97 protein-coding genes, 2 tRNA genes and 1 pseudogene (2 of these 100 cut by a window edge) are annotated in these 112,866 nt (G+C 71.3%); 55 read left to right on the top strand and 45 right to left on the bottom strand.

Going from position 1 to position 112,866, the window contains the following annotated elements:
- Positions 1–1,339: the 3' portion of a bifunctional 2',3'-cyclic-nucleotide 2'-phosphodiesterase/3'-nucleotidase gene (locus tag P1K89_RS03085; protein ID WP_284614891.1), read on the top strand. 605 nt of this gene lie to the left of the window's left edge; 1,339 of the gene's 1,944 nt are visible here — the last part of the coding sequence; its start codon lies off the left edge, out of view; its stop codon occupies positions 1,337–1,339.
- 39 nt (positions 1,340–1,378) lie between these two features.
- Here the strand turns inward: P1K89_RS03085 and P1K89_RS03080 are convergent, their stop codons facing one another.
- Positions 1,379–1,873, bottom strand: coding sequence for a nuclear transport factor 2 family protein (locus P1K89_RS03080; protein ID WP_284614890.1), 495 nt, complete (start codon positions 1,871–1,873; stop codon positions 1,379–1,381).
- A 47-nt stretch (positions 1,874–1,920) separates the two neighbouring features.
- Here P1K89_RS03080 and pdxR point away from each other — a divergent pair, with 47 nt between their 5' ends.
- The 4 genes from pdxR to P1K89_RS03060 all read left to right on the top strand — a co-directional run bounded on the left by pdxR (position 1,921) and on the right by P1K89_RS03060 (position 6,649).
- Positions 1,921–3,462 carry a MocR-like pyridoxine biosynthesis transcription factor PdxR gene (pdxR, locus tag P1K89_RS03075; protein ID WP_284614889.1) on the top strand — a complete coding sequence of 514 codons (1,542 nt, stop codon included), beginning with the start codon at positions 1,921–1,923 and terminating at the stop codon, positions 3,460–3,462.
- Positions 3,463–3,561: 99 nt separating this feature from the next.
- Positions 3,562–4,143, top strand: coding sequence for a TetR/AcrR family transcriptional regulator (locus tag P1K89_RS03070; protein ID WP_284614888.1), 582 nt, complete (start codon positions 3,562–3,564; stop codon positions 4,141–4,143).
- A 74-nt stretch (positions 4,144–4,217) separates the two neighbouring features.
- On the top strand, positions 4,218–5,015 hold the full coding sequence (locus P1K89_RS03065; RefSeq protein ID WP_284614887.1) for an alpha/beta fold hydrolase: 798 nt from the start codon (positions 4,218–4,220) through the stop codon (positions 5,013–5,015).
- 164 nt (positions 5,016–5,179) lie between these two features.
- On the top strand, positions 5,180–6,649 hold the full coding sequence (locus tag P1K89_RS03060; protein ID WP_284614886.1) for an MBL fold metallo-hydrolase: 1,470 nt from the start codon (positions 5,180–5,182) through the stop codon (positions 6,647–6,649).
- Between the two features lie 11 nt (positions 6,650–6,660).
- On the opposite strand, the gene P1K89_RS03055 is transcribed toward P1K89_RS03060, so the two are convergent.
- On the bottom strand, positions 6,661–7,671 hold the full coding sequence (locus P1K89_RS03055; RefSeq protein ID WP_284614885.1) for an NAD-dependent epimerase/dehydratase family protein: 1,011 nt from the start codon (positions 7,669–7,671) through the stop codon (positions 6,661–6,663).
- Positions 7,672–7,982: 311 nt separating this feature from the next.
- Between P1K89_RS03055 and P1K89_RS03050 the strand changes: the two genes are divergently transcribed.
- Positions 7,983–10,289, top strand: coding sequence for a DUF1800 domain-containing protein (locus P1K89_RS03050; protein WP_284614884.1), 2,307 nt, complete (start codon positions 7,983–7,985; stop codon positions 10,287–10,289).
- A 10-nt stretch (positions 10,290–10,299) separates the two neighbouring features.
- Positions 10,300–11,649 (top strand): DUF1501 domain-containing protein, encoded by a 1,350-nt coding sequence (locus tag P1K89_RS03045; protein ID WP_284614883.1) that lies wholly within the window; start codon positions 10,300–10,302, stop codon positions 11,647–11,649.
- On the opposite strand, the gene P1K89_RS03040 is transcribed toward P1K89_RS03045, so the two are convergent.
- On the bottom strand, positions 11,613–14,657 hold the full coding sequence (locus P1K89_RS03040) for a transglycosylase domain-containing protein (RefSeq protein WP_284614882.1): 3,045 nt from the start codon (positions 14,655–14,657) through the stop codon (positions 11,613–11,615). The genes P1K89_RS03045 and P1K89_RS03040 overlap by 37 nt on opposite strands.
- A 123-nt stretch (positions 14,658–14,780) precedes the next feature.
- Here P1K89_RS03040 and P1K89_RS03035 point away from each other — a divergent pair, with 123 nt between their 5' ends.
- Positions 14,781–15,545: a Mut7-C RNAse domain-containing protein gene (locus P1K89_RS03035; RefSeq protein ID WP_284614881.1), complete on the top strand. Its 765-nt coding sequence runs from the start codon at positions 14,781–14,783 to the stop codon at positions 15,543–15,545.
- A 21-nt stretch (positions 15,546–15,566) separates the two neighbouring features.
- On the opposite strand, the gene P1K89_RS03030 is transcribed toward P1K89_RS03035, so the two are convergent.
- Complete coding sequence (locus P1K89_RS03030; RefSeq protein WP_284614880.1) at positions 15,567–16,463, bottom strand: hypothetical protein; 897 nt, start codon at positions 16,461–16,463, stop codon at positions 15,567–15,569.
- A gap of 151 nt (positions 16,464–16,614) precedes the next feature.
- Between P1K89_RS03030 and P1K89_RS03025 the strand changes: the two genes are divergently transcribed.
- Together P1K89_RS03025 and P1K89_RS03020 are read left to right on the top strand one after the other, a co-directional pair.
- The gene (locus tag P1K89_RS03025; RefSeq protein WP_284614879.1) at positions 16,615–17,367 is read left to right on the top strand and encodes a transporter substrate-binding domain-containing protein; all 753 of its coding nucleotides are present in this window, start codon (positions 16,615–16,617) and stop codon (positions 17,365–17,367) included.
- The gene (locus tag P1K89_RS03020; RefSeq protein ID WP_284614878.1) at positions 17,364–19,178 is read left to right on the top strand and encodes an ATP-binding protein; all 1,815 of its coding nucleotides are present in this window, start codon (positions 17,364–17,366) and stop codon (positions 19,176–19,178) included. Before P1K89_RS03025 ends, P1K89_RS03020 begins: the two co-directional genes overlap by 4 nt.
- 7 nt (positions 19,179–19,185) lie before the next feature.
- Here P1K89_RS03020 and sbcB read toward each other — a convergent pair whose 3' ends face one another.
- From sbcB to P1K89_RS02985, 7 genes are all read right to left on the bottom strand, one after another.
- A complete protein-coding gene (sbcB, locus tag P1K89_RS03015; RefSeq protein ID WP_284614877.1) occupies positions 19,186–20,628 on the bottom strand; it encodes an exodeoxyribonuclease I in 1,443 nt (480 codons plus the stop codon).
- Between the two features lie 42 nt (positions 20,629–20,670).
- The gene (locus tag P1K89_RS03010; RefSeq protein ID WP_284614876.1) at positions 20,671–23,199 is read right to left on the bottom strand and encodes a sensor domain-containing diguanylate cyclase; all 2,529 of its coding nucleotides are present in this window, start codon (positions 23,197–23,199) and stop codon (positions 20,671–20,673) included.
- A gap of 31 nt (positions 23,200–23,230) precedes the next feature.
- Positions 23,231–23,926 (bottom strand): DUF6781 family protein, encoded by a 696-nt coding sequence (locus P1K89_RS03005; RefSeq protein ID WP_284614875.1) that lies wholly within the window; start codon positions 23,924–23,926, stop codon positions 23,231–23,233.
- Between the two features lie 85 nt (positions 23,927–24,011).
- Positions 24,012–26,264: a carbohydrate binding family 9 domain-containing protein gene (locus tag P1K89_RS03000; protein ID WP_284614874.1), complete on the bottom strand. Its 2,253-nt coding sequence runs from the start codon at positions 26,262–26,264 to the stop codon at positions 24,012–24,014.
- A 74-nt stretch (positions 26,265–26,338) separates the two neighbouring features.
- Positions 26,339–27,781, bottom strand: a complete 1,443-nt coding sequence (locus P1K89_RS02995) for an efflux transporter outer membrane subunit (protein WP_284614873.1) — start codon at positions 27,779–27,781, stop codon at positions 26,339–26,341.
- Positions 27,778–31,023: an efflux RND transporter permease subunit gene (locus tag P1K89_RS02990; protein WP_284614872.1), complete on the bottom strand. Its 3,246-nt coding sequence runs from the start codon at positions 31,021–31,023 to the stop codon at positions 27,778–27,780. The genes P1K89_RS02995 and P1K89_RS02990 overlap by 4 nt, the downstream gene beginning before the upstream one ends.
- A 15-nt stretch (positions 31,024–31,038) precedes the next feature.
- Complete coding sequence (locus tag P1K89_RS02985; RefSeq protein WP_284614871.1) at positions 31,039–32,250, bottom strand: efflux RND transporter periplasmic adaptor subunit; 1,212 nt, start codon at positions 32,248–32,250, stop codon at positions 31,039–31,041.
- A gap of 304 nt (positions 32,251–32,554) precedes the next feature.
- On the opposite strand from P1K89_RS02985, the gene P1K89_RS02980 reads away from it, so the two are divergent.
- Together P1K89_RS02980 and P1K89_RS02975 are read left to right on the top strand one after the other, a co-directional pair.
- Entirely contained in the window at positions 32,555–33,187 is a 633-nt protein-coding gene (locus P1K89_RS02980) for a TetR family transcriptional regulator (protein ID WP_284614870.1), read from the top strand.
- 45 nt (positions 33,188–33,232) lie between these two features.
- Positions 33,233–34,006: an enoyl-CoA hydratase/isomerase family protein gene (locus P1K89_RS02975; RefSeq protein ID WP_284614869.1), complete on the top strand. Its 774-nt coding sequence runs from the start codon at positions 33,233–33,235 to the stop codon at positions 34,004–34,006.
- On the opposite strand, the gene P1K89_RS02970 is transcribed toward P1K89_RS02975, so the two are convergent.
- On the bottom strand, positions 33,993–34,622 hold the full coding sequence (locus P1K89_RS02970) for a PEP-CTERM sorting domain-containing protein (RefSeq protein ID WP_284614868.1): 630 nt from the start codon (positions 34,620–34,622) through the stop codon (positions 33,993–33,995). The genes P1K89_RS02975 and P1K89_RS02970 overlap by 14 nt on opposite strands.
- A 179-nt stretch (positions 34,623–34,801) precedes the next feature.
- Here P1K89_RS02970 and P1K89_RS02965 point away from each other — a divergent pair, with 179 nt between their 5' ends.
- A complete protein-coding gene (locus tag P1K89_RS02965; protein WP_284614867.1) occupies positions 34,802–35,242 on the top strand; it encodes a CBS domain-containing protein in 441 nt (146 codons plus the stop codon).
- A 51-nt stretch (positions 35,243–35,293) separates the two neighbouring features.
- Here P1K89_RS02965 and P1K89_RS02960 read toward each other — a convergent pair whose 3' ends face one another.
- Both P1K89_RS02960 and P1K89_RS02955 read right to left on the bottom strand, forming a co-directional pair.
- Positions 35,294–36,637, bottom strand: a complete 1,344-nt coding sequence (locus tag P1K89_RS02960; protein ID WP_284614866.1) for an NAD(P)/FAD-dependent oxidoreductase — start codon at positions 36,635–36,637, stop codon at positions 35,294–35,296.
- Positions 36,634–37,404 carry a class I SAM-dependent methyltransferase gene (locus P1K89_RS02955; RefSeq protein ID WP_284614865.1) on the bottom strand — a complete coding sequence of 257 codons (771 nt, stop codon included), beginning with the start codon at positions 37,402–37,404 and terminating at the stop codon, positions 36,634–36,636. Before P1K89_RS02955 ends, P1K89_RS02960 begins: the two co-directional genes overlap by 4 nt.
- A 153-nt stretch (positions 37,405–37,557) precedes the next feature.
- Here P1K89_RS02955 and acnA point away from each other — a divergent pair, with 153 nt between their 5' ends.
- From acnA to P1K89_RS02940, 3 genes are all read left to right on the top strand, one after another.
- On the top strand, positions 37,558–40,278 hold the full coding sequence (acnA, locus tag P1K89_RS02950) for an aconitate hydratase AcnA (protein WP_284614864.1): 2,721 nt from the start codon (positions 37,558–37,560) through the stop codon (positions 40,276–40,278).
- Between the two features lie 13 nt (positions 40,279–40,291).
- Positions 40,292–41,461: an NAD(P)/FAD-dependent oxidoreductase gene (locus P1K89_RS02945; protein WP_284614863.1), complete on the top strand. Its 1,170-nt coding sequence runs from the start codon at positions 40,292–40,294 to the stop codon at positions 41,459–41,461.
- Between the two features lie 63 nt (positions 41,462–41,524).
- The gene (locus P1K89_RS02940; protein WP_284614862.1) at positions 41,525–42,652 is read left to right on the top strand and encodes a hypothetical protein; all 1,128 of its coding nucleotides are present in this window, start codon (positions 41,525–41,527) and stop codon (positions 42,650–42,652) included.
- A gap of 37 nt (positions 42,653–42,689) precedes the next feature.
- On the opposite strand, the gene P1K89_RS02935 is transcribed toward P1K89_RS02940, so the two are convergent.
- Together P1K89_RS02935 and P1K89_RS02930 are read right to left on the bottom strand one after the other, a co-directional pair.
- Positions 42,690–45,233, bottom strand: a complete 2,544-nt coding sequence (locus P1K89_RS02935) for a PAS domain S-box protein (RefSeq protein ID WP_284614861.1) — start codon at positions 45,231–45,233, stop codon at positions 42,690–42,692.
- 6 nt (positions 45,234–45,239) lie between these two features.
- The gene (locus tag P1K89_RS02930; RefSeq protein WP_284614860.1) at positions 45,240–45,950 is read right to left on the bottom strand and encodes a riboflavin synthase subunit alpha; all 711 of its coding nucleotides are present in this window, start codon (positions 45,948–45,950) and stop codon (positions 45,240–45,242) included.
- Between the two features lie 56 nt (positions 45,951–46,006).
- Here P1K89_RS02930 and P1K89_RS02925 point away from each other — a divergent pair, with 56 nt between their 5' ends.
- On the top strand, positions 46,007–46,801 hold the full coding sequence (locus P1K89_RS02925; protein ID WP_284614859.1) for a crotonase/enoyl-CoA hydratase family protein: 795 nt from the start codon (positions 46,007–46,009) through the stop codon (positions 46,799–46,801).
- A gap of 12 nt (positions 46,802–46,813) precedes the next feature.
- A complete protein-coding gene (locus tag P1K89_RS02920) occupies positions 46,814–47,941 on the top strand; it encodes a DNA alkylation repair protein (protein WP_284614858.1) in 1,128 nt (375 codons plus the stop codon).
- Between the two features lie 71 nt (positions 47,942–48,012).
- Here P1K89_RS02920 and P1K89_RS02915 read toward each other — a convergent pair whose 3' ends face one another.
- From P1K89_RS02915 to P1K89_RS02865, 11 genes are all read right to left on the bottom strand, one after another.
- On the bottom strand, positions 48,013–48,756 hold the full coding sequence (locus P1K89_RS02915) for a head GIN domain-containing protein (RefSeq protein ID WP_284614857.1): 744 nt from the start codon (positions 48,754–48,756) through the stop codon (positions 48,013–48,015).
- Between the two features lie 5 nt (positions 48,757–48,761).
- Positions 48,762–50,051, bottom strand: coding sequence for a metallopeptidase TldD-related protein (locus P1K89_RS02910; RefSeq protein ID WP_284614856.1), 1,290 nt, complete (start codon positions 50,049–50,051; stop codon positions 48,762–48,764).
- Between the two features lie 2 nt (positions 50,052–50,053).
- Positions 50,054–51,403 carry a TldD/PmbA family protein gene (locus P1K89_RS02905; RefSeq protein ID WP_284614855.1) on the bottom strand — a complete coding sequence of 450 codons (1,350 nt, stop codon included), beginning with the start codon at positions 51,401–51,403 and terminating at the stop codon, positions 50,054–50,056.
- Positions 51,404–51,502: 99 nt separating this feature from the next.
- The gene (locus P1K89_RS02900; protein ID WP_284614854.1) at positions 51,503–53,119 is read right to left on the bottom strand and encodes an MFS transporter; all 1,617 of its coding nucleotides are present in this window, start codon (positions 53,117–53,119) and stop codon (positions 51,503–51,505) included.
- Between the two features lie 91 nt (positions 53,120–53,210).
- A complete protein-coding gene (locus P1K89_RS02895; RefSeq protein WP_284614853.1) occupies positions 53,211–53,870 on the bottom strand; it encodes an NUDIX hydrolase in 660 nt (219 codons plus the stop codon).
- Between the two features lie 10 nt (positions 53,871–53,880).
- Positions 53,881–54,684 (bottom strand): crotonase/enoyl-CoA hydratase family protein, encoded by an 804-nt coding sequence (locus tag P1K89_RS02890; protein ID WP_284614852.1) that lies wholly within the window; start codon positions 54,682–54,684, stop codon positions 53,881–53,883.
- Positions 54,685–54,746: 62 nt separating this feature from the next.
- The gene (locus P1K89_RS02885; protein ID WP_284614851.1) at positions 54,747–55,475 is read right to left on the bottom strand and encodes a CCXG family PEP-CTERM protein; all 729 of its coding nucleotides are present in this window, start codon (positions 55,473–55,475) and stop codon (positions 54,747–54,749) included.
- Between the two features lie 175 nt (positions 55,476–55,650).
- Entirely contained in the window at positions 55,651–56,007 is a 357-nt protein-coding gene (locus tag P1K89_RS02880) for an ArsC family reductase (RefSeq protein WP_284614850.1), read from the bottom strand.
- A gap of 44 nt (positions 56,008–56,051) precedes the next feature.
- Entirely contained in the window at positions 56,052–56,528 is a 477-nt protein-coding gene (locus P1K89_RS02875) for a hypothetical protein (protein WP_284614849.1), read from the bottom strand.
- An 84-nt stretch (positions 56,529–56,612) separates the two neighbouring features.
- Entirely contained in the window at positions 56,613–57,521 is a 909-nt protein-coding gene (locus tag P1K89_RS02870; RefSeq protein WP_284614848.1) for a c-type cytochrome, read from the bottom strand.
- A 313-nt stretch (positions 57,522–57,834) separates the two neighbouring features.
- Positions 57,835–57,996 (bottom strand): hypothetical protein, encoded by a 162-nt coding sequence (locus tag P1K89_RS02865; RefSeq protein WP_284614846.1) that lies wholly within the window; start codon positions 57,994–57,996, stop codon positions 57,835–57,837.
- 164 nt (positions 57,997–58,160) lie between these two features.
- On the opposite strand from P1K89_RS02865, the gene P1K89_RS02860 reads away from it, so the two are divergent.
- From P1K89_RS02860 to ccmI, 32 genes are all read left to right on the top strand, one after another.
- Positions 58,161–58,751, top strand: coding sequence for a 2-oxoacid:acceptor oxidoreductase family protein (locus tag P1K89_RS02860; protein ID WP_284616299.1), 591 nt, complete (start codon positions 58,161–58,163; stop codon positions 58,749–58,751).
- Positions 58,744–59,997 (top strand): transketolase C-terminal domain-containing protein, encoded by a 1,254-nt coding sequence (locus P1K89_RS02855; RefSeq protein ID WP_284614845.1) that lies wholly within the window; start codon positions 58,744–58,746, stop codon positions 59,995–59,997. The genes P1K89_RS02860 and P1K89_RS02855 overlap by 8 nt, the downstream gene beginning before the upstream one ends.
- 4 nt (positions 59,998–60,001) lie before the next feature.
- Positions 60,002–61,003, top strand: a complete 1,002-nt coding sequence (locus P1K89_RS02850; RefSeq protein WP_284614844.1) for a thiamine pyrophosphate-dependent enzyme — start codon at positions 60,002–60,004, stop codon at positions 61,001–61,003.
- Complete coding sequence (locus P1K89_RS02845) at positions 61,000–62,631, top strand: NAD(P)-binding protein (protein WP_284614843.1); 1,632 nt, start codon at positions 61,000–61,002, stop codon at positions 62,629–62,631. Before P1K89_RS02850 ends, P1K89_RS02845 begins: the two co-directional genes overlap by 4 nt.
- 119 nt (positions 62,632–62,750) lie before the next feature.
- A complete protein-coding gene (locus P1K89_RS02840) occupies positions 62,751–63,494 on the top strand; it encodes a (Fe-S)-binding protein (RefSeq protein ID WP_284614842.1) in 744 nt (247 codons plus the stop codon).
- Positions 63,491–64,882, top strand: a complete 1,392-nt coding sequence (locus P1K89_RS02835; RefSeq protein WP_284614841.1) for a lactate utilization protein B — start codon at positions 63,491–63,493, stop codon at positions 64,880–64,882. The genes P1K89_RS02840 and P1K89_RS02835 overlap by 4 nt, the downstream gene beginning before the upstream one ends.
- Complete coding sequence (locus P1K89_RS02830) at positions 64,882–65,490, top strand: LutC/YkgG family protein (protein WP_284616298.1); 609 nt, start codon at positions 64,882–64,884, stop codon at positions 65,488–65,490. Before P1K89_RS02835 ends, P1K89_RS02830 begins: the two co-directional genes overlap by 1 nt.
- Entirely contained in the window at positions 65,487–67,412 is a 1,926-nt protein-coding gene (locus P1K89_RS02825) for a cytochrome c3 family protein (RefSeq protein ID WP_284614840.1), read from the top strand. Before P1K89_RS02830 ends, P1K89_RS02825 begins: the two co-directional genes overlap by 4 nt.
- A gap of 34 nt (positions 67,413–67,446) precedes the next feature.
- Positions 67,447–67,806, top strand: coding sequence for a c-type cytochrome (locus P1K89_RS02820; protein WP_284614839.1), 360 nt, complete (start codon positions 67,447–67,449; stop codon positions 67,804–67,806).
- A gap of 81 nt (positions 67,807–67,887) precedes the next feature.
- Entirely contained in the window at positions 67,888–69,309 is a 1,422-nt protein-coding gene (locus P1K89_RS02815) for an ethylbenzene dehydrogenase-related protein (protein ID WP_284614838.1), read from the top strand.
- On the top strand, positions 69,299–69,904 hold the full coding sequence (locus P1K89_RS02810; RefSeq protein WP_284614837.1) for a hypothetical protein: 606 nt from the start codon (positions 69,299–69,301) through the stop codon (positions 69,902–69,904). Before P1K89_RS02815 ends, P1K89_RS02810 begins: the two co-directional genes overlap by 11 nt.
- Before the next feature lie 63 nt (positions 69,905–69,967).
- Complete coding sequence (locus tag P1K89_RS02805) at positions 69,968–70,306, top strand: c-type cytochrome (protein WP_284614836.1); 339 nt, start codon at positions 69,968–69,970, stop codon at positions 70,304–70,306.
- A 63-nt stretch (positions 70,307–70,369) separates the two neighbouring features.
- Complete coding sequence (locus tag P1K89_RS02800; protein WP_284614835.1) at positions 70,370–73,132, top strand: OmcA/MtrC family decaheme c-type cytochrome; 2,763 nt, start codon at positions 70,370–70,372, stop codon at positions 73,130–73,132.
- A gap of 10 nt (positions 73,133–73,142) precedes the next feature.
- Entirely contained in the window at positions 73,143–73,517 is a 375-nt protein-coding gene (locus P1K89_RS02795; RefSeq protein WP_284614834.1) for a ComEA family DNA-binding protein, read from the top strand.
- The gene (locus P1K89_RS02790) at positions 73,510–75,798 is read left to right on the top strand and encodes an OmcA/MtrC family decaheme c-type cytochrome (RefSeq protein ID WP_284614833.1); all 2,289 of its coding nucleotides are present in this window, start codon (positions 73,510–73,512) and stop codon (positions 75,796–75,798) included. Before P1K89_RS02795 ends, P1K89_RS02790 begins: the two co-directional genes overlap by 8 nt.
- Complete coding sequence (locus P1K89_RS02785) at positions 75,795–76,760, top strand: DmsE family decaheme c-type cytochrome (RefSeq protein WP_284614832.1); 966 nt, start codon at positions 75,795–75,797, stop codon at positions 76,758–76,760. The genes P1K89_RS02790 and P1K89_RS02785 overlap by 4 nt, the downstream gene beginning before the upstream one ends.
- A 12-nt stretch (positions 76,761–76,772) precedes the next feature.
- On the top strand, positions 76,773–78,845 hold the full coding sequence (locus tag P1K89_RS02780; RefSeq protein ID WP_284614831.1) for an MtrB/PioB family decaheme-associated outer membrane protein: 2,073 nt from the start codon (positions 76,773–76,775) through the stop codon (positions 78,843–78,845).
- 20 nt (positions 78,846–78,865) lie between these two features.
- On the top strand, positions 78,866–79,912 hold the full coding sequence (locus P1K89_RS02775) for an ethylbenzene dehydrogenase-related protein (protein WP_284614830.1): 1,047 nt from the start codon (positions 78,866–78,868) through the stop codon (positions 79,910–79,912).
- Positions 79,913–80,030: 118 nt separating this feature from the next.
- Complete coding sequence (gene rquA, locus P1K89_RS02770) at positions 80,031–80,756, top strand: rhodoquinone biosynthesis methyltransferase RquA (protein ID WP_284614829.1); 726 nt, start codon at positions 80,031–80,033, stop codon at positions 80,754–80,756.
- A gap of 22 nt (positions 80,757–80,778) precedes the next feature.
- The gene (gene frdA, locus P1K89_RS02765) at positions 80,779–82,572 is read left to right on the top strand and encodes a fumarate reductase (quinol) flavoprotein subunit (protein WP_284614828.1); all 1,794 of its coding nucleotides are present in this window, start codon (positions 80,779–80,781) and stop codon (positions 82,570–82,572) included.
- A complete protein-coding gene (locus P1K89_RS02760; RefSeq protein ID WP_284614827.1) occupies positions 82,569–83,387 on the top strand; it encodes a succinate dehydrogenase/fumarate reductase iron-sulfur subunit in 819 nt (272 codons plus the stop codon). The genes frdA and P1K89_RS02760 overlap by 4 nt, the downstream gene beginning before the upstream one ends.
- Positions 83,384–83,779, top strand: a complete 396-nt coding sequence (locus P1K89_RS02755; RefSeq protein ID WP_284614826.1) for a succinate dehydrogenase/fumarate reductase transmembrane subunit — start codon at positions 83,384–83,386, stop codon at positions 83,777–83,779. The genes P1K89_RS02760 and P1K89_RS02755 overlap by 4 nt, the downstream gene beginning before the upstream one ends.
- Entirely contained in the window at positions 83,776–84,147 is a 372-nt protein-coding gene (frdD, locus tag P1K89_RS02750) for a fumarate reductase subunit FrdD (protein ID WP_284614825.1), read from the top strand. Before P1K89_RS02755 ends, frdD begins: the two co-directional genes overlap by 4 nt.
- Before the next feature lie 129 nt (positions 84,148–84,276).
- A complete protein-coding gene (ccmA, locus tag P1K89_RS02745; protein WP_284614824.1) occupies positions 84,277–84,948 on the top strand; it encodes a cytochrome c biogenesis heme-transporting ATPase CcmA in 672 nt (223 codons plus the stop codon).
- Positions 84,949–84,977: 29 nt separating this feature from the next.
- Positions 84,978–85,682, top strand: coding sequence for a heme exporter protein CcmB (ccmB, locus tag P1K89_RS02740; RefSeq protein WP_284616297.1), 705 nt, complete (start codon positions 84,978–84,980; stop codon positions 85,680–85,682).
- A 6-nt stretch (positions 85,683–85,688) separates the two neighbouring features.
- Positions 85,689–86,471, top strand: coding sequence for a heme ABC transporter permease CcmC (ccmC, locus tag P1K89_RS02735; RefSeq protein ID WP_284614823.1), 783 nt, complete (start codon positions 85,689–85,691; stop codon positions 86,469–86,471).
- On the top strand, positions 86,458–86,661 hold the full coding sequence (ccmD, locus tag P1K89_RS02730; RefSeq protein WP_284614822.1) for a heme exporter protein CcmD: 204 nt from the start codon (positions 86,458–86,460) through the stop codon (positions 86,659–86,661). Before ccmC ends, ccmD begins: the two co-directional genes overlap by 14 nt.
- Entirely contained in the window at positions 86,658–87,110 is a 453-nt protein-coding gene (ccmE, locus tag P1K89_RS02725; RefSeq protein WP_284614821.1) for a cytochrome c maturation protein CcmE, read from the top strand. The genes ccmD and ccmE overlap by 4 nt, the downstream gene beginning before the upstream one ends.
- Positions 87,107–89,086: a heme lyase CcmF/NrfE family subunit gene (locus P1K89_RS02720; RefSeq protein ID WP_284614820.1), complete on the top strand. Its 1,980-nt coding sequence runs from the start codon at positions 87,107–87,109 to the stop codon at positions 89,084–89,086. The genes ccmE and P1K89_RS02720 overlap by 4 nt, the downstream gene beginning before the upstream one ends.
- A complete protein-coding gene (locus P1K89_RS02715; RefSeq protein WP_284614819.1) occupies positions 89,083–89,649 on the top strand; it encodes a DsbE family thiol:disulfide interchange protein in 567 nt (188 codons plus the stop codon). Before P1K89_RS02720 ends, P1K89_RS02715 begins: the two co-directional genes overlap by 4 nt.
- Positions 89,646–90,170, top strand: coding sequence for a cytochrome c-type biogenesis protein (locus tag P1K89_RS02710; protein WP_284614818.1), 525 nt, complete (start codon positions 89,646–89,648; stop codon positions 90,168–90,170). The genes P1K89_RS02715 and P1K89_RS02710 overlap by 4 nt, the downstream gene beginning before the upstream one ends.
- Positions 90,170–91,051 (top strand): c-type cytochrome biogenesis protein CcmI, encoded by an 882-nt coding sequence (gene ccmI, locus P1K89_RS02705; RefSeq protein WP_284614817.1) that lies wholly within the window; start codon positions 90,170–90,172, stop codon positions 91,049–91,051. Before P1K89_RS02710 ends, ccmI begins: the two co-directional genes overlap by 1 nt.
- Positions 91,052–91,056: 5 nt before the next feature.
- Here the strand turns inward: ccmI and P1K89_RS02700 are convergent, their stop codons facing one another.
- The 5 genes from P1K89_RS02700 to P1K89_RS33290 all read right to left on the bottom strand — a co-directional run bounded on the left by P1K89_RS02700 (position 91,057) and on the right by P1K89_RS33290 (position 97,726).
- On the bottom strand, positions 91,057–91,947 hold the full coding sequence (locus tag P1K89_RS02700; RefSeq protein WP_284614816.1) for a LysR family transcriptional regulator: 891 nt from the start codon (positions 91,945–91,947) through the stop codon (positions 91,057–91,059).
- A gap of 106 nt (positions 91,948–92,053) precedes the next feature.
- Positions 92,054–93,400: a 3-carboxy-cis,cis-muconate cycloisomerase gene (pcaB, locus tag P1K89_RS02695; RefSeq protein ID WP_284614815.1), complete on the bottom strand. Its 1,347-nt coding sequence runs from the start codon at positions 93,398–93,400 to the stop codon at positions 92,054–92,056.
- 75 nt (positions 93,401–93,475) lie between these two features.
- The gene (locus P1K89_RS02690; RefSeq protein WP_284614814.1) at positions 93,476–94,657 is read right to left on the bottom strand and encodes a CaiB/BaiF CoA transferase family protein; all 1,182 of its coding nucleotides are present in this window, start codon (positions 94,655–94,657) and stop codon (positions 93,476–93,478) included.
- 12 nt (positions 94,658–94,669) lie between these two features.
- A complete protein-coding gene (locus P1K89_RS02685) occupies positions 94,670–95,530 on the bottom strand; it encodes an HTD2 family dehydratase (protein WP_284614813.1) in 861 nt (286 codons plus the stop codon).
- Between the two features lie 27 nt (positions 95,531–95,557).
- Positions 95,558–97,726: a 4-oxalomesaconate tautomerase gene (locus P1K89_RS33290; RefSeq protein WP_350079940.1), complete on the bottom strand. Its 2,169-nt coding sequence runs from the start codon at positions 97,724–97,726 to the stop codon at positions 95,558–95,560.
- Between P1K89_RS33290 and P1K89_RS02670 the strand changes: the two genes are divergently transcribed.
- Positions 97,719–98,636, top strand: coding sequence for a LysR family transcriptional regulator (locus P1K89_RS02670; RefSeq protein ID WP_284614812.1), 918 nt, complete (start codon positions 97,719–97,721; stop codon positions 98,634–98,636). The two genes, P1K89_RS33290 and P1K89_RS02670, sit on opposite strands and share 8 nt — an antisense overlap.
- A 94-nt stretch (positions 98,637–98,730) precedes the next feature.
- Positions 98,731–99,813 (top strand): porin, encoded by a 1,083-nt coding sequence (locus P1K89_RS02665; protein ID WP_284614811.1) that lies wholly within the window; start codon positions 98,731–98,733, stop codon positions 99,811–99,813.
- 60 nt (positions 99,814–99,873) lie between these two features.
- On the opposite strand, the gene P1K89_RS02660 is transcribed toward P1K89_RS02665, so the two are convergent.
- From P1K89_RS02660 to lipP1, 9 genes are all read right to left on the bottom strand, one after another.
- Positions 99,874–100,806, bottom strand: coding sequence for a universal stress protein (locus tag P1K89_RS02660; protein ID WP_284614810.1), 933 nt, complete (start codon positions 100,804–100,806; stop codon positions 99,874–99,876).
- A gap of 312 nt (positions 100,807–101,118) precedes the next feature.
- Positions 101,119–101,194 (bottom strand) — tRNA-Lys (locus P1K89_RS02655).
- A 31-nt stretch (positions 101,195–101,225) separates the two neighbouring features.
- A tRNA-Lys gene (locus tag P1K89_RS02650) sits at positions 101,226–101,301 on the bottom strand.
- Between the two features lie 82 nt (positions 101,302–101,383).
- Complete coding sequence (locus tag P1K89_RS02645) at positions 101,384–102,175, bottom strand: tRNA threonylcarbamoyladenosine dehydratase (protein ID WP_284614809.1); 792 nt, start codon at positions 102,173–102,175, stop codon at positions 101,384–101,386.
- Positions 102,176–102,182: 7 nt separating this feature from the next.
- Positions 102,183–103,301 carry a YeeE/YedE family protein gene (locus P1K89_RS02640; RefSeq protein WP_284614808.1) on the bottom strand — a complete coding sequence of 373 codons (1,119 nt, stop codon included), beginning with the start codon at positions 103,299–103,301 and terminating at the stop codon, positions 102,183–102,185.
- 16 nt (positions 103,302–103,317) lie between these two features.
- Positions 103,318–104,136, bottom strand: coding sequence for a tol-pal system protein YbgF (gene ybgF / locus P1K89_RS02635; protein WP_284614807.1), 819 nt, complete (start codon positions 104,134–104,136; stop codon positions 103,318–103,320).
- A 1-nt stretch (position 104,137) separates the two neighbouring features.
- A complete protein-coding gene (gene pal, locus P1K89_RS02630; protein WP_284614806.1) occupies positions 104,138–104,683 on the bottom strand; it encodes a peptidoglycan-associated lipoprotein Pal in 546 nt (181 codons plus the stop codon).
- A 53-nt stretch (positions 104,684–104,736) separates the two neighbouring features.
- On the bottom strand, positions 104,737–106,023 hold the full coding sequence (gene tolB, locus P1K89_RS02625) for a Tol-Pal system beta propeller repeat protein TolB (RefSeq protein ID WP_284614805.1): 1,287 nt from the start codon (positions 106,021–106,023) through the stop codon (positions 104,737–104,739).
- An 83-nt stretch (positions 106,024–106,106) separates the two neighbouring features.
- On the bottom strand, positions 106,107–107,042 hold the full coding sequence (gene lipP1, locus P1K89_RS02620; protein ID WP_284614804.1) for a LipP1 family hormone-sensitive lipase: 936 nt from the start codon (positions 107,040–107,042) through the stop codon (positions 106,107–106,109).
- Between the two features lie 119 nt (positions 107,043–107,161).
- On the opposite strand from lipP1, the gene P1K89_RS02615 reads away from it, so the two are divergent.
- The gene (locus P1K89_RS02615) at positions 107,162–108,160 is read left to right on the top strand and encodes a bifunctional helix-turn-helix transcriptional regulator/GNAT family N-acetyltransferase (RefSeq protein ID WP_284614803.1); all 999 of its coding nucleotides are present in this window, start codon (positions 107,162–107,164) and stop codon (positions 108,158–108,160) included.
- 82 nt (positions 108,161–108,242) lie between these two features.
- Positions 108,243–108,620: pseudogene (locus P1K89_RS02610) on the top strand (YchJ family protein); the annotation flags it as partial.
- A gap of 7 nt (positions 108,621–108,627) precedes the next feature.
- Here P1K89_RS02610 and P1K89_RS02605 read toward each other — a convergent pair.
- Together P1K89_RS02605 and P1K89_RS02600 are read right to left on the bottom strand one after the other, a co-directional pair.
- Positions 108,628–109,713 carry a WD40/YVTN/BNR-like repeat-containing protein gene (locus P1K89_RS02605; protein WP_284614802.1) on the bottom strand — a complete coding sequence of 362 codons (1,086 nt, stop codon included), beginning with the start codon at positions 109,711–109,713 and terminating at the stop codon, positions 108,628–108,630.
- 42 nt (positions 109,714–109,755) lie between these two features.
- Positions 109,756–110,025, bottom strand: coding sequence for a MoaD/ThiS family protein (locus tag P1K89_RS02600; RefSeq protein ID WP_284614801.1), 270 nt, complete (start codon positions 110,023–110,025; stop codon positions 109,756–109,758).
- A 134-nt stretch (positions 110,026–110,159) separates the two neighbouring features.
- On the opposite strand from P1K89_RS02600, the gene rarD reads away from it, so the two are divergent.
- Complete coding sequence (rarD, locus tag P1K89_RS02595) at positions 110,160–111,059, top strand: EamA family transporter RarD (protein ID WP_284616295.1); 900 nt, start codon at positions 110,160–110,162, stop codon at positions 111,057–111,059.
- A gap of 7 nt (positions 111,060–111,066) precedes the next feature.
- Here rarD and P1K89_RS02590 read toward each other — a convergent pair whose 3' ends face one another.
- Together P1K89_RS02590 and P1K89_RS02585 are read right to left on the bottom strand one after the other, a co-directional pair.
- Positions 111,067–111,648, bottom strand: coding sequence for a DUF3501 family protein (locus tag P1K89_RS02590; protein ID WP_284614800.1), 582 nt, complete (start codon positions 111,646–111,648; stop codon positions 111,067–111,069).
- 5 nt (positions 111,649–111,653) lie between these two features.
- Positions 111,654–112,866: the 3' portion of a (Fe-S)-binding protein gene (locus P1K89_RS02585; RefSeq protein ID WP_284614799.1), read on the bottom strand. 134 nt of this gene lie beyond the right edge of the window; only the last 1,213 of its 1,347 coding nucleotides appear in the window; its start codon lies beyond the right edge, outside the window; the stop codon is at positions 111,654–111,656.

The following is a 112,866-nucleotide window of genomic DNA, read 5'->3' as shown; positions in this document are numbered from 1 at the left end:
GGACCAGAAGAACCTGACCGGCAAGGTCACGGTGCGCGACATCGTCGAATCGGCGCGCCGCTTCGTGCCGGAGATGAAGTCCCAGGGCGCGCAGATCGTGATCGCGATCCCGCACTCCGGCTTCGAGAAGGGCGAGACGGTGCTGTTCGCCGAGAACTCGGTCGCCCGGCTCGCCGAGGTGCCGGGCGTCGATGCGATCCTCTTCGGCCACTCGCACGGCGAGTTCCCGGGCCGCTTCTTTGCCGGCCATCCGAAGGTAAACCTCGCGAAGGGCACGATCAATGGCGTGCCGGCGGTGATGCCCGGCCGCTGGGGCGACCATCTCGGCGTGATCGACCTGACACTGGACAACGCGTCGGGCGCCTGGAAGGTGGTCGACAGCCGCGCCGAGATCCGCCCGATCACCGACCGCGCGACGCGCAAGCCGCTGGTCGATGCCGATCCGCAGGTCGCGCAGCTGATCGAGGCCGAACACGCCGGCACGCTGGCCTACGTGCGCGGCGCGGTCGCGCAGACGGCCGCACCGATCATCAGTTATTTCGCGCAGGTAGCCGACGACCCGTCGGTGCAGATCGTCTCGCAGGCGCAGCTGGCCTACGCCAAGCGCGCGCTGCAGGGCACCGAGCACGAGGGGCTGCCGTTGCTGTCGGCCGCCGCGCCGTTCAAGGCCGGCGGCCGCCAGGGCTGGAACTACTACACCGACATCCCGGCCGGCGCGCTCGCGGTGCGCAACGTCGCCGACCTCTACATCTATCCGAACACCGTCAAGGCGGTGCGCATCGACGGCCGCACCGTGCGCGAATGGATCGAGATGTCCGCCGGCCAGTTCAAGCGCATCGACCCCAAGGGGCCGGCCGAGCAGGACCTGATCGAAGACAACTTCCGCACCTACAACTTCGACACGCTCGACGGCGTCAGCTACCGCATCGACGTCACGCAGCCGGCGCGCTACGACCGCGACGGCAAGCTGATCGCGCCCGATGCACGCCGCGTGATCGACCTGCGCTACAACGGCCAGCCGGTGGCCGACGACGCACGCTTCATCGTCGTCACCAACAACTACCGCGCCTCGGGCGGCGGCAACTTCCCCGGCCTGGACGGCAAGAGCATCGTGCTCGATGCACCGGACGAGAACCGCGAGGCTTTGGTGCAGTACCTGCAGACCGCCGGCCGCATCGATCCGAGCGCCGACAACAACTGGCGCATCCAGCCGGTGCCGGGCGTGAAGCTGCGCTTCGTGTCGGGCGCGGGCGGCATCGCTCACCTGCCGCGTTATCCGCAGATCAGGCTGGTGAAGGACAACGGCGACGGCTCGGCGACCTACGAGCTCGTGCCCTGACCCCGGGCCCGGTGCCCGGGACGGCACTCGCCGCGGCCGTCACGGCAGCGCGACGCCGTCCTTCTCCACCGTCGCCCCGACCTGCCCCAGCACATAACGCCACTGGCCGCGCACGCGCACGTAGGTGTCGCTGAACCACAGCTTGCGGTCGATCGGCTTGCCCGCGTAGGTGCACTTGACCCACAGCAGCGCGGTGACGACGGCGGTATCGCCCCACACCCGCACGGTCTGCGTGCCGGGCAGCTCGTCCTGCTGCTCGTAGACGACGCTGCCCTTGCGGGCTTCGGCCAGCAGCTGCTCGCGGCCGACCACCTGCCCGGCGCTGCCGATCAACACCATGTCGTCGGCCAGAATCAGCGCCATCGCCGCGTGGTCGTTGCGCTTGACGGCGGCCTGGTAGGCGGTGTCGATCGCGGCCACCGCCGCGCGGTCGGCGTCGGCGGAAGCGGCCATGGCCGTGGGCGGCGACAGCAGCGAGAACATCAGGGCCGGCGCGAGCGTGCGCGCGGCCAGGCGGTGAAGCAGCGTGGTCATCGGAGGTGAAGATCGGTGATGGACGATCGGCGCAGCATAGGCAGCGCATGAGCGCCGGCCCAGATCCACTTCGCGCTCCGCGACGGAACCGCTCGCGGCCGCCGCTGCTGGCCGACGCGCTCGCCGCGGCACTGGACCGCGCGGCGACCGGCACACTGGCACAGCAGCTCGGCGAGCAGCTGCGCCGCCTGATCGCCGACGGCCGGTTGCGGCCCGGCCAGCGCCTGCCGGCATCGCGCCAGCTGGCGGCCGAGTTGCAACTCGGCCGCAACACCGTCATCGAGGCCTACAACCGGCTCGCCGACCAGGGTTACCTCGACACGCGCACCGGCGCCGGCTGCTTCGTCGCCGATCCGGTGCCACCGTACGAGATGCCGGCGGCGGCGCCGATGTCGCCGCCGGCTCCCGCGACCGGCACCGGGCCGCGCCCCGGCGCCACCGGGCTGTCGCGCCGCGGGGCGGCGGTGCTGCGCGAGCCCGGCATCGCGCAGGGCGGCGCGTTCGCGCCCTGCGTGCCGGACCTGCAGCACTTCCCGCACCGGCATTGGCAGCGCCTGGTCGCGCAGGTCTGGCGCGGGTCGCGCGCCAGCGACCTGGGTTATGCCGGACGCGGCGGCGACCCCCAGCTGCGCCGCCTGATCGCCGAGCATGTGCAGCTGACGCGCCAGGTGCGCTGCACGCCCGAGCAAGTGCTGATCGTCGACGGCGCGCAGCAGGGCCTCGACCTGGTCGCACGCTTCGCTGCCGACCCCGGCGCGCTGGCCTGGGTCGAGGACCCCGGCTACCCCGGCGCGCGCCGCGCCTTCGCCGCTGCCGGGCTGCGCATGTGCCCGATTCCCGTCGATGCACAGGGCCTGGCACCGCAGGACAGCGACTGGCACGAGCCGCCGCAGCTGGTCTACGTGACACCGTCGCACCAGTTCCCGCTGGGCGTCGAGATGGATGTCGCCCGCCGCCGCGCGCTGCTGGCCGCGGCCGCCCGGCACGGCAGCTGGATCGTCGAGGACGACTACGACGGCGAGTTCCGGCTGAGCGGGGCGCCGGTGCCCTCGCTGCAGGGCCTGGATACCGCCGACCGCGTGATCTACGTCGGCACCTTCAGCAAGGTGCTGTTCCCGGCGCTGCGTCTGGGCTACCTGGTGCTGCCGCCGGCGCTCGCCGAACCTTTCGTCGGTGCGAGCGCGCGGCTGCTGCTGCAGGGCCGCCAGCCCGAGCAGCGCGCGCTCGCAGCCTTCATCGGCGAGGGCCTGTTCGCCGCGCATATCCGCCGCATGCGCCAGGTGTATGCCGAGCGGCGGGACCGGCTGGCGCAGGTCTGGCAGCGCGAGCTCGGCGAGGCCGCACCGCTGCTCGGCACGACCACCGGCATGCACCTGTCGGTGCCGCTGCCGATGGCCATCGACGATCGCGCGCTCGGCGCCCAGGCCGCGGCACAGGGCATCGTCGCGCAGGCGCTGTCGCACTTCAGCGCGCTGGACCGCTGCCGCGGGCTGGTGCTCGGCTACGGCGCCGCGCACGAACGCGCGATCGATGCCCAGGGCGCGGCGCTGGCCCGGCTGGTGGCCGACACGCTGACCGCGCAGCGCTGAGCGCCCCGAGGCGCATCAAAGCGCCGCGAGACCCCGTGCTTGGCACGGGCATCGCCCACGAATATGATGCACGTCATATAGAAGCCGCATCATCCCGCCATGAACCGCCCCGCGCCCACCCGCAAGGAAGCCACCCACGAGCGCATCGTCGAGGTCGCCGCCCGCGCCATCCGCCGCAGCGGCTATGACGGCACCGGCGTCGCCGACATCATGAAGCAGGCCGGGCTGACGCACGGCGGCTTCTATGCGCACTTCGCGTCGCGCGATGCGCTGCTCGCCGAAGCGGCCGACCGCGCCGGTGCCGACGGTGTCGAGGCGCTGGCCCGCATCGCCGCCGAGGCGCCGGCCGACGCCGCGCTGGCGACGCTGCTGAAGGCCTACCTGTCGAGGGAACATGTCGCGCAGGCCGAGACCGGTTGCCCGGTCGTCGCGCTCGGTTCCGAGATGGCCCGCCAGGCGCCGGAGGTGCGCCGCGCGGCGACCCGTCGCATCAAGGAACTGGTCGACCTGATCGGCCGGCTGCAGCCCGGCTGGGGCACGCCGGAGGCCCACCAGCAGGCGCTGGCCACGCTGGCGACGATGGTGGGCGCACTGACCATCGCCCGGGCGGTCGACGATCCGAGGCTGTCCGACGCGATGCGCCACGCGGCGCTGGCGCAGCTCGGCGTCCGCCGCGGCTGACCCCCTGTCACCCTGCCCCGCCTGCCCGTCGGCTCGTGCAGAAATATGACGATCATCATTCACTGGAGATCCCGATGAGCGACACCCTCGCCCCCACCGAGCTCGACCGCCCGCCGCCGGCGCAGGTCGTCGACTTCTTCCTGACCCCGCGGCTGCCCGCGCCGGCGCCCGAGTTCCTGCCGAACCCGACCGCGCTGTCCGTCGACACACCCGCCGGCCGCGTCGCGCTGCGTAGTACCGGCCAGGGGCCGCGCGTGCTGCTGCTGCACGGCTGGGAGGGCCAGGCGTCGGACCTCGCGGCCTTCGCGCCGCCGCTGCTCGAGGCGGGCTTCGAGGTGATCGCGATGGACCTGCCCGCGCACGGCGCGTCGGCGGGCAGGCAGACCTCGATCCCCGAGTCGGCGCGTGCGCTGCACGCGGTCGGCGAGGCGCTGGGCCCGCTGCACGCGGTGATCGCGCACTCGGTCGGCTCGGCGGTGCTCGGCGAAGCGCTGCACCGCGGCCTTCACGTGGACCGCAACGTGCTGATCGGCGCCCCCGCTCACTATGCGGCCTATGCCCGGCAGGTCGCGGCCTTCGCCGGCCTCGATGCCGACGGCACGGCGCAGATGCTGGCGCTGCTGCGCGAACGCCTGGGCATCGACGTGCACGAGGTCTCGTTGCCGGTGCGCGCGCGGCACTTCACGCAGCCGGCCCTCTTCATCCACTCGGCCGACGACCGCATCGTCGCGATCGCCGACAGCGAAGCGTCGGCCGCCGCGTGGCCGGGCGCGCGCCACCTGCGGGTCGAGGGCCTGGGTCACCGCCGGATCCTCGGCGATGCCCGCGTGGTCGCCGCGGCCGTCGAATTCGTCGTCGCTGCCCACCGCTGATCGGTCCGCTCTCGGAGCCCGGCGCGTCGAAGCGCAACCCGAGGTTGCGGAAAGGCCGCCGGCCTGACAACCGGTTGCGATGCAAAGCCGCCCGCGGCGCGATCCCGGTTGCGCCGGCGCCGGCGCGGTGCGAGCCTTCGCGACTCGCCGACAGGAGACCGCCCATGGCCGCTCGCATCGTCCGCCCCGTCGCCGCATCGATCACCACGGCCGCGGTGCTCGCCGGTTGCGCCAGCACCACCCCCGACCCGCAGGCCCTGCTGCGCCAGGCCGACCAGGCGCTGGGCGCCAGCAGCCTGCAGACGCTGCACTACAGCGCGCGCGGCACCGGCGCCACCTTCGGCCAGGCCTATCAGCCCGGCAACGACTGGCCGGCGCTGAACTACGCCAGCTTCACCCGGACGATCGACTACGGCCGAGCAGCGATGCGCGAGGACTTCGCGCGCAGCCGGGCCGAACCCACCGGTGGCGGCGCGCTGCCGCTGATGGGCGAGGGCGAACAGCGCGCCAGCGCGTTTTCGCTCGGCGAACAGGCCTGGACGCTGGCCGGCGCGACCGCCACGCCGTCGCTGGTGAGCGTCGACGACCGCGTGCACGCGCTGTGGACGACGCCGCATGGCGCCATCAAGTCGGCGCAGCAGCATGGCGCGAGCACCGGCACGCGCAGCGAGGGCGGCGTGAGCCATTCGACCTTCAGCTGGCGCGTGCCCGGCCGCATGGAGGCCACCGCGTGGGTCGATGCGCAGGGGCGCATCACCCGCATCGATTCGCGCATGCCGCATCCGGTACTCGGCGACGCCGAGTTCACGACGCACTACAGCGACTACCGCGCCTTCGGACCGATTCACTTCCCGATGCAGATCCGCCAGACGCAGGACGGCCGGCCGATCTTCGCCCTGCAAGTGCTGCAGGTGCAGCCCAACGCGCCCGCCGACATCGTGCTGCCCGACAACGTGCGCAGCACCACCGCCGAACGCGTGCTCTCGGAGCAGGTCGCGCCGGGCGTCTGGTTCCTCTTCGGCGGCTCGCACAACAGCGTGGCGATCGAGATGAGCAACCACGTCGTGCTGGTCGAAGCCCCGCTGTACGAGGGCCGCACCGCGGCGGTGTTCGCCGAGGTGAAGAAGCTGCTGCCGGGCAAGCCGATCCGCACCGTCATCAACTCGCACCATCACTTCGACCACGCCGGCGGCCTGCGCGCGGCGGTGGCCGCAGGCGCTTCGCTGGTGACCAGCCAGCAGGCGAAGCCCTACTTCGAGCGCGTGCTGGCGCAGGGCTCGCGCGTGCGGCCCGCGGCCGGCGCGGTGCGCGCGCCGGAGGTCTTCGGCGTGCAGAGCAGGCGCGAGTTCGTCGACGGCGAGCGGCGCTTCGAAGTGCACGAGATCACCGGCAGCGTGCACGCGCAGGGCTTCCTGATGGTCTACCTGCCGAAGGAGAAACTGCTGGTCGAGGCCGACGCGTACACGCCGGCTGCGCCGAACACGGCGCCGCCGGCGGTGCCGAACGGCAACCACGTGAACCTGGTGCAGAACATCGAGCGCCTGGGCCTGCAGGTCGAGCGCATCCTGCCGCTGCACGGCCGCGTGGTGCCGATCGGCGAGCTCTACACCGGCATCGGCCGCACGAGGCCCTGAGCGCCGGGCGTCTAGTCGCGCGCCAGCGCCAGCAGCACCGCCTCGCGCGACGGCGGCAGGCCGGCCTTCGTGAAGGCCTGGCGCTCCGGCGGCAGGCTGCGCCACCAGGCGAGCGTATCGGCCACCGTCTCGGCGAGCGGCCGGATGCGCAGGCCGGCGGCCTGGGCCCGGTCGGTCGGCACGTCCATGAAGGCGGCGTACTCGCCCTCGGCCGGCAGCCACAGCGGCAGGTCGGTCCAGGGCTTGGCATCGGCACGCAGCAGCGTGTGTTCGTCGATCCACTGCAGCTTCGCCGCCGGCGCACCGGCCGCCTGCGCGCAGGCGGCGAGCAGGCCACCCATCGTCGTGAAGGCCGGTGGCGAGATCACGTTGAACGCGCCGCGTATGCCGCGGTCGAGCGCCAGCAGCACGAAGTCGGCCAGATCGCGCGCATCGACGAACTGCAGCGGCCGCTGCGGATCGCCCGGCGCCAGGACCGGCTGCCCGTCCTCCGCCGCCCGCGCCAGCCGCGCCGGCCACCAGGTGAAGCGCTGCGTGGGGTCGTGCGGCCCGACGACGAGGCCGGGCCGGATCACCAGCCGCTGCGCCGCCGGCACGCGCCGCGCGAGCGCCGCCTCGCACAAGGCCTTCAGCGGCCCGTAGGTGCGGCCGTCGACCACCTCGGTGTGGGGATCGTCCAGCGTGCCGAGCGGGGCGTCCTCGTCGTTGGGCGTGCGCGTGCTGGCGTAGGCCGACACACTGGAGATGAAGGCATAACAGCCAAAACGACCGGCCAGCGCGTCCGCCAGGTCCCCGACCTCCGACGGCAGGTAGCCGCAGCAGTCGATCACCGCGTCCCACTCGCCTTCGGCCAGTGCCGACAGGTCGGCGCGCCGGTCGCCGCGGCGGCGTTCGACCTGCGGCGGCAGTTCGTCGGCCGTGCGGCCGCGGTTGAAGACGGTGACGCGGTCGCCGCGCCGGCAGGCCGCTTCGACGAGATGGCGGCCGACGAACTGCGTGCCGCCGATGATCAGCAGGTTCATGCGTCGAGTATCGCCGTGTGCCCGGCGCGCTGCCGCCGACGGTCCGCCAGGCGCGCGCCAGACGATCGGCGGAGCCAGCGATACGAAGGCTCGCCCCCCTCATCCGGGTGGTCAGGGATGACCCGGCCCACCCGGCCCCGGAACCCGCCCGCCGCGCTGCACGCTCCCCTGGAAAGTTCGCGTCTGAACATTGCTGCACTGCGAGCGATTGAAACAAGCATTCCGATACGAAAGCTAACCCGTTGTTCTAGGGGGTATTCGTAGACTGCCACGCAGGCCTTCGCTTCCGGGGGCCATTCCCCCAAAAAGCAATGAACGTCTTCAGGCACCTGTTACGCCTGTGGCTGCTGCTGCTCGCCTGCGGCGGCGCGATGGCCCAGAACATCACCGTCTACGGCGCTGGCCACGTCGAGATCGGCACGTCCCGGCAGATGACGGCCTATGTGCCGCTCACCCCCAACACCGTGACCTGGAGCGTCAACGGTGTCGCCGGCGGGAGTGCCACCTACGGCACCATCAATGCCAGCGGGCTGTATCTGGCGCCGGCGGCGGTGCCAGCGGCGAACTCGGTGAAGGTGCGCGCGACCAGCACGGTCGACCCGACGCGCTTCGGCGAAGCCACGCTCACCGTGTCGCGGATCAAGCCGCGCCTGTGGAGCACCACGCCCACGAGCGTCGCGGTCGGCAGCTTCACGATGACGCTGAATGGCGAGAACTTCACGCCCGACGTGGTGAGCAAGTTCGACAACGTGCTGATGAAGACCACGTTCGTTTCGGCGACCCAGCTGCAGGTCAGCGGAACCGCCACCACGCTGCAGGTCGGACGCTCGGTGCCGGTGATCGTCGCGCAGGTCGGCCTCGGCGCGCGCCTGAGCGATACGGTCATGGTCGCGGTCACCAACGGCACGCCGCCGCCGCCCGTCACGGTCGCGGTGGCCCCGAGCGCGGTCTCGCTGGCCGTGTCGAGCACGCAGGCCTTCACGGCCAATGTGAGCGGCAGCAGCAACACGGCGGTCAGCTGGTCGGTCAACGGCATCGCCGGCGGCAATGCCACGGTCGGCACGATCACCGCGGCCGGCCTCTACACCGCGCCGGCAGCGGTGCCCTCGCCCGCCAGCGTCACGGTGCGCGCCACCGCCGCGGCCAACGGCACGGCCAATGCCCAGGCCACCGTGACCATCACCGCTGCGCCGGGCGGCGGCGGTTCGGCGGACCTCGCGGCCTCGCGGCTGCTCGAACAGGCCGCCTTCGGCCCCACGGCGGCCGCGGTCGCGCGCGTCAAGCAGCTCGGCGTCAACGGCTGGCTCAACGAGCAGTTCACGATGGCCGAGACGGCCATTCCGGTGCCGGCGAACGACAACCGCATCGCGCAGTCGCAGTACCTGAACCGGCTGTCGGCCGCGCCCGACCAGCTGCGCCAGCGCGTGGCCTATGCGCTGTCCCAGATCATCGTGATCTCGATCAACAAGAACAACTACCCGGACCAGATCGTCCCGTACCTGCAGATCCTCAGCCGCAACGCCTTCGGCAACTACCGGACGCTGCTCGGCGAGATCACCACCAGCCCGCAGATGGGCAAGTACCTCGACCTCGCGCGCAGCACCAAGCCCGGTGCCGGCGGCGCGGCGAACGAGAACTACGCTCGCGAGCTGCTGCAGCTGTTCACGATCGGGCTCTACAAGCTGAACCCGGACGGCTCGACGCAGACCAGCGGCGGCGTGCCCGTCGCGACCTACACGCAGGACGAGGTGCAGCAGCTGGCGCGCGCGCTGACCGGCTGGGTCTACATCAACAACGAGTGGGAGAACTTCACCGGCCCGATGGTGCCGCGCGAGGCCAACCACGACACCGCGGCGAAGAGCTTCCTCGGCTGCAACCTCGCCGCGGGCCAGACGACGCAGCAGGACACCAACGCGGCGCTCGACTGCATCTTCGCGCACCCGAACGTCGGCCCCTTCGTCGTCACGCGGCTGATCCGCTCGCTGGTGACGAGCAACCCGTCGCCGGCCTACGTGCAGCGGGTGACGGCAGTGTTCAACAACAACGGCAGCGGCGTGCGCGGCGACCTGCGCGCCACCGTGCGCGCGATCCTCACGGACGCCGAGGCCCGCAACGATGCCGCTACGCCGACCGGCGGCCGCCTGAAGGACCCGATCTTCCACATCCTGTCGATCGCGCGCGCGCTCGGCGGGTCGATCAGCGCCACCAACCAGCAGGCGTGGTCGTTCAGCCGCACCGGCCAGACGCCGCTGGCGCCGCCGTCGGTCTTCGGCTTCTATTCGCCGATGTTCCGCGTGCCGCAGTCGTCGCTGTACGGGCCGGAGTTCCAGATCTACTCGCCGACCGAAGCCGTGCTGCGCGGCAATTTCATCTGGCAGATCCTGTCGAACCCCGGCAGCGACTTCCCGATCAGCATCCAGTCGTTCGTCAACCTCAGCGGCAATACCGCGGCCCTGGTCGAGGCCTGCAACCAGACCTTCCTGTACGGCCGCATGCCGGCAGAGATGCGCACCAGCATCACCAACGCGGTGAACGCCCAGCAGGGCGACAACCGCGACAAGGCGCTGACGGCGCTGTACCTCACGCTGCTCTCGGGCCAGCATGCCATCCAATACTGAAGGCGCCGCGATGACGCACCAACACCATTTCCCGCAGCGCTCGCGCCGGCGCTTCCTGCTCGAAGCCAGCGCACTGCTCGGCGCCGCCGGCTTCGGCAGCACCGCGCAGGCGCAGAGCACCGGCTACAAGGCGCTCGTCTGCGTCTTCATGGCCGGCGGCAACGACGGCCACAACATGGTCGTGCCGCAATCCACCGCGGCCTTCAATGCCTACCGCACGATCCGCGGCGGCCTCGCGCTGCCCAACGGCGACGCGACGCTGACCACCGTCACCACGGCGGGCGGCGTGCCCTACGGCCTGAACAGCGGCCTCAACGCCATCGCGCCGCTGTGGGCGCAGGGCAAGCTCGCGGTGGTCGCCAACGTCGGCATGCTGGCGCGGCCGACGACGCGCGCGCAGTACCTGGCCGGCTCGGTGCCGCTGCCGAGCAACCTGTTCTCGCACAGCGACCAGATCCAGCAGATGCAGACCGGCATCACCACCGGCGGCGGCACCGGCTGGGCCGGCCGCAGCGCCGATGCGATGAACGGGCTCAACGGCACCTCGCGCTTCCCGGCGTCGATCTCGATGAACGGCACCGCGCTCTTCTGCGCCGGCAACGTCGTGCAGTCCGCCAGCCTGATTCCCGATTTCGACCTCGGCGCCGACGGCATGTCCGCGTGGCCCGACAGCGCGGCGGCCGCCAAGCGCAACGCCTTGAACCAGATCCTGCAGATGGACTCCGGCATGGCGCTGGTGCAATCGGCGAACAAGGTGCGTCAGGACGCGATCGAGCTCAACAAGCTGCTGGCCGGCACCAGCGGCGGCGCGGCCTTCGCGACACCCTTCCCCGGCACGCCGCTGGGCCGCCAGTTGCAGCACGTGGCCAAGATCATCCGCCTGCGCGCCACCACCGGCATCAGCCGCCAGGTGTTCTTCTGCTCGCTCGGCGGCTTCGACACCCACTCGGCGCAGAGCTGGACCCACTGGGACCTGCTGCGCAACGTCGGCGACGCGATGGCCGCGTTCTACGCGGCGACCGTCGAGATGGGCGTGGCCGGCGGCGTCACCACCTTCACCGAGAGCGACTTCGGCCGCACGCTGCAGCCCAGCGGCAGCGGCACCGACCACGGCTGGGGCAACCACCTGCTGGTGATGGGCGGCTCGGTGCGCGGCGGCGACCTGTATGGCAGCTTCCCGACGCCCGCGCTCGGCGGCCCGGACGATGCCGGCAGCCGCGGCGTGCTGATTCCCAGCACCTCGCTCGACCAGTTCGGCGCCACGCTGGCCAAGTGGTTCGGCGTCGGCCCGGCGGCCATGGCCCAGGTGTTCCCGAACCTGGGCTACTTCCCGAACGCTGACGTCGGCTTCATGAGCTGAAGCGGGATCGGCAGCACCACCGGCTTCAGGCCACGGCGCGGGCTCGCTGCCAACGCGCCCGCGTCACGCGGCGCGGCCGGCGCCGGTGACGGCTCGTGCGCCGGCAGCAGCGCCGGCGTCGCGCGCAGGCCCTGCACCGGCGCGCTCACCATCAGCAGGCCATGGCCCTGCACCGGCGCCAGCGGCGGCGGCTCGGCCGGGCAGGCGGCATCCGGCTGCAGCAGCGGCATCAGGCGCGGACCGATCGACTTCAGCAACTGCACCGGCAGTGCACTGGTGAAGCGGTAGCGCGCGGCCTCCGGACCCTCGACATAGGCGACGACGGTGCCGTGGTAACGATCGCCGAGCATGAAGGCGAAGGTCGCCGAGCGCTCGACCACACGCTCGCTCAGCAGTTGCCCGCCGGCGCCGAAACGCTGAGCGCGATGGTCGCCGGTGCCGGTCTTGCCGGCCACCGCCAGCGGATGGCCCGCCGCATCGAGCAGCGCACCCTTCAGGCGGCGCGCCGTGCCCGATTCGACGACGCCCAGCAGCGCGCCCCGCGCGGCCGCAGCCACTTCGGGCGCCAGCACCGCGTGGTCACCGGCCGGGCGCCGCTCCAGCCGCGTCTCGTACGGCGTGCCGCGGCCGAAGTGCAGTGTCCGCAAGGTCAGCAGCGGCGGCCGGTGGTGGCCGGCATCGAGCAGCACGCCCATCAGGTGCGCCAGGGCCGCCGGCCGGTCGCCCGCGGCGCCGATCGCGGCGGCGTACGACGGCGTCAGCGTGTCGAACGGGTAGCCCAGGCGCTGCCAGTCCTTCAGGATCTCGCCGAAGGCGTCGCGCTCCAGCATCTGCGCGATGCGCTGGTTCTGCGCCAGCGGATGGCGGGTGCGGAAGAGCCAGGCATAGGCCTCGCGGCGGGCCTCGGCGCTGGCAGAGCGGACCTCGTCGAAACTGGCGTCGGGATGGCGCTGCAGGTATTCGTCGAGCCAGGTCTGCAGCGGATGCGGCCTGGCCGGCACATCGACCCAGCCGCCGGTCGCGCGCCAGTCGCGATAGAAGCGCCGCAGGTACACGGTGCCTTCATGATCGGCAAAGCGTGCCAGCAAGGCTTGCCGCCGGGCATCGGTGCCGTCGGCCAGCAACTGGTCGACCTCGGTGCTGCCGTGGTGCACCTTGTGGCGCACGACATCGCGCATCAGCCGGATGAACACCAGATTCACCGAATGGTGGAAGGCCTCGCGCACGCTCATCACGCGGTGGTCGTGCTTCTCGCCGTCGAAGTTCTCGAAGCGGTGCGCGCCACCGCCGGTGAAGAAGGTCTCGTGCGGGCTGGCCGGGTAGCGGCGTTCGAGCGCCGCCTCGAGCATCGCCGGCAGCGTGACCGGTGCCTGCTGCGCCAGCAGGTGTTCGCGGGCCCACACCGCCAGCGGATCGCGCGCGCTCGGCGCCCAGGCGCGAATCTCGTCCGCCGGCCGCCGGGCCCACTGCCCGTGCAGCGCGGCGATCGCCTCGAGATAACTGACCAGCGTTCGCAGCTTGGCGGTGGAGCCGAGGTCCAGCCGCGCGCCGCGGTTGACGTCGAAGGGCTGGTCGACGTTGTCGGCCTGCACGCGCAGCAGGTGGCTCCCGTCGTCGGCCCGCTCGATCAGCGTCAGCGCGAAGACGATCTTCGACGCATCGTCGTGTTCGCCCAGCAGATGCTCGCCGACGAGGCCGGCCGCGCGCAGCATCAGCGGATCCTTCAGTTGCAGCAGCGCGTCGGTGACCAGCCGCTGCGCGCGACCGTCGAGCGTCGAATCGACGTCGAGGTCCAGCCGCTCCAGCGCATAGGTCTCGGGCAGCCCCAGCAGGCCGGCGAGCTGGGTGCGCAGGGTCATCGCGGCCTTGCGCTCGACGAAGTCGGGGCGCGGCAGCGCCGGGGCGCGCGGCGCCAGCGTCAGGCGCTGGCGAAGCGCCGCGTCGCGCAGCGGCGGTTCGATCACGCCGGCCTCGGCCATCAGCCGCACGTAGCGGTTGCTCTGCTCGTCGAGCACCGCGCCGTCGTCGACCAGGTACTGCATCGGCCGGCGCTGCGCGATCACCAGCGACAGCACCTGCTTGAAGGCGAGTCCGCGCGCGCGCTGCCAGGCGAACGCATCGGCGCCCGCGGGCCGCTGGCCGGTCAGCAGCCGGTCGACCTCGGACGAATCGCGGCCGTACCAGGCCCACAGGCCATCGCCCAGGCCGTGCACCTCGCCGAAGCCGGCACGTGCGCCGAGCGGCACCGTGTTGATCCAGTCGACGGCGATCTGGCGCCTCCGCGCGAGGGTGTCGGGCCCGTCGAGATAACCGCGCAGCGACGCGGCCAGCATCTGGCGCAGCTTCTCGCCCGCCGAACCGGTGCGGCCGCCCGGCGAATGACGGTACTTCTCGATCTGCGTCGCCAGCGTGCTGCCGCCGGCGGCGGAGCGGTCGTGCAGCGCGACGCGCTGCAGCTGCTCCAGCACCGCCTTGCCCAGACGCGGCGGGTCGAGCGCGGGGTTGCGGCTGGGCGACTCGGGATCAAGCAGCTGCCGGTCCTCGACGAACAGCAGCGACTGCAGCATCAGCGGCGGCACTTCGTCGAAGCCGGCGTAGATGCGCTGCGGCATGCGGCGCTCGGCCAGCGGCTCGGCGCGGCAGTCGCGCAGGCTCAACCCGGCCTGCGGCTTCTCGCGATAGGGCAGCGAGAGCCCGGCATCGTGCAGCGCGATCAGCGTCGGCGACAGGCGCGCCTGGGCGCTCACCTCGTAGCCGGCGGCCTGCAGGCGCTCGATCCAGGACGGCAGGTCGCGGTAGCCCAGGCGCTGGTCGTGCGGGCCGCCGACGGGAAAGCGGATGTCTGCGCTGCGGCCCTCGCCGAGCGAGAAGCGCGCCTCGCGGCCGATGCCGCCGAAGAGCGCCGCCTGCAGGTGCGCGCCGCGCCATTCGAGGGTCGCGAACGTCAGCAGCAGGCCCGCCGCCGCGAGGCGGCTGCCGATCATCAGCACATGCCCAGTCTTCGCCACGCCGCGCCTCACTTCGTGAAAGTCGCACCGCCAGCCCGACCATCATGCACCGCGGGCGATGACCCCGCGATCCTGAAGGTGCGGCATTTGACGCAGGAGCAATCGGCGCGCCAGCATCGGGGCATGCACAGCGACGCACCGGGATCGGTCACGGCCAGCTTTCGCTTCTACGAAGAGCTGAACGACTTCCTCGCGCCGCAGCACCGCCGCCGTACCTTCGAGGTCCGCTGCGCGCGTGCGGCGACCACCAAGCACATGGTGGAAACGCTGGGCGTGCCGCACACCGAGGTCGAACTGGTGCTGGTCAACGGCGAGTCGGTCGGCTTCGACCGCCCGCTGAAGGAGGGCGACCGCGTCGCCGTCTACCCGAAGTTCGAGGCGCTCGACATCACGCCGCTGCTGAGGGTTCGCAAACGCCCGCTGCGCAGCGTGCGCTTCATCGCCGACGCGCACCTGGGCGGCCTGTCGCACGGCCTGCGCCTGCTGGGCTTCGACACGCTCTACGACAACCACATCCACGACGACGAGGTCGAGCGGCTGGCGGTCGACGAGCAGCGCATCGTGCTGACGCGCGACCGCGAGCTGCTGAAGCGCCGCGGCATCACGCACGGCTGCTACGTGCGGCCGCTGAAGCCCCGGGACCAGCTGCAGCAGGTGTTCGAACGCCTGGACCTCGCGCGCCTCGTGCGCCCGTTCACCCGCTGCCTGCGCTGCAATGCGCTGCTGCGGCCCGCACGCGACGACGAGATCGAGCGTGCGCCCGACGACGTGCGCGCGCGCCACCTGCGCTTCGCCGCCTGCGACGGCTGCGGCGGGCTCTACTGGGAGGGTTCGCACTGGCGCCGCATGCGCGCGGACATCGACGCGCTGCTGGCGCCCTCCGGCTGAAGCGCCGCGGTTCCCCGGCGCTCAGACCGCGCGCCACTCCTTCGCGTCGATCTGCGGGAAGCAGACCTTGCACGCGCCGCCGGTCTTCAGGCCGCCGACGTAGGCCTTGCCGTCGGCGTCGAGCCGGCCTTCGCGGATGGCGCCATCGGGCAGCTCGATCTTGTAGGCCTGGTTCGGCACCGGCTGGTCCTGGTCGTCGAGCAGCGCGATCTGGATCCAGTGCTCTTCCTCGGTCGCCTGGCTCATCTGCGACGGCGTGACGGCCTCGGCCGCCTGGCTCACCGCGCTGTTGAAGGTGCGGTCGACGATGCGCACCAGCAGCAGGCCGTCTTCCGAGCGCTCGGGCCGCCAGTGCGCCGGCAGCAGCCCGATGCCTTCGCCGACCGCGGTGGCCTCGTCGTGCGACAGCATCGGCCACGCGGCGATGCGCGCCATCAGCGCGGCCGCCTCGGCGCGCGGCAGCACGCGGTAGCGCTCGCTGTCGGTGCTGCCGTGCAGCCGCGACCACTCGCGCGCGTCGACGATGCGAAGGCGCTCGGCCTCGAAGTGGAACAGGTGCGAGGTGACGCGCAGCCGGCGCATCAGCTTCTGCGCTGGCGTCGGCGCCAGCCCGTCGTCGGCGGCGCGGGCGATGTCGCCGAGGCGCCCGCGGATCACGCGCAGCTGGCCCCCCACCATCATCGCGGCGAGCTGCTCGACCAGCTGCGCAGTCGTCGCCCGCGTCAGCAGCTGCGGATCGAGCAGGTCGACGGCCATCCGCTGCAGGTCCGACGGCCGGCAGCCGTGCAGCCACTGGATCGCCGATGACGTGTCGAACGGCAAGGCCTGCAGCGTGAACGCCTGCGGCGGACATTCGTGCCAGCGGCACACCGTCCACCGTTCGCCGACCGGCGCGCCTTCGCGGAAGAGCTCGACCATGCGGCCGATTGTGAGCGGCGTGAGCCCCCGGCGGGAACCGTCAAGTTCGGGAGGCCGAGGCCTGGTGAAACGTCGCACAGCGGCACGGCGTGACATGCGCCACGCCGCATACAAACGCGCACAATTCTCCGACCGCCTCACGGAGTCGACGATGTCCTGCACCCGGCGCCATGCGCTCGCGGCCTGGCTGCTCGCCTGGGGCGCCGCGGCGGCGCAGACCGGCCGCAGCCCGATCGTGCTCGGCACGGACCAGTCCGAGACCTCCTATCACGGGCGCTGGATCCGCCGCGCCTATGCCGAGGCCTTCCGGCGCCTCGACCTGCCGCTGCAGCTGGTCCACCTGCCGACGCAGCGGGCGGCCGCGATGCTGGCCCAGGGCGAGATCGACGGCGAAGTGGCGCGCGCACGCGCCTACGCCGCGGCCAACCCGTCGGCGATCCGCGTCGACGAGGCGATTCTCGAAGCCCGCTTCGTGCTCTACGGCCTCGACCCCGCGCTGCGCCTGGAGCGGGTCGAGGACCTGCATGGGCGACCGCTGCGCGTGGTCTACCGCCGCGGCGTCGTGTTCTGCGAACGCACGCTGCAGGCGCTGCAACTGCCGCCGGAGCGCCTGATGGACGTGACCGATACCGCGCAGGGCCTGAACATGGTGCTCGCCGGCCGCGCCGATGCCTTCTGCGACATCGACGCCGCCGCGGCGCCGGTGTTCGCCAGCGGCAGTGTCAAGGGCGCGGCGGCCATCCGGCGGGTGCTGGAGCTCGACTCCGCCGACAACTATCCCTACCTGCACGCGCGCCATGCGGCGCTGGCACCCCGGCTGGCCGAGGTGCTGAAGCAGCTCAAGGCCGAAGGCCTGATCGAGCGCTACCGGCAGGAGGCGAAGCGCGAGGTCGAGGCCAAGTGATCCGCGCCCGCCTCGGTCCGCGGCTGCTGGCTGCGATCGTTCTCGCGAGCACCTGCCTGGCGCTGATCGCCACCGCGGTGCAGCTGTACCTCGAATACTCGCGCGACCTGACCGAGATCGAGACCCAGTTCAGGCAGATCGAGGCCTCCTACATCGACAGCCTGTCGCGCAGCCTGTGGTCGTTCGACCGCCAGCAGACGCAGGTGCAGCTCGAAGGCCTGGTGAAGATGCGCGACGTGCAGCATGCGTCGGTGCGCGACAGCGCCGGCGAGGTGCAAAGCGTCGGCCCGCCGCAGGGCGCCCGCCGCCTGCAGCGCAGCTACCCATTGCACTCGCCCGACGCGATGCGCCGGCCGATCGGCACGCTGACCGTCGGCGTGGGGCTCGACGGCGTCTACGCGCGGCTGGTCGACCGCCTGCTGGTGATCGCGACGACGCAGGCCATCAAGACCTTCTTCGTCGCGCTGTTCATCCTCTACATCGTCAGCGCCTGGGTCACGCGCCACCTCGATCACCTCTCCAGCCATGCACGCGCGCTGACGGTGGACCGGCTCACGCAGCCGCTGGTGCTGCGCCGCGGCAAGCGCCACAAGGCGGACGAGCTCGACGACGTGGCCGCCGCGCTGAACGACACCAGCCGCGCGCTGGCGGTCGAGATCGATCGCCGCGTGCATGCCGAGCAGGGCAGCCGCGCGAAGAGCGCGGTGCTGGCCAACGTCAGCCACGAGCTGCGCACGCCGCTGAACGCGATCCTCGGCTATGCGCAGCTGCTGCAGATGGGCGACCGCCTCGACGCCCACCAGCGCCAGCAGGTGGCGACCATCCAGTCCAGCGGCGAACACCTGCTGGCGCTGATCACCGACCTGCTCGACCTGGCGCGCATCGAGGCCGGCAAGCTCGACCTGGAGCCGTCGGTGGTGCCGCTGCGCGAACTGCTGCACCGGGTGGCCGACATCGTGCGCGTGCGCGCCGAGGACAAGGGCCTGCAGTTCGTCGTCGATGCGGACCCGGCGCTGCCGCGCACGGTGATGGCCGATGACCGCGCGCTGCGCCAGGTGCTGCTGAACCTGGCGAGCAACGCGGTGAAGTTCACCGACCGCGGCAGCGTGCGGCTGAGCCTGCGCCGCGACGGCGACGGCGCGCCGATCCGCTTCATGGTGGAGGACACCGGCATCGGCATGGACGAGGCGCAGCTGCAACGGCTGTTCCGGCCCTTCGAGCAGCTGGGCAACCGCGAACGGCGCGCCGGCGGCACCGGCCTCGGGCTGGCGATCAGCGCCGAGCTGGTGCGCGCGATGGGCGGCGAGATCCGCGTCGAGAGCCGGCTCGGCGCCGGCAGCCGCTTCTGGTTCGCGCTGGCGCTGCCGGTGGTCGATGCGCGGCCGATCGACGCCGCGCCGGCGCACGACATCGCCGCCTACGAAGGCGACCGGCGCCGCATCCTCGTCGTCGACGACCTGCCGCAGAACCGCACGCTGCTGGTCGAGATGCTGGCGCCGATCGGCTTCGCGGTCAGCGAGGCGGCCAACGGCGACGAAGCGCTGCAACGCATGCAGTCGGCGACGCCCGACCTGGTGCTGATGGACATGGAGATGCCCGGCCTGGACGGCCTGCAGGCCACCCGCTTCATCCGCGGCCACGCCACCTGGGGCGCGACGCCGATCATCGCGGTGTCGGCCTCGAACATCCCGCGCGAGGACTGCCTGGCCGCCGGCGCGAACGCCTTCCTCACGAAGCCGCTCGACCGCGACAGCCTGCTGGAGGAGATCGGCGCCTGCCTCGACCTGCGTTGGCGCGCCGCGGCGGCCTGACGCGCCTTCAAGCCGTCTCGGGCGCGATCTCTTCGGCCCAGTCCGCCAGCGCCCCCAGCAGGTCCTGCCCGCGCTCGTCGGCGGTCTCGCTGAGCTGGTCGATGCGCTCGAGGTACTGCGCCAGCGTCGTGAAGCCGCCCTGCCCCTTGTGCAACCGGGCATGGCAGTGGCCGTGCCAGCGCTGCAGCTCATCGTCGGTCAGCGTGCCAGGGAAGTTGCGCGCGCGGTAGCGGAACAGCAGCTCGTCCAGGCGAGGGTCCTCGAAGGCCGGGCGCTTGGCGGCCAGCTGGTCCGGCGTCAGCAGGCGCAGGCGCTCCAGCGTGCGGCGGTCGTTGTTGCCGACGAAGCCGCCGTAGAGGTCCTCATCGACGTCGGCCGGACCCGCCGGCGCCGGGCGCTGGAACACCGCCGGCCACAACGCCGACCAGCCGGCCGCCTCGCGCAGCGCGGTCTCGGCATGGCGCAACCCGAGCGCGATGTCCAGCCCCCAGCGCTCGGCCTGGGCGTCCGACAGCGTCTTGCGGTTGCCGATGACCACCGGCGACTTGTTGATGTGGATGGTCTTGATCGGCAGCCGCGCCACGCCCTCGGGCAGGTCCTCGGTGCGCGCGAACAGGCGCAGCCGCACCGCGTCGGCATCCAGCCCGGCGAGCTGCATCGGGTCGTGCGCGCAGTCCCAGACGATCAGCTCGTTCTTGTTGGTCGGGTGCGGGGCCAGCGGGAAGACCAGCGCGATGCAGCCGCGCTCGGCCGGGTACATGCCGGAGATGTGCAGGAAGGGCCTGGCGCCCTCGGCCAGCGCGCCGATCTGCTGCCACACCGCGTCCTTCCTGCGCAGCGACAGACAGAAGTCGAAGAGCTTCGGCTGCTGCCGTCGGATCAGCCGCGCCAGCGCGACGGTGGCGCGCACGTCGGACAGCGCATCGTGCGCCGCCTCGTGCGCCAGGCCGTTGGCCTTCGTCAGGTGCTCGAGCTTGAAGGAGACACGGCCGTCCTCGTGCCGCGGCCACTCGAGGCCATCCGGCCGCAGCGCATACGCGCAGCGCACGACGTCCAGCAGGTCCCAGCGGCCGCACTCGTTCTGCCACTCGCGCCCGTACGGATCGATCAGGTTGCGCCAGAACAGGTGCCGCGTGACCTCGTCGTCGAAGCGGATCGTGTTGTAGCCGACGCCGATCGTGCCCGGCTCGGCCAGCGCCGCCTCGATGCGCGCGGCGAACTGGTGCTCGGGCACGCCGTGCTCGGCGCAGTGCTGCGGCAGGATGCCGGTCAACAGGCACGACTCCGGGTCCGGCAGCATGTCGCGCGGCGGCTGGCAGTACAGCATCAGCGGCTCGCCGACCTCGTTCAGCTCGGCATCGGTGCGCAGGCCGGCGAACTGCGCCGGGCGGTCGCGGCGCGGGACGCGGCCGAAGGTTTCGTAGTCGTGCCAGAAGAAGGTCGTCGTCATCGGCCGGCACGATACACCGCCGGCAGGCCAGGTCCCGACGGCTCAGGCCACCAGCACCCGGTCGCGCCCGGCCGCCTTGGCCCGGAACAAGGCCGCATCCGCCGCCTCGATCAGCGCCTCCGGCGTCTTCCCGTGCTGGGGAAACAGCGCCAGCCCGATCGACGCGGTGATGTTGCCCAGCGGCCGGCCGCCGTGCGTGGGCTTCAGCGCCCTCACCTCCCGCAGCAGCTCCTGCGCACGCTGCTCGGCGCGCGCCTGCGACAGGCCGGCCAGCAGCAGCACGAACTCCTCGCCGCCATGCCGGCAGGCGACGTCGCTGCGCCGCACGTGGGTTTCCAGCAGCTGGGCCATCGCCTGCAGCACGACGTCGCCGGCATCGTGGCCGTAGGTGTCGTTGAAGCGCTTGAAGTGGTCGACGTCGATCATCGCCACCGCCAGGCCCTGGCCCTGGCGTGCGGCGCGGGCGAGCTCGCGGCGGATGGTCTCGGTCATGAAGCGTCGGTTGTAGAGCCCGGTCAGCGGGTCGCGGATCGACTGCTGGCGCAGCGTCTCGCGCAGCCCGATGTTGGCCAGCGCCAGCGCGCACTGCTCGGCCAGCGCCACCGCGAGGCGATGGCGCGCATCGGCGCGGGCGCCGTCGACGGCCGCATGCTCGACGTACAGCAGGCCGAAGATCTTGCCCTGCGCCAGCAGCGGCAGGCAGGCGCAGGGGCCGACCGCGCGGTGGCCGGCGTTGACGTGTGCGCAGCAGCGCACGCTGCTCGGCTGGTCGAGCCGGTAGGGCTGCGTGCGGCGCAGCGCCCAGCATTCGTCGTTGATGAAGTGCGCCACCAGCGGCTTGTCGCCCCAGCGCAGCGCCTCGTTCATCAGCTCGATGCCATCGCCCTCCTGCAGGTACAGCGCGCCGGCCGACGCGGGGAAGAGCCGCGGCGCGTAGTCGGCGATCGCCGCATGGGCCTCGGCGGCCGTCGCGCAGGCCTGCAGGAAGCTCGACAGCTCGGACAGCAGCGAGATCTCGCTGCGCGTCTGCTCCACCTCGGCCAGCCCGCGCTCCAGGCGCTCGTTGGCCGCCACCAGCGCGGCCTCGGCCTGCTTGCGCCCGCTGATGTCCTGCATCACGCAGACGCCGCCCAGCTCGGGCCGGTCGGCCTGGATGCCTTTGGCATGCACGCTGCACCACAGCCGGCTGCCGTCGCGGCGCACCAGCTGCATGTCGCGCGAGAACACGCCGCCGGCGCGCGCCACCGGCGCCAGCGCGGCGCCGATGGCCTCGTATTCCTCTTCGCTGGTGTACCAGCAGCGTGTCGAGCGGCCCTTCATCTCGCCGGCGTCGTAGCCCAGCATGCGTTCGAGCTCGCCGTTGACGCGCACGATCGTGCGCTCGACGACGAAGGCGATGCCGATCGCCGAATGGTCCAGCAGCGCCTGCTGCTCGAGCAGCAGCTCCTGCAGCGCGGCCTCGGCGCGACGCCGCTCGGTCACATCGTGCGAGATCCAGATCGTGCCCTTGCCCGGGTCCTGCGGGTCGATCACCGACCCGTGCGACGCGAACCAGCGCCGCTCGCCGTCCTTGCGCACCAGCTCGATCTCGCCGATGTACGGACGCCCCGCGGCGATCGGCGCATAGGCGAGGCGGCCGAACTCGTCGTAGGCCTCGTCGGACGGGAAGTACATGCGCGTGGAGCGGCCGTCGAGCTCGCCGGGGCCGTAGCCCAGCATCGCCTCGAAGCCGCGGTTGCAGCGCAAGGTCACGCGGTCGCGCACGACGTGGATGCCGCCGTTGACGTTGTCGAAGATCGCGCGCTGCTCGATCAGCGCGGCCTGCAGCGCTTCTTCGGTTCGCTTGCGCTCGCTGATGTCGACACCGACCCACACCGTGCCCTTGCTCAGGTCGGCCGGGTCGATCGCGGTGCCGAAGGCCGTGGTCCAGATCAGCGAGCCGTCCTTGCGCATGATCTCGGTGTCGGCGACGAAGCCTTCGCCGGCGCCGATGCGTGCGTAGGCCGCCTCGCCGAACGCCTCCCAGGCCGCATCGGAGGGGAAGTACACGCGCGTCAGCTGACCGTTGAGCTCGCCCGGCTCGTAGCCCAGCAGTTCCTCGAGGCGGCGGTTGCAGCGCTGGATCGCGCGGTCCTTGACCAGGAAGATCGCCGTCGTCGCGTTGTCGAAGATCGCGCGTTGCTCCAGCACCGCCTGCTGCAGCGCGTCCTCGTGCCGCTGGCGCTCGATCGCGATGGCGGCGATGCCCGCCGCCCTGGCCAGCAGATCCGTCTCGGCGGCGGTCGGCGGCCGTGCGTGCTGGCCGAGCAGCGCGACGCTGCCGAGCAGCGCGCCGTCCTTCGAGACGATGGGTGCCGACCAGCCGGCCTCGGCGCCGGCCGGCGTGCCAGCGGCCGGGCACCCGGGCTGGCCTTCGGCGTCCAGCACGCGCACCGCGCAGCGCAGCCCGTCGCACTGCGCCTCGATCAGCCGCGCCAGCTGCTGCAGCGCATCGGTCAGCGGCGCGCCACGCGCGATCAGCTCCAGCAGGCGACCCTGACCCTCCTGGAAGTCGATCGCGGCCGGTGGCATCCCGGCTCCTGCGGCGTCTGGCGCGTCGGCTTCAGCGCTTGCGCGACGGCTTCGCGGCCGGTGCCTCGGCCGCGGCGGCACCCTGGCGCAGCGCGTCGGACATGCCGATCAGCACGCCGCTGACCAGCGCGCCGTAGCTGTCGGCCAGCGTCTGCGCGGCGCGCAGGCTCGCGGCACGCGTTTCGCGCACGGCGGTCTGCATCTGCTTCGCGAAGGTCTCGGCGGCTTCGCTGGCCTGCTGGCCCGACAGGCTGCCCTTCATCTGCAGCTTCTCGGCCACCTGGTTCCAGGCGCCGGCCAGCGGGTCGCCGGCCGCGCCGGCGCCCTTCTGCACGACGCCCAGCAGCATGTCCTCGAACTTCTCGAGGTCGCCGAGCGCCTTCTTCAGCTGGCTCTCGCGCAGGTCCACGCCCTGGTCGACGAAGCGCTGCAGCGCGACCTGGTTGGCCTCGACCGCCTTCAGCAGCGCCTCGTCCATGCCGGTGACGGCCTTGTCGAGCAGCGCGTCGGCGTCGACGCCGGCCAGCGGGTTCTTCGCCACGCCGGCACCGGCGGCCTGCGTCACCGCGCCGAGCACGCCGCGGATGTTCTTCAGGCTCAGCTCGCGGCCCTGCAGCGCGCCGAGCGTGGCCTGGTAGACGGCCTGGCGCAACTGCTCGGTCTGCTTGGCGCTGGCGTTGGCGAACAGATCGATCAGCGCCTGCTGGTCGATGCCGGACTTGATCATGCGCGTCTCCTCGTGGTCGCCTCAAGGGCCGACCGACTGTGCCACGAGCGCGGCGCGCAGGCCAGCGCCTTCGGCCCCGGGGGGCCTAGAAACGGCGGCGCAGCTCGTCGACGTCGACCTGCAGCTTGACGAAGACCTCGTTGCTGCGCGCCGGGCCGTGCACGCCTTCGCGCGAGCGCGCCGCGCCGACGTAGAGCACGCTGCCGGAGGACTGCCGCCAGGCGTAGGTCAGCGAGCCCTGGGTGTCGGCGTAGCGCCAGCCGTCGAGCCCGGCCTCGGCGCGGCGGTCGATCGTCGTGTGCTGCACGATCGCGCGCAGCGTCTGCTTCGCATCGAAGTGCCACACCGCCAGCAGCTGCGCGGTGGTCTCGCGGTACATGCGGCGGCCGTTCTCGCTGCTCCAGGCGTACGAGCCGCGCGGCTCCAGCTCCAGCCGGGCGTGCGGGCGCATCGTGACCACGAGCGACGCATCGCCGCCCTTGCGCAGGCGGTCGGCCTCGACATCGACGATGCGGCCGGCGCGGCCGCTCAGCTCGAGGAAGGGGATCCACGGCGCCGGCGTGATCACCACCATGCCCTTCCAGTAGCGCTCGTCGTGCAGCGCGCCGCCGGGGCGCACCCGCAGCTGCGACCAGCCGTGGTAGTGCAGGTCGGCCTCGAGGTTGTGCGGGCCGACCAGCCAGAAGCCCGGGTAGACGCTGCGGCCGATGCGCTCGCCGCTGCGCTTCGTGCGGCTGTCGTCGACGTGCACGTTGAGCCAGAACTCGTTGAGCCCGGCCCACTGGCGCCATGGCTTGCCGAAGAAGAACTCGAGCTTGCGCACGTCGTTCTGCACCACGAAGCCGGAGTCGTGGCGGAAGCCCGGATCGATATCGTCCAAGGTGAGCGCGGTCTCGGTGGTGTCCGTCAGCCGGGTGGCCTTCAGCAGCACGCGGTCGCCGGTCCGCTCGGAGCCGCGACGCAGGCGGCCGTCTTCGTCGGGCAGCGCGGTGGTCATCGAGCGCAGCCACTGGCCGCGCACGCGCCAGGCCTCGTCGACCTGCCACGACAGGTCCGGGCCGACGACGTTGTTCGCGCCGCGCTCGTCGGCATAACGCCGGCCGACCGCGAGGCCGCCGAACTGCAGGCCGTCGCCGCTGCGCAGCCCGCGCATCACCAGCGCCTGCGAGGCCGGCTGCAGCGCTTCGCCGGTCGCGAAGGCGCTGGGCAGCAGCACGAGGCCGCCGCCGCGGTCGTCGATGCCGAAGGCGGTGCCCGCGATGCTGCGGCCGCGCCAGGTCGCACGCAGGCCGGCCTTGGGCTCGGTGAAGCTGCGGGTGTAGATCGCGTCGGTCGGGCTGCGCAGCAGGTCGCTGGACTCGAAGAAGAACGGCCGCTTCTCGTCGACGAAGAGCGCGAAGCGGGTGTTGCCCGACAGCTGCGGCACGTCGAGCGCCACCTGCGAGAAGTCGGGGTTCAGCGTGCCGTCGATCACCAGCTCGGGCAGCGGCCGCCACTTGAGGTCGAGGCTGGCATCGACGTTCCGGTCGCGGGCCGAGGGGCCGTCGCCGGTGCGGGCGCGCGTCTGCCGAAAGGTCACGCTGGGCCGCAGGGTCAGGAACTGCTGGTGCGCCGGCAACTGCACGCCGTCCAGCGGCTGCATCGTCGCGATGAAGCTCGGCGCGTCCACCGGCACCAGCACGGACGTGTGCAGGTAGAACTGCTCGCGCGGCACGCGGCGCCCGACCATGATGCGCCACGCCGGCTGGCCCTCGCCGTCGAAGCGCAGCGAGCCGAACGGGATGCGCATCACCACCGTGTAGCCGCGCGCGTGGCGCCTGGCGACGGCATCGAAGTCGAAGTCGGGCGCGAAGTCCTCGGCGTCATCCGCGGCGGTGTACATGCCGTCGGCCATCGAACCGGCGGCATTGACGCGAAAGAACTGCGCCGCCTGGCGCGCGCCGATCGCGTCGATGTTGGCGAAGACGAAGTCCTGCGTGCGGTTGACCTGGTCGTGGCGCACCAGCGGCGCACGGATGCGCTCGGGCTGCTCGTCCAGCGCCTCGACGCCGATGTACAGCGCCGCGTCGTCGAACAGCACGCGCACCTGCGTCTCGTGCGGCGGCTTCGGGCCGGGCTCGGGAAACTTCTGCACGAAGTCCTTGAACACCGGCGCGCGCTGCCAGGCCGGGTGGTCCAGCGTGCCGTCGAGCCTGAGGTGTTCGCCCGGCTGCAGCCGCACCGCGACGATCGGCGCGGCCGGCGCCGGTGCGGGCGTCGCCGGCTGCGCCAACGCCGCCGTGGCGGCCAGGCCGAGTGCGAGGAACGACAGCGGACGCAGCGGGTGGAACCAGGGCATCGGCACGGGCACTTAGCAGCGAAAAGACGCGCATTGTGCATGCGCGTGGGCGCTTCAGCGCACCCTGCGACGCCTCACTCGCCCGCCGCCGTCGTCGGCTTCCGCCAGCCGCCGCCGAGCGCGCGGTAGACCCCGGCCTGCGCCGCGATCAGCGCCCGCCGTTCGTCCTGCGCCTGCAGGCGTGACAGCAGCGCGTCGCGCTCCGACTCGATCACCTGCAGCCGGCCGACCTGGCCGCCTTCGAAGCGAAGCTTCGTCAGCTGCGCGGCGCGCTGCAGCGCAACGCTGCGGCGCTGGCTGGTGTCCAGGCTTTGGCGCGCTTCGCCGTGCGCGGCCAGCGCGTCGCGCGTTTCCTTGAACGCGGTGGCGATCGCATCGCGGTAGTCGAGCTCGGCCTGCAGCCGGCGCGCCTGCGCGGCGTCGCGCTGCGCGTCGAGGCGGCCGCCGTTCCAGATCGGCTGCGTCAGTGACGCGACGACGTTCCAGATCAGCGACGGCCCGTCGAGCAGCTTCGACAGCTCGGTGCTCTCGCGGCCGAAGGCCGCGGACAGCGTGATGCTCGGCAGGTAGGCCGCGCGGGCGACGTCGACGCGGGCGCCGGCCGCACGCAGACGCGCCTCGGCGGCCTGCACGTCGGGACGGCGCAGCAGCAGGTCCGACGGCAGCGCGTCGGGCAGGTCGGCCACCGGTGGCACCGCCGCGACGCTGCGCTGGATGCCCTGCTCGATCAGCGCCTTCGGGCTGCGGCCGAGCACCAGCGCCAGCGCGCGCTCGGCTTCGCCGCGCGAGCGCTCCAGCTTCGGCAGCTGCAGCTCGCTGTTCAGCAGCTCGGCCTCGAGCTGGCGCCAGTCGAGCTCGGCCATCTCGCCGACGTCGAGCCGCAGCTTGTTCAGCCGCAGCCCGTCGCGCTGGCCGACCAGCACCTGCTGGTAGATGCCGATCTGCGCGTCCAGCGACAGCAAGGTGGCATACGACTGCACCACCTGCGCGGCGAGCGCGGTGCGCAGCGTATCGCGCGCGTACTCGGTGGCCAGAAGCTCTTCGCGGGCGGCCGCGCTGGCCTTCGTGAGCTTCGACCACAGGTCGAGCTCGTACGAGACGCCGACCGTCGCGTTGAACAGGTTCGCGGTGCCGCCGCCCGGGATCGCGCCGTTCTCGCTGGACCGCGCGCGCGCGCCGCTGGCGGCCGCGTTGACCTGCGGCGAGCGGTCGGCGTTCGCCGCCCGCAATGCGGCGCGCGATTCGTCGATGCGCGCGAACGCACGCGCGAGGTCGCGGTTGTTGGCCAGCGCCTCGGCGACCAGCGCGTCGATCTGCGGATCGCCGAAGCGCTTCCACCAGTCGACGGGCACCGGCGCGACGGCCTGGCCCGCGGGCAGCTCGTCGGCCTGCAACGGCGGCGCCGCCGGGCCGGGGCTCGCACAGCCGGCCAGTTGCGCGGCAAGCAGCACGGCGAGCGCCAGCGCGGTGAGGGTGGGGGTCGAGGTGGTCTTCATCGTCGTCGACGGCCGGGTCATGCCGGCTCTCCCTGGGTTCCCGCCACCGGGCCGATGCCCGACGGCGGCGTCGAGCCGGGGCGGTGGCTCGGGTGGTGCACCGACGCCAGGCCGGCCTGGTGCGCGTGTTCGGCCTCGGCCTTCAGCTCGGCGGTGCTGCGCGCCTCGCGCAGCTTGCGCGCGGTGACGATCTTGAAGAACATCGGCACGAAGAAGATCGCCAGGAAGGTGGCGGCCAGCATGCCGCCCATCACGCCGGTGCCGACCGAGCGGCGCGCGGCCGAGCCGGCGCCCGACGAGATGGCCAGCGGCAGCACACCGAGGATGAAGGCCAGCGAGGTCATGATGATCGGCCGGAAGCGCAGCCGCGCGCCTTCGAGCGCCGCGGCCGACGGCGACAGGCCTTCGTGCACCTTGTGCGATGCGAACTCGACGATCAGGATCGCGTTCTTCGCCGCCAGGCCGATCAGCGTGACGAGGCCGATCTGGAAGTACACGTCGTTCGTGTAGCTGCGCAGCCAGACCGCGGCCAGCGCGCCGAAGGTGCCGAACGGCACGGCCAGCAGCACCGACAGCGGCAGCGACCACTTCTCGTACTGCGCCGCGAGGATCAGGAAGACCATCAGCGCGCCGAGCGCCAAGGTCAGGCCCGAGGTGCCGGACGCTCGCTTTTCCTGATAGGAGGCGCCGCCCCAGTCGAAGCTGAAGTCCGGCGGCAGCACCTCGCGCGCGATGCGCTCGACCTCGGCGATCGCCTGGCCCGAGCTGACGCCGGGCGCCCCCTGGCCGAACAGCTTCACCGCCGGCAGGTTGTTGAAGCGGTCCAGCGTCTCCGGCCCCGACGAGTAGCGCACGGTGGCCAGCGCGGACACCGGCACCATCTCGCCGCTGGCCGAACGCACCCACATGCGGCCGATGTCGTCCGGCTGCCTGCGGTAGCTGCTCTCGGCCGACATCAGCACCTGCCATGCGCGGCCGTACTTGTTGAAGTCGTTGACGTAGTAGCTTCCGAGCGTCGACGACAAGGTGTTGAACACCTCGTCGACCGGCACGCCCAGCGCCTTCGCGCGCTCGCGGTCGACGTCCACCGTCAGCTGCGGCGACTGCGCACGCCACAGCGACTGGATCTGACCCAGCAGCGGGCTCTTCGAGGCCGCGCCCTGGAACTGCTGCATCACCTCGGCCAGGCGCCTGGCGCCCCCTTCGCCGCGGTTCTGGATGTAGAACTCGAAGCCGCCCGCGGTGCCGAGGCCGAAGATCGGCGGCGGGTTGAAGGCCAGCACCAGCGCTTCCTTGATGTGCATGGTCTTGCCGAACAGTTCGCCCACCAGCGCCTGCACCGGCACCGGCCGGTCCTTCCACGGCGTCTGCGTGACGAAGATCGTCGCCGCGTTGTTGCGGTAGCCGCCGCCCAGGAAGTCGAAGCCGGTGAAGGCGACGACGTCCAGGTTGTGCGGGTTGCTCTTGATGATGCCGATGACCTCGTTGACCACCTTGTCGGTGCGCTCCAGCGACGCGCCGTCGGGCAGGATCACCGCCGAGATGTAGAAGCCCTGGTCCTCTTCCGGCACCAGCGAGCCCGGCGTCACGCGCCACAGCCCGATGGTCAGCAGCACCATGCCGCCGAACAGCAGCAGGCCGATGCCGGCGCGCCGCACCATGAAGCCGACCCCGTCGACGTAGCGGCCGGTGATGCGGTGGAACCAGTCGTTGAACCAGGCGAAGAAGCGGCCCGGCTTGCCATGGCCCTTCTTCAGGATGAGCACGCAAAGGCTCGGCGTGAGCGTCAGGGCCACGATGCCGGAGATGACGACGGCGATGGCGATCGTCACCGCGAACTGGCGGTACAGCTCGCCGGTCAGGCCGCCGAGGAAGGCAATCGGCACGAACACCGCGCACAGCACCAGCACGATCGCGATCACCGGGCCGGAGACCTCGCGCATCGCCAGGATCGCCGCTTCGCGCGCGGAGACGTGGTCCTCCTGCATGTGGCGCTCGACGTTCTCGAGCACGACGATCGCATCGTCGACGACGATGCCGATCGCCAGCACCATGCCGAACAAGGTGAGCGTATTGATCGAGTAGCCCAGCAGCAGCAGGCCCGCGAAGGTGCCGATCAGCGACACCGGCACCGCGACCACCGGGATCAGCGTCGCGCGCCAGTTCTGCAGGAACAGGAACACCACCGCGATCACCAGCACCATCGCCTCGAGCAGCGTGATCACCACCTCCTCGATCGACACCTTGACGAAGCGCGTCGTGTCGTACGGGATCGAGTGCGTGATGCCGGGCGGGAAGCGCTTGCCGAGCTCGCTGACGGTGGTCTCGACCTCCTTCGCGACATCCAGCGCATTGGCGCCCGGCTGCAGGAAGACGCCAACCAAGGTCGCCGGCTTGCCGTTGATGCGGCCGATGAAGTCGTAGTCCTTCGAGCCGAGCTCGACCCGTGCGACGTCCTTCAGCCGGACGAGGCCCGAGCCGTGCCCGTTGCCGTCGCCGGAGCGCACGATGATGTCCTCGAACTGCCGCACATCGGACAGCCGGCCCTGCGTGGTGATGGTGTAGACCATCTCCTGCGCCCCGCCGGTCGGCGCCTGGCCGACCTTGCCGGCGGCGAACTGCGCGTTCTGCTCGCCGATGGCGCGCGCGAGGTCGCCGGTGGTGAGCTTCAGCTGCGCGAGGCGGTCGGGCTTGACCCAGATGCGCATCGCGTAGTCCTTGGCGCCGAAGATCTGCACGTTGGTGGTGCCGGGCACGCGCTTGAGCTGGTCCAGCACGTTCAGCGTCACGTAGTTGCTGATGTCGAGGTCGCTCTTGCTGCCGTCGGGCGAGAAGAACGCGATCACCTGCAGGAAGGCCGACGAGCCCTTCTCCACCGTCACGCCCTGCCGCCGCACTTCCTGCGGCAGCTTGGCCTCGGCCTGCTTGACGCGGTTGTTGACGAGCTGCGCGGCCTGGTCGACGTTGGTGCCGATGTCGAAGGTGACCTGGATCGTCACGACGCCGTTGGAGGTCGACGTCGAGTTCATGTAGATCATGTGCTCGACGCCGTTGATCGCGTTTTCCAGCGGCGCGGCGACGGTCTGCTCGATCACCTCGGCGCTCGCGCCGGGGTAGACGGCGACCACCGACACCACCGGCGGCGCGATCTCGGGGTACTGCGCGATCGGCAGCACGCGCATCGCCGACAGCCCGGCGATCATGATGAAGATCGACAGCACGGCCGCGAAGATCGGCCGGTCGATGAAGAAGCGGGAGAACATGGCGAGCCCCCGCGCTTACTTGGACGTGGCGCCCGACGCGCCGTTCGCCGCGACCTTCGCCGGGGCCGAGGCCGGCGCCGCCGCGGGCGCTGCGCCCCCGGCGGCAGGCGCCGACGCGCCCGCTGCAGCCACCTGCACCGGCGCGCCCGGGAAGAAGATGCGTGCCATGCCGTCGACGATCACCTGGTCGCCCGCGGCGAGGCCCTGCTGGATGATCCAGCCGTCGCCCTGCTGGTCACCCACCGTCACCGGCTTGGGCATCGCCTTGCCGCCGGCGTTGACGTAGACGAACTTGCCCTGCGGACCCTCCAGCACCGCGCGCGATGGCAGCTTGAAGGCCTGCGGCCGCGTCGCGCCGAGCAGGCGCACGCGCACGAACTGGCCCGGCTTCAGCGCGCCGTCGGGGTTCGGCACCTCAGCCTCGGCCTCGACGGTGCCGGTATTGCCCGACACGCGCGTGTCGGCGAACAGCAGCTTGCCGCGGCGCGGGTAGGTGCTGCCGTCGGAGAGCTTGACCTCGATGTCGAAGGCGCCGCCAGGCGGCATCTTCAGCGTGCCGGCGCCGATCTCGGTACGCCAGCGCATCTGGTCGGTGTCGGCGACGCCGAAGCGCAGCTTGATCGGGTTGGTCTGCACCAGCGTGGTCAAGAGCGTCTGCGGACCTTCGACCAGCGTGCCCTCGGACACCTGCGACCGGCCGGCGACGCCGCTGATCGGCGCCTCGACTTTCGAATAACCGACGTTCAGCGCGGCCTCGGCGCGGCGCGCCTGGGCGCCCTTGACGTCGGCGCGCGCGATCTGGTCGGCCGACAGCGCGTCGTCGTACTCGCGCTGGCTGATGGCCTTGGCTTCCCACAGCGGCTTCAGGCGCGCAAGCGAGCGCGACGCCTGGCCGGCACGCGCCTCGGCCGCGGCGACGTCGGCATCGGCGCGGTTCAGTGCGGCGATGAACGACGCGGGGTCCAGCGTGTAGAGCGACTGGCCCTGGCGCACCGCGGCGCCTTCGGCGAAGTTGCGCTTCTGCAGGATGCCGGGCACGCGCGCGCGCACCTCGACCTCGCGCGAGCCGACGGTCTGGCCGACGTATTCATAGACCACCGGCACGTCGACCGGCGTGGCGGCGAGCACGGCCACCGCGGCGGGCGGCATGCCGCCGCCGGCACCGTGGCCGCCGTTCTCGGCGCCGGAGCGGCCGCAGGCGGACAGCAGGACCACGACGGCGAGCATCGAGGCCACGGTGATGGCCGCGACGGGCCAGGGAGAGCGGCGGAGAGGCAGGGAACGAACTGCGGGCATGACAAGCCGACCTTTCGGATGGGAGCACCGGCTCGATCGGCCGGCGCCTGTTGTTGTGCAGGGTGTGGAGGCTGTAGAGGGTGCACCCCGGCGGCGCACCGGGCGCGGCCAAAGGTTGCGGGGCAGTTTACATACATGCGTGAATGTATGCTTTCGAGTAGGGTCTATCCCGAACCCGGTGCCCCGCAGTGGCGCGCCCCGTCTACGATGCGGCCTGCTGCTGACGCCTGCTGTCATGGCCCGCCGTACCAAAGACGAAGCCCTCGCCACCCGCCACGCGATTCTGGATGCCGCCGAGCTGCTTTTCCAGCAACGCGGTGTATCCCGCACTTCGCTGCAGGAAATCGCCGAGGCGGCCCAGGTCACGCGCGGCGCGATCTACTGGCACTTCAAGGACAAGGCGGACCTCTTCAACGCGATGATGGACCGCGCGACGATGCCCTTCGAGCAGGCCGTCGGCGCGTGCGGGCGCTGCCCCGACGACGGCGACCCGCTGGCGTTCATCCAGGACCGGCTGCTGCGCGCGCTGAAGCTCACCGCCGAGCACGAGCCGACGCGCCGCGTCTTCGAGATCGCCACGCACAAGGTCGAATACGTCGACGAGCTGCTCGCCGTGCGCGACCGCCACCTGCAGTGCCGCAACGACTGCCTGGCCGAGGTCGAGCGCGAGCTCAAGCGCGCGATGAAGCTCGGCCTGATCGCCAACCGGATGCCGGCACGCGCCGCAGCGCTCGGCCTGCATGCGCTGATCGACGGGCTGATCCAGAACTGGATGCTCGACCCGACGGTCTTCGACCTGGTGAAGACCGGCCGGCAGGTGACGCAGGCCTACCTGGCCGGGCTGCGCGCGGAGCCGGTGCCCGCCTGATCCATCGCCCCCGCGGCAGGCGTCGCCCCATGCGACGATGTGCCGATGGACGCTCCCACCCTGCCCGGCCCGCCGCGGCTCGCGATCGCCGACGGCTGCGCGACGATCACGCTGAACCGCCCGGCACACCACAACCGCCTGCACCGCGAGGACCTGCTCGCGCTGCAGGCCCATTGCCGCACGCTCGCGGCCGACACGAGCCTGCGCGTCGTCGTGCTGACCGGCGCCGGCCCGAGCTTCTGCGCCGGTTACCACCTGGGTGAGCTGGATGCCGACGCCAGCGCCGGCCCGGCGCTGTTCGAGCAGACCGTCGATGCGGTCGAGGCGCTGCCGGTGCCCAGCATCTGCCGGCTCAACGGCGGCGTCTTCGGCGGCGCCACCGACCTGGCACTCGCCTGCGACTTCCGCGTCGGCATTCACACGCTGACCCTGCGCATGCCGGCCGCGCGGCTCGGCCTGCACTACTACCCGAGCGGCCTGCGCCGCTATGTCACGCGGCTTGGGCTGCCGGCGGCCAAGCGCCTCTTCCTGCTCGCCGAGACGCTGCCGGCCGACGAGCTGTTGCGCATCGGCTACCTCGACCGCTGCGTGACCGCGGACGCGCTCGATGCCGAGGTGCAGCACCTCGTCGACGCGCTGCGCGCCGGCGCGCCGCTGGCCTTGCGCGGCATGAAGACCTCGCTCGACGAGATCGCGCGCGGCGAGTTCGACCTGGCGCGGCTGCGCGCGCGCGAGGCCCAGTGCGCGGCGAGCGAGGACCTGCGCGAAGGCCAGGCGGCGTTCGCGGCGAAACGAACGCCGCGGTTCAGCGGGCGCTGACGGAGCGTCGGCGGCCGAGCGCCAACACGAGGCCCGCCAAGGCGAGCACGAGCGTGGACGGCTCCGGAACCTGGGCCACCGTGATGGTCAAGGTGTAGTCGAACGAAGAGCCCGACCACTGCTGGAAGTCGTCCCACAGCCAAGTCGCTCCTTGACCGATCACGACACTCGTGGCGCCCACCGGCTGCTGGATCCCCAACTGTCCACCGGTCGGAGCGACGTTGGTGCAGAACGGATTCGGGGCGACGATGACAAAACAGGTGTCGATCGTCTGCTGATACGGCGGGCCGGCCAGAACGCCCCACTGCCAGACCAGGTTCTGAAGATTGACGAGCTGCATGTTGGCCAGCGTGACGGACATGCCTGTCACTCGTAGACCATCGGGCAGATTCAACTGAATGGGATCGAAGTCGCTGTCGAACTCACCCAGTTGGTTGGAAAAGGCATGCATCTGCCCCTTGATGGTGTTCAACCCGAGGTCGATGGGAAGCGTCATGACGCTCCCATTCATCGGAATGTCGCCCGACACGCTCTCGTCGTAGTTCAGCGGCGCAGCGCCGATCGATGTGCTCGCGCAAATGGCGAGCGCGGCCGCGGCCGCACGCAACAGTTTCATCGCTCCTCCCTTGGGCAGCTCGAGGCCGCCTGTGCATGGCGACGCCCTTCGGACGCCGTGCCGCGAGCGTAGCAGCGACCGGCCGCGCCCTGAGCGCCCACCCCTCGTTCATGGGGCCGCAGGCACGCTGCCTGCCCCACGGTACTTCCGACGACATTCACCGATTCAGGAGGTCCCCGATGAAGGTTTGCGACATGATGAGCAGCGACGTCTGCCTGGTTTCTCCCGACGACCGCATCTGCGATGCGGCCCGACAAATGGCCGACAAGGACATCGGCGCGCTGCCGGTGGGCGAGAACGACCGGCTGGTAGGCATGGTCACCGACCGCGACATCGCCGTGCGCGCGGTCGCCAGGGGCCTGGGCCCGGACACGAAGATCCGCGACGTGATGTCGGGCGACGTGATGTACTGCTTCGAGGACGAGGAGCTCGAGACGGTGGCCGACAACATGGCCGACATCCAGGTGCGGCGACTGCCGGTGCTCAGCCGCGACAAGCGCCTGGTGGGCATCGTGTCGATGGGCGACCTGGCGCAGTGCGAGGATGCACGGACCGCCGGCGAGACGATCGCCGGCATCTCGAAGCCCGGCGGCGCCCATTCGCAGGCGGCCGCGCACTAGTCACGCAGGCTTCACCGACAGCGCCGGGCCGAACGCCCGGCGCGTCGGCGGCTACTTGATCGCCTGCACGTTCTCGCCGGTGAGCGCGCCGTGGTCGCGGATGTTGTTCGCGCGGCGGCGCCAGCTCAGCAGCGAGCGCTTGAGCTGCTGCACGAACACCAGGTAATAGATGCCCTTCAGCGCCCACAGCGACGGCCAGATCGGCGTCTTGCCGTAGATGTCGCCGGACAGCAGCGACAGCAGCGCTTCCTTCACCCGCAGCGGGTTTAGCGGGTGCAGGAAGAGCTCGCGGATCGTCGGGTTGGTCACCCGGTAGATGAACCACGCGTACTGCTTCGGCCCGAAGCGCATCATCTTCTCGAACTGCCGGCGCGACTTCGCCGCGGCGCGCGGCGTGCCTTCGAGGTGCGCGGCGATCACGTCGACCGCCTCGAACGCGCTGTGCATCGCCAGGTACACGCCGGACGAGAACATCGGGTCGATGAAGGTGTAGGCGTCGCCGAGCATCAGGTAGCGCTCGCCGCTGCAGTGCGTGGCCTCGTACGAAAAGTTGCCGGTCGCGTAGACCTGGTCGTCGATCAGCTCGGCGTTCTTCAGCCGGTCGGCCAGCTCGGGGCACATCGCGACCGTGTCGTTGAAGAAATCCTTCAGCGGCTTGTCGCGTGACTTCAGGTAGTACGGCCAGGCCACCGCGCCGACGCTGGTGGTGCCGTCGCGCAGCGGGATGAACCAGAACCAGCCGTGCGGGAACCAGCAGATGCTGATGTTGCCCTCGAGCCGGCCTTCGAGCCGCCGCGCGCCGCGGTAGTGCGCGAACATCGCCGAGCTGTTGTGCTTGGGGTGCTTTTCCTTGCACTTGAACTTGTGCGCGAGGAAGGTGTCGCGGCCCGAGCAGTCGAGCACGAAGCGGGCGCGCCAGCTGCGCTTCGCGCCGTCGTCGAGCTCGGCCTCGACGGTCGCACCCTCGGCGTCGAACTGGACGTCCTTCACCGTGCAGCCTTCGATCGCCGTCGCGCCGCTGGCGGCCGCCTCGCGGAACAGCAGCTCGTCCATCTCGGAACGGCGCACCTGCCAGGCGTAGGGCATGCTCTTGTCCCACGCATCGCCGAACTCGAGATAACTGCGATGGTCATCGTCCGGCGAGATGAACTCGACGCCCCATTTGGGCATGCCGATGCGCTCGAGCTCTTCGCGCAGGCCGAGCTTGTCGAACAGCGGCACGTTGGCCGGCAGCAGCGATTCGCCGATGTGGAAACGCGGGTGGTGGGCCTTCTCGAGCATCACGACGCGGCGGCCGGCACGTGCCAGCAGGATGGCCGCGGTGGCGCCGGCGGGGCCGCCGCCGATCACCAGCACATCGCAGTTGTCGGACGCACTGTGGGAAACGGGATTCATCGGGCCTTGATGGCGGTGTATTCGGAGAAGATGCCGAGCTCGACGTAACGCTGCACCTGCACGAAGCCGGCCTCGCGCAGCGCGCCCATCACCGCCTCGGGCGGGATGCAGGCCTCGATCGTGTCCCAGTAGTAGCGCCACAGCTCGGCGGTGTCGCGCTTGCGGGCAACGGCGCGGGCGATCAGCGGCACGACGGCGCGCATGTAGCCCTTCAGCAGCGTGGTCGCGACGCGGCCTTCGGGCTTGGTGATCTCGAGCACCAGCAGCCGGCCGCCGGGCTTCAGCACGCGGTGGAACTCCTCGAAGGCGGCGGCGACGTCGCTGATGTGTCGCAAGGCGTAACCCATGCTGACGAAATCGCTGCTGGCGTCGGGCCGCGGCAGCGATTCGGCCTTGCCCTGCACCAGCTCGACGCCGGGCAGCATGACCTCGTTCATCATGCCGGGGCTGGGGTCGATGCCGGTGAGCCGGCCGTTCGGGCCGATCAGCTTCAGCGCCTCGCGCGCGACCAGGCCGGTGCCGATGCCGACGTCCAGCACCTTCGCGCCCACCGCCAGGCCCGCCCGCTGCAGGGCCTTGCGCCGGTACCAGGGGCCGCTGCCGAAGGCCAGCACACGCTCGATGCGGTCGTAGTCCGGCGCGGTGTCGTCGAAGATGCGGCGGATGTACTGCTGGCGTTCGCGCTCGTCGGCGTAGTAGTCGGTCAGCGGGGCGTGCGGCGGCAGCACGCGGTGTTCCGGCTGCAGCGGTGCGGGGTTCGGTGGCATCGGGGGATTATGGCAACCGGGCCTGTCGAGTCCTCCATGGGCAACGTGGGGTGTTCCCGGGTGTTCCCCGTGTTTCGCTGGGGGCACGGCGCCTGCCGCACCGGTCGCTGACAGAATCGACGCAACCCCCCAAGCCAACGCGACGGAGACTCCATGACCCACCCGTTTGCCGACACGCTGCAGGACCTGCCCGCCGCCGGGCGCGGTGCCCGCTTCCACTCGCTGCCGAAGCTCGCCGAACGTTTCCCGAACGTCGCCCGCCTGCCGGTGTCGCTGCGCATCGTGCTCGAGAGCGTGCTGCGCAACTGCGACGGCAAGCGCGTGGACGCACAGGACGTGCAGGTGCTCGCCGAATGGCAACCCACCGCCAACCGCACCGCCGAGATCCCGTTCGTCGTCGCCCGCGTCGTGCTGCAGGACTTCACCGGCGTGCCGCTGCTGGCCGACCTGGCGGCGATGCGCAATGTCGCCGCGTCGCTGGGCCGGAACCCGAAGACGATCGAGCCGCTGGTGCCGGTGGACCTGGTGGTCGACCACTCGGTGATGATCGACCACTACGGCACGAAGCAGTCGCTCGACCTGAACATGCAGCTGGAGTTCCAGCGCAACCGCGAGCGCTACGCGTTCATGAAGTGGGGCATGCAGGCCTTCGACACCTTCGGCGTCGTGCCGCCGGGCTTCGGCATCGTGCACCAGGTCAACCTGGAGTACCTGGCACGCGGCGTGCACCGCGGCGCCGACCGCGTGCTGTACCCCGATTCGCTGGTCGGCACCGACAGCCACACGACGATGATCAACGGCATCGGCGTCGTCGGCTGGGGCGTCGGCGGCATCGAGGCCGAGGCCGCGATGCTGGGCCAGCCGGTGTACTTCCTGACGCCGGACGTGGTCGGCTTCGAGCTCTCGGGCCGGCTGCGCGAAGGCGTCACCGCGACCGACCTGGTGCTGACCGTCACCGAGATCCTGCGCAAGCACAAGGTGGTCGGCAAGTTCGTCGAGTTCTTCGGCGAGGGCACCGAGAGCCTGTCGCTGCCCGACCGCGCGACCATCGCCAACATGGCGCCCGAGTACGGCGCGACGATGGGCTTCTTCCCGGTCGACGGGCGCACGCTCGAGTACCTGAAGGGCACCGGCCGCACGGCCGACGAGCTGCAGGCCTTCGAGGCCTACTTCCGCGCGCAGGGCCTGTTCGGCGTGCCGCGCCCCGGCGACATCGACTTCTCGTCCGTGATCCGGCTCGACCTGAACACCGTCGCGCCCTCGCTGGCCGGGCCGAAGCGGCCGCAGGACCGCATCGAGATCGGCCAGGTCGCGCAGCGCTTCACCGGCCTGCTCGGCGCGCTGCCCGAGGCCAACGGCTTCAACCTGCCGGCCGCGAAGATCGACCAGGCTGTGGCGCTCGACAGCGGTGTGACGCTGCACAACGGCGACGTGCTGATCGCCGCGATCACCTCCTGCACCAATACCAGCAACCCCGGCGTGATGCTGGCCGCCGGGCTGCTGGCGAAGAAGGCGGTGGCGCGCGGGCTGAAGGTGGCGCCGCACATCAAGACCTCGCTGGCGCCGGGCTCGCGCATCGTCACCGAGTACCTCGAGAAGTCGGGGCTGATCCGGCCGCTGGCGCAGCTGGGATTCCACCTGGCCGCCTACGGCTGCACCACCTGCATCGGCAACGCCGGCGACCTGGCGCCCGAGATCAACGACGCGATCAGCCGCAACGACCTGGTGTGCGCCGCGGTGCTGTCCGGCAACCGCAACTTCGAGGCGCGCATCCATCCGAACCTGAAGGCCAACTTCCTCGCCAGCCCGCCGCTGGTGGTGGCCTACGCGATCGCCGGCACGATGCGGCGCGACCTGATGACCGAGCCGGTCGGCCATGACGAGGCCGGGCGCGCGGTGTACCTCGGCGACATCTGGCCGTCCAGCGACGAGATCCACGCGCTGATGCGCCATGCGCTCGACCCCGAGGCGTACCGCCGCAACTACGCGCAGGTCGGCGCCAAGCCCGGCGCGCTGTGGGAAGGCATCGAGGGCGTCAAGGGCCAGGTCTACGACTGGCCGCCGAGCACCTACATCGCGCAGCCGCCGTTCTTCGCCGACTTCCGCATGAAGCCCGCCGACGACGACGGCCTCAACGGCGTCAGCGGCGCGCGCGTGATGGCGCTGTTCGGCGACTCGATCACCACCGACCACATCTCGCCCGCCGGCTCGATCAAGGACAGCTCGCCGGCCGGCCTGTACCTGCAGGCGCAAGGCGTGCCGAAGCTCGACTTCAACAGCTACGGCGCGCGCCGCGGCAACCACGAGGTGATGATGCGCGGCACCTTCGCCAACGTGCGCATCAAGAACCTGATGCTGCCGGCGCGGGCCGACGGCTCGCGGGTCGAGGGCGGCATGACGATCTACCAGACCGACGGCGTCGACCACGGCCACACGCTGCCGATCTACGACGCCGCGATGAAGTACATCGCCGCCGGCGTGCCGACGGTGATCTTCGCCGGCGAGGAATACGGCACCGGCTCCAGCCGCGACTGGGCGGCCAAGGGCACGCAGCTGCTGGGCATCAAGGCGGTGGTGGCCAAGAGCTTCGAGCGCATCCACCGCAGCAACCTGGTCGGCATGGGCGTGCTGCCGCTGCAGTTCAAGACCGGCGACTCCTGGCAGAGCCTCGGGCTCAAGGGCGACGAGCGGATCGACATCGTGATCGACGGGCCGCTCGCGCCGCAGCGCGAGGCGACGCTGGTGATCCGCCGCGCCGACGGCAGCGAGAAGCGCGTCGCGCTGATCCTGCGCATCGACACGCCGATCGAGGTCGACTACTACGAGCACGGCGGCATCCTGCCCTACGTGCTGCGGCAGCTGCTCGCGGCATGACCCCGGGCCCGCGATGCGCGTAGTCATCATCGGTGGCGGCGCCATGGGTTCGGCGGTCGCGCTTTTCCTGAAGCGGCAGGGCGGCGCGGGCGTCGACGTCACCGTGGTCGAGCCCGATCCCGGCCTGGCGCGCGCCTCGTCGGCGTTGTCGGCCGGCTCGATCCGCCAGCAGTTCTCGAACGCGATCAACGTGCGCATGTCGCAATTCGGGCACGAGGTGATCGCCAACGCGCAGGCGTGGCTGGGCGTCGATGACGAACCGGTCGACCTGGGCTTCGTGCCCTCGGGCTACCTGTTCCTGGCCACCGGCTCGACCGGCGTGCTCGAGGCCAACCATGCGGTGCAGCGCGACCTCGGCGTGCCGGTGCGGCTGCTGGCGCGCGACGAGCTCGCTTCGCGCTTCCCGTGGCTGCGGGTCGAGGACGTGCAGCTCGCGAGCCTGGGCGAAGGCGGCGAAGGCTGGTTCGACGGCTACGCGTTCGCGCGGGCGCTGGCGCGCAAGGCGCGCTCGATCGGCGCGCGCTGGCACAGGGCACGCGTGACCGGCCTCGAGCGCGAGGGCGACCGGCTGCGCGCCGCGTCGCTCGACGACGGGACGCGCCTGGAGGCCGATGCGATCGTCAATGCCGCCGGCCCGTGGGCGCGCAGCGTCGCGGCGCTGGCCGGCGTCGCGCTGCCGGTGCATGCGCGGCGCCGCACGGTGTTCGCGTTCAGCTGCCCCACCACGCTGCCCCTGACGCCGCTGGTCATCGACCCGAGCGGCTGCTGGTTCCGCAGCGAAGGCCACCAGTTCATCGGCGCCTGGACGCCGGGCGAGCACGACGACGATCCCGACGACCTGCCGCTGGACGAACCCGACATCGCGCTCTTCGAGGAGCGCCTGTGGCCGGCGCTCGCGCACCGCGTGCCGGCCTTCGAGGCGCTGCGTTTGACGCGCGCCTGGGCCGGCTACTACGAAGTGCACCCGCTCGACCACAACGCCATCATCGGACCGCATCCCGAGCTCGCCAACTTGCTCTTCGTCAATGGTTTCTCGGGCCATGGCCTGCAGCACGCACCGGCCGCCGGCCGCGGCATCGCCGAATGGCTGCTCGAAGGCGGCTGGCGCAGCCTCGACCTGTCGCCCTTCGCCTACGCACGGCTGGCCGAAGGTCATGCCTTCGCCGAACTAGCAGTTATTTAGCAAACCGGCGCGGTCGTCGGGACTACGATTCCTGATTCCCTTTTCGACCGATCCGGAGTTCCCATGAAGATGCACCTGCTTGCGCTGGCTGCGGCCGCCCTGCTGGCCGCCTGTGGTGGTGGTGACGACAGCGCCGCCGGCACGCCGATGTTGACCCCCGCCGCCAGCGCGGACGGCCTGCGCCGTGCGCTGTCCGCGGTGCGCGTCGAAGCCGTCACGCCCGAGCAGGCCGCCGAGCAACTGCTGAACTACGCGCAGGTGTCGCCGTACGCCAGCTACTTCCCGGGCAACCCGCAGACGCAGACCTTCGGGCCGTTCCGCTTCCGCTACTACCCGGCCACCGGCATCTACCTGGGCGTGGTCGTCACGGCGGGCCAGGGCTACACGATGAACGGCGTCTACGTGATGGGCGGCGCCTTCGGCAACGACCCGGTCTTCCAGGGCCTGCTCACCGACTTCATCACGCCGACCGATCCGAACCCGCCGCCGACGGGCGCGAACAACGGCTGCTACGACCTGTCGCTGCTGGAGGCCACCGGCACGCGCATCGTCGTGAACTACCAGCACTCGGGGACGACGAGCGGCACGCAGACGGTGGACATGGTGGTCAACGGCCCGAAGACCTTCGAGGGTCGCCAGGCCATCGAATCGTTCGTCAAGACCACCGGCACGCTGACGGTCGAGGGGGAGACCGGCACCACGACCCTCGAGGCGAAGAACTACGCCAAGCGCACCGGCGACGCCGAGGTGACGGAGTACGGCTCCGACGCCGTGCTGACCACCACGATCGCCGGCTTCAACGTGACGATGACCACCAAGTCGGTTTCGAATCCGCCCTTCGCGGACAAGCAATACGGACTCGCCGTGGGCCAGTCGATCACGCAGTCCCAGACCGATACGACGACCAGCACCACCAGCGGCATCCCGGGCGTGCCCTCGACGCCCCAGACGACGACCACCACGACCACGACGACGACGAAGTTCGTCGGCCGCGAGTCGGTGACGGTCCCGGCGAAGACCTACAACACCTGCAAGTTCGAGACGACCACCGCCGGCGTGCCGAACGTGGTCACGACGATGTGGGTCGTCGACGGCAAGGGCGTCATGGTGAAGATGCAGACGACCGAGAACGGTGTCGTCAGCACCAAGCAGGAAGCCACTTCGGCCACCCTGAACGGGGCGTCGCTGTAAACCTGCCGGAGCGGATGGCGCCCGGCCTGGCCGGGCGCTACCCCTGCAGCACCCGCAGCACCGCGGGCCCGAGCTCGTCGACGGTGTTCTCCTTGCGCACCAGGCCACGCACGCCCAGCGTCGCGGCCTGCGTGCGCATCTGCTCGGTGATGTAGCCCGAGCTGATCAGCACCGGCAGTGACGGCCGGATCCGCGCCAGCTCCCGCGCGACGTCCAGCCCGGACAGGTCGGGCATGTTGTAGTCGGCGACCACGAGGTCGAAGGCCTGGGGCGCGGCGCGCACCGCGTCGATGGCGTCCTGCCCGCTGGCGCAGCCGGTCACCAGGTAGCCCAGGCTGAGCAGCAGGCCTTCCTCGGTCAGCCGCATCACCTCGTCGTCGTCGATGCACAGGATGTGGCGCGGCCGGTCCGCGACCGGCCGCTGCGGCGCCGCGACCGCCGCCTCGGGCCGGTCCTCCTCGGTGGCCGGTGCGGCCACCGCCGGCAGGTACAGGTGGAAGGTCGAGCCGCTGCCGGGCGCGCTCTCCACCGCGATCGCGCCGCCATGCTCGGTGACGATGCCATGCACCACCGCCAGCCCCAGCCCCGTGCCGGTGCCCACCGGCTTGGTGGTGAAGAACGGTTCGAAGATGCGCGCCCGCGTCGATTCGTCCATGCCGCGGCCGCTGTCGCGCACCCACAGGTGCGCATGCGGACCCGGCGCCAGCCGATGGCCCAGGCGCAGCACCGCCGCGTCGTCCAGCAGCGCCGGCGCCACGCCGATCTCGATGCGGCCGCCCGAACCCGGCAGCGCATGCCAGGCGTTGGAGCACAGGTTCATCAGCACCTGCTGCACCTGCGTCGCGTCGGCGCGCACGAACAGCAGCTCGTCGTCCAGGCGCGCCTCCAGCCGCACCGCCGCGGGCAGCGAGGCCCGCAGCAGCGCGATGGACTCCTCGACCAGCGGTTGCAGCGCCTGCGCCCGCAAGGCCTGCGGCTGGCGGCGGCTGAAGGCGAGGATCTGCTGGACCAGGTTGCGCGCGCGCTGCGCCGAGCGGTCGATCTGCGCCAGCCGTTCGGCGCCCTCGCCAGCGCCCGCCCCCTCCTGCCGCAGCAGGCTCAGGTTGACCAGGATCGCGCCGAGGATGTTGTTGAAGTCGTGCGCGATGCCGCCGGCCAGCGTGCCGAGCGACTCCATCTTCTGCGACTCGCGCAGCGCCGCGTCGGCGCGCTGGCGCTCGATGCAGATCGCCGCCATCTGCGCCGCGCTGGCCACCAGCATGGTCTCGGCCTGGTCCGGCACATGGCGCCGTCCGCGGTAGATGCCGAAGGTGCCCAGCAGCGCGCCGCCGCGGCCGAGGATCGGCTCCGACCACACCGAACCCAGCTCGGCGGCCACGGCCAATGGGCGATAGGCGGACCAGTTCGGATCGGTCGCGATGTCGGCGGTGACCACGCGCCGCCCGGTGTGTCCGACGACGCCACAGGTGCACACCTGCGGGCCGACCGCCAGGCCGTCGGCCGCCTCGCGGAAGAACGCCGGCAGCGACGGCGCCGCCAGCAGCCGCAGCCGGCCCTGCTCGAGCGCCGTGATGCTGACCTTCGCGGCGGGCAGCTCGCGCTCGACGTGCCGCGCCAGCGCGGCCATCACCTCGGCCAGCGGCGCCCCGTCGGCGACCATCGTCAACAGCTCGTTGCGCGCGGCAGCCCGCGCGGCGACGAGCCGGCGCTCGGTGATGTCGGTGACCATCGCCAGCGCGCCGGCGTAGGCTCCGCCATCATCGAAGACCGGGCTCGTCGACAGCGCGGCCCAGACGTCGCGGCCGTCCTTGTGCACGAAGCGGAAGTCGTGCTGCTCGCCGATGCCCTGGCGGCGGCGCTCCAGGTGGCGCGCGGCCTCCGCGCGCGTCGCTTCGTCCATGAAGTCGAAGAGCGAGCGATTGAGCATCTCGGCCGGCGTGTAGCCCAGCATGCGGGCCAGCGCCGGGTTGACGAAGGTGGTGCGGCCCTCGGCATCCACCGACCAGATGCCCTCGCGCGCGGTCTCGACGATGCGGCGGTAGCGCTGTTCGCTGGCCAGCAGCTCGGCCTCGGCGCGACGCAGCGCGCTCAGGTCGCGCGCCATGATCAGCCGCGCCGGCTGGCCTTCGAAGTCGATCGCGTCGGAGACGATCTCGACCTCGAAGACCTCGCCGTTGCGGCGCTGGTGCCGCCACACGGTCGGCGCCGGGCTGGCGGTGGCCGCCGGCGTGCTCTGCAGGTAGAACGCCAGGCGCTCGCGATCCTCCGGCGGGCGGATGTCGAAGATCGACATGCCGAGGAACTCCTCCTCGCTGTAGCCGTAGGCGCGGATGGCGGCCTGGTTGGCCGCCAGGAAGCGGCGCGACCCGCGCTCGGTGATGAACATCGGCAGCGGGTTGCGCTCGAACAGCAGGCGGTAGGTGGCCGGGATCTGCGCCCCCGCGGGGGCCGCGGCAGACGCGGGTGCTGTGGGCGCCGCGGGTGCCGCGGGTGCCGCGGGTGCCTCAGGTGCCGCCGGGGCAGGCGGCGCCGCGCAGGCCGGCGCTGGCGGACTGCTCGGCGACGGCGGCGGCGTGACCATGCGCGATCAGGTCCCGGGCTTCGGGCCGGCGGGCGCGGCCAGTTCGGCGAGCTCGTGGCCGCGTTCGGCGAGCAGCTTTTCCAGCACCGGCAGCAGCGTGCCCAGCCGCTCCTCGAGCGCGTCGCGCACCGTGTCGACGACGACCTGCGTGCTGCGCTCGATCTCGATGTTCAGCGCGTCGCCCTCGCGCTTGGCGCCGAAGCTGGTCATGCGCAGCGTCTCGGGGATCAGCCAGACCTCGAACCAGCCCTCGCGCCGGTTGGCCTCGGCCACCGTTAGGCTCGCGCCGTTGACCGCGATGTAGCCCTTCGCGAAGACATAGCGCATGTGCGACGGCGGCACGCCGATGCGCAGCACGCGGTTGTTCTCGGGCGTGCGGATGGCCACCAGGGTCCCCAGGCAGTCGACATGGCCGGACAGCGGATGGCCGCCGATCTCGGCGCCGTCCCGGGCTGCACGCTCGACGTTCAGCGTGCTGCCGACGGTCCAGCGGCCGAGCGTCGTCAGGTCGAGGCTCTGCTGCATCACGTCGAAGGCGGCGCGGTTCCCGCCCAGCCGCTCGGTGACCGTCAGGCACACACCGTCGCAGGCCACGCTGGCGCCGATCTCGAGGCCTTCGTCGAAGCCGGGCGGCATCTGGAGCACCAGGGTGCGCAGCCCCGGGCGGTCGGTGATCGCGGCGACGGTGGCGACGCCTTGCACAATGCCGGTGAACATCTGGGAGACAACAGGCTCGTGAGAGAGTCCGCAGCTTAGCAGCGAGGAGACCTTCGATGTCCGACCCCTCCGAACGCCCGGTGCGCCTGGAAAGCGACGGCCCGGTGGCCACCATCACGCTGCACCGGCCCGGGTGCCGCAACGCGGTCGACGGCCCCACCGCCGCGGCGCTGCGCGAGGCCTTCGAGGCCTTCGAGGCCGACGACGCGCTCGCCGTCGCGGTCTTCACCGGTGGCGGCGGCCACTTCTGCGCCGGCGCCGACCTCACGTCGCTGTCCGACCCGGCGCGCGCCAACGTGCTGACGGCCGACGGCAGCGGCCCGGGCCCGATGGGGCCGAGCCGCATCGACTTCGCCAAGCCGGTGATCGCCGCCGTTGAGGGCTATGCCGTCGCCGGCGGCCTGGAGCTCGCGCTGATGTGCGACCTGCGCATCGCGGCGAAGAGCGCGGTGTTCGGCGTCTTCTGCCGCCGCTTCGGCGTGCCGCTGATCGACGGCGGCACGGTGCGCCTGCCGCGACTGATCGGCATGGGCCGCGCGCTCGACCTGATCCTCACCGGCCGGCCGGTGCCCGCCGACGAGGCGCTGGCGATGGGCCTGGCGAACCGCGTCGTGCCCGACGGCGAGGCGCTCGCCGAGGCGCAGGCGCTGGCGCGGCAGATCGCCGCCTTCCCGCAGCGCTGCCTGCGCGCCGATCGCGCCAGCGCCTTCGCGCAATGGGACCTGCCGCTGGCCGAGGCGCTGCAGCGCGAAGGCGCCGGCGGCTACCCGGTGGTCTTCGCCGAGGCGCAGGCCGGTGCCGCGCGTTTTGCCGCGGGCGCCGGCCGCCACGGGCAGTTCGATCCGTCCTGAATCCGGGAGACCATGGAACCGTTCAAGAATTTCATCGACGCGACGCTGGTGCGCAGCATCGGCACCCACCTGCAGCGTGCCGACCGCCGCTTCGCGCGCCGCGACTTCGAGGCCGCGGCGCTCGACGGCCTCGAAACGCTGGAGTTGAAGGACCGCGTGCGCCGCATCGCCGACGCGCTGGTCGCCACCCTGCCCGACGACATCGACCGCGCCTGCGCGCTGATGGAAGCGGCGCTGGGTCCCCCCGGCGATGCCGACGACCTGTCGACGCAGCGCACCAGCGACGCCGGCCTCGGCGGCTGGGCGATCTGGCCGCTCACCGAGGCGGTTAGTCGCATCGCGCTCGACGACCCCGAACGCGGCCTCGCCGCGCTGCATGCGATGACGCAGCGCTCGACCGCCGAATTCGCGATCCGGCCCTTCATCCTGCGCCATCCGGACGTCTGCTGGCCCACGCTGGCGCGCTGGGTGCACGACCCGAGCGCGCACGTGCGCCGCCTGGTCAGCGAAGGCAGCCGCCCGCGCCTGCCCTGGGGCCTGCGCCTGCAGCCGCTGGTGCAAGACCCGACGCCCACGCTGCCGCTGCTGGAGGCGCTGCAGGACGACGGCAGCGCCTACGTGCGGCGCAGCGTCGCGAACCACCTGAACGACATCGCGAAGGACCACCCGGCGCTGGTCGCCGGCTGGCTGTCGCGCCACCTGCCCGGCGCATCGGCCGATCGCACCGCCTTGCTTCGGCATGCGAGCCGCGGCCTCATCAAGGGCGGCGACGCGGCGGCGCTCGCCGCGTGGGGGCTGGGCCAGAAGTTCAAGGGCGACGTGGCGTGGTCGGTCTCGCCGCGTCGCGCGCACCTCGGCGGCGCGCTGGCGCTGGGGCTCGACCTGCATTCGCGCAGCGCGAAGCCGCAGCGGCTGGCGATCGACTACGCCGTGCACCACGTCAAGGCCGACGGGCGCCTGACGCCGAAGGTGTTCAAGGGCTGGGTGATCGACCTGGCGCCGCGCGAGCAGCGGCGCCTGGAACGCCGCCATTCGCTGAAAGCCGTGACGACCCGGCGCTACCACGCCGGCCGCCACCTGGTGGACCTGCGCATCAACGGCCAGGTGCTCGCCGAGGCGGCGTTCGACCTGAGCCTCTGAATTCAGGGGGGCGGCCCAGCCGATCCGGGTCCCCCGGTCGGCTGGATCCCTGGGGACGACGCCGCAGGCGTCTAGGGGGGCGGCGTCAGCCCCAGCGCCGCGACCTTGCCGGCGCCGCCGCGCGCGACGTCCGCACGGGGCTTGCCGTAGTAGCGCAAGGCGCCGGCGCCCCCGACGCTGCCCTGCAGCGATTCGCGCACCCACAGCACCGCCTGCGCGCTGCCGCCGATGCGCAGGTCGGCCTCGCGGGTGGACAGGCGCTTGGCGCTCAGCGTCGACGCGCCGCCCAGCGCGCCGCGCAGCACGCCCGCGCTGCCGCCGAGGTTCAGCACGCCGCTGCCGCCGCCATCGACGGACAGCTGCTCGACCGCGAGGTCGCTGAACTTGATCACGCCGGCGCCGCCGATGTCCAGCCGCAGCTTCTCCGCCTTCCAGCGACCCGGCGCGACGAGGCCGGCGGCCCCGGACACCGTCAGCGCATCGATGCGGCGCGCGGTGACCACGATCGACAGCGTCGTCGGCTTGATGTTGCCGCGCTGGCCGATGTCCAGCGCCGCGCCGCGATGCACCACCTCGATCAGCGGCTGGAGGTTGTCGTCGGTCTCGACCTCGATGCCGTCGCGCTCGCCTTGGCGCAGCTCGACCTTCACGCTGCCGGACAGGCGCATTGTATCGAAGGCCTCGACGACGCGCACTTCGCGCGTTACCGTGCCCGAGCCCCGGGTCGTGCCGCCGAAGCTCCATGGGGCGGCCGGCGCCGCGGCCGGCGCCAGCAGCGCACCGAGCAACAGCGTGCGGCGGGTCGAAGCGCGCATCTCGATCATGAGAAGTGCATCCCCCCGATGCGCAGCCACGGCAGGTTCCAGCCGCCGGTGTCGATGCGCTCGCGGCTGACCGCCAGCACGTCGAGCAGCATGCGCGCGATGTTGCCACTGACCATCACCTCGCGCAGCGCCGGGCCGACCGTGCCGCCCTCGACCAGGAAGCTGTTCTTGATCACGCCGGAGAAGTCGCCGTTGGGTGCCGGGTTGCCCATCGACAGCCGGCCCACCAGCGCGCCGTGGCGCACGCCGGCGAGCAGCTCGGCCAGCGGTGTCGTGCCGGCCGGCACGTCCCAGCCCGCGCCGGCGATCGGCACCTGGCGAAGCCCGGTCTTGCGGCTGCCGTAGAGCGAGGGCGTCAGGTTCATCAGCACACCGTCGCGCAGCAGCTCGACCGGCGGCGCGACGTGGCCGTCGGCCGAGATCGCCGCGACACCGGGCGCGTCGAAGCGGCTCTTCAGCGACAGCAGCGGCGCGGCGACGGCCTGGCCCAGGCGTTCGCGGTACAGCGAGCTGCCGGCGATCAGGTGCATGTCCGAGAGCTGGCCCTGCAGCCAGCCGAGCAGGCTGGCGACGGCCGGCGGCGTCAGCACGATGTCGCCGACGAACTTCGAGGCGATCGGCTGCGCGTCGACCTGCCGCACCGTGTCGCGCAACATCGGCTCGATGCCGCCGAAGCCTTGCGCCGGCGCCGCGCGCAGGTCGTTGGTGGTGCCTTCGGCGTAGTTGAACGAGCTGACGCGCTGGCCGATGCGTGCGGTGCCGAAGGCGGTGACGCGGTACCAGCCGAGACGGCAGCCGATGTCGCTGCCGCCGCTGCTCAGCAGCTTCGATTCGAGCCGCTGGTGCGAGACGAAGCCTTCCTCGAGCATCATCGCCGGCGTCTCGGTCTCACGGAAGTGCAGCAGCTCGGCCACCTTGTCGGCCAGCCGCGCTTCGTCGGCCTCCTGCGGGCCCTGCAGCAGGTCGGCATGCTGGCCGGCGGTCAGGGCGTTCGCATCGTCCTGCGGCGCGGTGCGGGCGTCGGCGAACAGCGCGCTAACCGCGCTGCGCACCGCGTCGTCGGACAGGTCGCTCAGCTCCGTCGCCGCCATGCGGCCGTCGACGATGCCGGCCAGCGCCAGCTTGTCCACCGTCGTGCTGCGCAGCAGGCTGGGCTCGTTGTGCGCGAGGTTCAGCTCGGTGCCGGAGAGCCGGCTCGCCTCGGCGCGCGCGGCGTCGAAGCCGGCGGCCTTCATCAGCGCCAGCGCCTGTTCGGCCTGGTCGTGCAGGCTCATGGTCGCGGCCATCGTCACTGCCCTCCGAGGTGGGCCTGCGCGCGCAGCGCCGGGCCACCCATCGAGACGACCATCGTCTGCTTCTTGCCGCAGTAGCCCGAGCAGTCCCAGTACATGTCGTCGGACACCGCGTCGACGCTCTGCAGCACCTTGATCGCGCTGCCCGACAGCGTGGTGTCGCGCACCGCGCGGCCGATCCGCCCGTCGCGGATCTCGTAGGCCAGCGTGATGCCGAACATGAACTCGGTCGTCGAGTCGGCCTGGCCGTTGGCGGTGTTCAGCAGCAGGTAGCCGCGCTCGACGCCGGCGATCATGTCCTCGTACTTGTCCCGTCCGGGCAGGATCGCCGTGTTGCGCATGCGCACCAGCGGCTCGTCGTTCGGGCCGAAGGCGCGCGCGCTGCCGGTCGCCTCGATGCCGAGCCTGGCGGCGGTCTCGCGGCTGCTCATGAAGCCCTTGAGGATGCCGCGCTCGATCAGCACGGCGTCGCGTGCCGGCGTGCCTTCGTCGTCGACGTAGACCGGCACCATGGCCTCGGCACCGTCGACGCTGTGCGCGAAATCGACCATCGACACCAGGTCGCTCGCGACACGCTGGCCGACCAGGTCGCCGGTGATCGCGCCGCCGAGCACGATGTCGGCCTCGCAGGGATGGCCCATCGCCTCGTGCGCCAGCATGCCGGCGAGCTTGGGCGCCATCACCACCGTGTGCAGCCCGCCTTCGGCCTGCACCGCATGGCGCTTGGCCTGCAGGTGGCCGTGCATCCTGTCCAGCAGCGGCGCGAGCGCGTCGACGGTGAAGTCGATCTCGGCCAGGCTGCCCTTGCACGACAGCGGCTCGAAGACCTCGATCGGCGTGCCCTGCTCGTCCTCGCCGATCAGCGTCAGGTAGCACAGCGCACGCTGGATCGATGCCAGCGATTCGCCGCCGACGCTGGTGGTCAGGCGCTTGACGTGTTCTTCCTCGAGCAGCACGAAGCGCGTGGACTTCAGGCCCGGGTAGCGCTGCTTGCAGTGCGCATGCAGCGCGGCCAGCCGGTCGCTGCAGTCGCCGGCGCTCATCGCGGGCTTGCCGGCATAGCGGTGCTCGCCGCGGTAGGCGCCGCCGGGCAGCGCGTGCGGCTGGCGGGCGCCGAAGCGGGCCATCGCGCGCGCGTTGCGCAGCGCCTGCTGCTCCAGCTCGGCGGCATCGCCGCCGGGCGCCGACGCGAAGCCCCAGTAGCCGCCGTCGTAGACGCGGCTGGACAGGCCGCCTTCGCTCATGCGCTGGTTGACGACGAGGTTGCCGTCGACCATCAGCATGCGGTTCTTGCGCAGCTCGTGGCGGCGCACTTCCCGATAGGGGGACTGCAATGCGGAGGACATCGTTGTTCCCTGAGGTTGTCTTGTGGGACGACGATGATAGGTCGCGACAGAAGCCCCCACGCGCCGGTCTCGGACCGGTCGCCGGGCCGCTCGCGGCGATCAGCGTTCGGCGATGTAGTGCTGCATCGACACCGTCTCGCCGTCGATCACGAAGGCGCGCACGCGCGCTTCCAGCGCCTGGTCGGCCAGCGTCGCGCGGGCGCGCTGGTGCAGGTAGTCGGCCCACGAGGTGACGATGAAGCGCTCGACGTAGCGCGACGGGTCGCCGAGGTCCTTGTACAGGCGCCAGAAGGTGGCGCCGTCGCGCTGGCGCGGCGCGCGCAGCAGCGCGACGGTGTCGAGGAACTCGGCGGTGTCGACCGGGCGGATGCGGTAGCCGAGTTCCACCGCCACCGGGCCGGCCTCCGGGTCAGGCTCGTCGGCGACCAGCAGGTCCTCGAAGGGCACGTGCGGCGCCTGCGTCACCTCGGACGCGGCTCCCATGCGCAACGGGAAGGGCTTCACCAGCAGCAGCCCGGCGAACATCAGCGCCGCGGCGATGCACAGCGCCGCCTGCAGCCCGAACACGCCGGCGACGATGCCCCAGAAGGCCGAGCCGATCGCGAACGAGCCGAGCGCGCTGAGCACGTGCATCGCGGTCGCTCGCGAGCGCACCCACGGCGGCGCGCTGGTCTGCGTCGCGGTGTTGAAGGTCGACATCACCGCCATCCACGCCGCACCGGCGGCCACCAGCGCGATGTACACCGGCAGCGCCCAGCGCGAGAACGCGGCCACCAGCATCACCGCGGCGAAGATCACGCAGCTCGTCCCGACGAGGCGCTCCAGGCCCACCTTGTGGCGCAGCGGGCCGATCACCAGGCCGACGGCGACCGCGCCGGCGCCCAGGCAGCCCATCAGGAGGCCGAAGCCTTCGGCGCCCAGCCCGAGCCGCTGCTGGCCGATCACCGGCAGCAGGGCCCACAGCGCCGAGCCGGACGCGCCATAGGCGGCTGTGCGCACCAGCTGCGCCAGGATGGTCTGCGAATGGCGCGCATAGCGCAGCCCCGCCAGCGTGCCGCCCCACAGGCGTTCGGCCGGCAGCCGGCTCGGCGGGTGCGCGCGCGGCGGCCAGCGGCGGATCGCCAGCGCCATCGCCGCGGTGCCCAGCAGCGCGAGGCCGAACACCGAGGCGCCGCCGGCGAACGCGAACACCACGCCGGCCAGCGCCGGCCCCAGCGCGCGTGCCGCGTTGTAGGCGATGCTCATCGCCACGATGGCCTGCGGCAGCTCCTCGCGCGGCAGGATCTCGCCGACGGTGGAGTTCCACGCCGGCGACATCATCGCGGTGCAGCAGCCGATCAGGGCGGTGAAGAAGAGGATGGTCGCCGGCCCGGCCCAGCCGGTCAGCACCAGCAGCGCCAGCAGCGCCACCGAGGCCGCCTGCGTGTACAGCGCCAGCAGGATCAGGCGGCGCCGGTCGGTGGTATCGGCCAGCACCCCGGCCGGCAGCGCCAGCACGAACATCGGCAGGAACACCGCGGTCTGCACCGAGGCGACGAGGAAGGTCGAATCGGTGCGCTCGACCATGAACCACGCCGCCGCCATGCCCTGCATCGCGTTGCCGATGAAGTACGCGGCGCTCGCGAACCACATGCCGCGGAACACGGCGTGGTGCAGGGTGCGCCAGACGGACGGCGACGCGGTGCTCGACGGGGAGGCGGTGTCGCGCGGGCTCATCGGAGCGCCGACTGTAGCGCCGGAGCGCTGCTGCATTCGCGACCGGCCGCATCGGCTGTTGCCGGCCGTTCGGCCAGCTGTCGTCGGCCGTTCAGCGCCACGCGAAACGCGGCTGCCCGAAGTGCGCGACGCGCATCGCGCGGCCTTCGATGCAGACTTCCCGGAACTGGTACAGCAGCGCGGCGGTCGGCGCGGCGATCCAGCCGTCGCCGATCGGCATGCGCAGCACCGGCGGCTCGTCCGGGGCCTCCTGCGTCAGCAGCGGGGCGTCCGGCCGCTGCAATTCGGCGATAGGAATGCGGTGCAGGCTGGCCACCTCGTCGGGATTGGCCCGCAGCGTGCGCACCGCGCCGCCCCAGACGACCACCGGCGTGATCGCATAACCGGAGCGGGTTTCGTAGTCATCGAGCCGGCCGAGGATCGCGGCTTCGGGCAGGTGCAGCGCGACCTCCTCGTCGAGCTCGCGCAGCGCCGCGGCATCGGGCGTCTCGCCCTCGTCGATGCGCCCGCCCGGGAACGCGAACTGGCCGCCGTGCTGGCGCAGCGAAGTGGCGCGCAAGGTCACCAGCAGCGCCGGCGCATCGCTCCAGCCGGCCGGCTCGGTCACCCCGGGCAGCTGCGCGCCCTCGCCTTCGTCGAGCACGACGATCGCCACCGCGGCGCGCCGCAGGTCCGGCGCATCGATCGCCTGCCGCGGCCAGGCCGCCAGGCGCTCGCGCAGCAGCAACTCCAGGGCGGCGTCGGTGCGCATCGGGGGTCCGTCAGGCCTTGAACTGCGGCGCGCGCTGCTCCAGGTTGGCGCGCACCGCCTCCATCTGGTTCGGCGCGCCCATCAACGCCACCTGCTCGTCGGACTCGGCCTGGAACAGCGCCGCGTCCGAATCGCCGCGCGCGGCCGCGTTCAGCAGGCGCTTCGCGGCGCGCAGCGCATCGGGGCTGCGCTGCGCCAGCTCGGCGGCCAGCGCGCGGGCATCGGCCAGCGGATCGGCGCACACGCGCGTCGCGAGGCCCAGCGTCACCGCTTCCTCGCCGACCACGACCCGGCCGCTGAAGGTCAGCTCGCGCACGACGTCGTCGCGCAGCAGATGGCGCATCAGCACGATGCCGGCCATGTCGGGCACCAGGCCCCACTTGATCTCCATCACCGACAGCTTGGTCGCCGCGTCGATGTAGCGCAGGTCGGCGCCCAGCGCCACCTGCAGGCCGCCGCCGAAGGCCACGCCGTGCACCGCGGCGATCACCGGCACCGGCAATTCGCGCCAGCCGCCGCCGATGTACTGCGCCGAGTTCATCGGGCCGTGCGTGCGGGCGCGCAGGTCGCGCGTGCCGCCGGGCTCGCCGGCGCCGATGCGGCTCATGCGCTGCATGTCCAGGCCGGCGCAGAAGGCGCGGCCCTCGCCATGCAGCACGACGACGCGCAGGCCGGGCGTGTCGCGCAGCGTGTCGATCGCGCCGGCGAGCGCGTCGAACATCTCGAAGTCGAGCGCGTTCATCTTGTCGCCGCGGGTCAGGCAGACCTCGGCGATGCCGGGCTCGGTGAAGGTGATGCGGACGCGGTCGTTCATGGGGAATCGGTCTCCTCGGGCGAACATGCCCGACGAGGCCGATTCTGAGCCGCGCGCGGCCTTCAGCGCTGTCGCGCGTGCAACGTGCGATCGAGTTGCCGGTCGAACCGGCGACGCAGAGGCCGCCAGGCCAGCGCCGCGAGGGCCGCGGCCAGCAGCGCGAGGCTGCCCGGCTCCGGCACGGCCACCGCGGGCCGCTGCAGCGCGTCGCTGGTCGAGAACACCGTCCAGGCGCCGCTGGCGCCGAGCCGGAACTCCCCTTGCTGCGCGCCGTCGCAGCAGCCTTCGAGGCCGTAGGCCACCAGCCGGTGGGCGCCGTCGTCGAGGTCCAGCCCCAGGGCCTGGAAGATCTGCGCGGGCTGGCCGAAGCTGCCGGCCCACCACATGTCGCTGGTGCGCACGGCCAGCAGCTGGCCGTCGAGGAACAGCGCGCCGCCGCGGCCGAAATCCGGGCCGATGCGCAGACCGAAGTCATCGCCCTGGCCGCCGCTGGTGTGGAAGTCGACGACAAAGGCGAAGGCCAGTTCCTGCACGCCACCGCCGCACTGCACGTGGTTCGCCAGGCCGGCGTAGGCCAGCGGCGACGCGTCGCAATAGCCGGCGGTGGGCGCGACGGCGATCGCCGACTCCAGCAGCGCCCGGTAGTACTCGGCATTCGCCGCATCGCTGCCGAGGTTCGGCGCCGCAGCGTCGGAGTGGCGCGTGTGCATCGTGATCACGCTGGCCTCGGCCGGCGCGAGCGCGACGAGGCTCAGCGCGGCCGCCAGCGCGGCCATCATCGAACGGATCATCGGGAAGACTCCTCACCTCGGCCCCCTCGGCCGACATCGGGATATCGGCGGGGTCGCGGGGAAGCTTGACCCCCGCGAACGCGGGGGGCGCAGCAGCCGTTGCCGGCAGCGGTGGGGCCAGCGTCTCGACGCGCGAGCGGAAGACGCCGGCGTGGCCGCCTGCGCGGCGCGCCGGTCAGCGCGCGGCGTGCCGTTCGAACTCGGCGGCGTCGAAGCCGACGCTCGACGCGCCGCCGCGCCACTCGACCACCGGCCGCTTGATCACGCTGGGCTGCGCCAGCATCAAGGCCTTCGCGCTGGCCGCGTCGGTCACCCCCGCGCGCGTGGCGTCATCGAGCTTGCGCCAGGTGGTGCCCTGGCGGTTCAGCAGGCGCTCCCAGCCGTGCGCAAGCATCCAGGCATCGAGCCGGTCGGCCGGCACGCCGGCCTTCTTGTAGTCATGGAAGGCCACGTCGATGCGGTGCTCGGCGAACCAGGCGCGGGCGCGCTTGACGGTATCGCAGTTCGGAATGCCGTAGAGGGTGATGCTCATCCCGGCAAGTATCGCGGCCGATCACGGCCGACCGGCGCGCCGCTTCACTCGCGGTCGCGCGACGGGGCGTCGCACATCGGGTCGGGCATGTAGCCGCCGCCGCTGATCACCTTGCCCTCGGGCGACAGCGTGACGCGGAACCACAGGCAGTCGTTGGTCGGGTAGCGCCACGACCAGGTCTCTCGGTTCATCCACTCGCCGGCGCGGTGGGCCGGCCGGCCGATCGTGCGCAGCAGCACGTCACGCGGCATGCCGTCGGTGATGGCCGCGAAGTGCGCCTCGTCGAGCACCTGGTCCCAGCGCAGCACGCGGCCCTGGCTGTCGAGGTCGACCATCCAGGTCATGCGGCCCATCGGTCCGGTCGCGTACTCGAGCCGGGTGGTGCCGTCGGGCATCGCATAGCGGCCGGTCGGGCGGCCGGCGGCGGCAGCGAGCTCGCTTTCGGTCTGGCCGGCGCGGAACGGCACGGCGCAGCCGGCGAGCAGGACGAGTAAGGTGGTCGCGACGACGAGACGGTGCATGGCGGCACTCCGGGAATCGGCGGATGAGGGTCCGATGATCGCCGCCGCGCCGCAGTTCCGTGGGCCGGACGGATCGCGCCGCCTTCAGTGCCCGCCCGCGGCGCGCGGCGGAACCGACTTCAGGTAGAGGAAGGCGGCGTCGAGGTCGACGTCGTTCATCTGTGCCAGCGCCTCGAAGGGCATCACCGGGCTGATCGCGCTGCCGTCGGGCCGCTTGCCGCTGCGCATCATCCGGCGGAACTGCTCGGCGCTGGCGTAGCGGGCCATCGCGCTGCCTTCGCCCGGCGTCAGGTTCGCGGCGGCCGGCCAGTCGGGCGGCGCGCCGGTGATCTTGCCGCCCGACAGCCCGGGGCCGTGGCAGCCGATGCAGCTCTGTGCGACGTACTGGCCGTGCTGCACGGTGACGCCCTCCGGCACCGGCTGGGCCGGCGGCAGGCGGTGGTCGATGCGCGCCGCGGCATCCTCGATCACGCCCAGGCCGTAGGCCACGCGCACCGGCAGCGGCAGCTGGATCACCGCCGCGCCGCCGTCCACCGCCGGCACCGAGCGCAGGTAGGAGGCGACGGCGACCACGTCGCCATCGGTCCAGCGCGCGAAGTCCTGCGAGGGCATCACCATCAGCGGCTTGCCGTCCGGCTTGACGCCGTGGCGCAGCGCGCGTTCCCAGTCCTCGCCGCGGTAGCGGGCGACGACGCCGTCCGGCCGCGGGCTGATGTTCGGACCGGCCAGCTTCAGGCCGCTCTTCGGATCGTCGACGAAGGTGCGGCCGCCGGCGTTCGCGCCGTGGCAGTCGGCACAACCGCGCGACAGGTAGAGATAGCGGCCGCGCTCCAGCGTCGCGGCGTCGTCGCTGAACGCGAGCGGCCGCCGCGCGATGTCGACGGTGCGCGACTGCAGCGTCGTGCCGCGGTGCTCGGCGATGCCGACGGTGGCGGCGCCGGCGGCGACCAGCGCAATGACGGTGCCCAGGGTGATCTTGATCCAGCGTTTCATCGTGTGCTGCCTTGGAAGTTCGAAAGTCGATTCGTCTACGCGCCGGAGCCACGGGCAGATCTGGCACGAAGCCCGGCGCGGCGTGAACGAGTTGCAGCACACTTTAGGAAACGCAGGGTCGGGCGACATCGCCCGGATGGGCCATCCGGGGCGGCGGCCGAAGAGCCACGGGGCAGGCGGAGTCGTCGCCGGCGGGATCGCCGGTGAGGTCGCCGGAGGAGTCGGCGACGGGGACGCAGAGGGTTCGCGGCGGGGTCGCCGGGGGGGCGCCCCAGGGATCGCGGCGGGGTCGGCGGATGAGTCGCCGGGTGGGTCAGCGCCCCGACGCCGTCGTCGGAACTGCTGCGGCCGCGGGCGCGGCCGGCTGCGCCACACCCGGCGCGCCGGACACGGCAAGCGCAACGACCACCGCGGCGATCAGCAGGCTGCCGATCACGCCCAGGCACTGCCTGCGCTCGAGGTCCTTCTCGTCCATGTCGCGGCTCCCGGATCAGGGCTGATGTGGCGGCGATGGTCGCGCAGCGGGCGTCCGCGGGGGTTGATCGCCATCAACCCGTGCAGCACCGACATTGAGGGTTCGCAAGCCGGCGCCGCCGCCAACGCTCCAGCATGCGCATCTGCACGGAAGCCGGAGGCAGCATGTACCAGGTGCGCATTCATGGCCGTGGCGGCCAGGGCGTGGTCAGCGCAACCGAGATGCTGTCGGTCGCCGCGTTCGTCGGCGGACGGCATGCACAGGCCTTTCCCAGCTTCGGCTCCGAACGAACGGGCGCGCCGGTGGTGGCCTTCTGCCGCATAGCCGACACGCCGATCCGCACGCGCGAGCCGATCGTCGCGCCCGACGCGCTGATCATCCAGGACCCGACGCTGCTGCACCAGGTCGACGTCTTCAGCGGCCTGCAGCGCGACGGCACGATCCTGATCAACAGCGCACGCAGCCTGGAGGCGCTGGGCATCGGCGAATTCGCGGCCGGCTTCCGGGCCGAGCGGGTGCTGACGGTGCCCGCGACCGAGCTGGCCCTCGACCACGTCGGGCGCCCGCTGCCGAATGCCGCGCTGCTGGGCGCCTTCGCGGCGCTGGGCGGTCCGATCCTGCTGGCGGACGTGGTGGCCGCCATCGAGGCGCGCTTCAGCGGTGCCCTGGCCCGGGGCAACATCAACGCCGCCACGGCCGCGCACCGGTTCGTCCTGCAGCAGCAACGGCAACCCGCGGAGGCCGCCGATGCTTGAACAATGCGAAGGCTCGCATGCGGTCGCGCGGGCGGTGGCCGCCTGCCGCCCCGAGGTGATCTGCGCCTACCCGATCTCGCCGCAGACGCACATCGTCGAGGGCCTGGGCGCGCTGGTGAAGACCGGCGCGCTGCAGCCCTGCGAATTCATCAACGTGGAATCCGAGTTCGCGGCGATGAGCGTCGCCATCGGCGCATCGGCCACCGGCGCGCGCGCCTACACCGCCACCGCCAGCCAGGGGCTGCTGTTCATGGCCGAGGCGGTCTACAACGCCTCCGGGCTCGGCCTGCCGATCGTGATGACGATCGCCAACCGCGCGATCGGCGCGCCGATCAACATCTGGAACGATCACAGCGACAGCATGGCGATGCGCGACGCCGGCTGGATCCAGCTGTTCGCGGAATCGAACCAGGATGCGGTCGACCTGCACATCCAGGCCTTCCGCATCGCCGAGGAGCTGTCGCTGCCGGTGATGGTGTGCATGGACGGCTTCATCCTGACCCATGCGGTCGAGCGCGTCGACCTGCCCGACCAGGCGACGGTGGACGCGTTCCTGCCGCGCTACGAGCCGCGCCAGGTGCTGGACCCGGCCGAGCCGGTGAGCATCGGCGCGATGGTCGGGCCCGAGGCCTTCACCGAGGTGCGCTACCTGGCGCACGCGAAGCAGCTGCAGGCGCTGGACCTGATCCCGCAGGTGGCCGCCGAATTCCGCGCCCGCTTCGGCCGCGCCGCCGGCGGCCTGATCAGCCGCTACCGTGACGACGATGCCGAGACCATCGTCATCGCGCTCGGCTCGGTGCTCGGCACGATCAAGGACACGGTCGATGCGCTGCGCGAACAGGGCCACCGCATCGGCGCGGTCGGCATCACCTCGTTCCGCCCGTTCCCGATCGCGGCGCTGCAGGCAGCGCTGGCGCAGGCCCGGCGCGTCGTCGTGATCGAGAAGTGCTTCGCGGTCGGCATCGGCGGCATCGTCTCGCGCGATGTGCGCATGGCCTTGCGCGAGCACCCGCTGCCGGTGCTGGCGGTGGTGGCGGGCCTGGGCGGCCGCGCCATCACGCAGGCCTCGCTGCAGCGCCTGCTGCTCGATGCGATGGCCGACCGGCTCGAGCCGCTGACCTTCCTCGACCTCGACCACGAGCTCGTCGAGCGCGTGCTGGCGCGCGAGCGCGCCACCCGTCGTTCCGGCCCCATCGCCGAGGGCGTGCTGCGCGACATCGGCACGGTGGCCTCGCGCATCGGATGACACCATGGAAGCGATCAAGTTCTACCAGACCGGCACGTTCACGGTCGGCAATCGGCTGCTGTCGCCGCAGCAGCGCAGCGAGCAGGCCTCGCCCGAGCGCAGCAACGCGCTGAACTCCGGCCACCGCGCCTGCCAGGGCTGCGGCGAAGCGCTGGGCGCGCGCTACGCCATCGATGCGGCGATGCGCGCCGCCGGGGGCCGGCTGATCGCCGCCAATGCCACCGGCTGCCTCGAAGTGTTCTCGACGCCCTACCCCGAGACCTCCTGGCAGATCCCGTGGATCCATTCGCTGTTCGGCAACGTCGCGGCGGTGGCCACCGGCATCGCGGCGGCGCTGCGGGTGCAGGGGCGCGACGACGTGCGCGTGGTGGCCCAGGGCGGCGACGGCGGCACCACCGACATCGGCCTCGGCTGCCTGTCCGGCATGTTCGAGCGCAACGACGACGTGCTCTACATCTGCTACGACAACGAGGCCTACATGAACACCGGCGTGCAGCGCTCGTCGGCCACGCCGATGGCTGCGCGCACCGCGACGACCCCGGCCGTCGGAGAGCGGCCCGGCAACAACTTCGGCCAGGGCAAGTTCCTGCCTCGCATCGCCATGGCGCACGAGATACCGTACGTCGCCACCGCCACGGTGGCCGAGCTGCACGACCTCGAACGCAAGGTGCGCAGCGCGATGGCCCTGCGCGGCGCGCGCTACATCCACATCCTCGTGCCCTGCCCGCTCGGCTGGGGCGCGCCTTCGCAGGAAACGATCCGGCTGGCGCGCCTGGCGCACGAGAGCGGGTTGTTCCCGGTGTTCGAGGCGATGAACGGCGAGCTGACCGGCAGCTCGAAGATCCGGCGCCAGGTGCCGGTCGAGGCCTACCTGAAGCCGCAGAAGCGCTTCGCCCACCTGTTCGGCGCGCAGCCCGATGTCCAGACGCTGGAACGGCTGCAGGCGCTGGCCGATCGCAACATCCGCCGCTATCACCAGATGGACGCGGCAGGAGCAGTGGCATGAGCGCACCCAAGCCGTTCGCGATCACGCTGGATGTCGGCTCGTCGCTGGCCAATCACACCGGCTCGTGGCGCACCGAGCGGCCGGTCTATGTGCACCGCATGCCGCCATGCAACCAGGAATGCCCCGCCGGCGAGGACATCCAGGGCTGGCTCTACGAAGCCGAGGCCGGCCGCTACGAAGCCGCCTGGCGCCGGCTGGTACGGGACAACCCGTTCCCGGCGATCATGGGCCGCGTTTGTTATCACACCTGCGAAAGCCAGTGCAACCGCGGCCGGCTCGACGCACCGGTGGGCATCAACGCCGTCGAGCGTTTCCTCGGCGATGAGGCGATTCGCCGCGGCTGGGCCTTCGATGCCCCGCCGCCGCCCAGCGGTCGGCGCGTGCTGATCGTCGGCGCCGGGCCGTCGGGGCTGTCCGCGGCCTACCACCTGGCGCGGCTCGGCCATGCGGTGACGATCCACGAGGCGGGCCCGCGCCCCGGCGGCATGATGCGCTTCGGCATTCCGAAGTACCGCCTGCCGCGCGACGTGCTCGATGCCGAGGTGCAGCGCATCGCCGCGCTGGGCGTGCGCATCGAGCTCGGCCGCAAGGTCGAGCGCATCCTCGACACGATGCAAGAGGGCGGCTTCGACGCCGCCTTCCTCGCCGTCGGCGCGCACATCGCCCGGCGCGCCTTCATCCCGGCCGGCGATTCGGCCCGGGTGATGGATGCGCTGTCGGTGCTGCGCTCGATGGAAGGCGAGGCTCCGCCACTGCTCGGCCGGCGCGTCGTCGTCTACGGCGGCGGCAATACCGCGATCGACGTCGCGCGCACCGCGCGCCGGCTCGGCGCCACCGAGGCGCTCATCGTCTACCGCCGCACGCGCGAGAAGATGCCCGCGCACGACTTCGAGCTCGAGGAGGCACTCGAGGAAGGCGTGACGGTCAAGTGGCTGTCGACGATCCGCGAGGCCGGCGACCACAGCATCACCGTCGAGCGCATGGTGCTCGACGCCAGCGGCTTCCCGCAGCCGACCGGCGAGCTCGAGACGCTCGAAGCCGATGCGCTGGTGCTGGCGCTGGGCCAGGACGTCGACCTGTCGCTGCTGCACGGCGTGCCCGGTCTCGCCATCGACGACGGCGTGGTGCAGGTCGACCAGCGCATGATGACCGGCCACCCCGGCATCTTCGCCGGCGGCGACATGGTGCCGGCCGAGCGCAACGTCACCGTGGCCATCGGCCACGGCAAGAAGGCCGCGCGCCACATCGATGCGTGGCTGCGCGGCGCCGAGCTGGAACCGGCACCCAAGCCCGCGCTGGCCCGCTTCGAGCTGCTGAACACCTGGTACTACGCCGACGCCCCGCAGACCGTGCGCCCGCAGCTCGACCTGATCCGGCGCCAGTCCAGCTTCGACGAGGTGCAGGGCGGGCTCGACGAGGGCAATGCGCTGTTCGAGGCGCGCCGCTGCCTGTCGTGCGGCAACTGCTTCGAGTGCGACAACTGCTATGGCGTCTGCCCCGACAACGCGGTGACCAAGCTCGGCCCGGGCAAGGGCTTCGAGTTCAAGCTCGACTACTGCAAGGGCTGCGGGCTGTGCGTTGCCGAGTGTCCGTGCGGGGCGATCGAGATGGTGCCCGAGTTGCGCTGAGCACCGCGCAGGTTTGCGAAACCTCAACGTGCGGTGTCGCCTGCAAGCCGACAGTCGGATCACCCCGACGCCAGTGTGGGGCCAACGGCAACGCAGTCCCGGCGTCACAGGAGTTCCGGATGAAGGTCGGTCTGTTCATCCCCTGCTACGTGGATGCCTTCTTCCCCGAGGTCGGCATCGCCACGCTCGAATTGCTCGAGCGCGTTGGCTGCGAGGTGGACTACCCGCTGGACCAGACCTGCTGCGGCCAGCCGATGGCCAACAGCGGCTGCGAAGAGGATGCCCGCGGGGCCGAGGCGCTCTTCGTGCGCAACTTCGCGGCGCACGACTTCATCGTCACGCCTTCGGGCAGCTGTGCGCACCACGTGCGCAGGCACCTGACGGCGATCGAGCAGACGCCGGTGGTGTCGCAGGTGCGCGCACGGACCTGGGAGTTGGTGGAGTTCCTGCACGACGTGCTGGAGGTGCGCGAGTTCCCCTGGGCCCGATTCCCGCACAAGGTGGGCCTGCACATCGGTTGCGCCACGCTGCGCGGGCTGAACGAGGCGCAGTGCTCGGAGATCGGCGAGCCGCGCTGGAACAAGCCGCGCGCCTTGCTCGAGTCGGTGCGCGGCATCCAGTTCGTCGAACCGCGGCGACCCGACGAATGCTGCGGCTTCGGCGGCACGTTCTCGGTGTTCGAGGAACCCGTGTCCGGCCGCATGGGGCATGACAAGGTGGCCGACCACCGCGACGCCGGCGCCGACTACGTCGTCTCGCCGGACATGTCCTGCCTGATGCACCAGAAGGGCTGCGCCGAGCGGGCCGGGCTGCCGCTGAAGTTCCGGCACATCGCGCAGGTCCTGAACGGGGACCCGGCATGAAGCGGGTCGACCACGCCGAGGCGTCGTCGACGTTCATCGCGGCCAGCAGCCATGCCGCGTTCCACGACCGGCGCCTGTGGGACCTGCGCGGCAAGCGCGACCGCGAGGCGCACGGCCTGCCGGAGTGGGAGACGCTGCGCGAGCTGGCCTCGGCGATCAAGGCGCACACGCTGACGCACCTGGCCGACTACCTGGAGCAGTTCGAGCGCAACGCGCAGGCCAACGGCATCGTCGTGCACTGGGCGCGCGACGCGGCCGAGCACAACGAGATCGTGCACCGCCTGCTCGACGAGCGCGGCGTCACGCTGCTGGTCAAGAGCAAGTCGATGCTGACCGACGAATGCGAGATGCGGCCGTATCTCGAGCAGCGCGGCATCACCGTGATGGAGACCGACCTCGGCGAGCGCATCCAGCAGCTCGACGACGAACCGCCCAGCCACATCGTCGTGCCGGCGGTGCACAAGCTGCGCGGCGACGTCGCCGCGGTCTTCGGCCGCACGATCGGCCCCGCGCTGGGCACCGATCCGGAGAACGACGACGTGCCCTACCTGGCCGAGAGCCAGCGCCGCCATACGCGGCCCGCGTACCTGGCCGCCGGCGCCGGCCTGACGGGCGCGAACTTCGCGATCGCCGAGACCGGCAGCTTCGTGGTCTGCACCAACGAGGGCAATGCCGACCTGAGCGCCAACCTGCCGCCGCTGCACATCGCCTCGATCGGCATCGAAAAGCTGATCCCGACGCTGGAGCACCTGGGCGTCTTCGTGCGCATGCTGTCGCGCAGTGCGCTGGGGTCGCCGATCACACAGATCACCTCGCACTTCCGCGCGCCGCGGCCGGGCACCGAGCTGCACGTGGTGCTCGTCGACAACGGCCGGTCGGAGCGGCTGGGCATGGCCGACTTCTGGTACTCGCTGAAGTGCATCCGCTGCGGCGCATGCATGAACACCTGTCCGGTCTACCGGCGCTCCGGCGGCCTGAGCTATGGCGCAACGTACTCGGGCCCGATCGGCGTGATCATCGATCCGACCTTCGACCTGCGCAAGTACAGCGCGCTGCCGTTCGCCAGCACGCTCAACGGCAGCTGCACCAGCGTCTGCCCGGTGAAGATCAACATCCACGAGCAGATCTACAAGTGGCGCCAGGTCATCGCCGAGCGGCGCCAGCTGCCGCTGGTCAAGCGCGAGGCGATGCGCGTGGCCGGCAAGATCCTGGCGCGGCCGCGCCTGTACCGCGCCGCGGTCGAAGCGGCGGCCGCCGGCATCGACCACCTGCCGCGATCGCTGGTCTACAACCCCTTCAACGCATGGGGGCGCCAGCGCGAAGTGCCGGCCGCACCGCCGCAGACCTTCCGCCAGTGGTACCTGAAGGCACGTGGAGGCCCGACATGATCGGCAGCCGCGACCTGGTGCTGGCGCGCGTCCGCGCGAACCTGCCGCCGGCCGAGCCGCTGCCGGCGCTGCCCGACTTCCACCGCGCCGCGGCATCGCCGTGGGACGCGTTCACGGCCGCGCTCACGCGCATGGGCGGCGCGGTCGGCACGCCCGCGCCGGGCCAGTCGCTCGACGCCTGGCTGCGCGATGCCTTCCCCGGTGCCCGCGTGATGTGCTCGGCCGTGCCGGAAGCCGGCGGCACGCGCCGGCTCGACCCGGCGCTGGCACCGGCGACGCTGGACGACGTCGATGTCGGCGTCGTGCGCGCGGCCTTCGGCATCGCCGAGACGGGCTCGGTGGCGCTGAGCGAACGCGAGCTCGGCGTCAACGCGCTCGGCTTCCTGTCGCAGCACCTGGTGGTGCTGCTCGATCCGGCCTGCATCCTGCCCGACCTGCACCACGCCTACCGCGAGCGCGCGTTCTTCGACGCGGGCTACGCGGCGCTGATGACGGGCCCATCGGCCACCGCGGACATCGAGGGCGTGCTGGTCCGCGGCGCGCAAGGCATTCGCACGCTCACCGTGGTGGCGATGCCGCATCAGAACAATCAACGAGGCATTCGATGAACTTCCGCATTCTCGCGCTGCTCGTCTTCCTGCTCGCGGCGCCCGGCATCCAGGCGGCCGATGGCACGAGCGCCGCATGCCTGAACTGCCACGACGGCAGCAAGACGCTGCAGGCCACCGGCGAAGACGGCAAGAAGCGCGAGCTCAAGCCGGTGCACAAGTCCGCGCTCGCCAGGAGCACCCACACCTACCTGGAATGCAACGACTGCCACAAGGACGTCGTCGACAACCAGACGCCGCACAAGAAGACCGGCGTGGCGCCGCCCGACTGCGTGAGCTGCCACCAGAACCTGTGGGAGCAGCTGAAGAAGGATGGCCGCGACGCGTCGCGGCCGGACGTCAAACTGGTGCTGGACCAGGCCGAGGCCTACAAGCGATCGGTGCATTCGAAGCCCAACACCGACGAGCCGGACAAGGCCAACGCCACCTGCGCCGGCTGTCACAACGCGCATGCCTTCCGCCGCATTCCGAAGGAGGGCCCTGAGCGCACGGCCTGGCGCCTGGGCGTGCCCGCCGCCTGCGGCACCTGCCACGACACGCAGCTCGAGGACTACCAGGGCTCGGTGCACGGGGCCAAGATCGCCAAGGGCGATGCCAAGGCCGCGATCTGCGCCGACTGCCACAACCCGCACGGCGTCGACCGCATGTCGCAGCCATCGGCCAAGCTGCACACCACGCAGGCCTGCATCGGCTGCCACCAGGAACGCGGCAAGTCCTACACCGACACCTACCACGGCCAGGTCACCGCGCTGGGTTACACGAACACCGCGCAGTGCTTCAGCTGCCACGACAACCATGCCGTGAAGAAGCTGGACGACCCGACCTCCAAGATCCACCTGAACAACCGGCTCGAGACCTGCCAGAAGTGCCACAAGCAGGCGACCGCCGGCTTCGTCAGCTTCCAGCCGCACGCGACCAGCCACGACTTCGAACGCTACCCACAGGTGTGGCTGGCCACCAAGTTCATGGCCGGCCTGCTGCTGGGCACCTTCGCGTTCTTCTGGGTGCACCTGCTGATGTGGCTGTACCGCGAGATCCAGGACCGCCGCCACGGCAAGCGCGCGCCGCACGTGGATGTCTCCTCGCTGGGGCTGCCGCCCGGCAAGGCGGTGCACCGCTTCAACGCGTGGTGGCGCCTGGGCCACCTGCTGTTCGCCGTCAGCCTGATGCTGCTCACGCTGACCGGCATGACGCTCATGTACGCCGGCAGCGAGTGGGCGCCGGTGGTGGTGCGCGCGCTCGGCGGCCCGAAGGTCGCGGGGCTGATCCACCGCGTCTCGGCGATCGTCTTCTCGGCGATCTTCGTGATCCACCTCGTCTACATCGTGGTCTACCTGGTGCGGAACTGGCGCACGTTCAGGATCTTCGGCCCCGACTCGTTGATCCCGAACCTGCAGGACCTGAAGGACGTGGTCGCGATGTTCAAGTGGTTCGTCGGCCGCGGCCCGCGCCCGATCTTCGACCGCTGGACCTACTGGGAGAAGTTCGACTACTGGGCGCCGTTCTGGGGCGTCACGATCGTCGGCGTCAGTGGCTTCATGATGTGGTTCCCCGAGGCCACGGCGAAGGTCCTGCCGGGCTGGGTGTTCAACGTCGCGACCATCGCGCACGGCGAAGAAGCGTTCCTGGCCGCGGTGTTCCTGTTCACCGTGCACTTCTTCAACAACCACTTCCGGCCCGACAAGTTCCCGTTCGACCCGGTGATGTTCACCGGCTCGATGCCGATCGAGCACTTCGCGCGCGAGCACGGCGTGCAGTACCGCCGCCTGGTCGAGAACGGCGAGCTGCACAAGCACCTGGTCGACGCGCCGTCGCGGCCGATGACGCTGGCGTCGCACGCGCTCGGCTTCTTCCTGATCGGCTGCGGCCTCGTGCTGCTGGTCCTGATCGGCAAGGGATTCCTGCGCAGCATGGGCGCATGACCGTCATCCATGCGGTTCAGATGGAGAGACCACCATGACATCGACGGCACCTTCCCCCCGCGGCCTCGGCGCACTGGCCGCTGTCTTTGCCTGTTGTTGTGCGTTTGCGGTGCCTGCCGCCGCCGCCCCCGATGCGGCCGCGGCGGAGAAACTGGCCAAGGCCAGCGGCTGCACCAAGTGCCATGCGGCGGACAAGTCGAAGAAGGGTCCGTCGTACCAGAAGACGGCCGCGAAGTTCCGCGGCAAGTCCGACGCCGAGGAGAAGCTGATCACCCACCTGACGACCTCGCCGCGCGTGAAGTTTCCGGACGGCACCGAGGAGGAGCACGACACCGTCGACACCAAGGACGCGGCACAGATCCGCAACCTGGTGCAGTGGATCCTGGCGCAGTGAGATCGTGAGCGCCGCACGGCCGCCCGAAGGGGCGAATTCCCTGTCGGTGGAACCGGGCCGCGGGCCCGCGGGAGCCCCATCATGAGACGCTGGATGTACGGCTGCGTCGTGGTCTTCTTTGCGCTGCTGACCGCCGCCTGGCTCACGCACGGGCGCGGCATCATCCGCAACGACCCGGCCCGCGGCATCGAGATCCCCGCCGAGCGCACGGTGCCGCTGCAGGTCAAGGCCGCGTTCGACGGCCAGCGCATCTGGGTGCGCTACCGCTGGCCGACGCCCAAGCGCAACATCGAGGTCGACATGCTGCGCCACGAGGGCGGCAAGTGGATCCGCGAAGGCCAGGCCAAGTCGGAGGGCGACTACGAGGACCGCGTCGCGATGATGATCGACGACGGCAGCGTGCCCGAGTTCGGCCGCTACGGCGCCTACGTGATGGCCAACGTGCGCATGTGGTCCAGCGGCGACGACGGGGGCGAGGAGGAGGTCGCCGCGCACCCCTACCTGGGCGCGAAGAAGGGCCAGCGCGAGGTCGGCAAGTACCTGCCGTCGACGCGGCAGCGCCCGGGCGACTGGTCGACCGTCGTGCCCGAGCCGGAGCTCGCGCGGCTGCGCGCCGCCGGCTACTTCGTCGACCTGTGGCAGTGGCACATGAACCGCACCAACCCGATCGGCAAGGCCGACGACGGCGTGATCGCCGAGGCGCGCTACAGCGACACCGGCCGCGGCGTGCTGTTCTCGACCAACTGGGACAACAAGGCCGGGCAGCCGCGCTGGATGCTGGACCCGAAGAAGAGCGGCGGCCGCCGCGCGCTGGCGTGGAGCGAGGTCACCAGCGGCAAGCTCGCCGATGCCGACACCTACCTGCGCCAGGAGGACGCGGTGGCGTTCGATGCGGCGCAGGCGTGGAAGGATGGCGACACCATCCCGCGCCGCGTGATGCGCCCCAGCGAAGGGTCTGCCGGCGACGTCACCGTGCACGGCACGCCGACCTGGGCCAACGGCCTGCGCGACGTCACGCTGACACGCGCGCTGAACACCGGTCATCCGGACGAGGACAAGGCGATGCTCGACAAGGGCGTCTACACGATCGCCTTCGGCCTGCACCGCACCACCGACGGCAGCCGCTTTCATTACGTGTCGTTGCCGGCCACGCTGGGGCTGGACCGCGAGGCGCAGATCAACGCCGTCAACATCCCCACCGGCGAGGCGCCGAAGTGGGAGCAGCCGTGGAGCGACGTCACGCTGTTCTTCCCCGGCCGCATCGCGTGGGCCACGCTGTCGAGCGCCAAGCACGCCGGATCGAAGTACATCGACAAGGGCGTGCCGGTGAAATTCCGGCACAGCGAGAAGCAACTCTCGCACTACAGCGTCGAGGCGGTGTTCGCCGACGAGATCTTCCGCCAGTGGGTATCGACGCTGGTGTCCGGACTGGCCTTGATCGCCGGCTTCGGCCTCGCGCTGAACCTCCTGCTGCCGCGACCGGGAGCCCAGCATGAACTATGAGGTCTTCATCCGCCTGCTGGCACCGTTCCATGCGGTGCTGGTGCACTTCCCCGTGGCGATCTGGACCACGGTGTCGCTGGTCGTCGTATTCCGCGCGCTGTTCGACGGCCCCACCGCCAGCGCCGCGGGCCGCGTGCTGCCGCTGCTGGTCGCGCTGGGCGTGGCCTCGGGCATCGCGGCGTTCGCCGCCGGCTTCTTCATCTTCTCGCTGACGGCCGCCAGCGCCTCGCCGCTGATCCGCAACCACATCCTGGCCGGCGCCTGGTCGATCGCCTACTGGAGCGTCTTCCTCGTCACCGTGTGGCGGCTGGGGAACAGCGCCTGGCAGGGCGGCAACCGCTGGCTGATGCTGGCGCTGGCGGGCCTGGGCACGCTGCTGGTCACGGTGACCGGCACGGTCGGCGGGCACATCGCGGGCAACCCGACCGCCGTGTCGCTGATGTTCGACGCCCTCGGCTGGAACGTCTACGACACCTTCTACGTGCCGAACCCGATGGTGGCGGCGATCGCGGCCGGTGCGCTCGGGCTGCCGCTGATCGCGCTGCTCGTGAGGCGCCGTCACCACGGTCGCGCCGTCGCCCGCACCACCGACTGATATTCATCAACCCAAACCACCACCACGGCGAGAACACTCGACCAGGACCGCAAGGAGACATGCATGAAGATCCCCGCCCTGCTGGCCATGCTGGCCACGACCCTCGTGCTGGCGAATCCCGCGCAGGCCACGCCGGACGCCGATGCAGCGCAGAAGCTCGCCAAGGACAGCGGCTGCATGAAATGCCACGGCATCGACAAGTCGAAGAAGGGACCGTCGTTCCAGAAGACCTCCGCCAAGTACAAGGGCAAGACGGCCGAAGGCGAAGGCAAGCTGCGCGACCTGATCACCAAGACCACCAAGGTCAAGCTCGACGACGGCTCCGAGGAAGAGCACGGCGCCGTGAAGTCCAAGGACGACGCGCAGATCAAGAACCTCGTGAGCTGGATCCTCGCGCAATGACATGAGACAGCCCCGGGCAGCGGCAACGGCGCCGCTGCCCGTTCCGCACCGACGGAGGACGACATGAAGCGTACGTTGACCTCATGGGGCCTGGCGGCCTCGATGGCCTTCGGCATCGTTGCGATGCTGGCTGGTTGCGGAGGAGGAGGCGGCGGCAGCGAACCGGCCCCGCCGCCGGTGACGCCGCCACCATCCGAGCCGCCGCCGGTGCAGGTGCCCACCGGCACCTCGCCGATCACGATCACCGCGAACACGCCGCCGGCGACCTTCGCTGCGCTGGCGCCGAAGGTGACGATCGGCAAGGTCACGATCGCGGGCGGTCCGCCCACGGTCGACTTCGCGGTCACGGACGTCGACGGCAACGCGATCATCGGACTGGGCAGCACCAGCAAGGCCGCCACCGCCACGGTGGCGAGCTATCCGAACATCGCGTTCTCGCTCGCCAAGCTGGTTCCGGGCAGCAACGGCAGCCCGAGCAGGTGGGTCAGCTACATCGTCACGACGGTGCCCACCACCACCGCCGCCGCCGCGCCGACGCGCCCGAGCACCGACAACACCGGCACGCTGGTCGACAACCGGAACGGCACCTACAAGTACACGTTCTACCGCGACATCACCAAGGTCAAGGACCAGGTGGCCGGCATGACGGTCAGCGGCACCAACAACAAGGCCGACCTGGGCGACCTCACCTACGACGCCAGCCTGACGCACCGGCTGACGCTGCAGTTGTCCGGCAACGCGCCCGGCACCGGCAACAACACCGCCACCGGCGCGACGGTCGTGCCCGGCGTGCCGATGACCAAGCCCGTCGACGCGATCTACGACTTCATCCCGGCCACCGGCAAGCCGGTCAGCGCCAGCGATGCGAGCCGCGAGATCGTCGCCACCGCCAAGTGCAACGAGTGCCACCAGAAGCTGGGCGGCATCCCGGGCGACAGCCCCGAGAGCTCGGCCGCCGGCTTCCACGGCGGCAGCCGCAACGAGACGCGCTACTGCGTGGTCTGCCACACCGACCAGCGCAAGTACGGCCGCAGCGAAGCGAAGTACGACGCCGCCACGCGCACGTTCACGGGCACGTCCACCGAGCTCGTCGACGGCCGCGCGCTCGGCGACATGCCCAACAACATCCACAAGACCCACATGGGCGGGATGCTGGCGAAGAAGAACTACAACTACGCGGGCGTGCAGTACAACCACGTGAAGTTCCCGCAGGACATCCGCAACTGCACCAAGTGCCACGACGGCAGCGCGACCTCCAGCGCGAAGACCGCCCAGGGCGACAACTGGAAGAACGTGCCGAGCCGGCTGGCCTGCGGGTCCTGCCACGACGGCATCAACTTCGCCACCGGCAAGGGCGTCACGATCGCCGACGCGGTCAAGGGCCTGTCGACCAGCGAGCACGGCCACGTCGGCGGTGCGCAGGCCGACGACTCGCTGTGCGTGTTGTGCCACAAGCCTGCCGCGATCGACCTGAACCACCTGCCGGTCACGCCGCCCAGCGCCAGCAATGCGCTGCTGGCCGGCGGCACCAACGCGAACAGCAACGCCGCGTGGATCGCGTCGAACACGAGCCGGCTGCCGCCGGGCGCGATCAAGGTCAGCTATGACCTGAAGAGCGTGTCCCTCAATGCCAGCCGCAACCCGATGATGGTGTTCCGCATCCTGCAGAACGGCGCGCGCGCGGACCTCAATGCGCCGGGCACGGGCAAGACGGAGATCTGGGACAACTTCGTCGGCGCGCCCAGCGTGTACTTCGTCTTCGCGGTGCCGCAGGACGACGTCGCCGCGCCGGCCGACTTCAACGCCAGCGTCTCCAGCTACCTGCGCAGCCTGTGGAACGGCAGCGCGAGCGGCACCGGCAAGGGCACGCTCACCGGACCTGACGCCGACGGCTACTACACCGCCACGCTGACCGGCGCCACGATCCCCGCCAACGCGGTGATGCTGACCGGCGGCCTCGGCTACTCGTACAACGTGGTCAACACGCTGCCGCTGACGCAGGCCAACCTGGAGGACTATCCGATCGCGGCGGCCACGGCCACCACGGGCCTGAACCCGGCGATGCCGAACAAGACCGGCGGCCTGATCGTCATCGCGCCCAACGTGCAGAAGGTGGCCGACGGCTTCACCGGACGCCGCGCGGTCGTCGAGGACAAGCGCTGCAACAACTGCCACCAGGAACTCGGCACCTTCACCGAAGAGGCCTTCCACGGCGGCCAGCGCAACGACGGCACGACCTGCTCGTGGTGCCACACGCCCAACCGCGCCAGCAGCGCCTGGTCAGCCGACTCGACGAGCTTCGTTCACGCGATCCACGCCGGCGCCAAGCGCGAGGCGCCGTTCACCTGGCATGCGCTCAGCACCACCGAGTCGTTCGCCGACATCGGCTTCCCCGGCGTGCTGAAGAACTGCGAGGGTTGCCACGTCCCCGGCAGCTACGACTTCAGCAACACGGCTTCGGCCAACGCGCTGCCGAACCGGCTGTACCGCACGACGGCGGCCGGCACGTTCAGCTCGACCGCCAATGCGCTGGCGCTGTTCCAGATGTCGCCGTACATCACGAAGGACGTCAACTACGGCGCCGGCTTCAGCTTCAACCTCGGCACCGGCGCCACCACGCCGGCGGCGCCGACGACGCTGGTGAACTCGCCGATCGCCACCGCCTGCGTCTCGTGCCACGACTCGGCCCTGGCCCTGTCGCACATCCGCGCCAACGGCGGCTCGTTCTACGCCCCGCGCAGCAGCGCGCTCGCCAGCGGCGAGCAGTGCATGCTGTGCCACGCGCAGGGCAAGGTCGCCGACATCAAGGTGATGCACGAGAAGTGAGCCGGCCGTGATGCAACGCTTCACCATCGGCGCGGTGGCGGCCGTGCTCGTCGCGGCGGTCGCCGCGGCCGCGCCGGCAGCCACCGTCTCGGCCACCACCGCAGCCACCACCGCGGCCCCGGCCGCGCCGGCAGCGGCCCGCGCCAAGGTCGCCGCGCCGCCGGCGCAACCGCTGGTCGACATCAACCGCGCCAGCCGCGCCGAGCTCAAGAAGCTGCCCGGCATCGGCGATGCCGAGGCCGATCGCATCGTCGCCCACCGGCCGTACCAGACCAAGGCCGACCTGGTGCTGACGAAGGCGCTGCCCGCGGGCGTGTACCTGCAGATCAAGGGCCGCATCATCGCCAAGCCCGTCGCTGCGCCGAAAGGGAAGCCGCGTGTTTAGGGCGTTATCGTCGCTGCTGGCTGCGGCTGCGCTCGCGGCCGCCCTCGCCGGCTGCGGCGGCGGCGGTGGCGCCGCGAGCCCGCCACCCGCGGATCCGTCGCTGCCGCCGACGATCGACACCGGCCCGGCCGCGCTCGCGGCGGCGCAATCCCTGTCGATCCGCGTCGACAGCGCGCGCTTCGACGGCAAGCCGGTGATCGAGTTCACCGTGACCAACCAGGCCGGCGCCGGCATGACCGGCCTGCAGCCGGCGGACCTGCGCTTCAACGTCGCCAAGCTGGTGCCCATCGGCAACGGCGAGCCCGCGCGCTGGCAGAACTACATCAACCGCGCATCGAACGGCCTGGTGCAAGGCACGCAGGAACGGTCGTCGAGCGGCTACGCCTTCGGCTCGCTGGAGCGCCTGGGCAGCGGCCGCTACCGCTACACCTTCGCCACCGACATCGCCGATGCGGCGAAGAACCCCTGCCCCGCGCCCTGCACCGGCGCCGACGGCCGGCCGCTGGACCTGCGCTTCGATCCCGCACTGACGCACCGCGTGACGGTGCAGCAGGCCAACCGCAGCTACCCCGAGGCTACCGGCGTGCTCGACCTCGTGCCGAGCCTCGGCGCCGGCAGCGGCGTGAGCCTGCAGCGCGACATCGCCGCCAGCGCCACCTGCAACTCCTGCCACAACGTGCTGAAGGCGCACGGCAACCGCACCGATACGAAGCTGTGCGTGACCTGCCACAACGGCGGCACCTCGGCCGCGGGCGGCGCCAACATCGACTTCAAGGTGCTGGTGCACCGCATCCACTACAACGCCGGCGGCGCCGCGCTGCCGAGCGTGCGCGCCGGCACGCCGTACACCGTCGGCGGCCACGACTACTCGGCCGTTCGCTTCACGCAGGACGTGCGCAATTGCACGCGCTGCCACGACGGCACGCCGGGCGCCGCCAACGCGACGCCGCAGGGCGACCACTGGAAGAGCCAGCCCAGCATCGCGGCCTGCGGCAGCTGCCACGACGACGTCTACTTCGGCCGCACGCCCGACGCGAAGAAGCCGTACCAGACCCGCGCGCACTCGGGCGGCGTCGCGACCGACAACAGCACCTGCACGCTGTGCCACGCGGCGGGCAAGTTCAACGATGCGAAGGACGTGGCGATCGCGCACGACTACCCGGCGCGCCTGAAGGCCGCCGCGGCGCGCTTCCAGCTGAACATCGTCTCGGTCAGCGGCACCACGCCGGGCGCGAAGCCGGTCGTGACCTTTTCCGTCACCGATCCGACGGCCGGCGGCGCGCCGTACGACATCCAGGCCGATCCGCACTTCACCGCGGCCGGCGGCGCCAGCACGCTGGCGGTGAAGATCGCGTGGACCACCGCCGAGTTCGGCAACGACGGCAGCGGCCAGGCCTTCGGCCAGCCGGTGACGATCAACGCGCTGACCGCGGCGGCGCCGGCGGGCGCGGCGGGCACCTACACGGTGACGTCGCCGGTCACGCTGCCCGTGGGGCTGACGGGCACCCTGCGCGCCACCCTCGAAGGCCACCCGGCGGGCGACGTGACGACCCCGGGCCGGTACACCGACCGCCTCGCCGTGAAGACCGCGTTCAGGGACACGGCCGTCACCGGCACCGTCGTCACGCGGCGCACCGTCGTCGACGTCGCGAAGTGCAATGTCTGCCACGACGTGCTGAGCCTGCACGGCAACAACCGCAGCAACGAGATCGGCGCCTGCACGGTCTGCCACAACCCGAACGCGACCGACGGCGGGCGACGGCCGTCGGCCAACGGCGTGCTCACCGGCGGCGCCGACGGAAAGCCGGAGGAGTCGATCGACTTCAAGACCATGATCCACGGCCTGCATGCGGGCCAGGCCGACAAGGGCGGCGTGCGCGACAAGGGCCTCGTCGTCTACGGCTTCGGCGGCAGCGTCAACGACTTCGGCCATGTCAACTTCCCCGGCCGCCTGTCGGACTGCGCCACCTGCCACGTCGGCGAGACCTATCGCCTGACCGGCGCGTGGGCGGCGCCGGTGGGCGCGGGCCTGCTCGGCACGACCACCTCGTCCGGCACCTCGCGAACCGATGCCGCGGACAACCTGCGCACGTCGCCGACGGTGGCGGTGTGCGCGTCCTGCCACGACGGCGCGGTGGCGAAGCTGCACATGCAGGACCCGGCCAACGGCGGCCGCTTCGGCGCCACGCAGAGCGCGCTCGCCTCGAACACCGAGGCCTGCACGCTGTGCCACGGCGAGGGCCGCGTGTTCGACGTCAAGACGGTGCACCGCGTCAAATGAAGCCACTCCACCTGCTCCTCGCCCTGTGGCTGATGGCCGTCGGCGTCGGCGCGCACGCCGCCGACTGGACCCCGCACGACACCGAGTACAGCAAGAAGGGCGCCGACACCTGCCTGGAGTGCCACGACACCGACAGCGACACGGCCACCTACACCACCAACGGCATCTTCAAGAGCAAACATGCGCAGCGCGGCCATGCCGGCACGCCCTTCGGCAAGGGCGGCCTGCAGTGCGAGGCCTGCCACGGCCCCGGCGGCCGCCACTCGGCCAGCGGCAGCAAGAAGAAGCTGACGACGATCAGCTTCCGGCCCGACTCCTTCCTGCCCGTGGCCGAGCGCAATGCCGCGTGCCTGCAGTGCCACCAGGCCGACCGCCGCAGCGCGTGGCACGACGGCCCGCATGCGCGCGGCGACGTCGCCTGCACCGATTGCCACAAGCTGCACACCGGCAACGATCCGGTCAAGGCCAAGGCGAGCCAGCCGGAGGTCTGCTTCGCCTGCCACAAGGCGCAGCGCGCCGACTTCCACAAGGCCTCGGCCCATCCGGTGAAGGCAGGCAAGATGGCGTGCTCCGATTGCCACAACGCGCACGCGGACACCAGCGCGAGTGCGCTGCTGAACAAGCCGACGACGCTGCAGGCCTGCCAGAGCTGCCATGCCGACAAGCGCGGTCCCTTCCTGTGGGAACACGCGCCGGTGGCCGAGGACTGCACGCAATGCCACAGCGCGCACGGCTCGCCGCGGCCCGCGCTGCTGGCCAAGAGCCCGCCGCTGCTGTGCCAGCAGTGCCACAGCGTGGCCGGCCATCCGGCGGTGGCGCGCACGGGCGCCGCACTGCCGGCAACCTCCGGTGGCGGCACGGCCGGCGGAGCCTCGGTCTTCCTGCTGGCGGGCAGCTGCACCAACTGCCATTCGCGCGTGCACGGATCGAACCACCCGGCCGGCAGCAAGCTGATGCGCTGAAGACGAACCGCCATGAAGCCGATCCTCCCCCTCTGGCTGCTCGCGGCGCTCGGCGCGCTGGCCAGCCCCGCCCTCGCGGTCGACACCTCGGCCTGGACCTGCTCGACCTGCCCGTTCGACGAGCCCGGCACCACCGGCAGCATCGACGCCGGCATCGCGGTGCAGTCCGGCCGCACGCGCCGCTTCGCCGACTTCACCGGCTACGACCGCTCCGGCGCCCGCGCGGTGCTCGGCGGCACGCTGAGCCACCGCGGTGCCGAGGGCTTCCGCGTCGACGCGAACGCCGAGGACCTGGGCCTGGACAGCCGCGCGCTCGCCGTCCAGCTTGGCCACGAGGGCCGGTACGTGCTGCGCCTGGGCTACAGCGCGCTGCCGCGTCATTTGAGCAGCAGCGCCGCGACGCCGTTCAACGGCGTCGGCAGCAGCGTCCTGACGCTGCCCGCCGGCTTCCCGGCGCCGGTCACGGCGGCGATGCCGCTGGCCACCACGCTGCGGCGGGTCGACATCGGCTACGACCGCGAGACGATCGATGCCGGCGCCAGCGTGCCCACCGGCGCCTGGACGCTGCGCGCTGACATCCGGCACGAGCGCCGTGCCGGCACGCAGGCAGGCGCCGGCTCGTTCTTCTCGACCGCCGCGCAACTGGTGCTGCCGGTCGACGACCTGACCGACCAGGTCGAGCTCGCCGCCACCTACGGCGGCCGTGCGCTGCAGGCGACGGTGGGCTACCACGCGTCGATCTTCCGCAACGACAAGCAGGCGCTGACCTGGTCGAACCCGTTCGCCAGCGGCGCGCTCGGCGGCGGCACCGGGCAGCTGGCGCTGGCACCGGACAACGAGCTGCACCAGCTGTTCGCCAATGCCGCCTACGCCATCGGCCCGCAGGCGCGCGTGAGCGGCGACGTTGCCGTCGGCCGGCTGACGCAGAACACGCCGTTCGTGGCCTCGACGCTGAATCCGGCGCTCGCCGTGCCTTCACTGCCCGCAAGCTCGCTGCACGGCCGCGTCGACACGCTGGATGCGAACCTGCGCGTCAGCGCGCATGCGCTGCCCACGCTGCGGGTGCATGCGAGCCTGTCCCGGAACGAGCGCGACAACCGCACGCCGGCGCTGGCGATGCCGCTGGTGGCCACGGACCTCTTCGTGCTGCCCGGCTCGCGCGCAACGCTGCCCTACGGCTTCACGCGCGACCGCATCAAGCTGGGCGCCGACTGGCGCGGCCCCGGCAGCTTCAAGCTGGACGCCGGCGCCGAGCATGAGCGCATCGCGCGCACGCTGCAGGAAGTGGCGACCACGCGTGAAGACACGCTGTGGCTGCGCGGCAGCCTGCGGCCGCTGGACAACCTCGGCGTGACGGTCAAGCTGCTGCGCGCCGAGCGCGACGCCTCGGCCTGGCAGGCGCTGCCCGGCATCGATCCGCCCGAGAACCCGCTGCTGCGCCGGTTCTCGATGGCCGACCGCCGGCGCAGCAGCGCGTCCGTGCGCGCGGACATCACGCTCGGCGAGACCGTCGCGCTGGGCATCGCCGCCGAAGGCGCGGCCGACGACTACACGCGCTCGGCGGTGGGACTGACCGATGCGCGCAGCGCCGGGCTGTCGATCGACCTCGGCTGGGCCATCGGCGACAACACGCGCCTGACGCTGTTCGCGCAGGGCGACGCGGTGCAGTCGCAGCAGGCCGGAAGCCAGACCGCGACCCAGCCGGACTGGACCGGCCACGTGAAGGACCGCTTCGGCCTGATCGGCGCCGGCTTCACGCACGCCGCGCTGAAGGGCAAGCTCGAGCTCGGCGCGCAGGCCGCGATCTCGCGCGCACGCAGCCAGACCCTCGTGCGCACCGGTGCGTCGGCGCCCGGCTTGCCGACCGCCACCGGCGCGCTCGACAGCCTGAAGCTCACGGCCGCCTGGCGCTTCAGCGACACGCTGACCCTGAGCGGCAGCTATCGCGTCGAGCACCACGCGGCCACCGACTGGCAGCTCGACGGCGTGCAGCCGGCCACGGTTCCCAACCTGCTCGCCTTCGGCGAACAACCGCCGAGAGGCACGGTGCACCTGCTGAGCCTGCTGCTTCGTTATCGCTATTGACCCGTCCCGAGGAGGACCTCATGACACCGAGACTCACGACGCTGGCCGTCGCGGCTTCGTTCGCCCTGCTGGGGGCCTGCGAGTCGCCTTCACCGCCCCAGAAGGCGCCGCCCAATACGCTGGTTGCGCTGAAGACCGGCACGGCGCCCAACCCGGCCGCAGGCGCCGCGGACCCGGTGTGGTCCAGGGCGCTGCCGCTGGAAGTGGCGCTGAGCGACGGCGCGAACTTCGGCGGCACCGGCTCGACAACCGCCACGCTGCGCGCCGCCTACACTGGCGACACGCTGTACATGCTGGTGCAGTACAAGGACCCGACCCACTCGATCCGCCGCGGGCCGTACCAGAAGCAGGCCGACGGCAGCTGGTTGCAGCTGAAGGACGCGGCCAACAAGGGCGGCGACGAGAACACCTACTACGAGGACAAGTGGGCGTTCATCTGGCCGATCGCAAATTCGATCAAGGGCTTCGACGATCAGGGCTGCGCGGCGCTGTGCCACAAGGGCCAGGGCAAGCCCTATGGCAACAAGTACACGACCAACGAAGGCGAGATCGGCGACATGTGGCACATGAAGGGCAGCCGCACCGCGCCGCTGGGCCATGTCGACGACCAGTACGTGGACCACACCCGCTACGACGCGAAGACGAGCCCCAATGCCGGCCGCAAGAGCGATCCGGGCGGTCCCGAGTACGCGGCCTTCGGCCTGGCGAACGGCAAGCCGCAGTACATGAGCCGCGAGGCGCGGGCCCTCACCGCCGGCGGAACGCCGTACATCAAGCGCGGCGACGAGGTGCCGTTCGACGACAGCCGCTTCAAGGCCGGCGACGAGGTGGCCTCGTACATCGTCAACCCGCTGCAGGGCGACCGCGCCGACATCCGCGTCGCGGTGAGCTGGAAGGACGGTGTGCACACCTCGGTCCTCAGCCGCAGGCTGGTCACCGGCAGCAAGTTCGACGTGCAGTTCGACAAGCTCGACGCGCGCTACGCCTTCGGCTTCGCGGCCTTCGACAACGCCCAGGTCCGCCATGCCACCGGCGACGACGCGCTGTTCATGGTGTTCGGGAAGTAGACTGCCGACGGCGTGCCGTTTGTTGATGCCGATCAAGCGGTCACGGGCGGCGACTCATACGCTGATCGGCACGTCAACGTGGGCGCCGTGAAGCGTCCCAACCGGAAAGGTTGCCCGCATGTCCTCTCGTCCGATCGAAGCCGCGCTGGAGCCGATGACCCTGGCCGCGCCCCGTACCGTGCCGACCCCGGGCTACCTCGAGCAGGTGTACTGGTGGGCCTACGTGCACCCGAACGCGGTGCAGCTGTTCGAGCGCGAGTGGCTGGTCAACCTGATCCTGTTCAACAACTACGGCCGGCTGCGCGACGCGGCCCTGGCCGAGCTGGGCGCCGAAGTGCGCGGCCATACGCTGCAGGTGGCCTGCGTCTACGGCAACCTGACGCCCCGGCTGCGCGAGCGCCTGGCACCCGATGCGCGGCTGGACGTCGTCGACGTGCTGCCGGTGCAGCTGCACAACCTCGGCAAGAAGATGCCGGCCGACGAGCGGATCGCGCTGCTGCAGGGCGATTCGTCGTCGCTGGCCTGCGAGGACGCGCGCTACGACCAGGTCCTGCTGTTCTTCCTGCTGCACGAGCAGCCTGAATCCGTGCGCCGCGCCACGCTCAGCGAGGCGATGCGCGTGCTCAAGCCCGGCGGCAAGCTGGTGATCGTCGACTACCACCGCCCGGCCGCGCTGCATCCGCTGCGGCCGCTGATGCGGCTGGTGTTCGACAAGCTCGAACCGTATGCGATGGACCTCTGGCGCCACGACGTGCAGACCTTCATGCCGGCCGGCACCCCCGCGCCTGCGTGCAAGCGCACCTGGTTCGGCGGGCTGTACCAGCAGCTCGTCTACACGCGCTGAGGCCTGACGGCGAGCCCCAGCGATGGACACCTTGCAGACCGATGTCGTGATCGTCGGCGCCGGCGGTGCCGGGCTGCGTGCGGCGATCGCCGTGGCCGAGGCCGATCCGGGGCTGCGCATCGCGCTGGTCTCGAAGGTCTACCCGATGCGCAGCCACACCGTCGCGGCCGAAGGCGGCGCCGCCGCGGTGACGCAGGCCCACGACAGCCTGGAGCACCACTTCCACGACACCGTTGCCGGCGGCGACTGGCTGAGCGACCAGGACGTGGTCGACCATTTCGTCGGCGAAGCGCACCGCGAGCTGGTGCAGATGGAGCACTGGGGCTGTCCCTGGAGCCGCCGGGACGACGGCCACGTCAACGTGCGCGCCTTCGGCGGCATGAAGATCGAGCGCACCTGGTTCGCCGCCGACAAGACCGGCTTCCACATGCTGCACACGCTGTTCCAGACCTCGATCAAGTACCCGCAGATCGAGCGCCTGGACGAGCACTTCGTCGCCGACCTGCTGGTCGACGACGGCCGCGTGCAGGGCATCGTCGCCATCGACATCGCCAGCGGCGAGTTCCGCTGCATCGAGGCCCCCTCGGTGATCATCGCCACCGGCGGCGCCGGCCGCGTATTCCGCGAGAACACCAACGGCGGCATCGTCACCGGCGACGGCATGGCGCTGGCCTACCGCCACGGCGTGCCGCTGCGCGACATGGAGTTCGTGCAGTACCACCCCACCTGCATGCCCGGCACCGGCCTGCTGTTCACCGAAGCCTGCCGCGGCGAAGGCGGCTTCCTGCTGAACAAGGACGGCTACCGCTACCTGCAGGACTACGGGCTGGGCCCCGCCGAGCCGACACCGCGCAACAAGGCGATGGAGCTCGGCCCGCGCGACCGCCTGAGCCAGGCCTACTGGCACGAGAAGCAGAAGGGCCGCACGATCGCCACCAAGCACGGCGACGTGGTGCACCTGGACCTGCGCCACCTCGGCCACAAGAAGCTGCGCGAGCGGCTGCCGCAGATCTGCGAGCTGGCCGAGCAGTACCTGGGCATCGATCCGGCGCTGGCCCCCATCCCGGTGCTGCCGGCGGTGCACTACACGATGGGCGGCATCGCCGCCGACGCACGCACGGCGTCGCCGCTGTCCGGGCTGTACTCGGCCGGCGAGTGTTCCAGCGTCGGCCTGCATGGCGCGAACCGGCTCGGCTCGAACTCGCTGACCGAGCTGCTCGTCTTCGGCAAGATCGCCGGCATCGAGGCCGCACGCCACGCCCGCGAGGCGCAACCCGCACGCAGCGCGCTGCTGGCGGCGCAGGCGCGCGATGCCGAAGCCCGCGCGCTGGCGCTGGTCGGCCAGCCCGGCCGCGACCGCATCGCCACGCTGCGCGGCGAGATGGCGCGCAGCATGGAAGAAGGCTGCGGCATCTACCGCAGCGCCGCCCAGATGCAGGCCACCTGCGACACGATCGCGCAGCTGAAGCAGCGCTTCCGGCAGGTGCACCTGGACGACCGCTCGCGCGCCTGGAACACCGAGTGGCTGACGGCCATCGAGCTCGGCTTCCTGCTCGACGTGGCGCAGGCGATGGTGCACTCCGCGCTCGAGCGCCGCGAGTCGCGCGGCTCGCACCAGCGCCTGGACGGCTTCGAGGCGCGCGACGATGCGCGCTTCCTGAAGCACACGCTGGCCACCTGGAGCGGCAGCGACGCACCACGCATCACCTACCAGGACGTCGTGATCACCCGCAGTCCACCCGGCACGCGCGCCTACGGGGCCGCCGGCGAACAGGCCGAGCAGGCACGACGATCCCTTGCGGAGCCCGCGAAGTGAGCACCCCAGGCCAGCCCCCCGCCCGCACCATCCGCATCGAGGTGATGCGCTACGACGGCGAGCGCGACCGCGCCCCGCGCTGGCAGGGTTTCGACGTGCCCTACAGCGACGACATGTCGGTGCTGCAGGGCCTGCAGGCGATCAAGGACCAGTTCGACGGCTCGCTGAGCTTCCGCTGGTCTTGCCGCATGGCCATCTGCGGCAGCTGCGGCGTCATGGTCGACGGCGTGCCGAAGCTCGGCTGCCAGACCTTCCTGCGCGACTACGCGCACGCCGGGCGGCTGCGCATCGAGCCGCTGGCGCATTTCCCGATCGAGCGCGACCTCGTCGTCGACATCCGCGACTTCATCGGCAAGCTCGAAGGCATCACGCCGTACATCGTGCCGAAGCAAGCCCGCTCGCCGGACGACGGCGAGTACCTGCAGACGCCGCAGCAGCTGGCGATGTTCGAGCAGTTCAGCTCCTGCATCAACTGCCTGCTGTGCTACGCCGCCTGCCCGCAGTACGGACTGGACGACCAGTTCCTGGGCCCCGCGGCGATCGCGCTGCTGCACCGCTACAACGCCGATTCGCGCGACGGCGCGCGCGTGCAGCGCATGCAGCAGCTGCACGCAGAAGAAGGCGTCTGGAGCTGCACCGCGGTGGGCTACTGCAGCGAGGTCTGCCCGAAAGGCGTCGACCCGGCGAACGCGGTGAACCAGAACAAGGTCGAGAGCGCGAAGGACTACTTCCTGCGCTTCGTCGCGCCCAAAGGGGCCCACAACGGGGCGGACAAGGCCACGGACAAGGCAACGGACAAGGGGGCCAAGACATGAGACCGCGTCCCTACGTGCGGCCGATGACCAACTGGTGGCGCCGCGACCCGTTCTTCGTGCGCTACATGTGGCGCGAGGCCACCGCGCTGGGCGTCGCCGCCTATGCCATCGTGCTGCTGGTCGGCCTGTGGCGGCTGAGCCAGGGCGAAGCGGCGTTCACGGCCTGGCTGCAGGTGCTGCGCAGCGTGCCGTCGCTGCTGCTGCATGCGCTGCTGCTGGCGGCGATGGCCTACCACACGCTGAGCTGGTTCCAGATCATGCCGAAGACGATGCCGCTGCTGTTCGTGCGCGGCGAGCGGGTGGCCGCGGCGACCATCACGCGCAGCGGGCTGGCGGTGGCCGCGGTGGTGACGCTGGTGGTGCTGGCGCTGGCCTGGTGGATCGGACGATGAAGCGCCCCACGACGCCCGCCCCCCGTCGCTCGAACGCGCCGATCTTCTGGGCCCTGTTCGGCGCCGGCGGCATGCTGTCGGCGCTGCTCGGGCCAGTGCTGGTGCTGATCACCGGGCTGCTGGTGCCGCTGGGGCTGCTGCCCGGGCTGGCGGACCCTGCCCGCGTGCTGCGCTTCGCGCAGCATCCGCTGGGCAAGCTGGCGCTGCTGGCGGTGATCGCGCTGTTCGCCTGGCACGCGGCGCATCGGCTGTTCCACAGCCTGCACGATCTCGGCCTGCACACCGGCGCCCTCGCCCGGCTGGCCTGCTACGGCAGCGCGCTGTTGATCACGCTGGCGGCTGCGGCCTGCCTGCTGGCGATCGGCTGAAGCGGCCGGCCGCGCGCCGCGGCCCGCTGGAAGGCCCGGAGGCCGATGCGGCCCCGGATTTGACGGGGATCAACCTTGCATCCCGGTCCCGGCAGAATGATCGCTGCCAGCCAATCACGCCATGCCGACATGCTGACCGCCACCGATCTCGTCTGCAGCCGCGGCGAACGGCCGCTGTTCGCGCCGCTGCAGTTCGCGATCGGCCCCGGTTGCTGGCTGCACCTGCAGGGCGAGAACGGCGCCGGCAAGACGACGTTGCTGCGCACGATCGCCGGCCTGGCCCGCGCCGATCACGGTGAACTGCGCTGGCACGGCACGCCGATCGCCCGTGCCGGCGCCGACTACCGCCGCGCGCTGATCTACATCGGCCACGCCGCCGCGCTCAAGGACGAGCTCGATGCGCTCGAGAACCTCGCGCTGATGCTGGCGCTCGACGGCCTCTGCCCGACGGAAGACGCGCTGCTCGACGCACTCGAGCACCTGCACCTGGCCGGCCGCGAGCACCTGCCGGTGCGCCAGCTGTCGGCCGGCCAGAAGCGCCGCGTGCTGCTGGCGAAGCTGATGCTGCGGCCGGCAGCGCTCTGGCTGCTCGACGAGCCCTTCGCCGCGCTCGATGCCGAAGGCATCGGCCTGCTGAACGCCCTGGTTGCCGGCCAGCTCGCACGCGGCGGCATCGTCGTGCTGACGAGCCACCAGCCGGTCGACCTGCCGAACGGGCTGGCCTTGACGCTGCAGCGGCCCGACGCCGGCGCTTCGCGCGCGGCCGCTGCCGACGCCGCGCGCCTGGAGCCCGCGACATGACGCCGGCCGCCGACATCGTGCTGCCGTCGATGGATGCATGCTCGCCGGGCGCGCGCGCCGCGCGGCCGGCCGGTGCGATCGCCGTTTCGCTCAAGCGCGACCTGCTGCTCGCCGCGCGCCGCCGCAGCGAGCTGCTGACGATGCTGTTCTTCTTCGTCGTGGTCGTCAGCCTGTTCCCGCTGGGCATCGGCTCCGAGCCGGCGCTGCTGCGCCGCATCGCGCCCGGCGTGCTGTGGGTGGCTGCAATGCTGGCCACGCTGCTGGGGCTGCCGCGGCTGTTCGCCGCCGACCATGCCGACGGCACGCTGGAGCAGATGGCGCTGGCATCGCAGTCCTTCGCGCTGCAGGTCATCGGCAAGGTGATCGCGCACTGGCTGACCTGCGGCCTGCCGCTGGTGCTGCTGGCGCCGCTGCTGGGGCTGCAGTTCGGCCTGCAGGGCGACGAGCTGGCGGTGCTGACCGGCTCGCTGCTGCTGGGCACGCCGCTGCTGAGCCTGCTCGGCGCGATCGGCGCGGCGCTGACGCTGGGCATCCGCGGCGCAGCGGTCGTGCTGTCGCTGCTGGTGCTGCCGCTGTTCATCCCGGCGCTGGTCTTCGGCGCCGGCTCGGTGGACGCGTACATCAGCGGCCTGGGCGTCGAGGGCCACTGGTCGGTGCTGGCCGCGATGCTGCTGCTGGCAGCGGTCTTCGCGCCGTGGGCGATCACCGCGGCCCTGCGCATTGCGATGGAGTGACCGGAGATGGCCGATACGACGTACCCTGCCCCCCGCGCCGATGCCGCGCCGCGGCCGCGGCGCTGGCGCCTGAACCACTTCTCGTCGCCGGCGAGCTTCTACCCGCTGGCCGGCCGCCTGGCGCCATGGTTCGCCGCCGCCGCCGCGCTGCTGGCCATCGCGGGGCTGTGGATCGGCTTCTTCGTCGCCCCCACCGATGCGCAGCAGGGCGAGGGCTACCGCATCATCTTCGTGCACGTGCCGGCGAGCTGGCTGTCGATGTTCGTCTACCTGGTGATGGCGTTCTGGGCCGCGGTGGGGCTGGCCTTCAACATCCGGCTGGCGTCGATGATGGCCTCGGCGCTGGCGCCCACCGGCGCGCTCTTCGCCGCGCTGTCGCTGATCACCGGCAGCCTGTGGGGCAAGCCGATGTGGGGCACCTGGTGGGTGTGGGACGCGCGGCTGACCTCGGAGCTGCTGCTGCTGTTCCTGTACCTCGGCTTCCTCGCGCTGCAGGCGGCGATCGACGAGCCGCGGCGTGCCGACAAGGCCGGCGCCATCCTCGCGATCGTCGGCGTCGTCAACATCCCGATCATCTACTTCTCGGTGAAGTGGTGGAGCACGCTGCACCAGGGGGCGTCGGTGTCGCTGACGAAGTCGCCGTCGATGGCGCAGACCATGCTGCTGGCGATGCTGCTGGTGGCGCTGGCCTTCTGGATGTACTCGGTGGCCGTCGCGCTGGCCCGGGTGCGCGCCATCATCCTCGAGCGCGAACGGCATACCGACTGGGTGAAGCATGCAGTGGACTAGCGTCGGCGAGTTCTTCGCGATGGGCGGTTACGCCCTCTACGTCTGGGGCAGCGTGGGCGCCTGCGCCGCGGCGATGGCCCTCGAGCCCTGGCTGGTCGCTCGGCGGCATCGCGCCGCGCTGAACGACGTGCGCATGCAGCGCCGGCTGTCGGCACGCCGCGCGTCGCGCGGACAGGAGAACCCTCGATGAAACCGCGGACCCTGCGCATCCTGCTGATCACCGGCGGCCTCGTCGCGGTGAGCGGCGCATCGGCCCTGGTGCTGAACGCGCTGAACAGCAACGTCGCGTTCTTCTACACGCCCACGCAGGTCGGCGCCGGCGAAGCGCCGCGCAACCGCGTGTTCCGCATCGGGGGCCTCGTCAAGTCCGGCAGCATCGTGCGCGAGCAGATGACGGTGCGCTTCGTCGTCACCGACACCGCGCACGACATCCCGGTGCACTACACCGGCATCCTGCCGGACCTGTTCCGCGAGGGCAAAGGGGCCGTCGTGCAGGGCCGCCTCGTGAACGGGCCGACTGGCCACTTCGCCGCCACCGAGGTGCTGGCCAAACACGACGAGAACTACATGCCGCCCGAAGCGCAGCATGCGCTCGACCAGGCGCACAAGGGGAAAGCCATGACGGAGACGACGAAGTGATCGCCGAGCTGGGCCACCTCGCACTGATCCTGGCGTTCTGCGTCGCGCTGGTGCAGGGCACCTTGCCGCTGATCGGCGCGCAGCGCGGCGACCACCGCGGGGGCGGCTGGATCGCGCTGGCCAGGCCGGCGGCACAGACGCAGGCCGCGCTGGTGGTGTTCGCCTTCGGCTGCCTGATGCACGCGTTCATCGCCAACGACTTCTCGGTGGCCTACGTCGCGCAGCACTCCAATTCCCAGCTGCCGACCCCGTACCGCGCCGCCGCCGTCTGGGGCGGCCATGAAGGGTCGCTGCTGCTGTGGCTGCTGATGCTCAACGGCTGGACGCTGGCGCTGAGCCTGCTGTCGCGCCAACTGCCCGATGCGATGGTCGCGCGTGTGATCGGCGTGCTGGGGCTGGTGGCCGCGGGCTTCGGCGCCTTCCTGCTGCTGACCTCGAACCCGTTCGCGCGCCTGCTGCCGGCGCCGGCCGACGGCCGCGACCTCAATCCGCTGCTGCAGGACCCCGGCCTCGTCTTCCACCCGCCGATGCTCTACATGGGCTACGTCGGCTTCTCGGTGGCCTTCGGCTTCGCGGTGGCCGCGCTGCTGGCGGGCCGGCTCGATGCCGCGTGGGCGCGCTGGTCGCGACCGTGGACGACGGTGGCGTGGCTGAACCTGACGCTGGGCATCGCGCTCGGCTCGTGGTGGGCCTACTACGAGCTCGGCTGGGGCGGCTGGTGGTTCTGGGACCCGGTGGAGAACGCCTCGCTGATGCCGTGGCTGGTCGGCACCGCGCTGATCCACTCGCTGGCGGTGACCGAGAAGCGCGGCGCCTTCCGCCACTGGACCGTGCTGCTGGCGATCGCGGCGTTCTCGCTGTCGCTGCTGGGCACCTTCCTGGTCCGCTCCGGCGTGCTGAGCTCGGTGCATGCCTTCGCCACCGATCCGAAGCGCGGCCTCTTCATCCTCGGCTTCCTGGTGGTGGTGGTCGGCGGCTCGCTGGCACTCTTCGCGGTGCGCGCCCCCCGCGTCGGCGGCGGCGGACGCTTCGCCTGGCTGTCGCGCGAATCGCTGCTGCTGGTCAACAACCTGCTGCTGCTGGTGGCCGCGGGCTCGGTGCTGCTGGGCACGCTGTACCCGCTGGTCCTCGATGCGCTCGATCTGGGCAAGATCTCCGTCGGGCCGCCCTACTTCAACACCGTGCTGCTGCCGGTCTTCGTGCCGCTGCTGGCGCTGGTCGCGCTGGGCCCGCTGGCGCGCTGGAAGCAGCTCGACCCCCGATCGATGGCGCGTTCGCTGCGCGGCGCGGCGCTCTTCGCGCTGGCCGGCGCAGCCGGCATTCCGGTGGCGATGGGCCGCTTCTCGCCGATCGTTGCGCTAGGCATGCTGCTGGCGCTGTGGATCATCGCGTCCACCGCGATGCAGTTGAAGGCCCGCCTGAAGTCCGGCAATCCGCCGCCCGCCTTCTGGGGCATGCACGTCGCGCACCTCGGGCTCGCGGCCGTGGTCATCGGCATCACGCTGGTCAAGGGCTACGAGGTCGAGAAAGACGTGCGCATGGCGCCCGGCGACACGCTGGCGATCGGCGCCTACAGCTTGCAGATGGTCGGCGTGTCCCCCGTGTCCGGACCGAACTACACCGCACAGCGCGGCGAGCTGCGGCTGCTGCAGGACGGCCGCCTGCTGCGCACGATGCATCCCGAGAAACGCGCCTACCAATCGTCGCAGATGCCGATGACCGAGAGCGCGATCGACTCGGGTCTGACGCGCGACGTCTACGTCTCGCTCGGCGAGCCGCTGGACAACGGCGCCTGGAGCGTGCGCGCCTACGTCAAGCCCTTCGTCGGCTGGATCTGGGGTGGCTGCGTGCTGATGGCGCTCGGCGGCGCGCTGGCGGCGTCGGACCGCCGCTACCGCCTGAAACGAGCGGCCACGTCCACGACAGAGGCCACGACCACCGGCCGCGGCGTGCCCGCGCAAGGAGCCGCCGCATGAAGCGCTCGACCTTGCTGATCCCGCTGGCGCTGTTCCTGGTGCTGGCCGCGTTCCTCGCGCGCGGGTTGTCGCGCGATCCGCACGAGATCCCGTCGCCGCTGGTCGGCCGCCAGGCGCCGCTGTTCGAGTTGCCGCAGCTGCAGACGCTGCAGGCGAACGCCGGCCCGGCCGGCCCGGCCGTGTTCACCCCGGCTTCGATGCGCGGCCAGGTCTGGCTGCTCAACGTCTGGGCCTCGTGGTGCGCTTCCTGCCGCGAGGAGCATCCGGTGCTGATGGCGGCTGCCCGGCGCGGCGACGTGCCGCTGATCGGCCTGGACTACAAGGACGCGCCGGCCGACGCGCAGCGCTGGCTGGCGCAGCACGGCGACCCCTACCGGCTGTCCGCCGTCGACCGCGACGGCCGCGTCGGCATGGACTACGGCGTCTACGGCGTGCCCGAGACCTACCTGATCGACGCACAGGGCACCATCCGCCACAAGCACATCGGCCCGCTGACCGAGGCGGTGATGCAGGAGAAGATCCTGCCCATGGTGGGCAAGCTCATGCGGGAGTCCAAGCCATGAGCCGTCAGCGACAAGAAGCCTCGCCGATCGCGCTGATGAAGCGCTGGCCGCCGCTGCTGGTGCTGGCGCTGGTATTCGCGCTGGCCGGCCTGGCGCCGGCCCACGCCCGCGACGCGCAGCCGCTGGCCGACGACGAAGCGGTCGAGCAGCGCCTGATCGGCATCGCCGACGAGCTGCGCTGCCTGGTCTGCCAGAACGAGTCGCTCGCCGGTTCGCGGGCCGAGCTGGCCCAGGACCTGCGCCGCGAGATCCGCACGCTGATCAAGGCCGGCAAGAGCGATCGCGAGGTGCTGGACTTTCTGGTCACCCGCTACGGGGACTTCGTGCGTTATCGGCCGCCGTTGCGGCCGAGCACCTGGCTGCTGTGGGGCGGACCGGCGCTGCTGCTGGCGATCGGCGCCGGCGCACTGGCGCTGCACCTGCGCGCACGACGCGCACCCGCGGGCGGCGACGGCGCCGCCCGGCCGCTGACCGACGACGAGCGGGCGCGTGCCGCCCAGCTTCTGCAAGGAGAGCCGTGATGGGCGCGTTCCTGTTCGCCGCCGTGGCGCTGATCACCGTGACGCTGCTGCTGCTGCTGCGACCATGGCGTCGCAGCACGGCCCGCAACGCCACGTCCGCCGGCGCGCTCAATGCGGCGGTCTACCGCCACCAGCTGGCCGAGCTCGAACGCGACCTCGCGGCCGGCACCTTGTCCGAGCAGGACGGCCGGGAAGCGCGCGAGGAGCTGCAGCGCCGGCTGCTCGACGACACCGCGGCGGCCGAGTCCGCATCGCCTGCGCCTGGCGCGCCCGCGCCGGCCGCGCCACTGCCGCGCAGCGCGCTGGTCGTCGCGCTGATGCTGCCGCTGGTCGCGACTGGCCTCTATGCGCAGCTGGGCGCGCCGATCGCGCTGCTGCACCCGTCGGCGGCAACCGCCGGCGCGCCCTCCCCGCATGGCGACGGCGCGGCGCCGTCCGGCATGCCCCCGGACGTCGAGCGCATGGTCGCCAGCCTGGCGGCCAAGCTCGAGAAGAACCCCGGCGATGCCGCCGGCTGGGCGATGCTGGCGCGCTCGTACCACGCGCTGGGGCGCATGGCCGAGGCCGCCGCGGCCTACGAGCGCACCGGCGACGCGCTGCAGCGCGACCCTTCGCTGCTGGCCCAGTCGGCCGACGCGCTGGCCACGCTGGCCAACGGCAGCATCGAGGGCGAGCCGCTCAAGCGCGTGGAAGCCGCGTTGAAGCTCGATCCCGATCACCCCATGGCACTGTCGCTCGCCGCGACGGCGGCGTACAAGCGCCGCGACTTCGCGGTGGCCACCGTGCACTGGAAGCGCCTGCTGACGCTGGTGCCGCCGGACTCCGACGACGCGCGCTGGCTCGAGGCCCGGCTGGCCGAGATCGCGGCCAACCGGCGCTGACCGGATCAGGCTGCCGACGCGGACCGCGACAGCAGCTCGATCAGGCGCGCGGCGACCGGCGAGATGAAGCTGCGCTCGCGGTAGGTGACGACGAGTCGCCTGCGCATCGTGGCGCCCTTGACGGGCACTTCCTTGAGGCCGTGGATGCGCGCCTGACCCTGCAGGTGGTGCCGGGAAACGAAGCTCAGCAGGCCGGTCTCGACGATCAGCGCGGGCAGCATCAGCAGGCTCGTCGACTCCACCTGCACGCGCGGGCGCGGCAGGGCCTTGCGATCGAACGTGTGGTCCAGCCAGTCGCGCGTCGGCAGCCCGGGTGGCTGCAGGGCCCACGGGAACGCCGTCAGGTCCTTCAGCGTGACCGGCTTGCTGAAGACGTCATGGCGCTCGCTCGCGGCCACGACGATCATGTCCTCGGCGACCAGCCGGGACTCGTAGCCCGGTTCGGGGGCGCTGGCGGTGCCGACCATCATGTCCAGCTCGCCCGCGCGCAGCTGCGGCTTGAGGGTGTCGATGAGGCCGACCACGGTATGCAAGGTCACCCCGGGCGCTTCCTGCAACAGCTGCCGCGCCACCGACGGCAACACGAACTGCGCCGCCGTGGGCACGATGCCCAGGCGCACGTGTCCGGTCAGCCCGCTGCCGATCGCCGACAGCTCGCGCCGCGCGTCCTCGACATCGAAGCGCACGCGCTGCGCCCACCGCAGCAAGGTCTTGCCGGCTTCCGTGAGCCGGATGCCGCGGCCGGCCTTCTCGAAGAGCGCGGCCCCGCAGTCCGCCTCGAGCCGCCGGATGCTGCTGGTGAGCGCGGGCTGCGACCGGTGCAGCCGGGCCGACGCGCGGCCGAGGTGCTGCAGTTCGGCGATCGTCTCGAAGTAGCGCAGGTCGCGCAGGTCCATTGCCGAAGTCGCGTGGATCGATCGGAGGCAGGAATCGACCGGACTGTACTCGTGCGGCGGCCCGCCCCGGGCCGGTATGAGGGTGGCTTCGGCAGGTCGCTGCGGCTCAAGCGACGGCGGCGAGGACCCGGTCGACCATGACGCCGGACTGCCCGAGGTAGTTGCTCGGGTCGCACAGCCTGGCCAGCGCGGCCCGGTCGAGATGCTTGTTGATCTCCGGATGAGCCGCCAGCAGGTCCAGCAGCGGGCGCTGCTGCTTCACGGCTTCGCGGCAGATGTCGTAGACCAGGTCGTGCGCATACTCGCGGCCGATCCAGGGCCCCAGCCCCATCATCACCGCCTCGCTCATCACGAGCCCGTGCGTCAGGTCGATGTTGCGGCGCATCGCCGCGGCATCCACTTCGAGACCTTCCAGCACGAAGCGCGACTGCTTCAGCGCGCCGGCCATCAGGCAGAACGCCTCCGGCAGCACGATCCATTCGATCTCCCACGGCCCCGTCGAACGCTCGTGATCGGCCACCATCGCATCCATCAGGGCTGCGGCATGCTGGCGCACCACCGAGATCGCCGCGTGGATGTAGCACGAGGAGATCGGGTTGCGCTTCTGCGGCATGGTGCTGCTCGAGCCGCGGCCGTGCGCAAACGGCTCGTAGACCTCGCCCACTTCCGTCTGCATCATCAGCTTGATGTCCATGCTGAGCTTGCCCAGCGTGCCGCCGACCAGGCCGAGGAACGTGCCCACCTCGGCGATGTTGTCGCGGATGGTGTGCCAGGCGATCAGCGGCTGCTTCAGGCCGAGCTCGGCGCACAGGCCGGCCTGCGTTTCCATCGCGCCCGTCTGCAGCGACGCGAGCGTGCCCGCGGCCCCGGCGAACTCGCCGACGAGCACACGTTCCCTCAGCTGGGCCAGCCGCTCGCGATGGCGCTCGATCGCGGACAGCAGGCCGGCCATCTTGTAGCCGAAGGTCACCGGAATCGCCTGCTGCAGGTTGCTGCGGCCGATCATCGGTGTGTCGCGATGCGCCCTGGCGTGCCGCGCCATCGCGGCCGAGATCGCGGTCAGTTCCCGGTCGACGATGTCCAGTCCTTCGCGGATCTGCAGCACCGTCGCGGTGTCCGTGATGTCCTGCGTCGTCGCACCCCAATGGCAGTACTCGCCCAGCTTGTCGCGGCACAGCGCATTGAGCTGCGAGACGACACCGAGGATCGGGTAGCCGATGCGCTCGGTCTGCTGGCGCAGCTTGGCCATGTCGATCTGCTCGAGCTTGCAGTGGCTGACGATCTCGTCGGCCGCTTCCTGCGGGATCAGGCCCAGGCGTCCCTGGACCTTGGCGAGCGCCGCTTCGATGTCGAGGTATTTCTGCGTGCGGTTCTCGTCGGACCAGACGCGGCGCATCTCGTCGCTCGAGAAGATGCCCTGGAAGATGGCGGAATCGATGATGGTGGCGGGCATGGAGGCTCCGTGGTGGCAGGTGGGGTCAGGCGCCGGGCGCGTCGCCCGGCGTGGACAGAAGGGGGCGCGGCGACATCAGATCGCCACCGCGGCGCGCAGGGCGCGCACGTCCTCGGCATCGATGCCCAGCTCGGCGAGGATGGTGTCGGTGTGCTGGCCGAGCGCGGGAACCGGGTCCATGCGCGGACCGTCGTTCCAGGTGCCCGGGGGCAGCATGGCCGGCAGCATGCCGGCCGGCGAGCCGACTTCGCGCCAGCGGCCACGCGCCTCGAGCTGCGGATGCGCCCACACCTCGTGCATCGTGTTGACGCGCGCATTGGCGATCTGCGCCGCCTCCAGCCGCTCGACGACCTGGGGGGCCGTCAGCGACGAGAAGACCTGCACGATGATCTCGCGCAGCGCGATGCGCTCGGCGACGCGCCGGGCATTGCCCGCGAAGCGAGGGTCCCGCGCCAGCTCGGACCGTTGCAGCACCTTGTCGCAGAAGTTGACCCACTCGCGCTCGTTCTGCAGGCCCAGCATCACGCTGCCGCCGTCCGCGCCGGTCGGGAATGGGCCGTAGGGATAGATCGTCGCGTGAGCGGCCCCGGTGCGCGGCGGCGGCGGCGCGCCGTCGAACGCGTAGTACAGCGGGTAGCTGGTCCATTCGGCCAGCGACTCCAGCATCGAGATGTCGATGTGCTGGCCGCGTCCGGTCTGGGCGCGCTGCAGCAGCGCGGCCAGGATGTTCGTATAGGCGTACATGCCGGCAGCGATGTCGGCGATCGACGGTCCGGCCTTGCACGGTTCGTCCGCGGTGCCGGTCACCGACACGAAGCCCGCCTCGCTCTGGATCAGCAGGTCGTAGGCCTTCTTGTCGCGGTACGGGCCGTCGGCGCCGTAGCCGGAGATGTCGCAGACGATGATCGAGGGCTTGCGCGCCGCGAGCACCTCGTAGCCCAGGCCCAGCCGCGCGGCCGCGCCCGGCGCGAGGTTCTGCACGACCACGTCGGCCTTCTCCAGCACCAGGCGTTCGAGCACCTTGGCGGCCTCGGGATGCTTGACGTCCAGCGTGAGGCTCTCCTTCGACCGGTTGGTCCAGACGAAGTGCGAGGCGAGGCCGCGCACGCGGCTGTCGTAGCCGCGCGCGAAGTCGCCGACGCCGGGGCGTTCGATCTTGATGACGCGGGCGCCAAGGTCGGCGAGCTGGCGGGTCGCGAACGGCGCGGCGATCGCGTGCTCGAGCGTGACCACCGTGAGGCCCTTCAGGGGTTGCATGGCAGTGCTCCTTCAGCGCAGCGTGGCGACCGCGTCCATCGTCAGCCAGCCTTCATGGTCCTGGGCCCAGAGCTGGATGGTCTTGCCGTCGGCTTGAAGCTGTCCGTTGACGCGGAAGGGATGCAGGTCGAACGTCGGTCGCACCGCCTTGAAGCGGAAGCTCGCGACGTCGGCCTCGGGCGCCTGGCGGCGCACCAGATCCATCAACAGCGTCGCGATCAACGGGCCGTGCACGATGAGGCCGGGATAACCTTCCACCTCGGTCACGTACTGGCGGTCGTAGTGGATGCGGTGGCCATTGAAGGTCAAGGCCGAGTAGCGGAACAGCAGCACGTCGTCGGGCACGATCTCGCGCTGCCACGCGGCCGCGGTCGGAGCCGGCTGCGGCGGCGGCTCGACATCGCCGGGGCGCTTCGCGTCGCGGTAGACGATGTCATGGAATTCGACGATCGCGGGTTCGGCCGCACCGTTGCAGCGCCATTCGTGCCGCACCTTGACGAACACCAGCGTGCCCGTGCGGCCCTCCTTGATCGTCACGTCGGCGATCGTCGAGGTGCGCTCCACCGCGTCGCCGACGCGCACCGGCGAGCGGAACTCGAACTGGCTGCCGGCCCACATGCGCCGCGGCAGCGGCACGGGCGGCAGGAAGCCGCCACGCCTGGCGTGGCCATCCGGGCCGATCTCGCTCTGCCGGTGCAGCGGCAGGACATACAGCCAGTGCCACAGCGGCGGCAGAGGCGTGCCTTCCTGCACCGCCCGCGGCGGATGGTCCAGCGTCGCGTCGAGGGCCTTCACCGGCGTCGCGCCGATGCGGTCGCCGACCGTTTCGCTGCGTCCGATCCAGGCCTTCAGGTCGTTCAGTGTCGAGTCCATGGGTGCTCCTCGTGCGGGTGACCGGCCTCAGTCGGCCGTCAGCTTGGCGCGTTGCACGACGCCCTTCCACTTGACCAGCTCGCTCTTGACGAGCGCGCCGAGTTGCTCGGGCGTGCCGGTCTCGACGTCGGCGCCGTGGTCCTCGATGCGCTTGATGATCTCCTTGTCGGCCAGCACCTGGTTCAGCGCCTTGTTGAGCTGGTCGATGATCGGCTTCGGCGTCTTGGCCGGCGCGAAGAAGCCGTACCACTGCTGCACGTCCACGCCGTCGACGCCGGCTTCCTTCAGGGTCGGCACGTCGGGCAACAGGCTCGAGCGCTTCGGGCCCGCGACGGCCAGCGCTCGCAGCTTGCCGGCCTTGACGTGCGGCAGCGCGGTGAAGAGGCTCGGGAACATGAACTGCGTCTGGCCGCCGATCGTGTCGCTGATGCCGGGCGCGGCGCCCTTGTACGGAATGCCCAGCATCACGGTGCCGGTCGAGAGCTTGAAGAGCTCTGCGGCGTAGTGCGGCGCGGTTCCGTTGCCGGCGGAGGCGTAGGTGTACTTGTCCGGCTTGGCCTTCAGCTGCGCGACGAGGTCCTTGACGTCCTTCACCGGCACGGTGCCGTTGGCGACCATCAGGGTCGGCGAGTAGCCGACCAGGCCGATCGGCGCGAAGTCGGTCACCGGGTCGTAGCGCAGCTTCTGCAGCGCCGGGTTCATCGCGTGCGTGGCGATGTAGCCGAACATCAGCGTGTGGCCGTCCGGCGTGGCGCGCGCGACGAACTCGCTGGCGATCGCGCCATTCGCGCCGGCGCGGTTGTCGATGATGATGGTCTGGCCGAGCAGCGGCCCGAGCTTCTGCGCGATGGTGCGCGCCATCGCGTCATTGCCGCCGCCGGCCGCGGTGGGCACGACGAGGGTGATGGTCTTGTCGGGCCAGGCCATCGCCATCGGCGAGGTGGCGGCGACAACGGCGGCCACGGCGGGCGCGATCAGGCGTTTCATCGGACGGTCTCCTTCAATCGGTTTCGTGAACACGTAGGGCGGGAGATGCAGCTCTCCCTGCAGGATCTTTCGGGCGGTGCGCACGAGCGCTGCGCGCTGGATGCGGGCGTCGGCACCGGCACCGTCGATGGCGACTTCCACGTCGATGCGCCCCTGCGGATGCAACACCGAGATGACACGCGCACCCGGCCGACCCTCGTCGCCGCTGACGACGGTGCCCGGCAGCGCGAAGGCCGTCGCGACGCCGATGGCACCGGTGACCGCGTGCGATGCGTGGCAGCGCCGCGGCGTGAAGTACCGGGACGTGATGCTGTTCTCGTCGTCGCCGTCGCTGGCGATCACCGGCTTCGGCACGACGCTGGTGGAGACGTCGCCCAGGCCCATCGCCTGGCCCGCGGCGACACGGATCGCCTCGATGCGCGCCAGCAGCGCGAGGTTCGCGTCCAGTTCGGCCGGAGACTCGCGTCCGCTCAGGCCGAGGTCGTGCGCCCGCATGACCACCAACGGCATGGCCGCGTCGATGCAGGTGACTTCGATGCCGTCGATGAGGTCGATGCGCTGGCCGGTCGGGAAGACCGAACCAGTCACCGCACCCCAGGCATCGAGGAAGTTCAGGCGGATCGGCGCCGCGGTGCCGGCGACCCCGTCGATGCCGGTCTCGCCGTCGTAGCTGACGCGTCTTTCAGGCGTCAGCACGGTGACGTCGATGCGCGAGCGCGTATTGACGTTGAAGACGCGCACCGTCGTCTCGCCGTCCTGCGCGCCCACGAGGCCCTGTTCGATCGCGAACGGTGCCACGCCGGAAAGCATGTTGCCGCAGTTGGGCCGCGTGTCGACCGAGCGCTGGCCGACACCGACCTGGGCGAACAGGTAGTCCACGTCGCAGCCCGGCTCCGCCGACTTCGAGACGATCGCCACCTTGCTGGTCAGCGTGCTGCCGCCGCCGACGCCGTCGACCTGCAGCAGGTCCGACGCGCCGATGGCCCCGATCAGCGCCTCGTCGCGCGCCGTCTCGTCGGCGGGCAGCCAGTCGCGCAGGAAGAACGGGCCGCGCGACGTGCCGGCACGCATCAGGACGCAGGGAATGACTCGGTTCATGGCAGCAATGGTGGACGCCGGCATTGCAAAAGAGAATTGCATCTTCGGGATCAATTGATGCAGACTGAGCATCAGTGAGCAACGCCTGGAAACGGAGCGCAGGATGGCCATCAACTTCGACCTCAACGACCTGCTGGCCTTCCGCTCGGTGGCCGAGCTGAGCAACTTCCGCAAGGCGGCCGAATCGGTGCACCTGTCCCAGCCGGCGTTCAGCCGGCGCATCGACAAGCTGGAGCAGGCGCTCGGCGTGAAGCTGCTGGAGCGCACGACCCGGCGCGTGACGCTCACGGCCGTCGGCCGCGACTTCGAACGCAAGGTGCGCGAACTGCTCGACGAGCTGGACGCCACGCTGCTGGGCATCCGCGGCGTCGCCGCCACGCGCATGGGCGAGGTCACGGTGGCCTGCGTGCCGTCGACGGTGTACTACTACCTCTCCGAGGTCATCCGGCGTTATCACGAGCGTTCGCCGAAGGTGCGCGTCAAGGTGCTCGACGCCGGCGCGAACGAGGTGCTGGCCTCGGTCGCGCGCGGCGAGGCGGACTTCGGGCTCAACTTCATCGGCGCGCAGGAAGGCGAGCTCGACTTCAAGCCGCTGGTCGAGGAGCGATTCGTCGCCGCCTGCCGGCGCGACCATCCGATCGCGCGGCTGCGCCGCGTGAGCTGGGCGCAGCTGGGTACGCACGACTACATCTCGGTGGGCCGCGCCTCGGGCAACCGCGTGCTGCTCGACCAGGCGCTGGCCGGCGTGCCCGGGCGGCCGCAGGCGATCTACGAGGCGCAGCACGTGACGACGACGCTCGGCCTCGTCGAAGCCGGGCTGGGCGTCGCGGCGGTGCCGTCGATGGCGATGCCCGGACCGGACCATCCGCTGCTCGTCAGTGTGCCGCTGGTCGACCCGGTGATCACCCGCAAGGTGGGCCTGATCCGCCGGCGCGGCCGCTCGCTGTCGCCCGCGGCGCAGCAGCTCTACGACCTGTTCTCCGAGATGAAGGGGCGGCGCGCGCAGCGCCGAAGCGATTGATGCGCTGAGCAGATCAATCGTTGCGGTCTTTGCAATTCACGGCAGGTGCACCACTGCGGATCATCCGGGCCACTCACAACCCGGAGACTGATCGATGCCGCTGAATCCGATCGCCGCGATGGCGGCCTGCCTGTGCGCGTTGTCCGCGACGTCCACGATGGCCCAGAGCACCGTGACGGTGTCCGGCATCGTCGATCTCGCGCTGCGCCGCGTGTCCAACCAGGGGGTCGGATCGCTCACGTCGCTGGTCAGCGGCTCGAACTCGACGAGCCGCCTGGTCATCAGCGGGCGCGAGGACCTGGGTGGCGGCCTGAGCGCCGGCTTCCATCTCGAGCACGGCATCCTGGCCGACCTGGGAACGCCGGCGGCGGCCGACAAGTTCTGGGATCGGCGCTCGACGCTGAGCCTGGCCGACCAGCGGCTCGGCGAAGTGCGGCTCGGCCGCGACTTCGTGCCTTCGTACGTCGCCTGGAGCCGGTACGACCCGTTCAGCTACGTCGGCGTCGCTCGTTCGGCCAACCTGGTTTCCGCGACGCCCGTCGGTCCGCTGCGCGCGGCGTTCGGGACCAACGCCAATACCACCGTGCGCAGCGACAACGCGGGTCAATGGCTGGTGCCGGGCGGCCTCGGCGGACTGGAGGGCGGCGTGCTGGTGGCCGCCCGCGAAGGGGGCGACGCCGCCAGCGGTCGCGCCAGCGTGCGGGGCCTGCGCATCGGCTACACGGGCCAGCGCTTCAGTGTGTCGGCCGCGACGACGCGCAGCGAGAACAGCCTGACCGCCTCAGGCAGTTTCCGGGATTCGACGCTCGGCGGCCATGTCGACGTGGCCAACGTTCGACTGATGGCCGCCTGGCGCGCCTTCGAGGTTGCCGAGGCCAAACAGGCGATGCTGCTGCTCGGCGCGGTCGCGACCTGGGGCCTGCACGAGGTGAAGGCCTCGTGGCTTCGCGCCGACCTGTCGGGTCGGGTGGGACAGACGATCATCGACCGCAACGACGCGCGCCAGCTCGGCCTGGGGTATCTCTACAACCTGTCGAAGCGCACGGCCGTCTACGCCACCGCGGCGCAGGTGAAGAACGAGGGCGCGGCACGCTACGTCATCAGCGACGGGCTGGCCGGCATGGCCGCAGGAGGCACGTCCCGGGGCTACGAGACGGGAATCCGGCATCGGTTCTAGGCAGCGCCGGCCGGGCTGGCGCCCTGCTGCCGCCGGCTTGATGCAGGCGGCCTGCCCGGCTCAGGTCGAGCGGTGGATCGAGATCAGCAGGTCGGCCGTACCTTCGGCGGACACCATGCGCGTGGTGCTTCCGAGCATCAGTTCCTCCAGTGCATGGCGGCCCTGCCGGCCCATCACGACGAGGTCGCAGTCGTGCTCGACCTCGGCGCGCACGATCATCATCCAGGGATCGGCATCGGCGGCAATGCTCACCGTGTGTTCGTCCGCGCGCAGGCCGGCTTCGCGGGCCAGGCCCGCCAGGCGCTGCCCGGCCTCCTGGCGGGCGTTCTCCCGGTAGCGCTGCACCGCGTCGTCGGCCACGCCGGCCAGCCGCATGCGTCCCTCGTAAGGCACCTGGATCACGTGCAGCAGCACCAGCGGCGCACCCGGCGCCACCCTGCGGGCCAACGTGATGGCGCCGACGCTCCACGGCGAAAGATCGACCGGCACCAGCACGCGCCGGTACGGCTCGTGCGGTTGCTGCCGCACCATCAGCACGGGGATCGCCGTACGCTTGGCGATGCGTTCGGCCGTCGCGCCGATCACCACGCCCCGCGAGAAGCCGGCGCCGCGCGTGCCGGTGACGACCAGCATCGCCTGCAGTTCCTCCGCCAGCCGCGGTACCTGCTCCACCGGGTGCCCGAAGGTGAGGTGCTGCTGCACGGCGACACCGTGGCGCTGGGCGACAGCGTCGGCCGCCGACTGCAGTTGGGCGCGCGCATCGTCCTCCAGCGCACGCACCGCCTCCTCCCCGCCGGGCAGCCCCCTGCGCAGGTCGGAGAGCGCCGACCCGGTGACGGTGTGCACCAGCGCCAGCGGCGCGCCGACGGCACGCGCCTGCAGCGCCGCGCGCCACGCGGCATGCCGCGCGTGCGCCGAAAAATCGGTCGCCACGACGATCGGGGATGCGGCAGCGGATGCCGGAGGAAGAACATCCGGGGAAGGCAGACCCATGTCGAACCTCCTGGCGGCACGGGAGAGGACGGCCGCAGCGGCGGCCTGGTTCCGTGCCGAGTGTCTTCACATTGTCCGCGCAGAACGACCCCGCGGCGCGCAGCCGGCCAGGCCCCGGGGCGCCGGGGCGCCGCCACGGTCAAGCCGGCGGCAGCACGGTGAAGCCGGCGGCAGCACACGAGCGGAGCCGACCGGCCGCCCATGGCGGGCATCGGCCGGAGCGGCTCTAGCTCCCAAAGGACGCGTGGCCGCGCGTATCCGGGCGCTGAAATGACAACGACCCAGCCACTTGCGCGGCTGGGTCGTCATTGTTGGTGGGCCCTGTAGGATTCGAACCTACGACCAACGGATTAAGAGTCCGCTGCTCTACCAACTGAGCTAAGAGCCCTGAATTCTTTCCAACTGTACCGTGGCACGGTTGGTGGGTTGTGCAGGATTCGAACCTGCGACCAACGGATTAAAAGTCCGCTGCTCTACCGACTGAGCTAACAACCCGGTCGCTGCGCTGGGCGCTGAACTTTCATTCTTTGCCTTGCGAGCGGTAGAGCACGACATTCTAGCATGCAATTCTTCGAGCTCAAGCCCTGCGCGCCCGGTCGATGCATTGGCGCAGCAGTTCACCCGCCGCGACGAGCCCGAAGGTCGCGGTGACCATCACGCTGGAGCCGTAGCCGTGGCAGTTGAGGCTGCCGTCGCCGGCGCCGATCTCGCAGCTGGCGTCGGCGGGTGCACGCACGTCCTCGCGCGAGAACACGCAGGCGAGGCCGATGCGGCCGGTGCGCGGCGCGCCCTGCTTGCGCAGGCGCTGACGCAGCGTCGCGAGCAGCGGGTCGTGCGTCGTCTCGGCGAGGTCGGCCACTTCCACGCGCTGCGCGGCCTGCTTGCCGCCGGCCGCGCCGGCACAGACATAGGCGACGCCGCGTTCGCGCAGCGCCCAGGCCGCCATCGCGACCTTGGCGTGGCCCTGGTCGCAGGCATCGAACACGCCGTCGACGGGCGCGGGCAGCAGCGCCGGCCAGTTGTCCGAGCTCGCGAACTCCTCCACCGCGCGCACGACGCAGCCGGGGTGGATGTCGGCGATGCGCCGCTTCAGCGCCTCGGCCTTGGCCATGCCCAGCGTGCTGCCGAGCGCCTGCACCTGGCGGTTGACGTTCGACTCCGCGACGTGGTCGAGGTCGATCAGCGTGAGCTCGGCAACGCCGCTGCGCGCCAGCGCCTCGACCGCCCACGAGCCGACGCCGCCGAGGCCGATCACCGCGAAGCGGCCCGCGCGCACGCGGGCATAACCTGCTTCGCCGTACAAGCGCCGCAGGCCGCCGAAGCGGCGCTCGAGGTCGGCCTCGTCGGTGACCGCAAGTCCGGCGCCCATCACCCGCTCAGACCTGGCGCTCGATGCGCCAGACCTGCCAGCGCAGCGCGGCGACCGCGCCGGCGATGATCGAGGCCAGCGCGACGAAGCTGCCGATCGACAGCGTCGACACGCCCGACAGGCCCTGGCCGATCGTGCAGCCCAGCGCGGTGACGCCGCCGATGCCCATCAGCAAGGCGCCGACCACGTGGTTCGCGGTGTCCTCGACGCCGCGGAAACCTTCCCACTGAAAGGAGCGGCCGGCGAGCGCGGCCGCGGCGCTGCCGAGCACGACGCCGGCGACGATCACGATGCCCTGCGTCAGCAGCTTGCTCTTGTCGCTGAAGAACATCAGCCAGTCGACGCTGTAGGCCAGCGGTGCGACGAAGCTGAAGGCCTCCATGCGGCCGGAGTTGGTGGCGAGGAAGATCGGCTCCAGCGTCTGCGGGTGTTCAGGCACGAAGCCCAGCCGGCCCGACACCCACCACGCGGCCACGACCACCCCGCCGATGCCCAGGCCGCCCAGCAGCACGTCGGCGCTGCGGCCTTCGCGCCGCAGCAGCACCCACGCCATCAGCGCGGCGCCGATGACCAGGCCCAGCCAGCCGGCGTAACCCGCCGCGCTGCCGCCGAAGGCCGCCGCGGCGAGCGACGGCAGGTCCTGCCCCGCCGCTGGCAGGTTCACGCGCACGGCGTCGACGGTATTGACGCGCAGGACGGCGGTGATGCCCTTCAGCGTCGCGAAGGCCGCGACCGCCAGCACGATGAACACCATCAGCGACTTCAGGTTCCCGCCGCCGATGCGCACCAGCGTCTTGCTGCCGCAGCCCGATGCCAGCACCATCCCGAAGCCGAACATCAGCCCGCCAACGACCTGCGACAGCCACAGCCAGGCGGGCGGCGCGTAGAGGCTGTCGGCCGCACGCAGCCAGCCCAGCGCGACCATCGCATTGAAGCCCAGCATCGCGACGGCGATGGCCAGCACCCACATGCGCATGCGCGACCAGTCGCCGATGTTGACGATGTCGGCCACCGCGCCCATCGTGCAGAAGTGCGTGCGCTGCGCGATCGCGCCGAACAACACGCCCAGTGCAAACGCCGCCCACAGCACCTTGGTGCCGAGCGACAGCAGCTCGGCATCGCTCATTCGAACCTCACCGGCATCAACCCTTCAGGGACCCGAGGCGCTCACGGCCGGCGGCGGCGGCTTCCGACTTCGGATAACTCTTCAGAAGATCGTCCAGCGTGCGGCGCGCCCCGCGCACGTCCTTCATCTCGACCTGGCAGTTCGCGACCGCCAGCAGCGCCTCGGCGGCGCGCGGATGGTCCGGCGACGAGGAGATCATCGCGCGGAAGACGGCGATGGCTTCCTTGTAGTCGCGCTTGCCGTACAGGGCGTTGCCCAGCCAGAAGCGCGCGGAGTCCAGGTAGCCGCTGGCCGGATAACGGCGGATGAACGCGGCCAGCGCGACCGCGGACTTGTCGAAGTCGCCGCCGCGCAGCACGTTGACGGCCTCGTCGTACATGCGACGCTCGTCGGGCTCGACCATGAACTCCTTGCCGTCGACGGACACCTGCTGCGGCTCGAGCTTGCGCAGCCGCTCCTCGACGACGCCGACGCGTTCGCGCTGCTGCTTCTGCAGCTCGGCGACGTCGCGCTGCATCTGCTCCTGCACGCCGCGCAGGCGCGCGAGCTCCGCGCGCTGCGCCTCGATCAGCGTATTGAGCTCGACGAGGCTGCGGCGCAGCTGCTCGAGCGCCTGCGCCTGGCTGGCCGCCAGCTCGGCGCTGCGGGCCTTTGAGGCGTCGTCGCTGGCCTGGATGCGGGCGCGCAGGTCAAGAATCGCCTTGCGCGCCTCGTCGTCGTCGAACAGGCCTGCCCGCGCACCGCCGGCCGCGCCGCACAGGCCGGCCGCCACGGCCAGCGGCAGCAGCGCGCGGCCGAACCGGCCGGCCCGGCCACGCGCGTAGCACCCGGTCACGTCAACGGTCCTTCAGCTCGGCGCGGCGGTTCTTGGCCCAGGCCGATTCATCGTGGCCTTCGGCCACCGGACGCTCCTTGCCGAAGCTCACCGCCTCCAGCTGCGCATCCGTCGCGCCCAGCAGCGCCAGCGACTTGGCCACCGCCTCGGCGCGTTTCTGGCCCAGCGCCAGGTTGTACTCGCGGCCGCCGCGCTCGTCGGTGTGGCCCTCGATCAGCATGCGCTTGCCCTTGTTGGTCGACAGCACCTTGGCATGCGACTCGATCATGCCGCGGAAGTCTTCCTTGACGATGAAGCTGTCGAAGTCGAAGTAGACGATGCGGCCGAGGCCCGCGCTGGTCGCGGAGCCCCCCGCGATGGCCACCGGCGCCACGCTCGACGAGCCCGCAGGTCCGCTCGTGCCGGGGCGGGTATTGGTGCTCGAGGTCGTGCTGCTGCCGGTGCGCGACTCGACCGGCGCCTGTTCGTCGAGCTTGACGTTGGAGCCGCAGCCCGCCAGGAAGGTGGCGACGGCGGCGCACAGGATCGTGGTGCGGAGGACATGCATCGTGAACTGCTCCTTGGCTATGGGTCGGTGAATCCGGTGGGCGGTGTGGCGGGTCAGCGGCTGAAGGGGCCCCAGGCGGGCTCGCGGACATCGACACCGGTCGACAACAAGCGCGTGCGAATCTTGCCATCCAGGGTGGTGGTCATCAACACGTCGCGCCCCTGCGCCCGGGTGGCGTACATCAGCAGGCGGCCGTTCGGCGCGAAGCTGGGGCTCTCGTCGTCGGTGGTATCGCTGACCGACGCCGGTGCGGCACCGCCGCCGAGGTCGAGCGTCATCACGCGGAAGCTGTTGCCGTTGTCGCGCGCCACATAGGCCAGCGTGCGCCCGTCGGGACTGACGGCGGGGCTGATGTTGTAGCTGCCGCCGAAGGTCACGCGGTCGGCATTGCCGCCGTTGGCGGACATGCGGTAGATCTGCGGGCTGCCGCCGCGGTCGCTGACGAAGTAGATCGTCTGGCCGTCGGGCGCGAACACCGCCTCGGTGTCGATGGCGCTGGTGGTCGTCAGGCGCCGCGGCTCGCCGCCTTCGGCGTCCATCATGTACAGCTGCGAGATGCGGTCGCGCGACAGCGTCACGGCCAGGCGCTTGCCGTCGGGCGACCACGCCGGCGCGCTGTTCGAGCCGCGGAAGCTGGCCAGCGCGCGCCGGTCGCCGGTCTGCACGTCCTGCACCATGACCACGGCCTTGCCGGTCTCGAACGAGACGTAGGCCAGCCTGCGGCCGTCCGGCGACCAGGCTGGCGAGATGATCGAATGCGGGCTGGTCAGCGCCACCTGGCCGCCCTCGCCATCGGCATCGGTGATGTGCAGCGTGTAGCGGCCGCCGGCCTTGGTGACGTAGGCGATGCGCGTGGCATTGACGCCGCGCTCGCCGGTGAGCTTCTCGTGGATCGCGTCGGCGATGCGATGCGCGGTCAGGCGCAGGTCGGCCGCGGTCACCGCATAGGCCTGGCCCATCAGCTCCTGGCCCTTGACGACGTCCCAGAGCTTGAAGCGGATGTCGAAGCGGCCGTCCGGCAGCCGGGTGACCGAGCCGGCGACCAGCGCATCGGCCGCGCGGCCGCGCCAGTCGGCGAACTCGGGCGCGCTGCGCTCGTCGAGCGCACCGCTCGAATCCACGATGCGGAACTGGCCGCTGCGTTCCAGGTCGGCGCGCACGATCAGCGAGATCGGCTGGCCGCTGCGGTCCTCGTCGCGGAAACGCGTGATGGCCACCGGCAGCTGCGTCGCGCCGATGCCGGAGATCTCGACGCGAAACTGCGCGAGCGCGGCCGTCGACAGCGGCAGGCCGAAACCGGCTGCCAGAGCCGCGTTGAATCGTCGTCGTTGGAGGCGCATCGGGGGGAATGGAGTCGGAGGCGACCCGGTGGTTCCGTCGCCGGGCATTGTAGGCAGCGGTCTTCGGCGCCCCGCAGCCGGTGTCACCCGAGGTAACGGCGCAGCGTGGCGCTGCACAGGTCAACGGCCGTGCGGGCTTCCTCGATGACGCGGCCCATCGTGATGAAGCCGTGGATCTGGCGTTCGAAGCAGATGTACTGCGCCGGCGTGCCGGCCGCCGACAGCGCGTCGGCGTACTGGCGGCCCTCGTCGCGCAGCGGGTCGTAGCCGGCGGTCAGCACCAGCGCCGGCGGCAGCTTCGACAGGTCCGGATGCAGCAGCGGCGACGCCCGCCAGTCGGACCACTGCGCCTGCTCGAGGTAGTGGCCGCGGAAGTAGTCGACCGAGTCGCGCGTCAGCAGGTAGCCCTCGCCGTTGGCGGTGTGGGACGGCGAGCCGGCGCGCTGGTCGGTCGCCGGATAGATCAGCAGTTGCAGCCGCGGGGCCGGGGCGTCGCCGCCACCGTCGCGCAGCGACAGCGCGACCACCGCGGCCAGGTTGCCGCCGGCGCTGTCGCCGCCGATCGCCAGCCGCCGTGCGTCGAGGCCCAGCGACTCGGCCTGCGTCTGCAGCCAGCGGGTCGCGGCGACCGCGTCGTCGACGGCGGCCGGGAAGCGGTGCTCGGGCCCGAGCCGGTAGTCGACGGCCACCACCGCGCAGTCGCCGCCCTGCGCCAGCTCGCGGCACAGCACGTCGTGCGTATCGAGGTCGCCGATGGTCCAGCCACCGCCGTGGTAGTAGACGAGCACCGGCGCCAGCGCCGGCAGGCCCTCGGGCCGGTACAGCCGTAGCGGCACCGGACCGGCGGGACCCGGCGCGGCCAGGTCGCGCACGTCGGCCAGCACCAGCGGCGCGGGCTGCGTGAAGAAGCGGCGTTCGCGGTAGGCGCGGCGCGCCTCGTCGGGCGTCAGCGTGTGCGTGGGCGGGATGGCGCGTTCGGCGATCAGCGCGAGCAGCGCGCGGGCTTGCGGGTCGAGCATCGTGATCTCCGTCAGCGGGCCGTCGCCCTGATGGCGGACCAGTGTAGCCACCGGGTCTGCAGCCGCGCCACAGGACCAGATGATTGCCTTTGGCAATCATATTGTTGACAATGCGTCGCATGAACACCCCGGCCTCCGCGGCGACGCAGCCCGCCGACCGTATCGCTGCACTGCGCGGCTTCAACCGCTTCTACACCCGCCGCATCGGCGTGCTGCACGAGCGCCTGCTCGGCACCGGCTTCGGGCTGGCCGAGTCGCGCGTGCTGTGGGAACTGGCCCACCTGCCGGACGGCTCGCGGGGCGCTAGCGCCGCGGCGCTGGCGCGCGAGCTCGAGCTCGATCCCGGCTACCTCAGCCGCCTGCTCAAGGGCATGAAGGCACGCAAGCTGCTGCGCACGCAGGCGGCCGAGGGCGACGCCCGGCAGCAGCTGCTGTCGCTGACCGCCGCCGGCCGCCGCGCCTTCGCACCGCTGGACACGCGCTCGCAGGCGCAGATGAACGACCTGCTGGCGACACTGCCGGAGGCCGACCAGCGCCGGCTGCTGCAGGCGATGCAGACCATCGAAGGCCTGCTCGGCGCGCGCCCGGCCGAGCGCGCGCCCTACCTGCTGCGCGCGCACCGTCCCGGCGACATCGGCTGGCTGATCTCGCGCCACGGCGCGATCTATGCCGACGAGTACCAGTGGAACCTGCAGTTCGAGGCGCTGGTCGCGCGCATCGCCGCGCAGTTCATCGAACGCTTCGATGCGAAACGCGAAGCCTGCTGGATCGCCGAACGCCCGCTGGCGGGCGGCCAGGGCGAGAACATCGGCTGCGTGGTCCTGGTGCAGGCGCGCAAGGACGACGTCGGCGAACCGGAGCCCGGCGTCGCGCAGCTGCGGCTGCTGCTGGTCGAGCCGTCGGCGCGCGGCATGGGCGTCGGTGCGCGGCTGGTCGCCGAGTGCGAGCGCTTCGCGCGCCAGGCCGGCTACCGCCGCATCCGCCTGTGGACGCAGGACAACCTGACGGCCGCGCGGGCGATCTACGCCAAGGCCGGCTACCGGCTCACCGGCAGCGAACCGCACCACAGCTTCGGCCACGACCTCGTCGCCGAGGTCTGGGAGCGCGAGCTTGGTTAAGTGGACCCCCACGTCGCTTCGCTCCTGCCCCCCGGGGGGGCGTCAGCCGCCTTGGGGCGGCCCGGCGGCGGCTGAGCACGATCCCTCACCCTGCCCCTGCGGCCGGCCCGCGGCCTACACCGACTGCTGCGGCCGCTGGCATGCCGGTGCGCAGCACCTGCAGGCGCCGGATGCGGAGAGCCTGATGCGCTCGCGCTACAGCGCCTTCGTGCGCGGGCTGCCCGCCTACCTGCTCGACACCTGGCATCCATCGACGCGGCCGCCGACACTCGAGCTCGAGCCCGGCCTGCGCTGGCTCGGGCTGGAGGTCAGGCGCCACCGGCCGGACGGCGACACGGCCATCGTCGAGTTCGTTGCCCGCAGCAAGCAGGGCGGCCGCGCGCACCGGCTGCACGAGACCAGCCACTTCGTGCGCGAAGGCGGCCGCTGGTTCTACGTCGACGCGCTGGCCGGCGCGTAGCGCGCCATCAGCCGAAGCGCACCGCGTAGATCGGCGGCAGCGTCGTCGACACCGTCGTCCAGCGTTCGCCGCCGTCGTCGCTGGCCCACAGCCCGCCGGTGGTGCTGCCGATCATCAGCGAGCGGCCGTCGTCGGACACCGCGAGCCCGTGCCGGTAGACCAGGTCGTAGCAGCCCTGCTGCGGCAGGCCTTCGCGCAGGGTCTCGAAGGTCCGGCCGCCGTCCTGCGTGCGGTTGACCACCAGCGCCCCATTCACCGGGATGCGACGCTGGTCGGCCACGCCGGGCACGAACCACGCGGTGTCCGCATCGGCCGGATGCACGCCGACCGCGAAGCCGAAGCTCGACAGCGGCGCGCCCTTCACCTCGGTCCAGGTCGCACCGTCGTCGATCGAGCGCCAGATGCCGCAGTGGTGCTGGCACCAGAGCACCTCGGGCTGCGCCGCGCAACGCACGATGCGGTGCGGGTCCTGCGTGTTCTGCTCGCCGGCCTGCTCCGGCGGCATGAAGTCGGCACGCATGCCGCGCGCGCTCAGGGCCCAGCTCGCGCCGTTGTCGCGCGTGATCCACGCGCCGCCGCAGCTGATGCCCAGCAGCACCTCGCCGGCGCGCTGCGGATGGGCGCAGATCGAGTGGATGCCGGGCGCGTCATAGCCGCCGCCGAACCAGCCCAGGCGCTCGGGCTTGTGCCACAGCGTCTCGTCGAGCTGCCAGCTGGCGCCGAAGTCCGTCGAGCGGAACAGGCCGCCCGGGATCGTGCCGGCCCACAGCGTGCCGCCGATGTTCTCCAGCGACCAGATCTGCTGCAGCTTCCACGCGGGCCCTTGCGCGCCCTCGGGCTGCGGCGGATAGGCCGGCGCCGCGACCTCGGCCCATTCGCGACCGGCATCGCCCGACACCTGCACCTTGGTGCCGAAGTGACCGAGGTTGAGCGCGGCCATCATGCGGCCATCCGAACCCGAACCCCCTTGCGGCGGCAGCAGCATCGACACCGGCTCGCCGAGGAAGTGTTCGCGAGCGATGGCCCAGCGCGGACCGTCGCGGTGCAGTTCGAGCAGGCCCTTGCGGGTGGCGATCCAGGCGCGTTGCGACATGCGATGGGTCCTTCCTGAGGAGGGGCTTGGAACGGAGCCGGGTCAGCCGCCGGACAGGGCCTGCAGCACGTAGACCTGGCTGTCCGGCTGCAGCGCATCGTCCAGCGACACGCGGTCGAGCACGCGGCGGCCGTCGATGAAGACCACGACGTTCGCGCGCAGGTGGCCCTGCTCGTCGAGCACATAGCCGCGCAGGCGCGGGTGGCCCTCGAACACCGCGTCGAGCGCAGCACGCAGCGTCGCCGCGCCGGTCTCGACCTCGGGCGTGTCGATGAAGCGCTTCAGCTGGGGCGTGAACCGCACGACGGGCATGCGCCGACTGTAATGCGACGACGGCGCAACAGCCCCATGGCGGTGCGGGCCACCGGCGTGCGTTCCGTCGTCGAGCGGATGGGCGCTGTGACAATGCGCCCCTTTCCCCTCGTCCACCAGAGAGCCCCTTGCGCATCAGCTCCGGAGTGCCCGCCGCCGCCCTCGCCTACATCCTGTGGGGGCTGTTCCCGCTGTACATCAAGCAGATCGAAGCGGTGCCGGCGCTGGAGATCGTCGCGCACCGCTCGGTGTGGTGCCTGGTCTTCATGCTGGCGCTGCTGGCGGCGATGCGGCGCTTCGCCTGGCTGCGCGACGTGCTGCGCCAGCCGCGTACGCTGGGCGTCTTCGCGCTCAGCGCGCTGCTGCTGTCGGCCAACTGGCTGGTCTACGTCTGGGCGGTGAACCATGGGCGCGTGCTCGATGCCAGCCTGGGCTACTTCATCAACCCGCTGGTGAACGTGATGCTCGGCTACCTCGTGCTGCACGAGCGGCCGCGGCGGGGCCAGTGGGCGGCGGTGGCCATCGCGGCGATCGGCGTGCTCTGGCTGACGATCGGCGCCGGCAACCTGCCGTGGATCGCGCTGGTCCTGGCCGCGAGCTTCGGCTGTTATGGCCTGCTGCGCAAGACGGCGCCGCTGGGCGCGATCGAGGGCCTGACATTGGAAACGCTGGTGATGGCGCCGCTGATGATTGCGCTGCTCGGCTGGTTCGCGCTGGGGGGTTTCGATGGCGCCGGCCGCTTCGCGCAAGGCGACGTCGCGCTCGACGGCTGGCTGCTGCTGGCCGGCCCGCTGACGGCGATTCCGCTGCTGCTGTTCGCGTACGGCGCGCGCCGCGTGACGCTGGCGACGCTGGGGCTGCTGCAGTACCTGGGCCCGTCGATCCAGTTCCTGCTCGGCGTCTTCCTCTACAAGGAGCCGTTCGATCCGGCGCGCGGCATCGGCTTCGCGCTGATCTGGTCGGCGCTGGTGGTCTACAGCGCCGAGGGGCTGTGGCAGATGCGGCGCGGCGCGGCCGCGCCGGCGGCGGCCTGACGTTCAATCAGCGCAGGTCGCCCGCCAGGCTGGCCAGCGTCTCCGGCGCGATGTGCACGTGCGCCGGGTAGTGCTTGTGGTCGCAGCCGAGCTTCACCGAGGCCCCGGCGCGCACCGCGTCCCGCGCCGCCGCGGTCAGCTCGAAGCGCACGAAGTGCACCGACGAGGTCTTCTCGGCGTTCTCGCGCTCGAGGTCCTCGTCGGCGATCGCGTAGACACGCTCATGCCCTTCGACCTCGACGAACATGCGGTCCTCCACGCCGATCAGCCGCGCGAGCTCGCGCTTGCGCTCGTTCGGGTCGGGATACTCCAGCAGCATCGTCGCCTTCCAGTTGGTGCCGTCGGGAATCAGCGGCGCGTAGGCGTCGATCTCGGCCTGGATGCCGTCCTCCTCGAAGATCTTCTCGATGCGCAGCATCTCCTGGATCTGGTAGCGGACGGTCTGCTCGTCCTCGAACTGCAGCAGCACATGCTCGCCGAGCGAGACGCTGCGCAGCCGGCGGTGCGCGATGATCTCGGGCTTGTGGGCCTTGCGGTACTTCGCATAGGCCTCCAGCGTCATCAGGGTGTCGGGGGTGATGGTGGCCATCGTGTTCACTCCAGTCCGTAGGCGTAGCGCAGCAGGCTCAGCGGGTGCTGCAGCGCCTTCGGCGGCGTGCCCGCTTCGCTCATGCCCTGCGCGATGTGGTGGCCGGCCAGCGCACAGTCGCTGCTGATGAAGTCGGGCTCGTCCTTGGCCATCGCCTTGAACACCGGCTTGCCGATCTTCATCGCCACCGGATGCGTCGGCGTCTTCACGCCGTAGGTGCCGGCATGGCCGGAGCAGCGCTCCACCGTGTTCAGCTGCACCTTCACCTGCTGGCCGATCAGCTTGAACATCTCCTCGGTCTTGCGGCCGATCTTCTGCACCCGGCCGTGGCAGGGGATGTGGTAGCTGACCTTGCCGAGATCGCGCTTGAAGTCGGTCTTCAGCAGGCCGTCCTTCTGCCGCGCGACGAGGTACTCGAAGGGGTCGTAGAAGGCGTCCTTGACGAGCTGCACGTCGGCTTCGTCGGGGAACATCAGCGGCAGCTCCTGCTTGAACATCAGCGTGCAGCTGGGAATCGCCGAGAGGATCGCGAAGCCGTCCTTCGCGTACTTCGCGAGCACCGGGATGTTGGCGTTCTTGTGGCGTTCGACCGCGGGCAGGTCGCCGAGCTCGAGCTTGGGCATGCCGCAGCACGATTCCTTCTCGACGATCACGTAGGGAATCGCGTTGTGCTCGAGCACCTTCAGCAGGTCATGGCCGATGCCGGGCTCGTTGTAGTTGACGTAGCAGGTCGCGAAGATCACCACGCGGCCCGGCGTGCGCTCGCCGTCCCTGACGTCGGTCGCGGTGCCCTGCTTCGGCGCCGACCAGCGGAAGCGCTTGGTCGCCAGCTCGGGCATCCAGGCATCCGGGTGCACGCCGAGCAGGCTGTCGAGCGCATTGCGCGTGACCTTCGCGCGATTGACGGCGTTGACCGCCTGCACCACCACCGGGATGCCGGCGAAGCTGCCGTGCACGTCGGTCGACGCGAGGAACTGCTCGCCGGGGCCGACCAGCCCCTGGCTGTGCTTGATCGCCTTGGCCCGCAGCATCAGGTGCGGGAAGTCCAGGTTCCACGGGTGCGGCGGCACGTACGGGCACTTCGTCATGTAGCACAGGTCGCACAGGTAGCACTGGTCGACCACCTGGCCGTAGTCGGCCTTCGCGACGCCGTGCACCTCGCCGTCCTCGGTGGCATCGACCAGGTCGAACAGCGTCGGGAAGCTCTGGCACAGGCTC

Origin of the sequence: Aquabacterium humicola (assembly GCF_030167915.1) — a bacterium.
GTDB lineage: Bacteria > Pseudomonadota > Gammaproteobacteria > Burkholderiales > Burkholderiaceae_C > Pseudaquabacterium > Pseudaquabacterium humicola.
The sequence above is the reverse complement of the archived record's forward strand: the minus strand, read 5'-3'. Positions and strand labels throughout refer to the sequence as shown.

What these genes read in the sequence shown, in the direction of transcription:
- rquA (WP_284614829.1), top strand. Translation starts at nt 80,031, where the DNA reads ATGTCCTCTCGTCCGATCGAAGCCGCGCTGGAGCCGATGACCCTGGCC.
- P1K89_RS02995 (WP_284614873.1), bottom strand. Translation starts at nt 27,781, where the DNA reads ATGACCCGGCCGTCGACGACGATGAAGACCACCTCGACCCCCACCCTC.
- P1K89_RS02960 (WP_284614866.1), bottom strand. Translation starts at nt 36,637, where the DNA reads ATGAATCCCGTTTCCCACAGTGCGTCCGACAACTGCGATGTGCTGGTG.
- P1K89_RS02975 (WP_284614869.1), top strand. Translation starts at nt 33,233, where the DNA reads ATGGACGCTCCCACCCTGCCCGGCCCGCCGCGGCTCGCGATCGCCGAC.
- P1K89_RS02990 (WP_284614872.1), bottom strand. Translation starts at nt 31,023, where the DNA reads ATGTTCTCCCGCTTCTTCATCGACCGGCCGATCTTCGCGGCCGTGCTG.
- P1K89_RS02815 (WP_284614838.1), top strand. Translation starts at nt 67,888, where the DNA reads ATGAGACGCTGGATGTACGGCTGCGTCGTGGTCTTCTTTGCGCTGCTG.
- ccmC (WP_284614823.1), top strand. Translation starts at nt 85,689, where the DNA reads ATGGCCGATACGACGTACCCTGCCCCCCGCGCCGATGCCGCGCCGCGG.
- P1K89_RS02910 (WP_284614856.1), bottom strand. Translation starts at nt 50,051, where the DNA reads ATGGCCGCGACCATGAGCCTGCACGACCAGGCCGAACAGGCGCTGGCG.
- P1K89_RS02850 (WP_284614844.1), top strand. Translation starts at nt 60,002, where the DNA reads ATGGAAGCGATCAAGTTCTACCAGACCGGCACGTTCACGGTCGGCAAT.
- P1K89_RS02915 (WP_284614857.1), bottom strand. Translation starts at nt 48,756, where the DNA reads ATGCGCGCTTCGACCCGCCGCACGCTGTTGCTCGGTGCGCTGCTGGCG.
- P1K89_RS02590 (WP_284614800.1), bottom strand. Translation starts at nt 111,648, where the DNA reads ATGGCCACCATCACCCCCGACACCCTGATGACGCTGGAGGCCTATGCG.
- P1K89_RS02640 (WP_284614808.1), bottom strand. Translation starts at nt 103,301, where the DNA reads ATGAGCGATGCCGAGCTGCTGTCGCTCGGCACCAAGGTGCTGTGGGCG.
- P1K89_RS02945 (WP_284614863.1), top strand. Translation starts at nt 40,292, where the DNA reads ATGCGCGTAGTCATCATCGGTGGCGGCGCCATGGGTTCGGCGGTCGCG.
- P1K89_RS02985 (WP_284614871.1), bottom strand. Translation starts at nt 32,250, where the DNA reads ATGCTCGCCGTCGTGGTCCTGCTGTCCGCCTGCGGCCGCTCCGGCGCC.
- P1K89_RS02800 (WP_284614835.1), top strand. Translation starts at nt 70,370, where the DNA reads ATGAAGCGTACGTTGACCTCATGGGGCCTGGCGGCCTCGATGGCCTTC.
- P1K89_RS02920 (WP_284614858.1), top strand. Translation starts at nt 46,814, where the DNA reads ATGGAACCGTTCAAGAATTTCATCGACGCGACGCTGGTGCGCAGCATC.
- P1K89_RS33290 (WP_350079940.1), bottom strand. Translation starts at nt 97,726, where the DNA reads ATGGCCATCCTGCGCTCCGTTTCCAGGCGTTGCTCACTGATGCTCAGT.
- P1K89_RS02690 (WP_284614814.1), bottom strand. Translation starts at nt 94,657, where the DNA reads ATGCAACCCCTGAAGGGCCTCACGGTGGTCACGCTCGAGCACGCGATC.
- P1K89_RS02930 (WP_284614860.1), bottom strand. Translation starts at nt 45,950, where the DNA reads ATGTTCACCGGCATTGTGCAAGGCGTCGCCACCGTCGCCGCGATCACC.
- P1K89_RS02880 (WP_284614850.1), bottom strand. Translation starts at nt 56,007, where the DNA reads ATGAGCATCACCCTCTACGGCATTCCGAACTGCGATACCGTCAAGCGC.
- P1K89_RS02900 (WP_284614854.1), bottom strand. Translation starts at nt 53,119, where the DNA reads ATGAGCCCGCGCGACACCGCCTCCCCGTCGAGCACCGCGTCGCCGTCC.
- pcaB (WP_284614815.1), bottom strand. Translation starts at nt 93,400, where the DNA reads ATGCCCGCCACCATCATCGATTCCGCCATCTTCCAGGGCATCTTCTCG.
- P1K89_RS03070 (WP_284614888.1), top strand. Translation starts at nt 3,562, where the DNA reads ATGAACCGCCCCGCGCCCACCCGCAAGGAAGCCACCCACGAGCGCATC.
- P1K89_RS02940 (WP_284614862.1), top strand. Translation starts at nt 41,525, where the DNA reads ATGAAGATGCACCTGCTTGCGCTGGCTGCGGCCGCCCTGCTGGCCGCC.
- P1K89_RS02965 (WP_284614867.1), top strand. Translation starts at nt 34,802, where the DNA reads ATGAAGGTTTGCGACATGATGAGCAGCGACGTCTGCCTGGTTTCTCCC.
- P1K89_RS02970 (WP_284614868.1), bottom strand. Translation starts at nt 34,622, where the DNA reads ATGAAACTGTTGCGTGCGGCCGCGGCCGCGCTCGCCATTTGCGCGAGC.
- P1K89_RS02660 (WP_284614810.1), bottom strand. Translation starts at nt 100,806, where the DNA reads ATGGGTCTGCCTTCCCCGGATGTTCTTCCTCCGGCATCCGCTGCCGCA.
- P1K89_RS02605 (WP_284614802.1), bottom strand. Translation starts at nt 109,713, where the DNA reads ATGTCGCAACGCGCCTGGATCGCCACCCGCAAGGGCCTGCTCGAACTG.
- P1K89_RS02755 (WP_284614826.1), top strand. Translation starts at nt 83,384, where the DNA reads ATGAGACCGCGTCCCTACGTGCGGCCGATGACCAACTGGTGGCGCCGC.
- P1K89_RS02905 (WP_284614855.1), bottom strand. Translation starts at nt 51,403, where the DNA reads ATGTCCTCCGCATTGCAGTCCCCCTATCGGGAAGTGCGCCGCCACGAG.
- P1K89_RS02825 (WP_284614840.1), top strand. Translation starts at nt 65,487, where the DNA reads ATGAACTTCCGCATTCTCGCGCTGCTCGTCTTCCTGCTCGCGGCGCCC.
- P1K89_RS02955 (WP_284614865.1), bottom strand. Translation starts at nt 37,404, where the DNA reads ATGCCACCGAACCCCGCACCGCTGCAGCCGGAACACCGCGTGCTGCCG.
- P1K89_RS03025 (WP_284614879.1), top strand. Translation starts at nt 16,615, where the DNA reads ATGTCCTGCACCCGGCGCCATGCGCTCGCGGCCTGGCTGCTCGCCTGG.
- P1K89_RS02785 (WP_284614832.1), top strand. Translation starts at nt 75,795, where the DNA reads ATGAAGCCACTCCACCTGCTCCTCGCCCTGTGGCTGATGGCCGTCGGC.
- P1K89_RS03045 (WP_284614883.1), top strand. Translation starts at nt 10,300, where the DNA reads ATGACGCACCAACACCATTTCCCGCAGCGCTCGCGCCGGCGCTTCCTG.
- P1K89_RS02885 (WP_284614851.1), bottom strand. Translation starts at nt 55,475, where the DNA reads ATGATCCGTTCGATGATGGCCGCGCTGGCGGCCGCGCTGAGCCTCGTC.
- sbcB (WP_284614877.1), bottom strand. Translation starts at nt 20,628, where the DNA reads ATGACGACGACCTTCTTCTGGCACGACTACGAAACCTTCGGCCGCGTC.
- P1K89_RS02980 (WP_284614870.1), top strand. Translation starts at nt 32,555, where the DNA reads ATGGCCCGCCGTACCAAAGACGAAGCCCTCGCCACCCGCCACGCGATT.
- P1K89_RS02665 (WP_284614811.1), top strand. Translation starts at nt 98,731, where the DNA reads ATGCCGCTGAATCCGATCGCCGCGATGGCGGCCTGCCTGTGCGCGTTG.
- P1K89_RS02820 (WP_284614839.1), top strand. Translation starts at nt 67,447, where the DNA reads ATGACATCGACGGCACCTTCCCCCCGCGGCCTCGGCGCACTGGCCGCT.
- P1K89_RS02600 (WP_284614801.1), bottom strand. Translation starts at nt 110,025, where the DNA reads ATGCCCGTCGTGCGGTTCACGCCCCAGCTGAAGCGCTTCATCGACACG.
- P1K89_RS02860 (WP_284616299.1), top strand. Translation starts at nt 58,161, where the DNA reads ATGTACCAGGTGCGCATTCATGGCCGTGGCGGCCAGGGCGTGGTCAGC.
- P1K89_RS03030 (WP_284614880.1), bottom strand. Translation starts at nt 16,463, where the DNA reads ATGGTCGAGCTCTTCCGCGAAGGCGCGCCGGTCGGCGAACGGTGGACG.
- P1K89_RS03000 (WP_284614874.1), bottom strand. Translation starts at nt 26,264, where the DNA reads ATGCCCTGGTTCCACCCGCTGCGTCCGCTGTCGTTCCTCGCACTCGGC.
- P1K89_RS02615 (WP_284614803.1), top strand. Translation starts at nt 107,162, where the DNA reads ATGAACACCCCGGCCTCCGCGGCGACGCAGCCCGCCGACCGTATCGCT.
- P1K89_RS02670 (WP_284614812.1), top strand. Translation starts at nt 97,719, where the DNA reads ATGGCCATCAACTTCGACCTCAACGACCTGCTGGCCTTCCGCTCGGTG.
- P1K89_RS02835 (WP_284614841.1), top strand. Translation starts at nt 63,491, where the DNA reads ATGAAGCGGGTCGACCACGCCGAGGCGTCGTCGACGTTCATCGCGGCC.
- P1K89_RS02775 (WP_284614830.1), top strand. Translation starts at nt 78,866, where the DNA reads ATGACACCGAGACTCACGACGCTGGCCGTCGCGGCTTCGTTCGCCCTG.
- P1K89_RS02715 (WP_284614819.1), top strand. Translation starts at nt 89,083, where the DNA reads ATGAAGCGCTCGACCTTGCTGATCCCGCTGGCGCTGTTCCTGGTGCTG.
- ccmB (WP_284616297.1), top strand. Translation starts at nt 84,978, where the DNA reads ATGGATGCATGCTCGCCGGGCGCGCGCGCCGCGCGGCCGGCCGGTGCG.
- ccmE (WP_284614821.1), top strand. Translation starts at nt 86,658, where the DNA reads ATGAAACCGCGGACCCTGCGCATCCTGCTGATCACCGGCGGCCTCGTC.
- P1K89_RS02865 (WP_284614846.1), bottom strand. Translation starts at nt 57,996, where the DNA reads ATGGACGAGAAGGACCTCGAGCGCAGGCAGTGCCTGGGCGTGATCGGC.
- P1K89_RS03005 (WP_284614875.1), bottom strand. Translation starts at nt 23,926, where the DNA reads ATGATCAAGTCCGGCATCGACCAGCAGGCGCTGATCGATCTGTTCGCC.
- acnA (WP_284614864.1), top strand. Translation starts at nt 37,558, where the DNA reads ATGACCCACCCGTTTGCCGACACGCTGCAGGACCTGCCCGCCGCCGGG.
- P1K89_RS02845 (WP_284614843.1), top strand. Translation starts at nt 61,000, where the DNA reads ATGAGCGCACCCAAGCCGTTCGCGATCACGCTGGATGTCGGCTCGTCG.
- P1K89_RS03060 (WP_284614886.1), top strand. Translation starts at nt 5,180, where the DNA reads ATGGCCGCTCGCATCGTCCGCCCCGTCGCCGCATCGATCACCACGGCC.
- P1K89_RS03080 (WP_284614890.1), bottom strand. Translation starts at nt 1,873, where the DNA reads ATGACCACGCTGCTTCACCGCCTGGCCGCGCGCACGCTCGCGCCGGCC.
- P1K89_RS03010 (WP_284614876.1), bottom strand. Translation starts at nt 23,199, where the DNA reads ATGCCACCGGCCGCGATCGACTTCCAGGAGGGTCAGGGTCGCCTGCTG.
- P1K89_RS02935 (WP_284614861.1), bottom strand. Translation starts at nt 45,233, where the DNA reads ATGGTCACGCCGCCGCCGTCGCCGAGCAGTCCGCCAGCGCCGGCCTGC.
- P1K89_RS02700 (WP_284614816.1), bottom strand. Translation starts at nt 91,947, where the DNA reads ATGGACCTGCGCGACCTGCGCTACTTCGAGACGATCGCCGAACTGCAG.
- P1K89_RS02685 (WP_284614813.1), bottom strand. Translation starts at nt 95,530, where the DNA reads ATGGACTCGACACTGAACGACCTGAAGGCCTGGATCGGACGCAGCGAA.
- P1K89_RS03035 (WP_284614881.1), top strand. Translation starts at nt 14,781, where the DNA reads ATGCACAGCGACGCACCGGGATCGGTCACGGCCAGCTTTCGCTTCTAC.
- P1K89_RS03065 (WP_284614887.1), top strand. Translation starts at nt 4,218, where the DNA reads ATGAGCGACACCCTCGCCCCCACCGAGCTCGACCGCCCGCCGCCGGCG.
- pdxR (WP_284614889.1), top strand. Translation starts at nt 1,921, where the DNA reads ATGAGCGCCGGCCCAGATCCACTTCGCGCTCCGCGACGGAACCGCTCG.
- P1K89_RS02870 (WP_284614848.1), bottom strand. Translation starts at nt 57,521, where the DNA reads ATGAAACGCTGGATCAAGATCACCCTGGGCACCGTCATTGCGCTGGTC.
- tolB (WP_284614805.1), bottom strand. Translation starts at nt 106,023, where the DNA reads ATGCGCCTCCAACGACGACGATTCAACGCGGCTCTGGCAGCCGGTTTC.
- frdA (WP_284614828.1), top strand. Translation starts at nt 80,779, where the DNA reads ATGGACACCTTGCAGACCGATGTCGTGATCGTCGGCGCCGGCGGTGCC.
- P1K89_RS02890 (WP_284614852.1), bottom strand. Translation starts at nt 54,684, where the DNA reads ATGAACGACCGCGTCCGCATCACCTTCACCGAGCCCGGCATCGCCGAG.
- P1K89_RS02645 (WP_284614809.1), bottom strand. Translation starts at nt 102,175, where the DNA reads ATGGGCGCCGGACTTGCGGTCACCGACGAGGCCGACCTCGAGCGCCGC.
- P1K89_RS02855 (WP_284614845.1), top strand. Translation starts at nt 58,744, where the DNA reads ATGCTTGAACAATGCGAAGGCTCGCATGCGGTCGCGCGGGCGGTGGCC.
- P1K89_RS02895 (WP_284614853.1), bottom strand. Translation starts at nt 53,870, where the DNA reads ATGCGCACCGACGCCGCCCTGGAGTTGCTGCTGCGCGAGCGCCTGGCG.
- ccmI (WP_284614817.1), top strand. Translation starts at nt 90,170, where the DNA reads ATGGGCGCGTTCCTGTTCGCCGCCGTGGCGCTGATCACCGTGACGCTG.
- P1K89_RS02925 (WP_284614859.1), top strand. Translation starts at nt 46,007, where the DNA reads ATGTCCGACCCCTCCGAACGCCCGGTGCGCCTGGAAAGCGACGGCCCG.
- ccmD (WP_284614822.1), top strand. Translation starts at nt 86,458, where the DNA reads ATGCAGTGGACTAGCGTCGGCGAGTTCTTCGCGATGGGCGGTTACGCC.
- P1K89_RS02795 (WP_284614834.1), top strand. Translation starts at nt 73,143, where the DNA reads ATGCAACGCTTCACCATCGGCGCGGTGGCGGCCGTGCTCGTCGCGGCG.
- frdD (WP_284614825.1), top strand. Translation starts at nt 83,776, where the DNA reads ATGAAGCGCCCCACGACGCCCGCCCCCCGTCGCTCGAACGCGCCGATC.
- lipP1 (WP_284614804.1), bottom strand. Translation starts at nt 107,042, where the DNA reads ATGCTCGACCCGCAAGCCCGCGCGCTGCTCGCGCTGATCGCCGAACGC.
- P1K89_RS02840 (WP_284614842.1), top strand. Translation starts at nt 62,751, where the DNA reads ATGAAGGTCGGTCTGTTCATCCCCTGCTACGTGGATGCCTTCTTCCCC.
- P1K89_RS02875 (WP_284614849.1), bottom strand. Translation starts at nt 56,528, where the DNA reads ATGCACCGTCTCGTCGTCGCGACCACCTTACTCGTCCTGCTCGCCGGC.
- P1K89_RS03050 (WP_284614884.1), top strand. Translation starts at nt 7,983, where the DNA reads ATGAACGTCTTCAGGCACCTGTTACGCCTGTGGCTGCTGCTGCTCGCC.
- P1K89_RS02805 (WP_284614836.1), top strand. Translation starts at nt 69,968, where the DNA reads ATGAAGATCCCCGCCCTGCTGGCCATGCTGGCCACGACCCTCGTGCTG.
- pal (WP_284614806.1), bottom strand. Translation starts at nt 104,683, where the DNA reads ATGCATGTCCTCCGCACCACGATCCTGTGCGCCGCCGTCGCCACCTTC.
- P1K89_RS02810 (WP_284614837.1), top strand. Translation starts at nt 69,299, where the DNA reads ATGAACTATGAGGTCTTCATCCGCCTGCTGGCACCGTTCCATGCGGTG.
- ccmA (WP_284614824.1), top strand. Translation starts at nt 84,277, where the DNA reads ATGCTGACCGCCACCGATCTCGTCTGCAGCCGCGGCGAACGGCCGCTG.
- P1K89_RS02710 (WP_284614818.1), top strand. Translation starts at nt 89,646, where the DNA reads ATGAGCCGTCAGCGACAAGAAGCCTCGCCGATCGCGCTGATGAAGCGC.
- P1K89_RS02780 (WP_284614831.1), top strand. Translation starts at nt 76,773, where the DNA reads ATGAAGCCGATCCTCCCCCTCTGGCTGCTCGCGGCGCTCGGCGCGCTG.
- P1K89_RS03055 (WP_284614885.1), bottom strand. Translation starts at nt 7,671, where the DNA reads ATGAACCTGCTGATCATCGGCGGCACGCAGTTCGTCGGCCGCCATCTC.